The organism is Kineothrix alysoides, assembly GCF_000732725.1.
Lineage (GTDB): Bacteria > Bacillota > Clostridia > Lachnospirales > Lachnospiraceae > Kineothrix > Kineothrix alysoides.
In genome coordinates this window covers 1-115343 of the sequence record NZ_JPNB01000002.1, presented here as the reverse complement: position 1 = coordinate 115343, position 115343 = coordinate 1, and the positions used below count along the sequence as shown (strand labels likewise).

General features: G+C 44.4%; 93 protein-coding genes, 4 tRNA genes, 3 rRNA genes and 1 riboswitch (1 of these 101 running past the window's edge). Of the genes, 86 read left to right on the top strand and 14 right to left on the bottom strand.

What is annotated here, in order from left to right; genetic code table 11:
• From CC90_RS0111450 to CC90_RS0111375, 15 genes are all read left to right on the top strand, one after another.
• Positions 1-956, top strand: the 3' portion of a protein-coding gene (locus CC90_RS0111450) for an alanine--tRNA ligase (RefSeq protein WP_031390908.1). It extends 823 nt beyond the left edge of the window; 956 of the gene's 1779 nt are visible here — the last part of the coding sequence; its start codon lies off the left edge, out of view; its stop codon occupies positions 954-956.
• Between the two features lie 111 nt (positions 957-1067).
• Entirely contained in the window at positions 1068-2279 is a 1212-nt protein-coding gene (locus CC90_RS0111445; RefSeq protein WP_031390907.1) for a DNA glycosylase AlkZ-like family protein, read from the top strand.
• Entirely contained in the window at positions 2276-2641 is a 366-nt protein-coding gene (locus tag CC90_RS0111440) for a RidA family protein (RefSeq protein ID WP_031390906.1), read from the top strand. The genes CC90_RS0111445 and CC90_RS0111440 overlap by 4 nt, the downstream gene beginning before the upstream one ends.
• 167 nt (positions 2642-2808) lie before the next feature.
• Positions 2809-3414, top strand: coding sequence for a TetR/AcrR family transcriptional regulator (locus tag CC90_RS0111435; RefSeq protein ID WP_031390905.1), 606 nt, complete (start codon positions 2809-2811; stop codon positions 3412-3414).
• 39 nt (positions 3415-3453) lie between these two features.
• Positions 3454-3816, top strand: coding sequence for a response regulator (locus CC90_RS0111430; protein WP_031390904.1), 363 nt, complete (start codon positions 3454-3456; stop codon positions 3814-3816).
• A gap of 24 nt (positions 3817-3840) precedes the next feature.
• Positions 3841-5913: a chemotaxis protein CheA gene (locus CC90_RS0111425; RefSeq protein ID WP_031390903.1), complete on the top strand. Its 2073-nt coding sequence runs from the start codon at positions 3841-3843 to the stop codon at positions 5911-5913.
• 48 nt (positions 5914-5961) lie between these two features.
• Complete coding sequence (locus CC90_RS22350) at positions 5962-9435, top strand: PAS domain-containing hybrid sensor histidine kinase/response regulator (protein WP_051869475.1); 3474 nt, start codon at positions 5962-5964, stop codon at positions 9433-9435.
• A 2-nt stretch (positions 9436-9437) separates the two neighbouring features.
• Positions 9438-9842, top strand: coding sequence for a response regulator (locus CC90_RS0111415; RefSeq protein WP_031390901.1), 405 nt, complete (start codon positions 9438-9440; stop codon positions 9840-9842).
• Positions 9843-9879: 37 nt separating this feature from the next.
• Complete coding sequence (locus CC90_RS0111410) at positions 9880-10377, top strand: chemotaxis protein CheW (protein ID WP_242843298.1); 498 nt, start codon at positions 9880-9882, stop codon at positions 10375-10377.
• Between the two features lie 12 nt (positions 10378-10389).
• A complete protein-coding gene (locus tag CC90_RS0111405; RefSeq protein WP_031390899.1) occupies positions 10390-12084 on the top strand; it encodes a methyl-accepting chemotaxis protein in 1695 nt (564 codons plus the stop codon).
• An 87-nt stretch (positions 12085-12171) separates the two neighbouring features.
• Positions 12172-12987: a CheR family methyltransferase gene (locus tag CC90_RS0111400; protein ID WP_031390898.1), complete on the top strand. Its 816-nt coding sequence runs from the start codon at positions 12172-12174 to the stop codon at positions 12985-12987.
• 55 nt (positions 12988-13042) lie between these two features.
• On the top strand, positions 13043-14053 hold the full coding sequence (locus CC90_RS0111395) for a protein-glutamate methylesterase/protein-glutamine glutaminase (RefSeq protein ID WP_031390897.1): 1011 nt from the start codon (positions 13043-13045) through the stop codon (positions 14051-14053).
• 159 nt (positions 14054-14212) lie between these two features.
• Positions 14213-15127 (top strand): GNAT family N-acetyltransferase, encoded by a 915-nt coding sequence (locus CC90_RS0111385; protein ID WP_031390896.1) that lies wholly within the window; start codon positions 14213-14215, stop codon positions 15125-15127.
• Between the two features lie 297 nt (positions 15128-15424).
• Complete coding sequence (locus CC90_RS0111380; protein WP_031390895.1) at positions 15425-15952, top strand: GNAT family N-acetyltransferase; 528 nt, start codon at positions 15425-15427, stop codon at positions 15950-15952.
• A gap of 89 nt (positions 15953-16041) precedes the next feature.
• Entirely contained in the window at positions 16042-16857 is an 816-nt protein-coding gene (locus CC90_RS0111375) for an alpha/beta fold hydrolase (protein ID WP_031390894.1), read from the top strand.
• A gap of 225 nt (positions 16858-17082) precedes the next feature.
• Here the strand turns inward: CC90_RS0111375 and CC90_RS25175 are convergent, their stop codons facing one another.
• Entirely contained in the window at positions 17083-17298 is a 216-nt protein-coding gene (locus tag CC90_RS25175) for a helix-turn-helix domain-containing protein (protein ID WP_031390893.1), read from the bottom strand.
• Positions 17299-17516: 218 nt separating this feature from the next.
• Here CC90_RS25175 and CC90_RS0111365 point away from each other — a divergent pair, with 218 nt between their 5' ends.
• A complete protein-coding gene (locus CC90_RS0111365; RefSeq protein ID WP_051869473.1) occupies positions 17517-19568 on the top strand; it encodes a methyl-accepting chemotaxis protein in 2052 nt (683 codons plus the stop codon).
• 133 nt (positions 19569-19701) lie between these two features.
• Here CC90_RS0111365 and CC90_RS0111360 read toward each other — a convergent pair whose 3' ends face one another.
• On the bottom strand, positions 19702-20259 hold the full coding sequence (locus tag CC90_RS0111360) for a flavin reductase family protein (protein WP_031390891.1): 558 nt from the start codon (positions 20257-20259) through the stop codon (positions 19702-19704).
• Positions 20260-20691 carry a MarR family transcriptional regulator gene (locus CC90_RS0111355; RefSeq protein ID WP_031390890.1) on the bottom strand — a complete coding sequence of 144 codons (432 nt, stop codon included), beginning with the start codon at positions 20689-20691 and terminating at the stop codon, positions 20260-20262.
• 644 nt (positions 20692-21335) lie between these two features.
• Between CC90_RS0111355 and CC90_RS0111350 the strand changes: the two genes are divergently transcribed.
• The 23 genes from CC90_RS0111350 (at position 21336) to CC90_RS0111235 (ending at position 48333) form a co-directional block, all read left to right on the top strand.
• On the top strand, positions 21336-23243 hold the full coding sequence (locus CC90_RS0111350) for an endonuclease MutS2 (RefSeq protein WP_031390889.1): 1908 nt from the start codon (positions 21336-21338) through the stop codon (positions 23241-23243).
• A gap of 77 nt (positions 23244-23320) precedes the next feature.
• Positions 23321-23755: a GNAT family N-acetyltransferase gene (locus CC90_RS0111345; RefSeq protein ID WP_031390888.1), complete on the top strand. Its 435-nt coding sequence runs from the start codon at positions 23321-23323 to the stop codon at positions 23753-23755.
• 36 nt (positions 23756-23791) lie between these two features.
• Positions 23792-24733: a tRNA dihydrouridine synthase gene (locus CC90_RS0111340; protein ID WP_031390887.1), complete on the top strand. Its 942-nt coding sequence runs from the start codon at positions 23792-23794 to the stop codon at positions 24731-24733.
• Positions 24734-25379: 646 nt separating this feature from the next.
• Positions 25380-25883 carry a GreA/GreB family elongation factor gene (locus CC90_RS0111335; RefSeq protein WP_031390886.1) on the top strand — a complete coding sequence of 168 codons (504 nt, stop codon included), beginning with the start codon at positions 25380-25382 and terminating at the stop codon, positions 25881-25883.
• A 253-nt stretch (positions 25884-26136) separates the two neighbouring features.
• Positions 26137-27066 carry a ribokinase gene (rbsK, locus tag CC90_RS0111330; protein WP_031390885.1) on the top strand — a complete coding sequence of 310 codons (930 nt, stop codon included), beginning with the start codon at positions 26137-26139 and terminating at the stop codon, positions 27064-27066.
• Positions 27067-27138: 72 nt separating this feature from the next.
• Positions 27139-28305 (top strand): BMP family ABC transporter substrate-binding protein, encoded by a 1167-nt coding sequence (locus tag CC90_RS0111325; protein ID WP_031390884.1) that lies wholly within the window; start codon positions 27139-27141, stop codon positions 28303-28305.
• A gap of 151 nt (positions 28306-28456) precedes the next feature.
• Positions 28457-30010 (top strand): ABC transporter ATP-binding protein, encoded by a 1554-nt coding sequence (locus tag CC90_RS0111320; RefSeq protein WP_031390883.1) that lies wholly within the window; start codon positions 28457-28459, stop codon positions 30008-30010.
• The gene (locus CC90_RS0111315; RefSeq protein WP_035315664.1) at positions 30007-31101 is read left to right on the top strand and encodes an ABC transporter permease; all 1095 of its coding nucleotides are present in this window, start codon (positions 30007-30009) and stop codon (positions 31099-31101) included. Before CC90_RS0111320 ends, CC90_RS0111315 begins: the two co-directional genes overlap by 4 nt.
• Positions 31102-32040, top strand: coding sequence for an ABC transporter permease (locus CC90_RS0111310; RefSeq protein WP_031390881.1), 939 nt, complete (start codon positions 31102-31104; stop codon positions 32038-32040).
• 41 nt (positions 32041-32081) lie between these two features.
• Positions 32082-33041 (top strand): nucleoside hydrolase, encoded by a 960-nt coding sequence (locus tag CC90_RS0111305; protein WP_031390880.1) that lies wholly within the window; start codon positions 32082-32084, stop codon positions 33039-33041.
• Between the two features lie 42 nt (positions 33042-33083).
• Entirely contained in the window at positions 33084-33728 is a 645-nt protein-coding gene (locus CC90_RS0111300) for a YczE/YyaS/YitT family protein (RefSeq protein WP_035315662.1), read from the top strand.
• A 23-nt stretch (positions 33729-33751) separates the two neighbouring features.
• Positions 33752-34753, top strand: coding sequence for a nucleoside hydrolase (locus CC90_RS0111295; RefSeq protein ID WP_031390878.1), 1002 nt, complete (start codon positions 33752-33754; stop codon positions 34751-34753).
• 120 nt (positions 34754-34873) lie between these two features.
• Positions 34874-36820 (top strand): PfkB family carbohydrate kinase, encoded by a 1947-nt coding sequence (locus CC90_RS0111290; protein ID WP_051869471.1) that lies wholly within the window; start codon positions 34874-34876, stop codon positions 36818-36820.
• Positions 36821-36893: 73 nt separating this feature from the next.
• On the top strand, positions 36894-37754 hold the full coding sequence (gene metF, locus CC90_RS0111285; RefSeq protein ID WP_031390876.1) for a methylenetetrahydrofolate reductase [NAD(P)H]: 861 nt from the start codon (positions 36894-36896) through the stop codon (positions 37752-37754).
• Positions 37755-37775: 21 nt separating this feature from the next.
• Positions 37776-38495 carry an elongation factor P 5-aminopentanone reductase gene (gene ymfI / locus CC90_RS0111280; RefSeq protein ID WP_031390875.1) on the top strand — a complete coding sequence of 240 codons (720 nt, stop codon included), beginning with the start codon at positions 37776-37778 and terminating at the stop codon, positions 38493-38495.
• Positions 38496-38520: 25 nt separating this feature from the next.
• On the top strand, positions 38521-39501 hold the full coding sequence (locus CC90_RS0111275) for an NAD(P)/FAD-dependent oxidoreductase (RefSeq protein ID WP_330373224.1): 981 nt from the start codon (positions 38521-38523) through the stop codon (positions 39499-39501).
• Positions 39502-39517: 16 nt separating this feature from the next.
• A complete protein-coding gene (locus tag CC90_RS23135) occupies positions 39518-40534 on the top strand; it encodes a glycosyltransferase family 2 protein (RefSeq protein ID WP_031390873.1) in 1017 nt (338 codons plus the stop codon).
• Positions 40535-40615: 81 nt separating this feature from the next.
• A complete protein-coding gene (locus CC90_RS0111265) occupies positions 40616-41812 on the top strand; it encodes a polysaccharide pyruvyl transferase family protein (protein WP_031390872.1) in 1197 nt (398 codons plus the stop codon).
• Positions 41809-43362, top strand: a complete 1554-nt coding sequence (locus CC90_RS0111260) for an oligosaccharide flippase family protein (RefSeq protein WP_031390871.1) — start codon at positions 41809-41811, stop codon at positions 43360-43362. Before CC90_RS0111265 ends, CC90_RS0111260 begins: the two co-directional genes overlap by 4 nt.
• A 326-nt stretch (positions 43363-43688) precedes the next feature.
• Entirely contained in the window at positions 43689-45032 is a 1344-nt protein-coding gene (locus CC90_RS0111250; RefSeq protein WP_031390870.1) for a C40 family peptidase, read from the top strand.
• A gap of 484 nt (positions 45033-45516) precedes the next feature.
• A complete protein-coding gene (gene hpf / locus CC90_RS0111245) occupies positions 45517-46044 on the top strand; it encodes a ribosome hibernation-promoting factor, HPF/YfiA family (protein ID WP_031390869.1) in 528 nt (175 codons plus the stop codon).
• A 160-nt stretch (positions 46045-46204) separates the two neighbouring features.
• Positions 46205-47170, top strand: a complete 966-nt coding sequence (locus CC90_RS0111240) for a hypothetical protein (protein ID WP_132038522.1) — start codon at positions 46205-46207, stop codon at positions 47168-47170.
• 68 nt (positions 47171-47238) lie between these two features.
• The gene (locus CC90_RS0111235) at positions 47239-48333 is read left to right on the top strand and encodes a M23 family metallopeptidase (RefSeq protein WP_031390867.1); all 1095 of its coding nucleotides are present in this window, start codon (positions 47239-47241) and stop codon (positions 48331-48333) included.
• Between the two features lie 176 nt (positions 48334-48509).
• On the opposite strand, the gene CC90_RS0111230 is transcribed toward CC90_RS0111235, so the two are convergent.
• Together CC90_RS0111230 and CC90_RS0111225 are read right to left on the bottom strand one after the other, a co-directional pair.
• Positions 48510-52583 carry an S-layer homology domain-containing protein gene (locus CC90_RS0111230; protein ID WP_132038521.1) on the bottom strand — a complete coding sequence of 1358 codons (4074 nt, stop codon included), beginning with the start codon at positions 52581-52583 and terminating at the stop codon, positions 48510-48512.
• Positions 52584-52917: 334 nt separating this feature from the next.
• The gene (locus CC90_RS0111225) at positions 52918-54741 is read right to left on the bottom strand and encodes a sensor histidine kinase (RefSeq protein ID WP_081905978.1); all 1824 of its coding nucleotides are present in this window, start codon (positions 54739-54741) and stop codon (positions 52918-52920) included.
• Positions 54742-54972: 231 nt separating this feature from the next.
• On the opposite strand from CC90_RS0111225, the gene CC90_RS23130 reads away from it, so the two are divergent.
• From CC90_RS23130 to CC90_RS0111165, 12 genes are all read left to right on the top strand, one after another.
• The gene (locus CC90_RS23130) at positions 54973-55686 is read left to right on the top strand and encodes a LytR/AlgR family response regulator transcription factor (RefSeq protein ID WP_051869468.1); all 714 of its coding nucleotides are present in this window, start codon (positions 54973-54975) and stop codon (positions 55684-55686) included.
• Positions 55687-55917: 231 nt separating this feature from the next.
• Positions 55918-56955: a LacI family DNA-binding transcriptional regulator gene (locus CC90_RS0111215; protein ID WP_051869466.1), complete on the top strand. Its 1038-nt coding sequence runs from the start codon at positions 55918-55920 to the stop codon at positions 56953-56955.
• An 81-nt stretch (positions 56956-57036) separates the two neighbouring features.
• Positions 57037-59097, top strand: a complete 2061-nt coding sequence (locus tag CC90_RS0111210) for a methyl-accepting chemotaxis protein (RefSeq protein WP_031390862.1) — start codon at positions 57037-57039, stop codon at positions 59095-59097.
• A gap of 20 nt (positions 59098-59117) precedes the next feature.
• Complete coding sequence (locus tag CC90_RS0111205; protein WP_031390861.1) at positions 59118-60116, top strand: LacI family DNA-binding transcriptional regulator; 999 nt, start codon at positions 59118-59120, stop codon at positions 60114-60116.
• Between the two features lie 259 nt (positions 60117-60375).
• Positions 60376-61749, top strand: coding sequence for an ABC transporter substrate-binding protein (locus CC90_RS0111200; RefSeq protein WP_031390860.1), 1374 nt, complete (start codon positions 60376-60378; stop codon positions 61747-61749).
• Between the two features lie 51 nt (positions 61750-61800).
• Positions 61801-62520 (top strand): sulfite exporter TauE/SafE family protein, encoded by a 720-nt coding sequence (locus tag CC90_RS0111195; RefSeq protein WP_031390859.1) that lies wholly within the window; start codon positions 61801-61803, stop codon positions 62518-62520.
• A 38-nt stretch (positions 62521-62558) separates the two neighbouring features.
• Positions 62559-63443, top strand: a complete 885-nt coding sequence (locus CC90_RS0111190) for a carbohydrate ABC transporter permease (RefSeq protein WP_031390858.1) — start codon at positions 62559-62561, stop codon at positions 63441-63443.
• A gap of 10 nt (positions 63444-63453) precedes the next feature.
• Positions 63454-64245, top strand: a complete 792-nt coding sequence (locus CC90_RS0111185; protein WP_031390857.1) for a carbohydrate ABC transporter permease — start codon at positions 63454-63456, stop codon at positions 64243-64245.
• Between the two features lie 39 nt (positions 64246-64284).
• On the top strand, positions 64285-66123 hold the full coding sequence (locus CC90_RS0111180) for a hypothetical protein (RefSeq protein WP_031390856.1): 1839 nt from the start codon (positions 64285-64287) through the stop codon (positions 66121-66123).
• Entirely contained in the window at positions 66096-66311 is a 216-nt protein-coding gene (locus tag CC90_RS0111175) for a hypothetical protein (protein WP_031390855.1), read from the top strand. Before CC90_RS0111180 ends, CC90_RS0111175 begins: the two co-directional genes overlap by 28 nt.
• A 27-nt stretch (positions 66312-66338) precedes the next feature.
• Entirely contained in the window at positions 66339-68348 is a 2010-nt protein-coding gene (locus tag CC90_RS0111170; protein WP_031390854.1) for a beta-galactosidase, read from the top strand.
• Between the two features lie 100 nt (positions 68349-68448).
• On the top strand, positions 68449-69561 hold the full coding sequence (locus CC90_RS0111165; RefSeq protein ID WP_031390853.1) for a glycoside hydrolase family 53 protein: 1113 nt from the start codon (positions 68449-68451) through the stop codon (positions 69559-69561).
• A gap of 551 nt (positions 69562-70112) precedes the next feature.
• On the opposite strand, the gene CC90_RS0111155 is transcribed toward CC90_RS0111165, so the two are convergent.
• Positions 70113-71483, bottom strand: a complete 1371-nt coding sequence (locus CC90_RS0111155) for a redoxin domain-containing protein (RefSeq protein ID WP_031390852.1) — start codon at positions 71481-71483, stop codon at positions 70113-70115.
• 47 nt (positions 71484-71530) lie between these two features.
• Entirely contained in the window at positions 71531-71974 is a 444-nt protein-coding gene (locus tag CC90_RS0111150; RefSeq protein ID WP_031390851.1) for an RrF2 family transcriptional regulator, read from the bottom strand.
• 224 nt (positions 71975-72198) lie between these two features.
• Here CC90_RS0111150 and CC90_RS0111145 point away from each other — a divergent pair, with 224 nt between their 5' ends.
• The 9 genes from CC90_RS0111145 (at position 72199) to CC90_RS0111105 (ending at position 82528) form a co-directional block, all read left to right on the top strand.
• A complete protein-coding gene (locus CC90_RS0111145) occupies positions 72199-72924 on the top strand; it encodes an ABC transporter ATP-binding protein (protein WP_051869462.1) in 726 nt (241 codons plus the stop codon).
• The gene (locus CC90_RS0111140; protein ID WP_031390849.1) at positions 72921-74510 is read left to right on the top strand and encodes an ABC transporter permease; all 1590 of its coding nucleotides are present in this window, start codon (positions 72921-72923) and stop codon (positions 74508-74510) included. The genes CC90_RS0111145 and CC90_RS0111140 overlap by 4 nt, the downstream gene beginning before the upstream one ends.
• 150 nt (positions 74511-74660) lie before the next feature.
• Complete coding sequence (locus tag CC90_RS0111135) at positions 74661-75842, top strand: acetyl-CoA C-acetyltransferase (RefSeq protein ID WP_031390848.1); 1182 nt, start codon at positions 74661-74663, stop codon at positions 75840-75842.
• Between the two features lie 192 nt (positions 75843-76034).
• Positions 76035-76811 carry an enoyl-CoA hydratase-related protein gene (locus tag CC90_RS0111130; RefSeq protein WP_031390847.1) on the top strand — a complete coding sequence of 259 codons (777 nt, stop codon included), beginning with the start codon at positions 76035-76037 and terminating at the stop codon, positions 76809-76811.
• 211 nt (positions 76812-77022) lie between these two features.
• Positions 77023-77862: a 3-hydroxyacyl-CoA dehydrogenase NAD-binding domain-containing protein gene (locus tag CC90_RS0111125; RefSeq protein WP_031390846.1), complete on the top strand. Its 840-nt coding sequence runs from the start codon at positions 77023-77025 to the stop codon at positions 77860-77862.
• Between the two features lie 117 nt (positions 77863-77979).
• Complete coding sequence (locus tag CC90_RS0111120; protein ID WP_031390845.1) at positions 77980-79134, top strand: acyl-CoA dehydrogenase; 1155 nt, start codon at positions 77980-77982, stop codon at positions 79132-79134.
• 69 nt (positions 79135-79203) lie between these two features.
• The gene (locus CC90_RS0111115; protein WP_031390844.1) at positions 79204-79986 is read left to right on the top strand and encodes an electron transfer flavoprotein subunit beta/FixA family protein; all 783 of its coding nucleotides are present in this window, start codon (positions 79204-79206) and stop codon (positions 79984-79986) included.
• Between the two features lie 30 nt (positions 79987-80016).
• Positions 80017-81063, top strand: coding sequence for an electron transfer flavoprotein subunit alpha/FixB family protein (locus CC90_RS0111110; protein ID WP_031390843.1), 1047 nt, complete (start codon positions 80017-80019; stop codon positions 81061-81063).
• Between the two features lie 421 nt (positions 81064-81484).
• Entirely contained in the window at positions 81485-82528 is a 1044-nt protein-coding gene (locus CC90_RS0111105) for an inorganic phosphate transporter (RefSeq protein ID WP_031390842.1), read from the top strand.
• Between the two features lie 152 nt (positions 82529-82680).
• Here the strand turns inward: CC90_RS0111105 and CC90_RS0111100 are convergent, their stop codons facing one another.
• On the bottom strand, positions 82681-84147 hold the full coding sequence (locus tag CC90_RS0111100) for a methyl-accepting chemotaxis protein (protein WP_031390841.1): 1467 nt from the start codon (positions 84145-84147) through the stop codon (positions 82681-82683).
• A gap of 197 nt (positions 84148-84344) precedes the next feature.
• Between CC90_RS0111100 and ybaK the strand changes: the two genes are divergently transcribed.
• The 3 genes from ybaK to CC90_RS0111085 all read left to right on the top strand — a co-directional run bounded on the left by ybaK (position 84345) and on the right by CC90_RS0111085 (position 86700).
• Positions 84345-84794: a Cys-tRNA(Pro) deacylase gene (ybaK, locus tag CC90_RS0111095; protein WP_408606122.1), complete on the top strand. Its 450-nt coding sequence runs from the start codon at positions 84345-84347 to the stop codon at positions 84792-84794.
• A 36-nt stretch (positions 84795-84830) separates the two neighbouring features.
• On the top strand, positions 84831-85928 hold the full coding sequence (mtnA, locus tag CC90_RS0111090) for an S-methyl-5-thioribose-1-phosphate isomerase (protein ID WP_031390839.1): 1098 nt from the start codon (positions 84831-84833) through the stop codon (positions 85926-85928).
• Positions 85929-86025: 97 nt separating this feature from the next.
• Positions 86026-86700 (top strand): class II aldolase/adducin family protein, encoded by a 675-nt coding sequence (locus tag CC90_RS0111085; protein WP_051869460.1) that lies wholly within the window; start codon positions 86026-86028, stop codon positions 86698-86700.
• Between the two features lie 139 nt (positions 86701-86839).
• Here the strand turns inward: CC90_RS0111085 and buk are convergent, their stop codons facing one another.
• Positions 86840-87907 (bottom strand): butyrate kinase, encoded by a 1068-nt coding sequence (gene buk, locus CC90_RS0111080; RefSeq protein WP_031390837.1) that lies wholly within the window; start codon positions 87905-87907, stop codon positions 86840-86842.
• A gap of 39 nt (positions 87908-87946) precedes the next feature.
• Positions 87947-88858 (bottom strand): phosphate butyryltransferase, encoded by a 912-nt coding sequence (ptb, locus tag CC90_RS0111075; protein WP_031390836.1) that lies wholly within the window; start codon positions 88856-88858, stop codon positions 87947-87949.
• A gap of 281 nt (positions 88859-89139) precedes the next feature.
• On the opposite strand from ptb, the gene CC90_RS0111070 reads away from it, so the two are divergent.
• The 3 genes from CC90_RS0111070 to prfB all read left to right on the top strand — a co-directional run bounded on the left by CC90_RS0111070 (position 89140) and on the right by prfB (position 94165).
• Positions 89140-90147 carry a glycoside hydrolase family 18 protein gene (locus tag CC90_RS0111070; RefSeq protein WP_031390835.1) on the top strand — a complete coding sequence of 336 codons (1008 nt, stop codon included), beginning with the start codon at positions 89140-89142 and terminating at the stop codon, positions 90145-90147.
• Positions 90148-90423: 276 nt separating this feature from the next.
• The gene (secA, locus tag CC90_RS0111065) at positions 90424-92988 is read left to right on the top strand and encodes a preprotein translocase subunit SecA (RefSeq protein WP_031390834.1); all 2565 of its coding nucleotides are present in this window, start codon (positions 90424-90426) and stop codon (positions 92986-92988) included.
• 51 nt (positions 92989-93039) lie between these two features.
• Positions 93040-94165, top strand: a protein-coding gene (prfB, locus tag CC90_RS0111060) for a peptide chain release factor 2 (RefSeq protein WP_108702640.1) whose coding sequence is annotated in 2 segments (ribosomal slippage) — positions 93040-93114 and positions 93116-94165 — 1125 coding nt in all. Because the reading frame shifts where the segments join, the coding sequence is not laid out codon by codon here.
• Positions 94166-94254: 89 nt separating this feature from the next.
• Here prfB and CC90_RS0111055 read toward each other — a convergent pair.
• The 4 genes from CC90_RS0111055 to CC90_RS23125 form a co-directional block, all read right to left on the bottom strand.
• On the bottom strand, positions 94255-96249 hold the full coding sequence (locus CC90_RS0111055; protein WP_051869458.1) for a methyl-accepting chemotaxis protein: 1995 nt from the start codon (positions 96247-96249) through the stop codon (positions 94255-94257).
• Positions 96250-96460: 211 nt separating this feature from the next.
• On the bottom strand, positions 96461-97186 hold the full coding sequence (locus tag CC90_RS0111050) for a DUF975 family protein (RefSeq protein WP_031390831.1): 726 nt from the start codon (positions 97184-97186) through the stop codon (positions 96461-96463).
• A gap of 51 nt (positions 97187-97237) precedes the next feature.
• Positions 97238-97729, bottom strand: coding sequence for a hypothetical protein (locus tag CC90_RS0111045; protein ID WP_031390830.1), 492 nt, complete (start codon positions 97727-97729; stop codon positions 97238-97240).
• A 13-nt stretch (positions 97730-97742) separates the two neighbouring features.
• Positions 97743-98189, bottom strand: a complete 447-nt coding sequence (locus CC90_RS23125; protein WP_031390829.1) for a hypothetical protein — start codon at positions 98187-98189, stop codon at positions 97743-97745.
• Positions 98190-98306: 117 nt separating this feature from the next.
• Here CC90_RS23125 and CC90_RS0111035 point away from each other — a divergent pair, with 117 nt between their 5' ends.
• The 20 genes from CC90_RS0111035 to CC90_RS24395 form a co-directional block, all read left to right on the top strand.
• The gene (locus CC90_RS0111035; protein ID WP_031390828.1) at positions 98307-100661 is read left to right on the top strand and encodes a Tex family protein; all 2355 of its coding nucleotides are present in this window, start codon (positions 98307-98309) and stop codon (positions 100659-100661) included.
• Positions 100662-100874: 213 nt separating this feature from the next.
• Positions 100875-101020, top strand: a riboswitch (FMN riboswitch).
• A gap of 178 nt (positions 101021-101198) precedes the next feature.
• Entirely contained in the window at positions 101199-101957 is a 759-nt protein-coding gene (locus tag CC90_RS0111025; RefSeq protein ID WP_031390826.1) for an ECF transporter S component, read from the top strand.
• A 348-nt stretch (positions 101958-102305) separates the two neighbouring features.
• Positions 102306-102998 carry an ABC transporter ATP-binding protein gene (locus CC90_RS0111020; RefSeq protein ID WP_031390825.1) on the top strand — a complete coding sequence of 231 codons (693 nt, stop codon included), beginning with the start codon at positions 102306-102308 and terminating at the stop codon, positions 102996-102998.
• 72 nt (positions 102999-103070) lie between these two features.
• Complete coding sequence (locus tag CC90_RS23120) at positions 103071-104642, top strand: efflux RND transporter periplasmic adaptor subunit (protein WP_031390824.1); 1572 nt, start codon at positions 103071-103073, stop codon at positions 104640-104642.
• Between the two features lie 12 nt (positions 104643-104654).
• Complete coding sequence (locus CC90_RS0111010; RefSeq protein ID WP_031390823.1) at positions 104655-105872, top strand: ABC transporter permease; 1218 nt, start codon at positions 104655-104657, stop codon at positions 105870-105872.
• A 343-nt stretch (positions 105873-106215) separates the two neighbouring features.
• Complete coding sequence (gene tsaE, locus CC90_RS0111005) at positions 106216-106656, top strand: tRNA (adenosine(37)-N6)-threonylcarbamoyltransferase complex ATPase subunit type 1 TsaE (protein ID WP_031390822.1); 441 nt, start codon at positions 106216-106218, stop codon at positions 106654-106656.
• The gene (gene tsaB, locus CC90_RS0111000; RefSeq protein ID WP_031390821.1) at positions 106653-107396 is read left to right on the top strand and encodes a tRNA (adenosine(37)-N6)-threonylcarbamoyltransferase complex dimerization subunit type 1 TsaB; all 744 of its coding nucleotides are present in this window, start codon (positions 106653-106655) and stop codon (positions 107394-107396) included. The genes tsaE and tsaB overlap by 4 nt, the downstream gene beginning before the upstream one ends.
• Positions 107397-107503: 107 nt before the next feature.
• Positions 107504-107938 carry a ribosomal protein S18-alanine N-acetyltransferase gene (rimI, locus tag CC90_RS0110995; RefSeq protein WP_132038520.1) on the top strand — a complete coding sequence of 145 codons (435 nt, stop codon included), beginning with the start codon at positions 107504-107506 and terminating at the stop codon, positions 107936-107938.
• Between the two features lie 99 nt (positions 107939-108037).
• Positions 108038-108286 (top strand): hypothetical protein, encoded by a 249-nt coding sequence (locus CC90_RS0110990; protein WP_031390819.1) that lies wholly within the window; start codon positions 108038-108040, stop codon positions 108284-108286.
• 76 nt (positions 108287-108362) lie between these two features.
• Positions 108363-109274 (top strand): ribonuclease Z, encoded by a 912-nt coding sequence (locus tag CC90_RS0110985; protein ID WP_031390818.1) that lies wholly within the window; start codon positions 108363-108365, stop codon positions 109272-109274.
• Between the two features lie 22 nt (positions 109275-109296).
• Complete coding sequence (locus tag CC90_RS0110980; protein WP_031390817.1) at positions 109297-109896, top strand: DUF6715 family protein; 600 nt, start codon at positions 109297-109299, stop codon at positions 109894-109896.
• Positions 109897-110124: 228 nt separating this feature from the next.
• On the top strand, positions 110125-111168 hold the full coding sequence (tsaD, locus tag CC90_RS0110975; RefSeq protein WP_031390816.1) for a tRNA (adenosine(37)-N6)-threonylcarbamoyltransferase complex transferase subunit TsaD: 1044 nt from the start codon (positions 110125-110127) through the stop codon (positions 111166-111168).
• A gap of 15 nt (positions 111169-111183) precedes the next feature.
• Positions 111184-111900, top strand: a complete 717-nt coding sequence (ispD, locus tag CC90_RS0110970; protein WP_031390815.1) for a 2-C-methyl-D-erythritol 4-phosphate cytidylyltransferase — start codon at positions 111184-111186, stop codon at positions 111898-111900.
• Positions 111901-112012: 112 nt separating this feature from the next.
• Positions 112013-112098, top strand: a tRNA-Ser gene (locus tag CC90_RS0110965).
• A gap of 111 nt (positions 112099-112209) precedes the next feature.
• Positions 112210-112299: transfer RNA gene (locus tag CC90_RS0110960), tRNA-Ser, on the top strand.
• Between the two features lie 298 nt (positions 112300-112597).
• Positions 112598-114126 (top strand): 16S ribosomal RNA (locus CC90_RS0110955).
• A 221-nt stretch (positions 114127-114347) separates the two neighbouring features.
• Positions 114348-114464: ribosomal RNA gene (rrf, locus tag CC90_RS0110950) — 5S ribosomal RNA — on the top strand.
• 54 nt (positions 114465-114518) lie between these two features.
• Positions 114519-114592 (top strand) — tRNA-Ile (locus tag CC90_RS0110945).
• A gap of 32 nt (positions 114593-114624) precedes the next feature.
• Positions 114625-114697, top strand: a tRNA-Ala gene (locus CC90_RS0110940).
• Positions 114698-115033: 336 nt separating this feature from the next.
• Positions 115034-115343 (top strand): 23S ribosomal RNA (locus CC90_RS24395); the annotation flags it as partial.

Here is a 115343-nt window from a genome sequence, read left to right as displayed (position 1 = left end):
TTTGTGAGCATATCAGGGCTGTCTGCTTTATTCTGGGTGATTCCAGGAAGATCAGCCCGTCAAATACGGAGCAGGGCTATATTCTGCGGCGTTTGATACGCAGAATGATAAGGTTGTTTAAGAAAGCAGGAATAGACCACAATTTTTTATGTGATTTGGCGAGAGTGATTATCGGCCAGTATAAAGATATTTATATGGAGCTTGGCGAAAATGAAGATTTTATCGCAGACCAATTACAAAAGGAATTTGAATTATTTACAAAAACTTTGGATGCCGGCTTGAAAAAAGCGGGGAAATATCTTGAAAGTGTCGGAGCAAACGGTATTTTGGATGGAGGGTCCGCATTTAAATTATATGACACATATGGTTTCCCGATTGAATTTACTTGTGAATTGGCACAGGAGAAAGGGTATTCTGTTGATTTGGAGGAATTTCAAAATAAGTATTCGGAGCATCAGATCAAATCGAGGAAAGGTGCCGGTGAGAAATTTAGGGGTGGATTAGCTGACAATAGCATACAGACAGCGAGACTTCATACAGCAACACATTTATTAAACGGTGCATTGCGTAGGGTGCTCGGAGATGAGGTATATCAGCGCGGAAGCAATATAACTCCTGAAAGACTTCGATTTGATTTCTCATTTAATAGAAAAGTGACAGAAAAAGAGCTTGCAGAAATCTCAAGGATCGTTAATGAGGCAATTGAAAAAAAGATAGAAGTATCTATGAAAGAAATGGAGATTGAAGAGGCTTATCAAGCAGGTGCGATTGGAGTGTTCTCGGGCAAATATGAAGAAAAGGTAAAGGTCTATTCCATACCGGGTTACTCGAAAGAAATATGCGGAGGGCCGCATGCGGGGAATACGGGAGAGTTAGGCGCTTTCAAAATTATTAAGGAAGAAGCTTCTTCGGCAGGAGTAAGGCGAATAAAAGCGGTAATTTTGTGTGAAGCGTAATAATGTTTTTGAGATTTTGCATGAATTGTAATAAAATAATGAAACGATTTGAAGAAGTGTGACATATAGGTGTCATAATTCGTTTGCTATATTTGTTTTAACGGAGGGTATATGAACAGAGAAGTAATAATTTCAATGGAAGAAGCAAGGAGCTTTTTAGTAAACTACCATAATTTGAATCAAGCAAGAAATCTAAAAGGGATAGAGGGGGTGAAGCAGTGCTTTCGTCAAATGAAAAGCATACAATACGATCCGCTGGATGTTGTCGGGCGAAACGCAGATTTGGTCTTGCAGGCCCGGGTGAGCGGATATGAACCGGGTATGTTATATGAGCTTCTCTATCAAAGGCACGAATTGATTGACGGGTTCGATAAAGAAATGTGCATTTATGCAACGAATGAATTCGGCAAATTTAAAAAAATAAGGGCAGCCAGTGGTGAAAGCGCAAAAAGGACCATGGCTTACAGAGGGCAGTTAGATGCATTAAACGTGCTGGATGATGTGAGGGAACATGTGAAAACGTATGGTCCGACCGGCAGTAAGGATATATCGATAGGCGAGAGCAGAGCATGCCGCTGGGGGCATAAAAAGCTCTCAAGCGCTGCATTGGATTATCTTTACTGCATCGGGGAGCTGAGTGTCAGGGAAAAAAGAGGGGTTCAAAAGTATTATGATTTTACGGAAAATGTAGTACCAAAGGTGATACTGGGACAAGAAGAGTTCGAAAGTGACAGAAAGTTTTTGGAATGGTATATTAAACGAAGGGTGCAAAGCGTAGGCTTGTTATGGAATAAAAGGGGAGGCGCATGGCAGGGACATTTCTTATCGGACATGAAAATGCGGGAGGAGGTACTAAACTATTTAGTCGATATCGGTGAATTGCAAATGGTTCTGATCGAAGGAATAGCGTCACCATTTTACATGGCTTGTGAGGATAAAAAATTCTTCGATGTAAGTTTGGACAAGAAGTATGTAAAGTTTTTAGCCCCCCTTGATAATATGCTGTGGGATCGGGAAATGATAAAGAAAATATTTGACTTTGATTATCGCTGGGAAGTTTATACTCCGGTAGATAAGCGCAAATACGGATATTATGTTCTTCCGGTTTTATACGGGAACCAACTGGTTGCAAGGTTCGAACCGGAAAAGCATAAGAAAGATGAGCCGTTTTCCATCAAAAACTGGTGGTGGGAGAACGGAGTAACTATTACAGACGAATTGCTGGAGCAGACACAGCATGCGATTGAGGACTTCGCAAGATATCTGTCAGTACAGTGTCTGGGCACATATGAAAATGCTATTTTAAAGAAGGAGAAATTATGAGCGGTATTATTAGAATGGATGTTAATGAAGAGTGTGCATATTCCGGAATCGTGGAGGCCGGTGATTATGTATTTTTGAGTTTCTGTGTAGGAAACGTAGGCGGAACAATAGAAGAACAGGTTCATGGAGCACTCGATGATATGGAAAGGCGCCTGAAAAAAGTAAATTTGTCATTACAGAATGTGGTAAAGGTCGATGTTCTGCTAAAGGATCCCTGGAATATTCCGATTATGGAAAAGATATTTAAGGAACGATTCGGTGGTATATACCCTGCGAGAAAAACGATACAGACAGAGTTTGGACATGCAGGGGGACCGGAGGGGCTGCACGTTCAAATGGATGCGATTGCGTATAAAAAATAAGTTGTAGGGAATTGGCATAGGACATTTTTTAGTGAAATAATTGCTGAAAAGTGTCCATTTTTTTATGTAATAAGAAAGTGCTCCTATTACAAAAAATAACCAATATTGACAAATAACACCATTCTGCTATAATGTTAGTAAGTGTTTACTACGGTAGGTGAATGGCGATGGAATTTAAACTGCACAGAAAAGAAAGTCTGATTATAACTGCGATTGATATTATTGATGATATGGGGATTCAGGGATTATCCACCAGAGAAATAGCCAAAAGAGAAGGGGTTTCCGAGGCTACCCTATTTCGCCATTACAGCAATAAGAAGGAGCTGCTGAGGGCTGTATTGGATTATTTTTGCAAATTCGATTATGATATTTTTCAATCGGCCAGATTAATGAAATTAAAACCGTGCGATTCCATACGGTTTTTTGTTAAATTATCTGTGGAGTATTACGAGAACTATCCTGCAATTACTTCCATTATGCAGGTGTTTGAAGCGATTCGCTATGACGCTGAACTGGAGGATAAGATAAAAGAAATTTTAAATAACCGCATTGGTTTTATGAAACAGTTGATAGAGGAAGCAAAAGAGGAAGGGGAGTTAAGCAAAAGTATTAATAGTGAGGATTTGGCGGACTTGATATCCGGTTTATGCAGAGAGATATGTTTGAAATGGAGAATAAACGGCAGAAATTTTTCTTTGAAAGAAAGAACAATGGAGACGTTGGATATGGTGCTGAACAGCCTTTTTTTGGAAGTTGATAAATCAGAAGTTTAGGAACATCGCAAGGGGCTGTCAGAAATTGGAGGGCGTGGGATGAAAAAAGTACTTATTGTAGATGATGCGGCTTTTATGAGGCTGACAATCAAGGAATTGCTGGGAAAAATTGATTCTATAGAATTTGAAGAGGCAAAAAATGGAATTGAAGCGGTAAGCAAATACATTGAGACGAAGCCGGATGTGGTAACGATGGACATTACTATGCCTGATATGACAGGATTGGAAGCACTTAAGCTGATCAGAAAAGCAGATCCTCAGGCGAAAGTAGTAATGGTATCGGCCATGGGACAGGAAAGCATGGTAAAAGAAGCGGTGCTAAACGGAGCAAGAACTTTTATAGTGAAGCCCTTCAAGGAAGAACATGTGATAGGTACTATAAAAAAATTGCTCGAAATCTAAGAAACAGATGAGGGAGGTATAGGAATGTCGGATCAATTTACCAATGAACCCATGCTGGATATGTATATTTTTGAGACTTCGCAGTTAATCGAACAGTTGGAGCAGTCGATTTTAAGCAGTGAGAAAGAAAGTTGCTTTACTCCTGCTGCTATAAATGAAATCTTTCGCATTATGCATACGATAAAAGGATCTTCTGCTATTATGATGTTTCATAATATTTCGACGCTTGCGCATACCATGGAAGATATGTTCTATTTTTTACGGGAAGAAAAGCCACAGAAAGTGGACTGTTCTTCCCTTTCTGATTTTGTATTGGATGGAGTCGATTTCATTAAGGTGGAAGTGGAGAAAATTAAAAATGGGGATGAGCCTGACGGGGATGCTACTATTTTAATTGAAAATCTGAACCTCTTTCTATCGAATCTCAAAAAAGAAAATGAGATTGCCGATTCCGGTAAGAAAGAGAAGAATATTCCCAAAAAACCTCAGCAGTATTATATTTCTCAGGAAAAGGTTCCGGTAACGGAATATAAATACAGATTTAGGGCCCGAATTTATTTTGAAGAGGGCTGCGAAATGGAAAATATCCGGGCGTATACTATCTTGCATAATATAAAGGATTATACCGAAGAGTTTTATACGATTCCCGAGGATGTTATCGATGCCGATGACAGTGCCGAAATCATACGGCAGGACGGCTTCTCTGTATATTTTAAAACCAATCATACTTATGAACAGATGAATGAATTCTTTCAGCAGACCATATTCTTAAAGTCTTTGGAATTGGTTTCACTGGAGACAGAAGAAGAGTACGGAGAATATAAAGCCAAAAAGCGAGATACGATCAGGGATAGTCTCGTTAAGGAAATCTCTTCCGGTTATGTCAGTGTATCCGGTAAAGAAACGGACAAAGTAAGTCATTCCTCAGCGGTACAGAATATTATAAGTGTCAGTGTTGCAAAGCTGGATAAGCTTATGGATATTGTAGGCGAGATGGTAATTGCCGAAGCTATGGTAACACAGAATCCTGATCTGCAGGGATTGGTGCTGGATAATTTCCAGAAAGCGGCCGGACAGCTAAACAAGATTACCAGTGAACTGCAGGATACCGTAATGTCAATCCGTATGGTGCCTTTATCTCCTACCTTTCAGAAAATGCACCGCATTGTCAGAGACATGTGCAAACAGCTTAATAAGGAAGTTGACCTTAAAATCATAGGGGAAGAGACAGAGGTAGACAAAAATATTATTGAACATATTTCCGATCCTTTGATGCACTTAGTGAGAAATGCCTTAGATCATGGAATTGAGCCTTCGGAAGAAAGAAGGCAGGCAGGGAAAGACAAAACCGGTACAGTAATTCTGGAAGCAAAGAATTCGGGGAGCGATGTACTTATTATTGTACAAGATGACGGAAAGGGACTGGATAGAGAGAAAATCCTTAAAAAGGCGAGGGAAAATAATCTGCTGTATAAAAAAGAAGAAGATATGGCAGAGCAGGAAATTTTTAACATGATCCTGGCTCCGGGATTCTCGACGAAGGAAAGTGTTTCCGAGTTTTCGGGCCGCGGAGTTGGTATGGATGTGGTAAATAGAAACATTGAAACAATCGGAGGCACATTATCGGTAAACAGCATTTCGGGAAAAGGGACGACCATTACCCTCGCAATTCCGTTAACCCTGGCCATTATAGACGGCATGAATATCAAGGTGGGAAGATCTTCTTATACCATACCTACGATATCCATAAAGGAATCTTTAAGGCCGGATGAGAAAGATATTATTATTGATCCTGAAGGGAATGAAATGTTGATGATCAGGGGGCAGTGTTTCCCGATTTTGAGGCTTCACGAAAGCTACAAGGTGGAAACTGCCGTTACGCAGTTCAAAGAAGGAATTATGATAGTAGTGGAACAGGATGGCCGGACAATATGTATCTTTGCCGATGAGTTGTTGGGGCAGCAGCAGGTAGTTGTTAAGAGCTTGCCTGTATATATACAAAAAATGCGAAAAATCAAAGGCCTTGCGGGATGTACTTTGCTGGGAGACGGAAGCATAAGTCTGATATTGGATGTAGCCGGGTTAGTCAATTTTTAGGATTTGGAACGGTGAAGTTACCGTATGATTTTCAGGAATGAGGTGTTTATGGTAAATACATATCTATCGGATGAAAATAATCTTGAATTGGCAGCGGCTACGCTTAGCTGTATCGGCGACGGAGTGATATCGACAGACTTAAAAGGGCAAATTCTCTTTATGAATCAAATGGCGGAGAATATATTGGATACACGATTTTCCACAGTCAGGGGAAAGCCGTTCGATGAAGTCGTGAAGTTCTATAAGGAAGGTACCAACATAAGAGTTCCAAGCCCTATTTCTGCCGTGATCGAACATGATACCATCAAAGGGTTGGAAAACAGTACGGTAATCATAACGGAAGACAATACGCGGAAATTTGTTTCCGCAACTTGCTCCACCATAAAAAATTTTAAATCGGAAAACATCGGTGTTGTTATCATCCTCAGAGATATTACGAGATTAAAAACGCTGGAGATAGAACATCTCAATGAAAAGAACAACTTGAAAACCATGTTTGATGTCGCGCCCGTAAGCATGATCATAATGGATCAAAACGCTCGTATTGCACAGATCAATGACGCATCGCTGGAGCTTATTGGGAAATCGAGAGAAGAGGCGCTGGGAGAACGGTTCGGAGATGCATTCGGATGCAGGGAAAGCTTTCGGAGCCAGTTGGGATGCCAATACGGTAAGAAGTGTGCAAGATGTGTCTTCCGAAGGTCAGTGAATCAGGCCATCCGAAGGGGAGTCAAAACTAGTAAGCTGGAAGTTAAGAAAGTATTGATAAAAAGCGGAGAACAGCTTGAATATTGGTTTCAAATCAGTGTAGTTCCTATCATAGTAAATAATGAAAGAAGTTGTATTGTTACTTTGATGGATATTACGGAAAGCAAGATGCGGGAGAGGCTGATTACGGAATCCAGAGATTTTTGCAGCAATATCCTGCACCAGCTGCCTTCTCTTGCCTGGATGACAGATAAAAATCTGGAATGCAATTATGTAAACCGGGTATGGAATGATTTTACAGGAAAGACAATAGAAGAAGTATTGGAAGATGGATGGGATAAGATCATTCATCCCGATGATCTGGATAATTATTTAAGAAAACGGACCGCCGCCATGCGTAAGAGAAAGAATTACCAGCAGGAAGTCCGCATAAGGCGCTATGACGGTGAATACCGCTGGTGTGTATCGCTGGATACTCCCTATTACGGGCTGGATGGAAGATTTTCAGGATATATAGGCTCCATTTATGATATCACGGAGAGAATCAAAGCAGAAGAAGATATGGAGCGATACAGGAAAATAATCAATAATGCCAGAGATATTATTTTCTTATTGAATACGGACGGCAGCATTATAGAGGCTAATAAGTCAGCGGTGAAAGCTTATGGATATTCGCTGGAAGAGCTTTGCACAATGAATATAAATAGAATACGGGAAGATTGGAGATATAGCCAGAAACTGATGGAGGAGACAGAGGCCGGAGAAGTCTTCTTTGAGGCAATTCATATAAGAAAGGATAGAAGCTCTTTTCAGGTGGAAGTAAGTTCTCAGGAAATAAACATCGGGAGTAAAAAAATCCTCTTTAGCATCGTAAGAGATATTACCGAGAGAAAGAAAGCAGAGTTGGATATCCAAATCAATCAGGAAAAATATTATTCCCTGTTTATGAATATGAAGAGTGCCTATGCGTATTTCAGGCTGCAGCATAGTCCGAAGTATGAAACGGTGGATGTATCTATCGTAGAGGTCAACCGGTCTTTTGAAGAGTTGTTCTCCGTAAGCAGAGACCAGATTGTGGGGAAAAACTTTATCGAAGTTTTCCCTGACAGCAAAGGGCTGCTGATGGATATTAAAGAACAATATTTTACGGAAATAATGCAGGGAAAAAGTGTAAATATGGAAGAATATTTTTCGCATATTTACAATAGATGGCTTTCTTTCTCGATTTATAGTCCTTATGGAGATGAGATAGTCGCTATTATTTCGGATATTACTGAAATGAAGAAATCAGAATTGCGCCTGATATCTACCAAAGAAGCAGCAGAGGCCGCCAACCGGGCCAAAAGTGAATTTCTTGCAAATATGAGTCATGAAATCAGAACGCCGATCAATGGTATGGTAGGAATGGTAGAGCTCACATTGCTGACCGAGCTGAAGCATGAACAAAGGGAAAACCTTGAGATGGCAAAAACCTGTGCCAATTCCTTGCTCAAAATCATCAATGATATTTTAGACTTTTCAAAAATGGAGGCAGGAAAACTATCCATAGAAAACATAACCTTTGATTTAAAAGAACTGGTAGAGGAATTGGTAAAGACCTATTCCCTTCGGGTGGAAGAAAAAGGACTTGAATTGAACTATGGTTTCAGCGCCTCTATTCCCAGGTATTTGACCGGAGACTCTAACAGGCTCAGACAAATATTGCATAATCTGCTTGGTAATGCGGTAAAGTTTACAAATGAAGGAAGCATATCCCTGGCGATCAGGATACTGAATAAAACGGAATCTCATGTAGAACTTCATTTTTCTGTTTCTGATACAGGCATAGGTCTGACACAGGAGGATATCCGGCATTTGTTTCAGAGCTTTAATCAGGTGGAACGGTCATTTACCAAAAAGTATGGCGGAACCGGCCTTGGCCTCGCTATATCCAAGACGCTTGCAGAATTGATGGGCGGAGGTATTGGGGTGGTAAGTGAAAAAGGAAAAGGGAGCACATTTTATGTTAACCTCCCCTTTCAGATTGGAAAAGCCATTGAAGAGAGGACGGTACAGACCGCCAGCTTATCCGGTACAAAAAATAATTTAAAGATTTTACTGGCGGAGGATGATCTGATCAATCAAAAGGTGATTCTAAAAATGCTTGAGAAGAGGGAATATTCGGTTGACTTAGCCAGAAATGGACTAGAGGTACTAAAATTATTTGCAAAAAATAGATATGATTTGATCCTTATGGATATTCAGATGCCTGAGATGAATGGATTGGAGGCCGTACAGAAGATCAGAGAAATGGAAGGGACAAGTTTTTATACGCCTATTGTGGCATTGACTGCTTATGTGTTGAAAGGAGACAAAGAAAGGTTTTTGGCCTTGGGAATGGATGAATATATACCTAAGCCCATCGATATGAATCAGTTGTTTTTAACCATTGAACAGATCACACGGAGAAAGGAGGAGACCGGCTTGTTGCCGGATAGTATTTTTCTTACCGATAGCGGAGAGATAGGGTTTGCAAGTAAAAATACGGACCGGCTAAGCAGAAAGGCTGAAGGATTATTGCATGAAATAGCAAAGAACATTGTAATGCTGGAACATGCTGCGGAGAAGGGGAATCTGGAGCTGATTGAAGAAATTGCCCATACGGTAAAAAAACAGTCTATAGATATGGAATGTGCGGAAATCAAGGATATGGCTTTTAAAATAGAACTTGCCGCCAGACGGGGAAATATGGGTGATGCTGCAGAAAACATCAAAAAAATAGAAAAGGAAGTTCAGATATTGCAAAATGAATTTCTTGCTTCCGAGGAGGAGTAAATATGAGAATATTAATAGCAGAGGATGATTTTGTCAGCAGAAGGTTTCTGTTTAAATTTCTTAACCGTTACGGAGAATGTGATCTGGTGGTAGATGGACTGGAAGCATTGGATGCCTGTCTGATGGCGATCAAAGAGAATAAATTATATGATTTGATCTGTCTGGATATCATGATGCCCAAAGTGGACGGGGTAAAAGTATTAAAATCTATCAGGGATCTGGAGAATCAGAAAGGAATTTCTCCGGAGAAAAGATCCAAGATAATAATGATCACAGCGCTTGGAGAAACGCAGCTCGTTCAGAACGCTTTTGAAATAGGATGCGACGCTTACGCTGCAAAACCAATCGATACGGCAAAATTGGTCAAGGTGCTGGAAGATTTCGGAATGATTCAGGAAAAAGAATAGAAATATTCTGACTGAGGGTGAAAAGGAGAGTGGGAACATGCTGGAGAAAAAGATGGACGAAACGGAGTTGCTGGAGCAGGAGGAGGATACGCAAAAAGACAGATTTTTAACCTTTCAGGTCGGTAACGAGGTATATGGTATCGAAATAAAATGTGTGACCGAGATTATAGGCATACAGCCCATTACAGAGGTCCCGGAACTGCCGGATTACATCAAGGGAATTATTAATCTCAGGGGGAAGATCATACCGGTCATGGACGTCAGGCTGCGGTTCAAAAAAGAGGGGGTGGATTATAACGACCGGACTTGCGTAATCGTAGTAGATATCGGAGGGGTGCCTATCGGCTTGATCGTTGACAACGTTTCGGAGGTATTGACGATACCGGAAGAAGAAATTGTGGCGCCTCCGGATATAAAAGGCGGAGGTAACAGGTACATAAGGGGAATCGGTAAAGTAGAAAATCAGGTAAAGTTGCTGCTGGACTGTGAGAGATTACTGAATGAGCAGGAAATAGATGCTCTGGGGAATATGTAGGAGGATGAGCTTATGAAATGGTTTTACAATATGAAAATAGGTGCTAAATTAATATTCGGTTTCGTATTAGTGGCTATAATTGCTGGAATCGTTGGAATTGTAGGAATTTATAATATGAATTCACTGGATAAAGAATATAGTTCCTTATATAAAGAATATGGTATTCCGCTGGGAGATATTGCAGATGTTTCCGTATGCTATCAGCAGATCAGGGTTAATTTAAGGGATTTGGTAATTGAAGGAAACGGAGAAAACAGCGATACATATGTAAAAAGTATAAAGGAAAAAGAAGAAAAAATGGATGCGGCTATGGATGCATTTGAAACATCCCTGCAGACAGAGGAAGGAAAAAAGGCTTTTGCCGACCTGAAGGCTTCCCTGGAAGAGTTTGCGCCTATTCAGGAACAGATTGTAAATTATGCCGTTTCAGGAAATCAGAAGGAAGCGACCATCCTGCTCCGTGCGGATGAAAGCGCGCGAGTTGTCAGTGAAATCACGAGTTCCATCGATGTACTGTTTCAGTTAAAGGATGACAATGGACAAAGGCTATCGGTGGAATATTCACAAGAAGCACAAAGTACGATCACGACAGTCATTATCATTGTAATCATTGCAATTATTGCGGCGGTAGCATTGGGGATCTTTATTTCCCGAATTATCAGCAAGCCGATTGTAAAAATGGTTAGAATCGCGGAAAGGGTTTCAGAGGGAGATCTGGATGTAGAGATCGATTATAATGCCAGAGATGAGATCGGTATATTGGCGGAAGCTTTCTCGAGAATGACAGATAATCTTAATGAAGTTATGTCCAGCATTAATAATGCGGCAGAGCAGGTATCGGCGGGTTCCACCCAGTTATCCGATTCCAGTATGGCTCTTTCCCAAGGGGCGACGGAACAAGCCAGCTCTATAGAAGAATTGTCCGCGTCTATAGAAGAGATTGCAGCTCAGACAGAAGTAAATGCGGAGCATGCAAAAGATGCGAATCATATTACAGAATCAGCCAAAATAAGCGCTATGGAAGGCAATCGTCAGATGAAAGAAATGCTGGAGGCAATGGAGGCTATCAATGAAGCTTCTACCAATATTTCCAAGATTATTAAGGTGATTGACGACATTGCATTCCAGACCAATATTCTGGCGCTGAATGCAGCAGTGGAGGCAGCACGGGCGGGTGCGCACGGCAAAGGATTTGCAGTGGTCGCCGAGGAGGTCAGAAATCTTGCCGCACGTTCTGCCAATGCGGCGAAAGAAACGACAGCGATGATTGAGGGTTCCGTGAAGAAAGTGGAAGGCGGGACAAGGATTGCCAATGAAACTGCAGAGGCTTTGAATAAAATAGTAGAAGGAATTGCAAGTGTTGCAGAGCTTATCGGCAATATCGCGGTAGCATCCAATGAGCAGGCTTCCGGCATTGCCCAGATCAATCAGGGTATTCTGCAAGTCTCAACAGTAGTACAGACCAACTCCGCGACAGCGCAGGAAAGTGCAGCCGCCAGTGAAGAGTTGGCAAGTCAGGCTATTTTGATGGAAGAGCAGGTTGCTAAATTCAAGTTAAGAAAAGTTAAGAAATATTATGCGCATACGGAATATCAAGACAGGCAGCCTGACTATGGAAAAGAAAATGTTCCTTCGGAAACAGGACATGAAAAAGCAAAAAATACAAAAAAAATAATACTGAGCGATAAGGAGTTCGGCAAGTATTAATTTGCTGCCCGCATGACAAAAGAAGTCTTTTTGGTTACTGAAAACGGAGTGAACAGTAACTCTTTTTGGCTTGGATCAGAGGTTAGCATGGTTGAAATTACAGAGAAAGAATTTAAACAGCTTACGGAATATGTAAAAAAGAATTATGGTATTAATTTGAAAGCTGAGAAAAAAATTTTGGTCATGGGAAGACTGCAAAGTGTCCTTTTGGAAAAGGGATGCAACAGCTTTACGGAATATTTTGAATATGTACTTGGAGATAAGACCGGACAGGCTGTCATAACCCTGATCGATAAGATTTCCACCAACCATACTTTTTTCATGAGAGAGTCAGGGCATTTCGATTTTCTGAAGGAACAGGTCCTTCCCGGCTTGAAGGAGTCCGTTCATGAAAAAGATCTAAGGATTTGGTGCGCGGCCGCCTCTACAGGAGAAGAGGCGTATACCCTTGCCATGATATTGGATGAATATCTGGGGCCGGAAAAATTATGGTGGGATAAAAAAATATTGGCCACCGATATATCCCAGAGTGCCTTGGAGGCAGCGATGAGCGGAATTTACAGCGATGAGCGGATAAATCCGCTGCCTTCCCGGTGGAAAGAAAATTATTTCCGCAGATATGACGGGAAGAACTGGATAGTCGAAGAGAGGATAAGAAATGAGATTATATTTCGTAAATTCAATCTGATGGAGCAGGTATTTCCTTTTAAGAAAAAGTTTCATGTTATATTCTGCCGGAATGTCATGATCTATTTTGACAATGAAACGAGGGATTTGTTAGTGGATAAGTTTTATGACCGTCTGGAATCCGGGGGTTATCTGTTTATCGGGCACTCGGAAACGGTGAACAGGGCCAGGACCGGATTCCAATATGTTATGCCTGCTGTTTACAGGAAAAATTGACCGGAATTTTATGCTGGAGGATATCTATGCGGATTGAGCTTAGGTGTATGCAAAAATGAAGAAAAAGATTAAGGTATTGGTCGTAGATGATAGTATTGTATTTCGGGAAGCCATTATAAGGGGAATCGGGGCAGACATAAATATCGAGGTTGTGGCAAGGGCATCGGACCCCTTTGAGGCCAGAGACAGAATATTGGAATGGGAACCGGATGTCATGACCTGTGATATTGAAATGCCAAGGATGAACGGAATAGAATTTGTCCGAAGACTTCTTCCGCAGTATTCCATTCCGGTCATCATAGTCAGCGGTTTGAGCGAAGCGGTATTCGATGCTATGGATGCGGGAGCCGTGGACTTTGTCGCAAAGCCTGTCGATAAATCAGCCGCGAATATGCAGATTTTCATACAGGAGCTGATTTCCAAGATAAAAATTGCGGCAGTTTCCAAGGTGACTCCGCATAATACAGTAATTGCCGGACAAGTATATGGCAATCATTTTCCCGAAAACAGAATTATCGCCATGGGAGCTTCCACAGGAGGAACCGAAGCTTTGTACAGTATACTTATGCAACTGCCGGCGAATATTCCCGGTATTGTAATTGTACAGCATATTCCGCCGGTGTTTTCCAAAATGTTTTCGGAACGTTTGAATAACCAAACCTCATTAGCAGTAAAAGAGGCTGAGGATGGGGAGTATGTGGAGACAGGGAAGGTCTTAATCGCTCCCGGAGACCGGCATATGCGGATTAACAAACTTGGAGGCAAATATAAGGTAGAGGTGTTCAGCGGTGAAAAATTAAGCGGACATTGCCCCTCGGTGGACATGCTATTCGATTCTGTAGCTAAAAAAGCAGGAAACGAAGCGATTGGTATTATTTTAACCGGAATGGGGTACGATGGGGCAAAGGGACTTTTGGCAATGAAAAGAAAAGGGGCAAGGACCATTGGACAGGATGAAAAGTCATGTGTCGTATATGGTATGCCCAAAGCAGCGTATGATATAGGGGCGGTAGAAGTACAGGTTCCGTTATTGGGGGTGCCAAAGGCATTGATGAGTATGCTGTAACAGTAGAGGGATTACAATATATGATAGATTATGTGCTTTTTATCCGTAAGGATGGCATGTGGGTGGCAGCGAAGGTCGCTCCGCCGGCTTTTAGCTGGCAGGGCGATTTTTAAATAATGAGATACAATGGCTGCACATCGCTAAAGGAGAATGTGAAATATGAAATATAATTATATTATAAATGTGAGAGATAATGAAAAACTGCGTGCAAGTTTTAACGAGCTGACACAGAAGGTATACGGGTTTAATTTCATAGAATGGTATGAAAGAGGACAATGGGGAGATAAATATATACCTCATGTTCTGGAAGACAACGGCAAGGTGGTATCGAATGTGTCGGTTAATCTCATGGAATTCGATGTGAGCGGGGAGAAGAAAAAATATATTCAGCTTGGAACTGTGATGACCGACCCTGATTATCGAGGTCAGGGGCTTAACAGATACATAATGGAAAAGATTCTGGAAGAATATCGGGGAAAGGCCGATGGAATTTATCTGTTTGGAAATGACAGCGTTCTGGAATATTATCCGAGATTCGGATTCACACCGATAAAAGAATATGAGTATAGCCGCAAAGTGTATAGGGAAAATGGAGCAATAACGAGTATGGGAAGAAACGCATATCGGATTGAAAAAATGGATATGTCTTACAAGGGGACATGTGATAAACTGTATAGTGCCATAACGGAATATGATTCCTCGGTAAGGGGAAATAATCAAAACGATGGTTTCAGTATGTGCGACAACCTCGGATTGTATCAGTTCTGGCTGGCAGCAGAATTTAAAGAAAGTGTATACTATTTGCCGGATATGGGGGCATATATTATTGCTGATTTAAAGGCAGATACGCTTAAAATATATCAGATGATAGGCAAAGATGCGATAGATGTTGACAAACTTGCTGCTTCATTTGGAAGCGTATCGGAGATAAAGCTTGGATTCACGCCGGCGAAGAAAGAGGGGTACGACATTAATCCTCACATAGTAGAAGACAGCACCTTATTTATTATGGGAGATAGCCTGAAGCTGGTGGAAACAGAAAAAATGATGTTCCCGGAGATATCGCATGCCTAGGCCAAGCCTCGATGCAGCCCCGCTACACCCGCGTTTGTCCAATGCTGTCTAAGAAAAATCATTCTCGGAACTATGTATAGTCATTTAGAGAACGTTGTGCCGGTAAGAATCCCATGAGTAATAAAAAACGAATTCTTATAAGAACAGGTTTTTTCGCAGGAATTATTTTTCTACGATTTTTTGCAACTTTCCGGGAAGGTTTTGTATGCATTCTTAAAATGCTATGGTAAAATATGTTTGTATTATAAATGACTGATGTTGTTTATATAAATTTAGAAATTGGAACAGGGGGTGCCCATGAAAATAGAAACCCGAAGGCTGGTTATCAGAAACTTCGAATTAAGCGATAAAGAAGATTTATGTGAATACATGATGCAGCGTGTCCATGCCGAATTCGAGAGTTATCCTGATTTTACGGCTGGGAAAGCAGAGCAGGAAATTGCATACCGAGCAGACAGCGATGAATTCTTTGCGATTGAGTTAAAAGATAGCCATAAGGTAATCGGAAACATTTATTTGGGAAAAAGGGATTTCAATGCAAAAGAACTCGGATATGTCCTTAATGAGAATTATCAAAACAAAGGTTATGGGACGGAAGCTTGTACAGCGGCGATGGACTACACGTTTGCTCATGGCATACACAGAATTTTCGCAGAATGTGCACCTCAAAATGCGCCGTCATGGAAACTGATGGAAAAATGCGGGCTTAAGAAGGAAGCCCATTTTATAAAAAATGTTTCTTTTCATAACGATGAGCAGGGCAGGCCTGTTTATTGGGATACTTATGTATATGCTGTTTTGAATCAGGAGGATGCCCGTGATTGAAGGTTCTCTGAAGATTTTGCAGGATATTTATCGGAAAATGAAGGCATGAAAATGCAGGTATAAAAAGCAGTGTTAAAAGAGGAAGGTTTATGGTAAAAAAATATATTGAAAATAACAGAGGAAAAGTATTCTATTGGATCAATGAGGAGTTTGCCGGTACAAAGGATAAAGGTGCCATTATGTTCACCCATGGTCTGACGGCGGATCATACTCTTTTCGATAAGCAGACAGAATATCTGCAGGATGAGATGTGCGTGATAACATGGGATATGCCGCTGCACGGGGAGAATAGGCCTTACAAGGGATTTTCCTTTAAGAATGCCGCAGCGGATATGAACCAGATTCTGGAGACAGAAGGAATTGAAAAGGCGGTCATGGCAGGGCAGTCTGCAGGCGGATACTGTGCCCAGGCGTTTGCATTATTTTATCCTGAGAAAACGGCTGGCTTTATATCTATCGACTCTACACCGTTCGGGTTAAAGTATTATAAGAAATCGGAGTTGTTTTGGACCGATCATTATGATGCTATTGCGAGATGGTACCCGTATGAGTTTTACTGCAAATTATCTGCAAAGAGTGCCTGCACGACGGAAGAAGCCAGGTTATCCTTTTATCAGGCACTTGTCCGGCTTGGGAAGAAGGGAATGCTGGAGGCGGCAAAAGCGCTTTATCGGGATTTCACGAAATACCCAGAAGTGGACTTTAAATGTCCGGTGCTTTTGTTCTTAGGAGAAAAAGACAAGGTGGGATATGTGAAAAAGTACAATGAAATGTGGGAGAAAGAAACCGGCTATCCTTTGGTCGTCATTCCGGGGGCCGGTCATAATTCCAATTTTGATGGATATGAATTTTTTAACCGGAAAGTAATAGAATTTATGACCACGCAAAGTATGCGTGCCGATTAGGGCTGCATATGCGGATATATGTCACATTGAGGCTTACGGCTATTGGCAATACGGCAGAGAGTATAACAACTGCCGTAAAGCCTCTTTTTTATGTTGATATTAGTAAATTATAGAAAAAACAGAAAACAAAGAAATCCTGTATTTGGAGACAACAGAAGGAGAGGTTGTTTGACGTTTTTTGAATGGGTATTGATAACCCCTCTTTGTTATTAGCGCAAAGAGGGGCTATTTAGTATTTACGTCTTCTATTATTTCGAATAAATCCCCAACAGGACAATCTAAGATCTTGCTTAATTTGTCAAGATTATCAAACCTTATGGACGAAGTTTGGTTCGTAACCATGCGGTTAAAATTCTGATAGCTTAAATCCATTTGTTTATATAGCCAATATTTTGTATGATTCTGCTCTGATAATATTTGCAATATGCGCAAGCGTACCATAAAAACCTCCTCTTTTAGCCTTAATTATATCGAAAAACTCATGCTTGCATAAATGATGTGTAAATTATATAATGTAAACATTAGATATAAAATAAAATATAAATTTATTTATAACCCAATAGCTATAAGTTAATGCAATATTTACCCGTATAATAGCGAATACGGATATATAGAATGAGACGGTAAATAAAATACATTTATACAAAGGAGCAGTAGATATGACAGTACAGGAAGAAATTAAGAAACCCAAAAAACATGCAGGAGAATTTAGGACACTTTTTACAAAAATCCTTGTCACCATCGGAGGTCCGGTAATACTTTCCTATTTAATTGTAGGTATTATTATCGTAGGAATTGTGATTGCCTTCGTGACCCGTTTGAGCGAAAGTGAACTGAGCGCCCAGTCACTGGCTGCGTCGAATGAGGTGGAGGGATATTTTGCAAGATATGAGGAAATTACAGAACAGCTTTCCTTAAATACCCAGATGGAAATGTTGTTTACTGAGACTAAGCCGGGAACGAATATCGATCAGGCCGGCAGTTTCTCTGCGGTATATAAAACGCTTACCAATATCGAAGAAGCAAACTCCGACACTATCTTGTCCGTTTGGGTGGCAGATGTGGATTCCAGTCAGATTGCGCAGTCGGACGGTGCTGTTATAAATACCGGATGGGACATTACGACACGTTCCTGGTACATAGAACTTCTTGACAAAAATAGAACGATTATGACCGAACCATATGAAGACAGCTTTACAAAAAAACAGATTGTCAGCGTAGTTTCGCCCGTATATAAATCAGGAACATCCGAAATTATCGGTGTCACCGGATTAGATTTTGTTTTAGAGGGCCTGGCGAAGACTGTCGGAAGCTATACATTAAGAGATACCGGATTTTATATTATGACAACCGGTACGGGACAGATTATTTACCATCCGGAAGCAGGATATGTTAATCTTAACGTTTCAGAGACGGATATGTCGGAAAATTTTAAAAATGCAATTTTATCAGGGACAATGGGAAGTATAAAATACATCTCACACGGAATTGCCAGTCACGGTTATCTGGAACCGGTAGGGGATACCGGGTGGATAATGGCCACGGGCCTTCCGAATACGGAGTTCAATAAAGAATATTTAGTGGTGGCGGGAACGCTGCTGATTATATTCCTTTTAGCTATCCTTTGTATATTCTTTATGATTTTGACAGTCTCGAAGTCAATCGTAAGACCCGTCAAAGAATTGACTGACACGGCAAATCTTATTGCAGAGGGAAATCTTGAGGTTGAAGCAAAGGTAACTTCCAAAGACGAAGTGGGGCAGATGGGAGAGGCCATTAACCGCACAGTGGTACAATTAAGGCGTTATATTGCATATATACAAGAGATTGCCTCTGTTTTGGGAACTATGGCAGAAGGAGATATGCGTATTCATTTGGAACAGGATTATGTGGGAGAATTTGCGCCTATCAGAAAGGCTTTTGAAGAAATATCAGCGTCTCTGAATCATACATTGTCTGCCATCCGCCTGTCGGTCACGCAGGTAAGCAGCAGTTCAGAACAAGTATCCGGCGGTGCACAGGCGCTTGCCTCAGGCTCTACGGAACAGGCAGCTACGGTGGAAGAGCTGAATGCTTCTTCTATTGAAATCGCAAGGCAGGCAGACGAGAATCTGAATTTTGTCAAAGAAACTACCAGGCAGTTGAAGCATACGGCAGATCGTTTGAATGTGGGCAATCAGCGCATGAAGCAGTTAACGGTAGCCATGGTGGATATTGAATCCTCTGCCAACCAGATTGCGGATATTACCAAAGTTATTGATGGAATAGCTTCCAAGACAAACCTGTTATCCTTGAATGCAGCTATTGAAGCGGCCAGAGCCGGTGAATTGGGAAAAGGGTTTGCTGTTGTGGCAGACGAAGTGCGTGATTTGGCCCAAAAATCGGCAGAGGCGGCCAAGCAGACAGTACAACTGCTCCAGAATTCTTTGAAAGATGTGGAAACCGGTACAAAAATAGCAGAAGAGACGGCTCAATTTTTACAGGAAGTGGAAGTGGATACCTTGAAAGTGGTAGAAGGCATTTCCAGAATTGAGGAGGTATCTGCCGACCAGACGATTTCAATCGATCAGATCAGGGAGGGGCTCAACCAGGTTTCGGCAGTTATACAGAATAATGCGGCAACAGCGGAAGAGAACTCTGCCACAAGCGAGGAGATGGCTTCTCAGGCAGCGCTGCTGAATGAAGAGGTTAGTAAGTTTAAGCTGCATTAATGCGCCGATAGGATTACCGAAGCGGGGAAAGCAGTAAGAGTGGACAGCGGTTATAATCATAACAAAGAAAGTAGAACGACAAAAGCCAAGACCCGGTACGTTGCCTGGCCTTGGCTTTCCGCTTTCGCGAGAATTAAAGGGAACCCCATGTTCCGAGGCTTTTTCCGCTCCATGAAAAGTAAGTGGCGCAGGTAGTGCTGATAGGCGCAATTTTTTGAATCCGTTCCTCAACGCTCATGCTATTATCACTTAGAAATTCCTCGGCAAGAACATTTCGAATCCTGCATAACATCACTTCACCGCCATCCATTTGCATGGCGTTTACTACCTCCAATTCAAAGGCTACGGGGCTGCATGATAAAATGGGCACATTCAGAACTTGTCCTTGTTCTGTTTCCGGTTTGTGAGCAGCTTTCTCCTCACTGTATCCGTCGGTGGTTCCCAAAAAGTCTGCAAGAGGCAGCATTTCTTCCGTTACCAGATTCGCGGAAAATACTTTTGTGGCATTGATTCTATCTTTCGTCAGCTTCTCGCCGCCGATACATGCCATTACGCCTACTTCTTTGTCCCAGTAGTAGCTGAACCAGCAAAAGAGCCCGAAGTTCGGTGTGCCGTCTTCCTTATATGTACCATATAAAAACAGCGTTTGCGGGCAGAAATCGTTAGATATGGGCATTGATTTTTTACTCATTTAATTTACCTCCTTCAAATTCTCCAAAATTCTTGTTAGTTGTTTTTCAAACTGAGCTATTTCTTGTTCGGTAAAGTCTTTATAATAAATTTCATTCATCCGCTTAGAAACCTGCTCGTACTTTTCTTGTAATCCCCGTGCTTTTTCTGTTAAGACAATCAAATTTTTCCTACGGTCTGCTTTGTCCGGAATGCGCATGATTAAGTCTGCTTCGGCCATCCGGTCCAGCATGCTGGTTAAGGTGGTATTCGCCAAGCCTACCTGGGCGGCTAACTCCACGATGGATATCCGGTCCGTCTGCCAAAGAACATATAATATTTTGCCCTGTGCACCGTTGAATTCGTCGATATTTTCTGCGGATAATATCTTTTCGAAGATGCGCCCTCCGATCTGTTTTATTTGTGTAATTAAAAATCCTCCTTGCGTATCCATGAAAAATCCTCCTTGTGTATTCATGAATAATACTACTATATAGGAATATATTATATAGTGTGGAAAAAGTCAATATATTTTCAAAAATGTGCGTATAGGAATAAGAAAAAACATATTGACAAAAATATTATAATGCGATAGCATGAAATCATTATTAAGAAAAAGAGGTATGTTCATGTTACGTGAGTCGGTATTGGAGAACACAACTAACTAAATAGTTGAAAAGGAAAGGCGTTAGCGGTTGCGCTATGAGTCTGCCCTTTTATCGGCTAATGAAGCCGGTGTATCTGCTTTACTGAATGCTTAACCCTTGCGTGGCAAGAGTTCATACACTTCAAATAGACATTTGTATTATTTAGACTCTATGGAAGGCATGACGGTATCGTCGTGCTTTTTTTAACATAAGAGCAATTCGCGAAGCGTGTTGTTCGGTGTTAAGATCCTTGTAATCGGAAAGGTCCGCAATGCGCCCTTATCTTGATTTACATTGATTTTCTCGGAGTTTATTTATTATGGGTCGTTTTATTTATGAGCGCTGAAGAGGCATGTCTTGGAGACAGATACCTTAGCGCTCATTTTGTTCGAATGGGGAGAACGATGTGACCTGCGCCTTCTAAAAAGCAAATCGAAGGAAGGATAGAGAAATGTTGAATACAGAAAAAATATTGGAATTTCATAAGGTAAAAGAAAAGTTAATGGAATTGGCATACACAGATAAAGCGAAGGAAGAAATCAAAGCTTTGAAGCCTTACATGTCAGAAAGCGAGCTGCAGGCGAGAATGCGGGAGACGACGGAAGCGAGGCTGCTTGTGGAAAAAGCAGGGAATCCGCCTTTAACGTCCTTAAAGGGCATCGGTGAATTGATACAGATTGCGGAAAAGGGGGGCTGTCTGACAGAAGAACAATTAGAAAAGGTAGGCGTTTCCCTAACCGGCGTTAAGCGCCTGAAGGATTACTTAAATCGCTGCAAGCAGTACGGTTTGAGCATTCCCTATTATGAGGAAAATCTGGATTCATTGGAGGAAATCAGAGACGAAATATGCAGGAACATCCGCGACGGGAAAGTGGACGATTATGCCTCGAAGCTGCTTAAGGACTTAAGAGGAAGTATAAGCCTGACCGAAAGCAAAATGCGCGATAAAGCGGATAACGTAATGCGTGTAAATAAGGAATATATGTCGGACAGTTTCAGCACTATACGAAATGGGCATATCTGTATTCCTGTAAAAAAAGAATATAAGATGAAGATTACAGGAGCGGTTATAGATAAATCCGCCACCGGAAATACCATATTTATGGAGCCGGCTGCTGTGGGGCAGTATTATGAAGCGCTTCAGGGAATGGAAATAGATGAAGAGAACGAAGTGAGAAGAATTCTGTATTCTCTGACAGCAATGCTTGCCGGTGCGGCTCAAATCATGGAACGGAATAATAAGACGATAGAAAAGCTGGACTTCATGTTCGCAAAGGGAAAGCTCAGCCTTGAGTATAATGGCATACAGCCCGCGATCAATACCGAAAGAAGAATTCGCATGGCAGGAGGAAGGCATCCGTTGATGGACCCGGATATCAATATCCCTCTGGAATTCCGGATTGGAAACGGTACGAACGGTATTGTAATTACCGGACCGAATACGGGAGGAAAAACAGTGGCGATTAAGACGGTAGCATTAAACTGTATAATGGCCCAATGCGGACTCCATGTAACTTGTAAAGAAGCCGATATTTGCATGAACGATGCTTATCTGTGCGACATCGGGGACGGTCAGAATATTTCTGAGAACCTTTCCACCTTCTCTGCGCATATTACCAATGTTCTGGATATATTGAAAAGGGCGGGCAGGGACAGCCTTGTAATTATGGATGAGCTGGGTTCCGGCACCGACCCTGCGGAGGGCATGGGAATTGCTATCGCTGTCTTGGAAGAACTGAAAAAAAGCGGAGCCCTTTATCTGGTCACAACACATTATCCCGAAATAAAAAAATATGCGGACAACGCGGAAGGGGTGGTAAATGCCAGAATGACCTTTGATAAAGAAAGCTTGAAGCCTTTATACCAGATGGTAATCGGAGAAGCAGGAGAAAGCTGTGCGTTCTATATTGCCGGAAAGCTGGGAATGCCTGCCTCCATGCTGCGGCGTGCGGAAAAGGAGGCCTATGGAGATAACCCGCCGGAAGAACTGAATCGCCCTGCCGGAACCGAAAATGTTAAGAAGGAGGACGGAGAGCACATCCGTAAAAAGAAGGACCTGTCTAACCGTCAGACGACAGCTATGCAGTTTCAACTAGGGGACAGCGTCATGATTTATCCCGAGAAAAAAATCGGAATTGTCTGCCGGACGGCGGATGAAAAAGGGGTGCTGCGCATACAGCTTCAGAATAAGAAAATTTATATCAACCATAAGCGGATAAAGCTGCACGTAGCGGCAACGCAACTGTATCCGGAGGATTATGATTTTTCCATTATTTTCGATTCGGTGGAGAATCGGAAATTGAGGCATCAAATGGAGCGGAAGCATGTGGAGGATAGAAGCTTGACGATAGAAGAGTAAGTGTAGTTTTGTAGTATGTATTGCGAAAATTTTATGCTATAATTGAAAAATCAATTCATGCAAAAGGGAGATAAGCTATGATACGTGAAATTGAAAGAGAAGATTTTTCTGGGCTTATGCAGCTTTATACCCAGCTTCATGGCAATTCCATACCGGAGACCACTCAGGATCTGGAGTGCATATGGGAGCAGATTCTGGATGATACCTGTCACCATATTATAGTGGCGGAGGAGGATGGGAAAATCGTATCCTCATGCGTATGTGTTATCATTTCGAATCTCACCCATAATCAACAGCCATATGCCTTTATTGAGAACGTCATTACCGACGGAGCGTATAGAAAAAAGGGGCTGGCGACGGCTTGCCTGAACTATGCAAAGGAGTTGGCTGTAAAGGAAAAATGCTATAAATTGATGCTTCTTACCGGAGCGAAGGAAGAAAGCACCCTGAAGTTTTATGAGCAGGCGGGATACAATAGGAAGGATAAGACCGCATTTATTCAATGGATATAGATTTGAGAATTTTGATGGGAGATCATTCAGCATATTATGAATTTTTATTTTGCCCCTTTGGAGGGAATTACCGGATATATTTTTAGAAATGCCTACAACGCCTTTTTCCCTTGTATAGATAAATATTTTACCCCTTTTTTGTCCCCGAACCAAAATCGTGCGTTAAGCCCGAAGGAAATGAAGGATATTCTGCCAAAGCATAACGAAGGAATGTATGTAGTTCCTCAGATTCTTACAAACAATGCGGAGCATTTTATTCGGGCAGCAAAGGAACTTAAGGAAGAATACGGCTATTGTGAAGCGAATTTGAACCTTGGCTGCCCCTCGGGCACCGTGGTGGCCAAGGGAAAGGGTGCAGGATTTCTTGCAAAACAGGAAGAGCTGGACGCTTTTTTTGAACAGGTATTTGAAGCCTCCGATTTAAAAATTTCTGTGAAGACGAGAATCGGAAAAGAATCGCCGGAGGAATTCTATGGACTGATGCATATCTTTAATAAATATCCATTCCATGAACTGATCGTTCACCCGAGGATACAAACGGACTATTACAACAATACGCCGAATAAAGAAATGTTCGGCTATGCGATTTCAGCCAGCAAAAATCCATTATGCTACAATGGAGATATCGTCACGAAGCAGGATTACCAGCGTCTTTGTGAGGAGTTCCCTCAGATAAACAGCGTGATGCTCGGCAGAGGCTTGCTGAGAGACCCTTCGCTTATCGAGAGAATAAAAGGTGAGTCAGGGACGGATAAAGGACAGCTTAAGGCGTTCCATGATAAACTGTATGCCGACTATAAGGAGGCGTTTGCCGGTGATGTCCATCTTCTGTTCAAGATGAAGGAATTGTGGTTTTACATGATTCATATGTTCCCGGAAGGCGAAAAGTATTTAAAAAGGATAAGAAAGGTGTCGAGGCTGTGCGACTATGAAGAAATAGTGGGCAGACTGTTTCGGGAGCAGGAAATAAAACAGTGAATGTATTGCCGGTAAAGATATGACATTCCGGTAGCTTATTGCGATGACTTCGGACACGGAGAGAACTATGCGATATTTCCGATAGGAGGGCTTGCTGTTCTGGATCCGATAAAAAACTCCATGCGGTTTTTAGACTGAAATATGGTATATGGATGTGGATGCAGGTGGTCTGTGGTAACTGTCTTGCGAGCTTCGGACAAATAAGAGAAGATTATTGTACGAATGGTGGAAAGTAACAATAATATGCAAGAGATGACAAGGAAAAGCCGAGACATAAGCCGGAAAATTATATAGAATATAGAAGAAATATAAATCCATCTTTTTGCGCTGCAAAATGACAGTGGGGAGTTATGTTTTAAATCGCATTTTCTTTTGAGGAAGTGGCCGCATGACTTTAGGGTATATGCGGCCGCTTCTTCGTGTAATAAGGGAGTGGTTACTGTTCGCACAGTAACGGGAAGTGGGCGAAGCACACTTTTTGGTTTTTTAACTTAATTGCTATTTTTCTCGATTTGGGATAAAATAAAGAAAACGAAAACACATCGGTATATTATTCATATACGCGGTGTGTTCTTTGTTAACATAAGAGCAATTTGCGAAGCGCGTTGCTCGTTTCTATGCTTAATAATGGGGAGGAATCAGGATTATGAACAATCAGCTTACCTTGAACGATATTAAAAGGATGGAAGAAGAAATTGAACATAGGAAATTGGTAATTCGCAAGGAGGCGCTGGAGGCGGTAAAGGAGGCCAGAGCTCATGGGGACCTTAGCGAAAACTTCGAATATTATGCGGCGAAGCGGGAGAAGAATAAAAACGAGAGCCGGATTCGTTTCCTTGAGAGGATGATAAAGACTGCGGAGATTATTTCTGATGAATCGAAAGAGGATGAAATAGGAGTCGACAATACAGTGGAAGTGATGTTTGAAGAAGATGGCTCGGTAGAGGTTTATAAAATAGTGACAACTATGCGCGGCAATTCCCTGGAAGGACTTATCAGCATGGAGTCGCCCATAGGCAAAGCGCTCCTTGGACATAAGACAGGCGACAGAGTGTGCGTACATGTAAATGATAGTTTCAACTACTATGTGGTTGTGAAAAAAATAGAAAAGACCGTAGATGACGGAAGCGATAAAATAAGGAGTTTTTAATTTATAAGGAAGAAGGCAGGGTTTGTTTATGAACTCTGCCTTCTTTCTTTGACCATGCGATGTAAAAATATTGAAGGTACAAAATATGAATAGTTGTAAAAATACATAAAATTAATAATACAATAAATTGGAAATAAATAAAAATGACAAAATGTATTGACAAAATTAAAAAAAATAGTATTATAAATCTATAAAGAAAACTATTTCGGAAACATATTTCTTATATAAAAAGAAGAAGGGCAGTGAAGGATAAGTGAAAAAGAAGATATTGGTAATTGGCAGCCTGAATGTGGACATGGTAATCGAAATGAAGAATATGCCCGCTGTAGGAGAGACGGTCCTTGGGACAAATCTTACTTATATTCCCGGAGGCAAAGGGGCAAATCAGGCGTGCGCGGCGGCAAAACTCGGCGGCGAAGTAAAAATGCTTGGATGTATAGGAGAAGACGAGTTTGGAGAAATTCAAAAAGATAATCTTTCTGCCTGCGGTGTTGATACGATTTACTTTAAACGGAGCAAAGAGAAGGGAACCGGAACGGCGAGCATCTATGTGGATGAACGCGGAAACAATAGCATTGTTGTGGTTGCGGGTGCCAATAAGGAATGCGATATTTCTTATCTGCAAGAGCATGATGACATAATAAAAGCTTGCGATTATGTTATTTTGCAGATGGAAATCCCTTATGAAACGATTTTTTATGCGGTAAACCGAGCAAAAGAACTGGGAAAAGTTGTGATATTTAATCCGGCGCCCGCACCTGAGGAACTACCGGACGAAATTTTTTCAAAAATGGACTATATTACGCCTAATGAGACGGAATTGATGAAACTATGCAAGAGAGAGGGAACAGAAATAGAGGATTTTATACAAGGGGCCAGGATGCTCTTGCAAAAAGGGGTAAAAAATGTATTAGTTACGCTGGGCGAACGGGGAGCTCTTCTTGTAAATGATGAAATAGCGGAAATATTTCCTACGAGAAAAGTGATTTCCGTGGATACAACGGCAGCAGGAGACTGTTTTAACGGGGCTTTGACAGTGGCTCTTGCGGAAGGTAAAGGGCAAAAGGAAGCTGTAATATTCGCCAATGCAGCATCTTCTATTGCCGTAACAAGGAATGGGGCACAGACCTCCATTCCGGGTAGAGAAGAAACGGACAAAGTTTTGACCGATATGGGGATATAGAAAACGGACAAAATTTTGTTTGTATAAAGAAACTGACTAATGGGAGAAGAAAAAGAAAGAGAGGTTTTTTGTATGAAGAAGTTAACGGCACTATTAATGGCAGGAGTCATGGTGTTTGGTATGATGGCCTGCGGCACTGGAAAGGTGCAACAGAATAGCAAAGACCAGACAGAAACGAAAGCTCCGGCGGAAGAAGCAGCGCCTGCGGAGGAAGAAGTAGCGGAAAGCACAGAGGAAAGTGTGGGTGCGGAAAAAAGCGCAATTTTAATTATTAACGGAAACCTAGGCGATTTAGGATTCTTCGATTCGGCAAATGCTGGTATGCAGAGGGTGAAAAATGAGCTCGGTCTGAATATACAGGTAATCGAGACCGGAGATGATGAATCCAAATGGGAATCGGCACTGGCTGATGCGGCTGAAGAAGATGTGGATTATGTTATCGCAGTATCCCCTTCCATGGTAGAACCGATGCAAAATATAGCGCCTCTTTATCCTGAGAAAAAGTTCCTTATGATGGATAATACGGTTGATTTTGCAGGCGGAGATTACAGCAATGTGTATTGTGCGACATTCAAACAGAATGAAGGCTCCTTTTTGGCCGGAGCAGTTGCTGCAACACTTGCAAAGAATACCGGAAAGTTGGGCTTCGTAGGCGGTATGGATATTCCTCCCATCAATGATTTCCTTGTTGGATATATTGAAGGAGCGCTTGCGGTAAATCCCGATACGAAGGTAATTGCGACTTATCCCGGCGATTACTATGATCCGGCAAAAGGAAAAGAACACGGTATTGTACTTATCAATCAAGGCGCAGAAGTTTTGTTCGCGGCAGCGGGACCTACCGGTCTTGGCGTAATTGAAGCAGCTGTGGACGCTGATAAATATATTATTGGTGTCGATTCCGACCAGTCGGCTGGCTATGCGGCAAATGGCGATGAAAAAACAGCAAACCAAATTGCTACATCCATGTTGAAAAATGTAGGCGATGCAATCTTCAGAGCGATTGACCTCGATTTAAAAGGACAGCTTTCTTTGGGAAAATCTGAGAGCCTTGGTATTGCAGAAGGCGGAGTCGGACTTGCTAAAAATGATGTATACAACAAAATACTGACAGATGATGAGAAAAAAGCAATTGATGATATTCAAGCGAAAGTAGTTTCGGGCGAGCTTAAAGTAAGCACAGCAATTGGTATGACGACAGAAGAGCTTGATAAATTAAGAAGCAGTGTAGCGCCATAAAAAAAGAATTGTGATTATCGAGGGTGTCCACATTTTGATAGCGACAAGGCGGTCTTTAAAGCATGCCGGCGGTCGTTGCAATAAGGCGGTATAAATTATACCGGCGGTTGTTGGACACCCTCACACTGTACAGAGAACGTGGGGTATAGGAATGGATGAAAAAGTAATTTTAAAAGTTGAGAATATTTGGAAAGTATATCCTAATGGCATCGTGGCTAATAAGAATGTAAATTTTGAAGTTCATAAAGGGGAAATTCACGCATTGATCGGAGAAAACGGAGCGGGGAAATCCACTTTGATGAAGATATTGTTTGGTATTGAGATGCCTGAGGAAGGGCGAATCATATTAAACGGCGAGGAAGTAAAAATAGAAAATTCGAAAAAAGCAATCAGCCTTGGAATCGGTATGGTACATCAGCATTTCATGCTGGTTGATTCTTTGACGATCGCAGAGAATATTGTGTTGGGAAATGAGCCGAAGAAGTATGGGCTGTTTATGAACAAGGCACAGATGTTAAAACAAGCAAAGGAATGTTCGGAAAAGTATAACTTTAATATAAATGTTGGCGATAAAATAGAAGATGTCAGTGTAGGCGTTAAACAGAAAACAGAGATCTTGAAAGCGTTAGTGCGTGGGGCAAAAGTTTTGATTCTGGATGAACCTACGGCAGTTTTGACTCCTCAGGAAACAAAAGAGCTGTTTGTAGAATTGAACACGTTAAAAAAGCAGGGGCATACGATTATTTTCATATCCCATAAACTAAACGAAATTATGGAAATATGCGATAGAGTAACGATTATGCGCCACGGAACGACGGTGGATACCAGTTTTATCAAAGATACCAGCCCTCAGGATATTTCAAATAAAATGGTAGGACGGGAAATAGTTTTGCATGTGGATAAAAAGCCTGCAAAGCCCGGCGAGGTATGTTTGGAGGCGAGAGACATTGTTTATGTTAACAGCATTGGTAAAAAGGCGCTTGACGGTGTAAACCTCAAACTAAGAAAAGGAGAAATATTAAGTGTTGCGGGTGTGGAAGGCAATGGACAGTCTGAGCTGGCGGCGGTTCTGACAGGGATGATAAAGCCGGTAGGCGGCAGCTTGAAAGTACTGGGAAAAGAAATCGAAGAATTTGAACCTGCCGTACTTCGAAAGAATAAGCTGACATATATACCGGAGGACCGCATGACCAATGGCTGCGCTGCAAAATTGAGTATTATAGACAATATGTTTACAGATAAAATAGAAAGCTTCTTGAAAAAGAACAATGTTTTTATAGATAAAAAGAAAATGAAAGAACAGGCCGAATTCCTTGTAAAAGATTTTAGTGTTTTATGCGGCTCTATCAATCATCAGGTACAGATGCTTTCTGGAGGTAATATTCAGAAAGTGGTTGCTGCAAGGGAGTTGACAGAGGATGCGGAAATTATCATTGCCGAACAGCCTACTCGCGGTATAGATGCGGGAGCTTCCGAGCTGATAAGAAGAAAAATTGTGGAATTCAGAGATAGGGGAGCGGCAATTCTGCTGGTTTCCGCTGACTTAAACGAAGTTCTGGAATTGAGCGACAGTACCATCGTGATGCATAACGGAAAAGTGAATGCATATTTTAAAGATACAAGTAAATTGACGGAAGAAGAACTCGGATATTATATGTTGGGAGTAAAGAAACAGACAGAGAAAGAGGTGAATGCAATCTTATGAAAACTAGGAAAAGAATGACAGTGGGACAATTTAATACATGGTTTGAGGTGCTTCGTTTCGGACTGGCTATTTTTATCGCATTTGCTATCTCTTTTATTATCATGTCCTTTTCAACGGACTCGCCGTTTGCAGCAATTGGCAATCTGTTTATAGGTCCCATGACATCGGTCAGGAGATTCAGCACAGTTTTGGAAACGATGATTCCTCTTACCTTTGCTGGACTTGCTGTAAATGTAATGTTCAAGGCAAATCAGTTTAACCTTGCGGCGGAAGGGGCTTTATTTATGGGAGCGCTGATGTCGGCGATCATTGCAATCTATATGCCGGGGCCCCCTATTATGGTTATTATTGCTGGTATGATTGCGGCGGGGATAGTAGGTTCATTGGTCTGCGCGATTCCTGGGATATTGAAAATTAAATGGAATTGCAGCGAAATGGTAATATCCCTTATGCTGAACTACGTGATGCTTTATTTTGGAACATATATCTTCAATCAGGTGGCGAGGGATCCGGATTCTGCTTACAAAGCATCATATACCTTTCGGGAAGGAGTGAATCTTGGAAACATTATTCCGAGGACACGCCTTCACGCTGGCATCTTTATTGTAGCGGTATTTGTCATTTTGACATATATTTTCATGTTTAAAACAAAATGGGGCTATAAGCTGCGTGTGACAGGAAGCAACATCCATTTTGCAAAATGTGCAGGAATCAGTGTGGCGGGCGTAATTATGAGTTCGCAGCTTATCGGAGGATTTATAGCAGGTGTGGGAGGAAGTACCGAAATGCTCGGTATGTATTCAAGATTCCAGTGGTCGTCTCTGCCGGGATACGGTTTTGACGGTGTCATTCTTAATATTCTGGCGAAAGAAAATCCGGCTTATGTTCCGGTAGCGGCTTTTTTTGTAGCTTATTTAAGAATAGGTGCGGACTATATGTATAAGCAGTCGGATGTTGCGGCGGAAATCGTAGCTATCATTGAAGGATTAGTCATTGTACTGGTGGCAGCAACTGCGTTCCTTTCGAAATTTAGACATAAAATGACAACAAAAGTATCCAAAAATCTGTTGGAAGCAGGAGGTGCAAGGTAAATGTCAAGTGTATTAGAATCCATTTTTAGTACAACCTTTTTATTCTCCGTAATTCGCGTAGCGACACCTTTGATTTTGGCATCTATGGGCGCGGTCATCACATCGAATGCGGGTATTACCAATATCGGTATTGAAGGCGTTATGCTTGTATCCGCACTGGTCGGCGTCTTTTCCAGCGCTTTTGGATTTGGACCTTGGTTTGGTTTTTTCATGGCAATTATTACAGGAGTTATATGTTCTTTAGCTATCGGCTACGTATCCATGAGTCTCAAGGCAGACAGCGTACTTACTTGTATTGCTTTTAATACAATGGCAATTGGAGGAACGGTTTATTTTATGTATGCGGTAGTAAAGGACAAGGGGACCACGATTGCTCTTCAATCCGGAAAGCTTCCGTCTGTTGAAATACCTATTATTAAAGATATTCCGATTTTGGGAGATATTTTATCTAATCATAACGTTGTGTCTTATATTGCTTTTCTTATGATTTTCGTAGTATATATCTTATTGTATAAGACACCTCTTGGACTCAGGATACGGTCGGCAGGAAAAGCGCCCAATGCGTTATCTTCCGTAGGCGTAAGCCTTTTGAAAACAAGATATATCGCACTGGGAGTCAGCGGTATTCTGGGCGGTATGGCAGGAGCGTTTATGTCTATGGGATATGTGACATGGTTTTCCAAGAATATGACAGCCGGACGAGGATTTATCGCTTTGGCAGCAGATGCTATGGGTAATTCAACACCGGTAGGAGCAGCCTTGTCTTCTTTATTGTTTGCAGTGGCAGAGGCCCTTTCCTATTCGCTTCAGATTACGATGATTCCTCCGGAATTAGTACAGATGCTGCCTTATCTAGTGACCATTATCGGTCTTGTGGCATACGCAGCGAGAAAAAGTTCCTTGGATAAAAAGAAACGCAAAAAATTAGCGGAACAATAATATGGAATAAACACTGCCGATTTTGAAAGGAGTAAGAATAAATGAATAAGAAAATACCTATTATCATAGATTGTGATCCGGGACATGATGATGCGATGGCCATATTGTGGGCATTGGCATCCCCCCAATTGGAAATACGCGCTGTAACAACAGTGGCAGGAAACCAAACGATTGAAAAAGTGACGGTCAATACCATCAAAGTGCTGACAAAAGCGTGCAGATTGGACATCCCTGTAGCGATGGGGGCGAAACAGCCCTTGGTCAGGAAGCTTGTAGTGGGCGGAGAAGTGGTACACGGAGACTCAGGATTAGAAGGTCCTATCCTCCCTGAATGCGGATTCGAGCCATCGAAGCTGACTGCTTTGGAACTGTTGATCAAAACGATAGAAGAATCAGAAGAGAAAATTACGCTCGTTCCTATCGGGCCATTGACAAACATTGCTATTTTATTTATTGTAAGACCTGATTTAAAGGAGAAGATAGAGAGGATATCCATTATGGGCGGAGGCGCTTATATGGGAAATTGGACTCCTGCGGCAGAATACAATATATGGGCGGATCCTGAAGCGGCAAAAGTAGTATTTAATTCGGGGCTGCCAATTATCATGGCAGGACTTGATGTGACTCATAAGGCATACATTACGCGGGAAGAAAATGAAATTTTGCGTGCGCAGGGAAATGAAATTTCAGTTTTTGCTGCAGAATTGATCGATTATTTCAGCCGTTATCATTATGAGGTAGAAGGATTCCCGGGCTGCACTATGCATGACCCGACGGCGATTGCGGCCCTGCTCTATCCGGAGATATTCACCAGTGTAACATGCAATGTGGATGTGGAGGTAAGCGGAGAATTGACGACAGGTATGACCGTTGTGGATACCATAGGATATAAAGAAAAAATCTTTGGAGAAAAGGTGGACAAGAATACAACGGTGTTATTTAATGTGGACAGAAAGAAATATGTAGAGGCGTTTTTCGAGGCGATGAAAGCATTGAATTAAGTCTTTGAAGAATAGGGATATAAAGGATAAGGAGATATTATTGTGAAAAAAGTTTTTTTTCGGAAGAGATTATTGCTGCAGGCCTTGGTAGCGATCGTAGGACTTATGATATGCGGTGTGGGCGTAGGTATTTTTCTATACAGTCAGTTGGGAGTGGATCCTGCCAGCGTATTGGAATTGGGGTTGGGAAATGTTTTCCATGTAAGCTACGGAACCGCTTCGGCGCTCACGAATATAGTGATTTTGGCGATTGTATTTATTATAGATAAATCCTATATCAATGTATCTTCTTTACTCGCTATTGTCGGAATCGGATACACAGCGGACTTTGTAAGATTTTTGCTGGATTTTTTTATCAAAGGAGAGCCGCATCTGGCAGCCAGAATCCTTATGATCTTGATAGGCTGTCTGATTATGGCGACAGGTATTGCTACTTACATCAGAGCAGAGCTTGGCGTTGGTGCGATTGATATGGTGTCGGAGGTTATCAGCAATAAATTGAAGCTTTCTTATCGTATAGTAAGAGTGGTGTGTGATATTACTTTTGTAGCAGTAGGTTACATTCTCGGAGGGACGGTCGGCGTCGGAACGGTAGTTGCGGCCTTTATGACAGGCCCGGCGGTACAGTTTGTGAGACCTTATGTATATAAAGTAACCGATAAGATTCTGGCAAATGAAAATAAGTAGAACAAGAAAAGGAGGGTAGTTGTATGGCAGATGTGATTTTGGATATAGATTCCGTTGGCGATGATATTCTGGCGGTGCTTTATGGGGCGTTACATAAGAAGATAAATCTTCTTGGCATCACCACGGTAAATGGAGCATGCGGAAGTATTGAGCAGGCGGTAAATGTGGCGCTGAATACGGTAGAGCTGACTGGAAGGAATATTCCGGTCTATGCAGGAGCGGATAAAATGCTTGCGCCAAAGATGGCAGGGGTGGATGGAGATCCGGTTAATTTCGATGAGGAATTGCGCTGGAAATTCGGAGAACGTTTGGATAAATTTAATGAAACGGTAAAGAAACCTGAGCGGGAAGCGGAGAAAACACATGCTGTGGATTATTTGATCCAGGCATTTAATGAAAGGCCGGGAGAAATCATACTGGTAACGACGGGGCCGGTAACCAATATCGCCCTGGCTGTTCAAAAGGACCCTTCTATAGCGGGTAAAGTAAAAGAGGCGTATATTTTAGGAGGTGCCTTTCAAATATCCGGGAACATTACACCTGTGACGGAATATAATATTTGGGCGGATCCGGAAGCGGCAAAAATAGTTCTTAATTCCGATATGAAGATTACTCTTGTACCTTTGGATGTCTGTGAAAACAATCGATATGCGGATGGAATGATGACGAGAGATCATCTGGCGGAAATGAAATATGAAGGCAAAGGTGCCATAGTGGATTACATTGCGGACAAGTTTCCTATTTATATCGACATATGGAGAGAGTTCTTCCAGCTCGGGGGATTCCCCATGGATGACGTAATCACCTTGGCGCTGGCGGTCGATCCGGAGCTTTGTGAATATACGGAAAAAGTCTTTGTTGATGTGGAACTGGAGGGTGATATTGCCAGAGGACAGACCGTTGCTTATTTTGGAAAACAAATTGTCAGAAATCCTAAAAAGGAACATAAAAATACAAGAATAGCGAGAAGTATAGACGGAAAAAAATTTATGGATCTATTTGTAAAGACAATAATCGGGCAATGATTTTGCGGCTGGATATAGCTAAAAAGCATGAAGTTTTCTTCGTGCTTTTTCTGCGTTTCAGATACAGGGAAAGTGTGTTATAATTAGCAGGAAAGTTTTGCATATGAAAGGGGACATTGTATGAATATTAAAGATATTGCAAATCTGTGCGGTGTGTCGCCATCGACGGTATCCAAAATCCTTCATAATAAAGATGAGGATATCAGTGTGGAAACGAGAAAAAAAGTTTTAGAGATTATTAAAGAATACCAATATGTCCCTTATTCCAAGGTGATAAACAGCGTGGCGCCCAAGACGAATATGATAGGTATTTTATTGTCTGAAGATATGTATGGTGTGCAGGAAATATTGTATGGTATTGAAAAAGAAGCATCCGAAAACGGGTACAGTATTCTTCTGTGTAATACGGCAGGGGATAAAGAAAAAGCGGCAAAGTTTTATCAAATATTTGGAAATAAAGGAGTTGACGGTATTATTTCCATTTGTCAGCCGGAAGAGTTGCCGGAAACAATAAAAATACCTGCCGTACGTATTTTGGATAAAAAGAGCGGAGTAAGAAAAAATACGGTAGCCGATATATATTTCGAGATGCAGGATGCGGGTTATCTGGCAACGGATTACCTTTTGGAGAAAGGCCATCATAAGATTGCATGCCTTTTGGAAAAGGAAGATACGGAAATAGAGAAAGGCTATATCAAAGCTTATGGAGAGAGGTTTGTGTCCCCGAATAAGGAAAGGGTTTTTTTGGGGACGGAAGAAGATATTATAGGAGTCGGGATTCCAAAATGCCTAAATGGAGATATAACTGCTATCATATGCGCGAATGCGGAGATTGGAAATGTTGTTTATGAGAAGATACGAGAAAGAGGCGATACTGTTCCTAATAAAATATCCGTTATCAGTGTCAGAGACAGCTCTCTGGCAGAGAAGCTCTACCCGAAAATGACGGCTGTTCATGTATCGGCAGGAAAAATAGGCAAAGCCGCGGTGAATGCCTTGATCCAAATTATAGAAGGAAGAAAACCTGCTTATGAGTGCAGAGAAAAAATAGAGCCAGACATAAGAGAACGAAACAGTGTTATCATACCTGCCGGGAATGTACAAGGAGGAAAAGTTGTTGTGGTAGGCAGTATGAATATGGACTGCATGATCAATGTGAGTCACATTCCCACCGGCGGAGAAACGGTAAGGGCCGGAAATATGGTATCCCTGCCTGGAGGGAAAGGAGCGAATCAGGCCGTAGGAGCAGGTAAGCTGGAAGGTCTTGTTTATATGATAGGAAGGCTGGGGAATGACAGTGATGGCAAAGAAATTTATAATAGTCTGGTAAGCAGCGGCGTGAAAACGGATGGAGTCGTTTTTGATGATTCTATTCCTACTGGAAAGGCATATATTAATGTTGCAGCAGACGGAGAAAGTACCATTGTAATCTATCCGGGCGCCAATGAAAGACTGGACCGCAGTCAGGTGCGTCAATATGAACAGCTGCTGGACGATGCGCAGTATTGTCTCCTGACAATGGAGATTTCGGAAGAAACGGTAGAATATACGATAAAAAAATGTCAAAAGAAGAATGTAAAAGTAATATTGAAGCCTTCGGCTGTGGAAAAAATGAAGGAAAGCTTATTAGAAAAAGTTGATTATTTTGTCCCGAATGAAAAAGAGGTAATGCAATTGATTCCGGAAGCGCCGACAATTGAAGAGCGGGCGGATATTCTCATGCAAAAGGGTGTTAAGAATGTAATTATAACATTGGGACAAAATGGCTGTTATTTACAAAATGCTGATTATAAAGGGTATTTTCCGGCAGCAGGTTTTTATCCGGTAGATACCACGGGGGCCGCAGATGCGTTTATAAGCGCGCTGGCAGTTTCGTTAAGTGAAGGAAACGATATACTGCAGGCGGTCAGCTTCGCAACTTATGCGGCAGGTGTAAGTATTACCAGACAGGGGGTACAGCCTGCTATGGTGGACCGGAGAGGACTTTCCTTGTATCAGGAAGAAATCGGCAGCTTTTATAATGAAATAAGCATGGAAAAGAAACGATGCGAAACAAAACGAAGTTGAAAGTAGAAAAATATACGGATATAAAGTATAATTAAATAAAAAACAAAGCAGGGGATTCGAAAGCGGAAAAAATATGATTATAGAAAACTTATTCAAAGAAAAAAGACCGGTACTGTCTTTTGAAATATTTCCTCCCAAAAAAGAAGCGGCGCTTCTTAGTATTGATGAGACACTTTCTACGTTAGCGAAGCTGAATCCTGATTTTATCAGTGTGACCTTCGGAGCCGGAGGAAGCGGCGGTAAAAATAAGACCGTAGAACTTGCGAAAAAAATAAAAGAAGAATATGAAATAGAGCCGCTCGTACACTTAACGTGTATAAATCACAGCGAAGAGGAAATACGCATTCTTCTCAAGCAGCTTGAGGCGGCGCAGCTTAAGAATATACTGGCGCTTCGAGGTGACTTCAATCCGGAGGTTCCTCCCAGGCACGATTTTAAGTATGCCGGAGAGCTGGTAGCGTTCATTAAGAAAAACGGAGATTTTAATGTGAGCGGAGCCTGCTACCCTGAGACTCATCTGGAGGCGGCAGATCCTGTAAGCGATATACGCAATCTTAAGAAAAAGGTGGATGCGGGAGTCGGACATCTGGTTTCGCAGTTGTTTTTTGATAATCAGGTTTTTTATGATTTCGTAGAGAAGGTACGGATTGCCGGAATCGATGCTCCGGTGGAAGCAGGCATTATGCCGGTGACGAATAAGGCGCAGATAGAGAAGATGGTGACCATGTGCGGAGCTTCTCTGCCCCCTAAGCTTCAAAAGATTTTAAATAAGTACGGCGATAATAAGGCGGCTCTGTTCGATGCGGGAATGGCATATGCCATCGACCAGATTGTGGAGCTCCTTTCGAATGGAGTGGGCGGCATACATATTTTTACGATGAACAATCCGGTAGTGGCGCGTAGAATATGCGACGGAATTAAGAATCTGATTTAATGGAGAGGTGTATAATAATATATGGGCAAAGCAGCACTTGTCAGCGGAGCGTCCCGTGGTATCGGCCGCGCAGCAGCAGAGAGTCTGGCAGAGGCAGGATACGATTTGTACCTGACATGCAGGCAGTCGGAAGAGGAACTGTCAGAACTGAAAGATAAGCTGGAAAAAAATTACCATATTCGTTGCGCGGCATATATATGTAATATGGGGAGTTATGAAGAGGTCAGCGACCTTTTTAGGAATATTCCCGATTTGGACGTATTGGTGAACAATGCAGGTATTTCTTATATCGGGCTTTTGTCGGAAATGGAGGTTTCCAAATGGCAGGAAATAATAGATACCAATTTGAACTCCGTTTTTTATACCTGCAAGCTTGCGATTCCGCTTATGCTTAGGAAGAAGTCGGGAAGAATTATTAATATATCATCGGTATGGGGAAGCACAGGTGCTTCTATGGAGGTGGCTTATTCCGCCTCAAAGGGCGGAGTGAACAGCTTTACCAAGGCATTGGCAAAGGAGCTGGCACCAAGCCATATATGTGTGAATGCAGTAGCATGCGGTGTCATTGATACGGATATGAACCGGAGCTTTGAAGAAGAGGAGCTCAGGGCACTTATAGAAGAAATACCGGCAGATCGTTTCGGAAGGCCGGAAGAAGCGGCGAAACTCATCCTGCAGATTATCGATGCACCTGAATATATGACGGGGCAGATTATAACGATGGACGGCGGATGGTGCTGAATTAAGAAAGAATAGAGGGATGACTATGTACGATTTAGTAATTATCGGATCAGGGCCGGCAGGGCTGTCGGCGGCAATATATGCGAAGAGAGCAGGTCTCAAGACCTTGGTTTTGGAAAAGAGTACTATGAGCGGAGGGCAGGTGCTTACCACCTATGAGGTGGATAATTATCTTGGACTTCCGGGAATCAACGGCTTCGATTTGGGAATGAAGTTCAGAGAACATGCGGATAATATGGAGATTGAATTTGTGGAAGCGGAAGTGTCGGGCGTTAAAAGTATCGATGCTCCGGGCTGCAACGAACATCCCATGCAGGATATGAAAGCGGCGGATATTGATTTGGACGCCTGCAGGAAGAAACGCGTACATCGCATAAGTACCAGTCAGGGAGATTACGAAACGAGAACGATTCTAATCGCTACCGGCGCCTCTCATTCTAAACTGGGAGTGCCGGGAGAAGAGGAGCTTGCGGGGATGGGCGTTTCCTACTGCGCTACCTGCGATGGAGCCTTTTTCAGAAACCGCACGGTGGCGGTAGTAGGCGGCGGCGACGTAGCGGTGGAGGATGCGATTTTCTTGGCGAGAACGAGCAAGAAGGTATATTTGATTCATAGAAGAAACGAGCTTCGGGCAGCTAACATCCTTCAGGAAAGCTTAAGCAGTCTTGATAATGTGGAAGTGATATGGGATACGGTAGTGGAGGAAATCAAGGGAGAGGATCAGGTACAGGGCCTTCTTCTGCGCGATCTGAAGACGGAGGAAAAAAAGGAGCTTGCGGTGGATGGTGTATTCATTGCTGTAGGAATCCATCCGAATACGGAAAGCTTCGGAAATGCCGTGAAATGCGATGAGAGAGGATATATTGTTGCAGATGAGGACTGTGTTACGCACACAGCCGGAATCTTTGCAGCGGGAGATGTCAGAACCAAAAAGCTCAGACAGATTATCACAGCTGTAGCCGACGGCGCCAATGCGGTGACGAGCATTCAGAATTATTTTCTGTAGAAAATGGAGTGAATCGATGCATAAGATCAGCATTATTGTTCCGGTCTATAATGTGGAAAAGTATCTGGAACGGTGTGTAAACAGTATATTGAACCAGACTTATGAAAACAAAGAGATTATTCTTGTGGATGACGAGTCTGCGGATACAAGCGGCAGGATATGTGATGAACTGGCTAAAAAGCATAATGAGATAAGAAGTCTCCATGTGAAGAATGGAGGACCCAATAAGGCCTGTATGGAAGGCCTTGCGGTGAGTACGGGAGAATATATATGTTTTTGTGACAGCGATGACTGGCTGGATGAAAAGATGCTTTATGAGATGAGCCTTCGGCTCGAGGCAGATAAGAAACAGATTGTTTGCTGTAACTTCGTTATAGAGGATAAGACCGGCACGAAAAAGGGAGGGCGTCACGGCGCAAGGCCCGGCGTCTACGAAGGTGAACGCTTAGAAAAGGAAATATGGGGAGAACTTCTTGGCCATGAGAACCGTACGGTATCCATGTCCCGGTGCATGAAGCTCTTTTCCAGAGAGCTTTTGACCGCCAATACAAAATATTGGGATTTCAAGCTGCGCATGGGAGATGATATGACAATTGCGATTCCGGCAATCTTAGATTGTGACAGGATTGTCATTATGGATGGGGCCGAATACTACCATTATCTTTTCCTGGATTCTTCCATTGTTCATAAATATAACAAAGGCCTATATGAGAACATCCGGTATTTAAAAGAGGTATTGGAAGCTCTTTTACAGAAGAAGGAAGCCTATAGAAAGGAGCAGTGTGAAAGAGAGTATTTGTATCTTTTGATGCTCGTTTTGAAAAATGAGGCAAGAGGAAGCTATAAGGCTTACAGTAAGACTATGCGGCGAATCTGCCAGAAAGAGCAGACTCCGGTAAAACTTAAATGTTATCCGATAGAGGTAAATGAGACGGTAGGAAAGCTTTGCCGCTTTACGATGAGATACCCGAATCTTTTCGTGTTAGGATGCTTTCGAATGCTGATACGGACCTATGATTATATGAAACGATGAGTTTATTGATATAACTTTAATACTCGTGTTGCGAAACGGTAACTGTGAAGGTGCTTAACAGTTACGAGGAAGGAAAAAAACGTGCGGGAAAAAATTGTTTTTTATACACATGCAGGAAGCGGAAATCATGGCTGTGAAGCGATAGTCAACACGCTCTGTGGAATGCTGAAAACGGAAGTGGCGCTGGTTACTAACAGCAAAAAAGAGGATGAAAAATATTCGGTGAACGGAATGTGCGAGCTGATACAGGAGAGGAAGTTTTCTAATCACAAGCTGGCCCACATTTTGTATTATATATATCGTAAGATTACGAAGGATAAGGAAAGCTTTATTTTATACCGTTATCATGAAGTGTTTGGGAAAAAGCGTTCCCCTCTGGCGATTTCTATCGGAGGCGATAATTATTGCTATGATATGATGCTGAACGATTTATTTTTGGCAAACTCGGCCTTTAACCGGGAAGGAACAGCGACCATGCTGGTGGGCTGTTCCATTGAGCCGGAGCTTCTTAACAGGAAGGAGATCAGCGAGGACCTTGCCAGGTATAAGATGATCATAGCGAGAGAGTCCATCACCTACGAAGCTCTTGTATCGCATTATAAAAATGCAGGGGGATCTCCGGACATCCTTTGCTATCCTGACCCGGCTTTTACCCTGAAGGAAAAAAGACTTCCCTTGCCCGAAGGTTTTTTAGAAGGCAAGACGGTGGGAATTAATATAAGTCCGTTAGTCATGGACTGCGAAGGAAAAGAGGGAATCCTTCTATCCAGTTACAAAAGGCTGATAGAGCATATAATCGGGACTACGGATATGCAGGTCGCATTGATTCCTCATGTGGTATGGGATAGGAACAATGACCGAATTCCGATAGAGGAGCTTTACCGCACATATGCACATACGAAGAGAGTGATTAAGATAGAGGACGGCACTTGCGAGGAGCTGAAAGGCTACATCTCCAGATGCCGTATGTTCATCGGGGCAAGGACACATGCTACGATTGCGGCTTATTCTTCTTGCGTTCCTACACTGGTAGCGGGATATTCCGTGAAGGCCAAGGGGATAGCCAAAGACTTATTTGGGGCCTATGACAATTATGTGCTTCCGGTACAGCAGCTTGAAAATGAAGAAGCGTTGATCGATGCCTTCCAGTGGATGTTGGATTATGAAGAGGAAATAAGGAAGCATTTGAAGGAAGTCATCCCCAGCTACGCGAAAGAGGCGTATAAAACGGGAGATGAAATCGAAAAGATATGGAATAGTGTAAGGGTACAAGGATGAGAATCAAAAATACATTGATCAATTTAATTTATATATGGGGCTCCGCGCTTTTGCTGCTGGGGCTCAATCTACTGTCGCGCCGTATTTTCTTGAACGTTCTTACAGTGGATTATCTGGGTTATGACGGACTGTTTACCTCAATTTTCTCCTTTCTTACGTTATCGGAAATGGGAATTGCGAGTATTATCACTTACCATATGTACAGTGAAATCGCGACTAACAACACGCAGCAGATTCGAAAGCTTCTATATATTTATAAGATGATATATAAGATTGTAGGGAGTTTCGTGTTGGTTGCCGGTGTAGTTACCAGCCTCTTTCTTCCTTTCATTTTGAAGGAGCAGATGGCGGGTGAGGACAGGCTGTTCATTTACACCATTTATTATTTGCAGCTGTTGGCTACCATATGTACTTATTTCCTCGCATATAGAAGGATACTTTTCGTTACCCACCAGAAAATATATTTCTGCACTACAGTGGATACGCTTATGAGTATTGTTTCTACCTCACTTAAGATTTTCGTATTGATTAGATTCCAAAGCTATGTCGGTTATTTGCTCGTTGCTGTTGCCAATAATATTATTTCAAACCTGATTATCGCATGGTGGTCCCGAAAAAAATATCCTGAGATCACTAAGGTGAAGATAAGCAAAGCGGATATTAAGGAACTGAATCTGGGGCATGATGTGAAAAACATGATGGCGACTAAAATTGCCGGTACCATATACGGCAGCTCTGACGATATCATTATTTCCGGGATGCTGGGAATCGGAACGGTAGGAATGGTCAGCAATTACAGGATGATTTCTGCTAAGATCCAGGAGCTTATTATTTCTATATTCAGTGCACTGCAAGCCAGCATAGGCAACCTTGTATATGCCGATGAAGAGAAAAAGGGAGTCTCCTTCTTTGGTGCCCTTGATCTGGCCGGATTTTACATGGGGCTGGTGGCGGCTACGGGAATGATCGTGGTAGGGCAGGATTTCATTTTCTTTTGGTTGGCGAAGTCGGAGTTACAGCTTCCGTTGTCTTTCTTATTTATGCTGTCTGCCAATGTATTCGTGGCTATCTGCAACAATCCGATGACTTATTTTCGAAATACGCTGGGACATTTTGAAACTGATAGAGATTATATGATAGCGGCTGCTGTTGTAAATGTGGCTATATCCCTTATACTGGCGCCGATAGTAGGAATTACCGGTATCATGTTTGGAACGGTAATAGGGCATCTGCTTATCTTTATGGGAAGAACGGTAGTGGTATATAAGTATTATGTGAAGGAGAAGCCTTACAGCTATTATGCGAAATTTCTATTTCGCATGGTCCTTTTGGGAATTACTGCATTTGCAGCGTTAAGGATTTCCTCTCTGTTTACTATTGATATTTTGTTAGGAAGTATTATTGTAAAGGGAATTATCAGCGTAATTGTTGCCACGGCTGTATTTTTGGCCTCCAGCTTTAAAATGAACGATTTTCAGACCTTGGTATCTTATATAGAAAAAGTAATAGAAATGGTTCTTAGGAAAAAGAAAGCAAAGGGCAACATGTAAATAGGCAGAAGGTTAAGAGAATGTTCATGGGAAGCCTGCTGTTTCAGATGCCGGATATTACAAAACAATGACAAAAAGACTCTGATGGTGAAGCTTTAGGGGAATATGATTACCGCTGAATATGTGCGTATTATCGTCAGCAGCTTTGTTATTGTATACATTTTTTGTATGATAATGATATCTGCCGGATTCATGATAAGAAAAATTTGGTAAATGTATCCTAACGTTGACAAAGTATTACAAAGGTGTTATATTATTTTACAGATGTAATAAATTTGTAATAAATTTAATACTAGCGTTAACAATTAACGGAGGATATTTCTTATATGAGACATAAGAACGTGAAAATTGTAATATGTGCAGTGACAGCAGTTCTTACATTTTCAAGTATTGACATAAAGACAAATGCGGCGACGGGGATTTCTTCCGTATTGCCGTCTGCAGGAATCGATTATACTTTGGCTTCCAATGCCACTTCCTTGAAGAATATTAAGGATGAGGCGGATACGCAGAAGATTCAGAGCACAAATAGCGCCGGCGTATCGGGAAATACATCGAATAGCAGTGCGCAGGCTCCTACGACTGCAGGAAGCGCGAGTACAACATCCGTAACGGGAAATGCGGAGGCGGTTTCCGGCGATACCACGAAAGCAGAACAAAAGACTATTGAAGAGACAAAGATAGTTGATGCATCTAACGTGGATGAAAGCATTTTGAAGAGCGTGGAGAAGAAGCTGGACAAGAAGGATGAAGAGGAAGGCTTCAAGAGCCTTGTTATTGCAAAGGTAAATGATTACGTAAATGTAAGAAATACCCCCAGCGAGGATGGAGAAATCGTTGGAAAGCTTTATGATAAATCGGTAGGAACCTTTATTTCGGAGACCGACGGCTGGTATGAAATCAATTCCGGTTCCGTAACAGGATATGTAAAAGGCGAATATTGTGTGACGGGTGAGAATGCCATCGCTCTTGCGAAAGAAGTAGGAACGAGAATTGCAACGGTTACGACGACGACCTTGAAGGTGCGCGAGCAGCCGGGAATGGATACGACAGTACTCGGTCTGATACCGATTGAAGATGAGCTGATCGTAACGGAAGAAATGGATGATTGGGTAAAGGTGAACATAGAGGAAGGCGATGGCTACGTTTCTACGGATTACATAACGCTTTCTACAGAATTCGTCAAGGCAGAGTCTAAGGAAGAAGAAGCTGCCAGACTCGCCAAGGAAGAAGCGGAGAGAAAAGCAGCACAGGCAGCAGCGGCAAGAGCTACTAAGTCAAGTTCCTCGAAGCAGGCGGTTACATATACTTCCAGCGGTGGAAGTTCAATGGGGCGTTCTGTGGCGGATTATGCGCTTCAATTTGTAGGTAATCCATATGTATATGGCGGTTCGAGCCTTACGAACGGAACCGATTGCTCTGGATTTGTTATGAGTGTTTATTCGAACTTTGGTGTAGGCCTGCCTCACTCTTCGTCGGCAGATAGGAGCGTGGGAGCTGCGGTAAACGGACTGGAGAATGCGCAGCCTGGTGACCTCGTATGCTATTCCGGACATGTGGCTTTATATATTGGAAATGGCCAGATTGTTCACGCCTCTACTTCTAAGACAGGTATTATCGTATCCAATGCTAATTATAGAACACCTCTTTCTGTTAGAAGAATTTTCTAACGGGAGAATTAATAAAATAAGTTTGGCGGGTGCTTTCTGGCATCCGCCTTTTTTAATAGTTCTAGAGAAATTATAGGAACCGCTTGGATGGGGGAAATCACGGAAAATTCAAAAATCACCTTGACAATTCGTGACTTGTACAAGATTCACAAAGAGCTAAATAACGATATAAAAAACACTTAAAAGAGTTTTAAAGTTATCCACATAGGAAAGTGCCTAAAAATAGGGGTTTGACACTTATGCACGGAGTTATACACATTATCCACATGTTTTAGGATTAAAAGAGGGAAGGAAATTATGGTAACCTTTAGAACGAATGTTTTGTATAGTTCTGATAAAAATGTCTTTTTTATCAGAAAATGTCGAAAATGATATTGACTTTACAAAAGTCTTTGAGCTAAAACAAAATCTCTAATTTGTTGCACAAGGTCATAAAAATATGGTATAATGCTTGTACAATAATCCAATGAAAGGGATGAGTGATATGAAGTTTATTATAGCAGGTAAGAATATCGATGTTACGGAAGGTTTGAGGACAGCGGTAGAGGATAAGATAGGTAAATTGGAGAAGTATTTCAATCCGGAGACCGAAGTACACGTAACGTTGAGCGTAGAAAAGGAAAGGCAAAAGATAGAGGTAACGATACCGGTAAAGGGAAGTATCATTCGCTCGGAGCAGGTAAGCAACGATATGTATGTTTCTATTGATCTGGTAGAAGAGATTATCGAGAGACAGCTAAAGAAGTACAAGAACAAGCTGGTAGACCAGAAGCAGTCGGCGAGCTTCTTCAAGCAGGAATTTATAGAGAAGGATTATATGGATGAAGAGGAAATCAGGATCATCCGCACCAAAAAATTTGACATCAAGCCTATGTATCCGGAGGATGCATGTATTCAGATGGAGCTTTTGGGACATAATTTCTTCGTATTCTGCAACGCGGAGACCGATCAGGTAAATGTAGTATATAAGAGAAAAGGCAATACGTATGGTCTGATTGAGCCCGAATTATAGATTGATAAGATGCGTAAGCGCTTGGTAATTCAGTTTTTAAATCATTATATTTAGAAATTGTTGTATTTAAAATTAGTAAGGATTGAAGGGGGCTGTGTGAAATTGGATGAGCTATCATCGACGGACACGGCCCCTTTTTTTATTTGGAGGAAGGATGTATATGGGTGTATATCACAAAGTGAGGAATAAGGTTGTTTCCATAAGGGAGAATTCGAAGATTTATAAGCCGTATTATAATTATGCTGCAGGTATCAGCTCAAAGCAGCCTCCCATTTTCAATGAGGGTGGACAGCCCATGGAATTATTTTTTATAAGAGATATGCATACCGCCCATAATCCGTATGGTAATGTAGGAAAACATTTTTTGTGGGACCGCTATAACTGGGGGCTGGATACTCATTTTTATACACACCGTGCCATGCTTGAGACTATGGGAAAGCCGGTAAGAAAGTATGGAATGCTGGGAGAATCCAGAGCGATAGTTCCGAAGGACTATCTTATGTTTGAAAAGCATAAGGGGCTTGCGCAGGAGTTCGATGCCATATTTACTTATGATGAGAGGCTCTTGGATTCGCTGCAAAATGCTAAATATTACCCGATATGCGCGGAGGTGTGGTATGGACGAAATAATCCGGAAATCATAGACGGTAATGCATATGATGCGAAGAATAAAAATATATCCATTCTTTGTTCCGATAAGCAAATGTGCGAGCTCCATAAGGTACGGGCAGAAATTGCGCGCTACTGTAAAAGAAACCGGCTGGCGGATGTAATGGGAACTCTTGATGGAGGGGAATATGTGCCCATCGATGACAGCTTAAGGAACTACTGTTATTCCTTTGCCATTGAAAATGAACTGTCGGACTATTTTTTTTCGGAGAGAATCACCAGCTGCTTCGCCGCCCAGACTATTCCCATTTATCTTGGGGCGCGCAAGATAGACAGCTTTTTTAATAAGGACGGAATCATACAAATATCGTTAAAGGATACGGATAATATAGAAACCATTATAAAGAAGTGTACGAAAGAGGAATACGAGCGGAGGCTGCCGGCTATTCTGGACAATTATAATAGAGTGCAGAGCTACTTCAATATGCAGGACTACCTATATGAAAAATTGCTGTAATTCAGGAGCGGGGAATAGAACCCCGCTCTTTTTCATATATTTCTATGAGGTATGCCGGATGGTGGAATATGCAGTATCTAAAAAAAATAAAAAGGGCGGTAATTATAGAGAGTATTCTTCTTAGCTGCTTCGGAATCGTTTGGGCGACGGGGTTTTTAAGAGACGGTTTTCCGAAGGCAGAAGAACAGGCCATAGAATTGGAAGTTTTCGCGGAAAAAAAATATATCAAGTGGGTAGACTTCAATATATCTTATGAGGCCCTGTGCGAAGCCTATAAATGGGATGTGGACACGTATAAGGAGAGCCTGGAAGATAAGGCAGCAGAGCATGTAAACTGGATTGAACTGCTCGCTTATGCAGGGGCTAAGAACGGGGGGAAGTTTCCTAAAGGCAGCGTATCGGAGATAAGCAAGACAGCCAGAAAGCTTACGTCCAAGGAGACGACGATGCGGGAACTGACGAAGGATATGGAATATTATGCTTATTATCTGGAAGCCTATACCGCTGTGCTGGGTGGGTTTGTAGGAGAGTATGAGATACAAAAGCCGATGGAGGACGGAACCGTGGAATGGCAGTCATGCTACGGCCTAAAAGCGTTTTCGCCTGTGGCGAAAGGCTTTGCTTATAACGACTATGACGATTTCGGGACATCCAGAAGCTATGGCTATTCCAGGCCTCATCTCGGCCATGATATGATGGGGCAGGTTGGTACGCCCATTATTGCCATAGAATCCGGCTATGTGGAAGCTATCGGCTGGAATCAGTACGGCGGATGGCGTCTGGGAATCCGCAGCTTCGATGGAAAGAGGTACTATTATTATGCTCATTTGAGGCAGAACTTCCCGTATTGCAAGGACTTGGAGGAGGGAAGCGTAGTAACCGCAGGGCAGGTAATCGGTTATATGGGACATACGGGTTACAGCACGAAGGAGAATGTGAACAATATCGAAGTGACCCATCTTCACTGGGGATTACAGCTTATATTTGACGAATCCCAAAAGGAAGGCAATAACGAGATCTGGATCGACTGCTATAATTTGACCAGATTTTTGTATAAGAACCGCTCAGAGACGATAAAGAATGAGGAGACGAAGGAGTGGTACCGCATTTATGAGATGAAAGATCCGGCTGTGACGGAATATAATAGTAAGAATTCTCAATGAATTTAAAATTAATAAACTTTTTAGTAAACCCGATTTGCTTTTCTGTCATTGCTATTTATAGAAGAGTTTAAATGGGGAATCGCAAGATAGAAGGTGAGCAGCGTCACAAGATCACGTCTTAATCACATACAAAAAGCGGACGGTCAAAAGGAATCGCCCGCTTTTTAAATCTCTATTTACTTTTTGTCTTTTCTTGCGCCATCCGCACCGACCTCGTAGCCGTCAACAGTGGTGTTGACCGCCAGTTTGCCGTCCGAATAAAAGTAGTATCGCATGGCAGCAATTTGGAACCACTTGTCAGACACCCGGAAGCCATCCATGTTGAGGTAGTATTTATGCCCCTCTGTAGTGGTAAGCCAGCCGATAGTTGGTTTGTAATCTTCGCCGATGTACTGCCATTGGCCGTTGCCGGCCTGTACCCAACCCTTTTCGCCGCTGATAACGCTCTCCGCGAACCTGCGGATAATAGAACTGGCCTCGGCGCGGGTGACGCTGCCTTGCGGGTCAAAGCGATTGTTCGGTTTGCTCTGTATAATACCCGCTCGTTGTATTGTCTTTACCGCGTCCGAAGTCCCAGCGGATATGGAGCTGTTATCAGCAAATGTAACAGCTTGGCAAGCAGTCGGCAGCGTTTGACCGGTAGCTTGTGTATAATTAACTATCATAAGAGCCATTTGCTCACGAGTGACACTATTGTCTGGGCTAAAATAGTTATTACCAATGCTCGTTACAATTTTATTTCGTACCGCCCATGAGATATAAGGCATGGCGGCGCTGTAGTTGGCAACGTCAGTAAAGCTGCTGGTTTTATAGCCATTCACATCCACGCCGGAAAGTTTGCCCAGCATCATGATAAACTCGGCGCAGGTGATGGCAGTATCCGGAGCGAAAGTTGTTGCTGTTGTACCAGAAATCAGCCCATGGCTCACTGCGTATGCAATATCGCCTTTTGCCAAGTGATTTGAGGTGTCAGTAAAGCTGGTTAAGACAACCTTTGCGTCGTATACGCCTGGATTCGATACCGCGCCATAGAGCTTACCGTTTTGGTAAAAGCTGTGGCCTACAGTTTTTCCTATTGTTTTGTCATAAAGGACAATGGCATTTACATTCGCGTCTTTTACAGGGGTGTAAGGCATATAAATCATGACCGGCGCGCCCGGCGTATTCCATGTGACGGACTTTCCGCCCTGCTCCGCCGAGAAAATCAGGCTGCCTGACTTCAGTGACACAGTAGCGTTCGTATTCTGGGAAAACTTTTGCGCAAGGCTGTTGTTTAAATACACGCCGCCGATGCCGGACTGTACCGGCATGGTGATATTCTTGTGCGCCGAAAACCACGCAGGCGGAAAACTCACCTTAATCTCTTTCAGATTTGCCAGACTTCCAATATCAACAGCTATGGTCTTGTTGTTCCCCGCTGATTTGAGGATTTCGTCCAGCTTCGCGGAAGTCAGGCCGAGGGTCAGAGCGCCGGTGCTGCTGTACATAGTGTAGGGGATGTTTACGCCGTACATAATGATGTTGCCGGTGGTGGTTGCGGGCGGGCTGCTGTAGCTGCCGATATCGCCTGATGAGGAGGAACCGCTACTATTGCTGTCGAAAGTACCGTTGCCATTGCCGTCGGAAGTCCCGCTGCCGGTCAGAGCAACCGTTTTACTGGATGCGCCGTTGCTGAAAAATGTAATGGTTGCGTTGTACGTTTGTACTGCGGTCGGCTTGAAGGCAATACCGAGCGAACCGCCCGACGTAACGTCCCAGGCGGAAGCATCAACAACAAACGCGGCAGTATCTCCGCTGACGGCGTAGGTGATATTGTCGGTTAAATCCGTGCCCGAAACATCCAGCGATGATGATGGAGAGGTTGTGTTTACCGTCACGCTGCCGAAGTTAAAGTCGGTTGGTGTGGTGGTTAAGGTTGGCGTAGCGGGTGGTGTTGTGTCGTTAACAATAATAGCAACCACCGCTGTCGCAGATTCCGTGAGGTATTCTGCCTTGACTGTTACAGTGACCGATGATGCGCTCAATGAGGCTGCACTGGCAACCGTAATCTCGCCGGTGGAATGATTTAAGCTCAAGCCTGCCGGGAGCTGGGTTGGGCCGTCAATGCTGTAAGTAGGGATTCCGCTGAAATTGGCGGGGATAGCGGATGATACAACATCCCCGTTTGTTGCGGTGTTCACATCTACCGTGGCGGCATTTGGAGTCATGGAAAGCGTTGGTACAGTGGTTACAGGTGTGTTGACGGTTACTGTAGCAATGCTGCTGGTTGCGGCCGCAGTCTGTGAACCGCTGACGCTTGTATTTGTATTGGTAATTACGCAGTAATAATGCAGCGTGCCAACTGTGTTGGTATCCGGTGTGTAGTTTGCGCTGTCTGTTCCTATTGCAATTCCGTCGGTTGTGTTGTTATTGGTATTTTGATACCACTGATAAGAAAGCGTTCCGCTGTCTTCTGATACATTCGCCGTTACGGTCAGCGGTGTAGCCGTGCTGCCAACAGTATATGTGCCATTTTGAGGCTGACCGCTGATGTTAGGCGTTTCGGCGTTTCCATAGCGCAGCAGCGTCTCCGTCTCTGCGGTTCCTGTTCTGGCCCATGCTTTGGTATAAGTGACTCCTTGTACAACGACATCAACACTCGCCGAATCGCTGCTGTTTTGTGGTAACCAGATATATACCATGCCATTGTTTGCTGTAAAAATTTTATCGTTGTTATAAGACTTGTCCGAATCATATTTTATAGATTCAATAGCTACACCGTCTCCAATGTTGGGATTTCCAATAGACAGGGTGTTAAGGTAAACAGGGGTGCTGCCGGTGGTTGGCTGTGGGCTGACGTGGCCGACCAATGTGTTGACATACCCTCCGGTAATGGTAATAATGCCGGGCGAACCGGAATCGCCGGGGCCGATAGCATTATCCTCTGGATCAGATGATGCAGCGGTGACTGTGCCGCCGTTGACGGTAATGATGCCACCCGCACCATCGAGCCCGCCACCGATTCCCGCACCATTGAGCCCGCCGGTAGCAACTAGTGTACCGCCGTTGACGGTAATGATGCCACCCGCACCATAATAACCGCCGCCAATGCCCGCACCTCCTTCACCGCCGGTAGCGACTATCGTACCGCCGTTGATTGTGATGGTTCCATTGCCGTGATATCCCGTACTCCCGCCAATACCCGCTGCATATCGGCCGCCGTTGGCCGTAATGTTGCCATCCGTTATGTTAATAGTCGCGTTCCCGCCGTACCCGCCTATGCCGGGCCAGTATTGGGCGCCTTGGGCGGTAAGGTCGCCGGTTCCGTTTATCGTCAACTTAGCGTTTTGGCCGGTTCGAATGCCCGCACCTTGTTGCGACGCTGTGAGCGTATTGGTCGTTCCGGTTGCAAGTGTCAATGTGACGTCAGCGCCGTCGCCTATTGTAATCGGGGATCTGTCAGCACCAGATTCCAAGTTAATAGTCGTACCGCCCAGTGTAATATTCACAGCCGCACCATTTGGCACGCTGATATAGTTTGTTGTAGTCGTGCCTGTGACGGTCACATCGCCGGTAACCGTAAATACGCCGTTGGAACCGGAATAAGTCCAGCCTATGCCGGATTCGGTCGAGCTGTCGCCAACATCAATGGTGGTGGTGCCTACGCCCTGCGTCAGCAGCATAGCGGACTGCGGCATGAAGCCCGTTATCACTTGCACGGTAATGGAAGGAAGCTCCGCATCTTCCGCAAGGCTCTGCGCCCCGTCAAGTACTGGCGTAAAGACGTATGTACCGATGGTTGATGAGTCAAATTCCGGCTGAGGAATCCATTCCTGCACTGGCACGGAGACAGTAATCATTTCAGCTTCGTTCACAGCCTCCAAGGGAGGTTCGGCCGATAAATCAGGCTCATCCTGATGTTGATTCGCGTCATCATGCACTTGGACTTCTGACGGAGAAGCAAATGACTGCTCAGCTTCGCCTTCTATGGCAGCCTGTTCCTCTGGATTCTGATCGGCAGGAGCTGACGCTTGCCGCATTGTAGCCTCCAGTGTATCCGGCAGAATTAAATCATCCTGACTTGTCCCAACCGACAGCGTCTGCAAAGCAATTTCTGACGACAGCTGTGTAAAATTGAAAAGTTCACCGCTTGTTTCTATGGGTGTTTGTTTATCGTCCGCCGCGAGAACGGTAAATGGTGTTCGATTGGTAAATATAAGAACGACCGCCAACGCAAGGGGCATGATTTTCATACTTGTTCGCTTAATCAACGTAGTTATTCCTCCTACTTCTTATTCTGGCAACATAAAACGCTACAGAGCCTGCTTTTGAATGACACTTAATATCCAACAGATATTTAGTATTATCAATCTCATAGCTCGACTTATTTTGACTCGCGGTTTTTTCTGCTGCATCTTTAGTACTTCCGGTTAATGCACAGTTCGCTCTGGAATCAGCACAACAGCAAATGAACGAAAAAGCGTGCTGCAATCGTATTTTGCGGCAAAGCGCAGTAACTTTCAAGGTCAATGACGAAGTTGGTAGAAAAAGAGACATAATTTGTAAAAATAAGAGATTGACAAATGAGATAAGCCGTGCTCCTTCTCACCGCCTATCCTTGAGAACCACGGTCAGCGTGAAAGTGGTTTCATCGTATTGGGTGTTGATTAGACCGTCATAGGTTTCCGCTATCCTTTGGATGACCCACAGGCCGTAGCCGTGGCCGTCCTCTCGTTTGCCGGACAGAAAACCATCCCCGGAGGGAATGATTTCACCCGCCCTGCTGTTTTGGCAGGTGATGGCAAGGTACGGCTCCCGCCGAGAAATCGTCAGTGCAATAAAACGTCTCTGTCCTTCCGGTAAGCTGGTACAGGCCTCCAGTGCGTTTTCTGCAATATTGGTAAGCAGGCTGTATAAATCAGGTTCTGCGATGTGAAAGGGATTCGCTTTCAGGTCCAGTTCCACTTCCACGCCTCTGTTCTCCCCGTCCCGCAGCAGGCCGGAGGCCACAGCGCTGATAATAAAATTATCGTGGTGAACGGCATCAGTCACGGCGGAGGATTGCCCGGCGTACTGCTTCAGATAGCGCTCCGCTTCGGCGTTCCGTCCGGCGTCAAGATAGCTTTGCAGGGCGGTGAAGTGGTGTCTCATCTCATGTTTCAGACCGCCCACCTCTTTCAGGTGCGCAGTCAGTCTTTTGTAGCTCTCTCGTGCTTGCCGGTTTTGCAGCGCCAGCAATTCATTCTTCCGCTGTTCCTTGAAATATCGGTTGAAAAACAGCACGATGTTGTACACCAGCACGGCGAGAATCAACAGGAAATAGGTGTCCCGGTAGGAATAAGGCACAACGCCGTGCCTCGTGTAAAAGACATTGAAGTTATACAGCATTGAGCCGTAGGCCATGGCCAGAAAGGGCGCGGACAGCACCATCAGGCGGTTGCCCTTAAAGGCTTCCAAAACGGTTAGTACAACAGTATACGCAAGCCCGGACAGCAGGATGTTGTTGACATGGAGCAGCCGGGGCAAATCCACCAGACCAGTAACCTGGAGCAGCAGTGCCGCCGCCGCGAACCCGCCGTGCAGGATTACGGGGGGCAGCATCCATTTCTTGTATCGCTCAAATGAGGAATAAAAATACAGCGTTAGCGGGACAGCGAAAGTGTAGTACAGGCCAAGGCTGAGCGCTGATACCGCCGCTGGCGGGAAGAATTGGAACACGATGTACTCGGTGCAGACATAGTATAGCGCCCATATAACGGCGAATACGCCGAGGGCGAGGTTTTGCCAGCGAACGTCGCCTCCCAGCGCCTGAGCCAGCGTGAGCGTGATAATGCACAGCCCTAGTAGCAGGCACATAGACATGAAGATGAGCGGACGCATAGACAAGGAGAGTGCCCATGCTTCCAGCGATGGAATCGTACCGAGCATAACGGGGCTGGTGCGCCCGGAGTAGGCTGCGTAGGGAGAGGTAAGTTCCACCCTCAAAGTCTTGTTCAGGTAATCCGCCGGAAGTAGGATAAAGTGAAGCGCCATGCCGGGATTCTCAGCTGGCAGGAGTACCTTGTCGATGTACAGCGGCGTATCGCCAAGATAAACAGTTACCGTTTGATGATTGGCGCGAATCAGAACAGCAGCATTTTCGAGTGCAGTGTCCAGCACGCGGTACATGGTCATCGTTTCGCCGCCCGCAAGCTTCGGACCGCTCTGTAGTGTGGAGAGGGTTTGCCGCGCGGTTCCCGGCGTCTCATACTCCCAGCCTTCAGACAAGTCGGTAATTTTCTCCATCATGTACGGTTGCCCCCATGAATGAAAATAGTCGTTCAAAAAGAGTATCACACATAAGCCGCACAGCAGTATGACAGCAGATGAAACCAAGTGTTGCCGCTTAATTCGTTTTATTTTTTTTACCCATTCTTTTAAGAGTTTCATCACGAATCCCCATTTCAAAACCGCGCAGCTTGGCCGGTATTTTTTTATATCTTAATATACATTATAATTTTTTAATTTTGCAATTTCAATGCGACAACGTAGTTGGTAGAAATAAAGACATAATTTGTAGAAAATAAGGATTTGATAAACATGAATTGTCATTCCGGCTGATAATCATTTCTATTTGCTGTAAAAAATGATATACTATACAAAAAATCAGGTGGTGAACTTATGTATCAAGTCGCTTTATGTGAGGACGAACAAATCTTTGCCGAGACACAGGAGAAAATCTGCCGCTCTATATTTACAAAGCTGAATATTGAATATAGACTTACCACCTTTACAGGCAGTGAGGATTTTTTGTCCGCTTTTACCAGAGGTGACACGCGGTACGATCTGATTCTTCTAGACATCATTATGGCCGGAATGAACGGAATGGAGCTGGCGCGCACAATTCGGGAAAAAGACGAAGCCGTGGCGATTATTTTTATTACTGCCACAATGGATTACGCTGCGCAGGGCTACGATGTAGACGCGCTTCATTATTTGAATAAGCCGCTTGACGGCGGAAAGCTGGAACGATTGATTGCCCGCGATTATACGAAGCGTTTCCAACGGGATTATTTTGTGTTCGATTCACTCGGTGTTAAAAGGAAGGTGGCAATCAGGGAGATTATTTGTATGGAAACGGCGGGACGGCGGGCGGAAGCCACGCTGACAGACGGCACGGCAGTATACTATTCCGGAAAGCTGGCCGATCTTCTTAATGAGATGCCGGCTGGAAGATTCACTCGATGCCATCAGGCGTTTGCCGTCAATTTGGATAATATCCGCGAACTGGACGGCGGGGATGCCGTTGCCGTAAACGGCAAGCGGATTCCCGTCAGCCGGGCATATGTTAAGGATGTGGAGAAGGCCTTTATGGAGCGGTTCCGGGATAACTGACATAACTTGTCTTGCTGCCGCCTAATCCCGCTAAAAGGAAACGCTCTTTTCTAAAGCCGCTTCATCGCGTTCTCCCACCTGTCATTTTCTTATATCAGCGAAGCGGACCCGGGCCGATATTTTAACCAATTTATCGACTCTTTTCTTAGTAATTTGACACATTGACGAAGCCTGCTCCAATTGCTAATATGAACATATGGCATTTTTGACATCATTGATGAGAAAGACAGTGTGACGAAGATCGTGGGTTTAACGAAGAGAGACGGAGTAACCGAGAAATTAACAATTAGAGATGTGGCGGAAAGTCTTGGTGTTAGCGAGAGCACTGTATCCAGAGCTATCTCCGGCAAGGGAAGAATCGGTGAGGCTACCAGAAGAAGGGTGTTCAACTATATTGAGGAGCATAACTATATGCCCGGCATCGGCTCAAATGGGCTGATTTCCGGCAGGACCCGCAATATTTGCTGGGTGATGCCCGGAGACTGCAATGTGGTGGAGATTCCATTTTTCCAACAGTGTATGACGGGACTTCTGGAAGTGACGGAGACCTTCGGCTATAATCTTTTGGTTACCTCCAGCAGCCAGAATGATATTTCTCATTTGGAGAATCTGGTAGGCAATCACAAGGCGGACGGCATCGTGCTGGCGAGGACAAATGTGGATGACTTGGCCATCGATTTCCTCAAGGGGAAGAAAGTTCCCTTTCTTGCAATCGGAAGCTATGATGACGAGAATGTCCTGCGCGTAGATCACGACCATAAGGCTGCATGCAAGGAGTTCACTTCCATGCTGTTGCTTAAGGGCTGTGAGAGGATAGGCCTCTTGGGAGGCAATAAAAGGCTTATCGTCAATCTGAGCCGTTATGCAGGTTACGAGGAAGCGATGCTGCAGGCGGGAAGAAGTGCCGAACCGGGCCTGGTTTATATGGACATAGAAAACTATGTGGCGGCGGAGATCGCAGTAGAAGAGCTGCTTCGCAAGAAGGTGGACTGCCTTCTGTGTACGGACGATGCCATCTGTCTCTATGTACTCAATAAGCTGAATAAGGAAAATATCGGAGTACCCCATGCGGTGAAGGTAGGCTCTTTTTATGACAGCAGTCTTCTGGAGAATCGCATACCCGCAATAAGTTCTATCGATTTCGATGCCTGCGAACTGGGAAGGAATGCTGGAAAAATATTAATCGATTATATGGAGGGCAAGGAAGTCAATACGAGCAATCTGTTCGGATATGAAATCCGCCTGAAGGAATCGACTAAGGATTATTGAGATTTATTATTTTAGATTTATTGTTTGCGCAGTTGCCTGTTCATGTTAATGGAATAACAAAATAACATGAAGAGGTGAAATATGATAAAATCTAAACGTATAAGAAATAAATGGAAGAAGAATCTGTTCTCTACCATACGGTTTAAGCTGACGGGTTCTTACTGTCTGTTAATCGGATTTATTATTATAGCAGGGGTGTCGGCGTACACCTCTGCTTCTGGCGCTATAAAGGCGAACTATAAAACATCTACTCTGCAATCGCTGGACATGCTGGGAGAATATTTGGAATTTGGATTCGATACGGTAAGCGGTGCGGCGGTGGAATACTTGTCGGATACCAATGTGACGGATTATCTGACCGGAGGCATGGCGGCGAAGAAAGCAGACCAATCCATCTATTATACCGACAAAAAATCGGAGATTACAACAAAGGTAACCGCCGATGCCTTTTTGCAGAGCATCTATCTTTTCTCGGATCCGGTATCTTCTTTATCCACGAACAAGAAATCTGTATTAAATATGTTTTCGGACTATACCCGGTCTGAACAGGGAAAAACCTTACTGGAAGACTCCCAAGCCTATTACTGGTTCGGTAAGTCCTCCATAATCGATGAGGCCTTGAATGTGGACAGCAATAACTATGCAATCCGCATGATAAAGGCTTTTTACAGAAAGGAAGCTTTTCTTGTCATGGACATCGATAAGCAGGCAGTCACCGACATCTTGAATAAAATGCAGATGGGTGAGGGCTGCAGAATCGCATTTGTGACAGGGGACGGCGTAGAGCTTTCCGAGGATGGAAGCCGGGAAACGTTCTTTTTCGGGACTGATTTCTATGAGCGGGCCAGAGCAGCGGAAGAAAGTATAGGAACGATGGAGAATGTGCTGTTTGAGGGAAGAGATTATCTGTTCCTCTACCGTAGGATTGCGGATACCGGGGCAATGGTGTGTGTGCTGATTCCCGAGTCGGAGATTACGGGGCAGGTGAAGGATATTAAGTATCTGACCTTTTTCGTTATATTGGCATCCGTTCTTATCGCGCTTTTGATAGGCGGTGGAATCGCGGCGGGAATTAACAGGGCCATTAAATATTTTACCGATAAGATGGAAATCATTACTACAGGGGATATTTCCATTCGCTTACATACCAATCGAAAGGATGAGTTCGGAACGCTGGCAAAGCATATGAATCACATGCTGGAGAGCATGAACGGTCTGATGGGAAATGTGAAGGCGGTGAGTCTCGAGGCGGCGCAGTCGGCTCAGAATGTTGTGAAGTCTTCGGAGACTATTTCGGAATCTGCGGCTTATATATCGGCGGCCATAGGCCAGATAGAGCAGGGATTGTTTGAACAGGCTAACGATACGAAGAACGGTGTGGAAAAGTTGGAGAGCCTGGCAAATCATATAGGAATCGTGGATAGGGAGACTATGGAAATCAGAGAGATTGCCGGAGGGACGACCTTTGCTATCGGAGACAGCATCGACAGAATGCACATTTTGAAGGAAAAGACGGAGGAAACCTCCGCAATAACCCAGAAGGTCATAGAGTCCATTAACGAGCTGAAAGTGAAATCCGGCCTGATAGGCGGCATCGTGGATACGATAGACAGCATTTCGGAAGAAACCACTCTGCTGTCCTTAAATGCGGCAATCGAGGCGGCCAGAGCGGGCGTAGCAGGCAGAGGCTTCGCTATCGTGGCTGATTCCATCAAGAAGCTGGCAGACCAGTCTCTGGCGGCGGCTAACCAGATCAGAAGCATTGTGGATGAGATAAAAGAAGAAACGGTGCGCACGGTAAATGCAGCGAATGATGCGGGTGAAGTCATTACCTATCAGGAAATTGCGGTAGAGGACATGCGTGGTTCCTTCAATGGAATGAAAGCGCAGGTAGAGGCGCTGGTGAAGAAAGTGGAAGCCATTGTATCGAGCATCGAAAGGATGCGCACGGAAAAGGAAGAATCGGTGAATAAGATGGAGCATATCTCGGAAGTGACAGCGGAGGCTTTCGAGTCGATAACGGCTGCAAATGGAAAAACGAAGAACCAGGTGCAGATTGTGGAAGAACTCTCCATGCTTTCAGAGAAAATGCTCTATCAGGTGGAACAGCTGGAAACCGCACTTGGTGAATTTCATGTGTAAGGGGCTGGGAATGGAGTATTATGGACGGTAAGAAAAAGATAAATTATGTAGAAATGGCGGAAAAACTCGGAGTCTCAAGAACCACTATCTCCCGCGCCATGTCAGGTAAGGGAAGAATCGGAGAAAATACGCGAAAGATGATACGGGACTATGCGGTAAATGTCTGCGGCTATCCGGATTTATTTTCCGAGGGAAGGAAAAGCAAAACAAATAATATCGCGCTGGTCATTCCTAATAACTGGAGGCTCATCGACCTTCCGTTTTTTCAGCGCTGTATGATTGGAATAACGGAAATTGCCATGGTCAATGATTATGATACCATTATAATAATGACCGGGGACAGGGATATAGGAAGTCTGGAGCGAATTGTGAACAGCAGGAAGGTGGATGGCTTTGTATTGGCGAGAACTTATGTGGATGACGTGTTTGTGAAGTATTTAAAGGGAGTGAACATGCCCTTTGTAACCTTGGGAAGTATCGACGATCCGGAGGTGGTGCAGATAGACAACGACCACGAGGAAGCCTGTCGGGATATGGTATCCACTATGGTTTTAAAGGGAATGCGCAAAATTGCGATGATTGGAAACAATCGGAGCCACATCGTCACCAACGCCAGATTCAACGGCTATTGCTCCGGTCTGGAGGACAATCATATCGGAGTAAATCCTGACTACGTGTTCCTGGATGTGCATAACAAGCTGAAAGCGGAGAAGATCGTGGATGAAATCATTATGAAAAAAATAGATGGGATCTTATGTATGGACGATACGCTGTGCCGGTGGATACTTACCAAGCTGCGCCGCGAACACATCCGGGTACCGGGGCAGATAAAGGTCGCCTCCTGCTACGACAGCGAAGTACTTGAGGATTATACGCCTTCTATTACCTCCATACGGTTCGATGCCATTGAACTAGGCAGCGTCGCTTGCAAGGTTTTGTTAGATTTGATCAACGGAAATAAGGTGGATGTGAGGACGCTGCTGGGGTATGAAATTATTTTCAGGGAGTCTACGAAGTGACCGGAGGGTAACTTCTTGTTATAATCTTGAAGTTGCGCGCAAATCAAAAATATAGTGCGCAATAGTGCGCAAACAAAGGGCGTAAACTATCCGAAAAATGTGCAAAAAGATAAAAAATGAAATAAGACAAAAGTATATTCTGTCAATAGACAACAATAAAAGATTTTAGTATGATATTTACAGAACAAGCAATTGCGCAAACGAGAGCAACGTTCTGAAGAATAATAACAGTTGATACAATCATTTGGGAGGAAAGAGAATGAAGAAAAAATTAGTAAGCACCGTTTTAACGGCTGCATTAACCGTTTCCTTATTGGCAGGCTGCGGCGGGGGTACTGAGACGGCAAGCAATTCTGCAGGAACAGACGAAACGACCACGAAAGCAGCTTCTGCTGCAGAAACATCAGGGGATGAAGCTCAGGCGGATGCAGGGGCGGCCGGAGAAGAGAAATTGACCGTATGGTGCTGGGACCCGGCTTTCAACATCAACGCGATGAACAAAGCGGCCGAGGTTTATCAGAAGGATCATCCGAACTTCGTATTGGAAGTAGTAGAGACGCCTTGGGAGGACGTTCAGACGAAGCTGACCACAGCGGCTACCTCAGGAAATCTCGATACGCTGCCGGATATACTCTTAATGCAAGATGCGGCATTCCAGAAGAATGTGATCAGTTATCCCGATGCATTTACAGACCTTACGGGCAAGCTGGATTACAGTCAGTTCTCGGCAGGTAAGGTAGGCTTCTCCACAGTAGACGGCAAGAATTACGGCGTACCTTTTGACAACGGCGCGGTTATCGCTTCTTACAGAACCGATTTGCTGGAGCAAGCCGGATATAAAATTTCTGATTTTGAAAATATTACATGGTCCGATTTCATCGAAAAAGGAAAAGTAGTTCTTGAGAAAACCGGAAAGCCGATGCTCTCCTGTGTGGGCGGTGAATCCGATATTATCGTTATGATGCTTCAATCCGCAGGCGGCAGCTTCTTCGGAGCCGACGGTTCCGCGCAGCTTGTAGACAATGCGATTTTGGAAGAGGTTATGAGCACTTATGCAGAATTGGTTAAGAGCGGTGTTCTCGTAGAAGTGAATGACTGGGATTCTTACATCGGAACTCTTAACAGCGGAACAGTTGCGGGAACCATGGCCGGATGCTGGATCATGGCTTCCATTCAGGCGGCGGACGATCAGGCCGGAAACTGGTCAATAACGAATATGCCTAAATTGGATAATGCAGCGACAGCTACTAACTATGCAAATCAGGGCGGTTCCAGTTGGGCAATTACATCCAACTGCAAAAACGTAGATCTTGCTGCTGACTTCATGGGAGCCACCTTCGGCGGAAGCGTAGAATTCTATGACGCTATCTTGAATACAGGTGCAATCGCATGCTACTTACCGGCAGGTGACAGCGATGCGTATGGTGCATCCAACGATTTCTTCGGCGGAGAGGCTGTATATGCGAAAATAATTGATTTTGCAGGACAGATTCCTGCATGCAACACAGGCGTTTATTTCTATGAAGCGCGTGATGCTGTAGCTACGGCGATTACAAATATCGTATCCGGTGCGGACGTTGCAAGCGAGCTTCAAGGTGCTCAGGATACCGTAAATTTTGCAATGGGACAATAATCTTAAGAAAGAAGGGGAGCGGCCCTCGGGTCGTTCCCTATCAATTACCATATGGACTATTTAATGATAAGCGCAGCCCTGCTCGCCTTTTTCGTAAAAGGGATAAGCGGCTTCGCGAATACGCTGGTATTCACTACCATAACAGGCTTTGGATACAACAATGTAAACATTACTCCGGTAGAGCTTATTTTAGGGTATCCGACCAATCTTGTCATCGCATGGAAGGAACGGAAGAATACGGATTATCGAATATGGCTCTTCCCGGCACTTCTCGTATGTCTGGGAAGCATTCCCGGAATGCTCTTTTTAAAAAGCGGAAACACCCAGTATATAAAGATTTTCTTCGGGCTCATCGTGATAGGTCTTGGAGTGGAGATGCTGTTTAGGGAATATAGCATCAAGCAGAGAAAGTCCTCTAAAGCGGTGCTCTTCATGATTGGGGCACTTTCCGGCCTGCTCAGCGGGTTATATGGAGTCGGAGCTCTGTTGGCCGCATATATGAGCAGGACGACCAAGGACAGCGGATCCTTTAAAGGGAATATTTGCATTGTATTTATCGTGGAAAATACATTCCGGATTATTGTATATATAATTTTAGGAATTATGAATAAAGAAATTTTTGTAAAAGCTGCTTCGCTGATTCCTTTTATGGCGCTCGGGCTGGCAGGGGGAATGCTCAGTGCTAAGTTCATGCCGGAGAAAACGGTAAAGCGAATGGTCATCATTATGCTGATCATTTCCGGAGCAGTATTGGTTATAAATAACATTTAAACAAAGGCTGCATAGCTGACGGAGAGAGGAGGAGACAAATGAAGAAAAAACTGACTTTGGGACAGAAGCACAATCTCACAGGCTGGACATTCCTTATGCCTGCGGTAGTACTGATTGTTGCAATGAGTTTCGTGCCGATGGTCCAGGCGCTCATTTTGTCTTTTAAAACCGGTATAGGAACTAACATGACTTATACGGGAATTACCAACTACACACGAATGTTTAAGGATGCGGTCTTTATGCAGTCCTTAAAAAATAACTTTTTTTATCTTATCATACAGGTGCCGATTATGCTCATCACGGCGCTGGTGCTGGCATCCATGTTAAACAACAAGGATTTGAAATTCAAAGGTTTCTTCCGCACGGCGATTTTCCTTCCCTGCGCTACTTCGCTTGTATCCTATGCGATTATATTCCGTTCTTTATTTGCAGTGGATGGGTTCGTGAACAACGTTCTGATCAACCTTGGAATTTTACATACCGGCTACAATTTCCTGGGGCATCCATTAAGCGCGAAAATCATTATTATCGTAGCGCTTGTATGGAGGTGGACCGGTTACAATATGGTATTCTATCTGGCAGGATTGCAGAATATCGAATACTCGGTATATGAAGCTGCAAAAATAGACGGGGCATCCCCCTTCCAAAGCTTTCGTAAGATTACCGTTCCCCTGTTAAAGCCCACCATCTTATTGACGGCTATTATGTCAACTAATGGTACTTTACAGCTTTTCGATGAATCAATGAATTTAACCAATGGAGGGCCGGCAAATGCGACTATAACGATGTCCCACTATATTTACAACGTGTCCTTCAAATACGTCCCGAATTTCGGATATGCGGCGTCGATGTCGTACATGATTTTGATGTTGGTAGCTGTATTGGCCTTTATACAGATGAAAGTAGGTGATAAGCGTGACTAGTAAAGCAAGAATGGCGTTTTCTTATATATTTCTGACAATAGTGTCATTGCTTTCCATATTTCCGCTTTACTGGATGGTAGTGGCCTCTACTAACAAGAGTGTGGATGTAGTAAGGGGAACTCTGATTCCCGGCACGTATTTCATAGAAAATCTGAAAAACCTTTTGGATTCCCAAAAGATAGGAACAGCAATGCTCAATTCCTTTCAATATTCGATTATACTTACGGTTATTTCCCTGATCGTATGCTCGCTTGCCGGCTACGGCTTCGAGATATACCACGACAAAGGGAAGGATACGGTAATGTCGATTATCCTTTTGGCCATGATGGTTCCCTTTGCGGCTACCATGATTCCGCTGTTTCAGATGTTTTCGCAGGCAAAGCTTTTGAATACTGCCCTGGGTTTCGTTCTGCCGACCATCTCTACGCCGTTTTTGATCATGATGTTCAGGCAAAGCGCCAGATCATTTCCCCATGATATTATAGAGGCTTCGAGAATTGATGGATTAAGTGAAGTTTCCATTTTCTTTTGGATGTTCATACCGACTATGCGTTCCACCTATGCGGCAGCAATGACGATCACGTTCATGAACGCCTGGAACAATTACTTGTGGCCCAAGGTAATCATGCAGGATAATGACAGCATTACGATGCCCATGTTAGTGGCGAACTTAAAAGAAGGTTACTTTACGGATTACGGAATGCTGATGCTAGGCGTATTATTCTGCACGATTCCTACCGTAATCATCTTCTTCTTGCTGCAAAAGAGCTTCGCGGAAGGAATTACCGGAGCAGTGAAGTAAGGAAAGCATAAAAAATACGAGAGGAACAAGGTTATAGTAATGAGTGATTTTATTCTAAATATTATACATCGCCCGGAAATGGTTCCGGAATATGCAGAAAAAGTGACCGGGCATGGAAAGGAAGAGGACATCGGAAGAACGTCTCTTTTGAAGGAATCTCTAGATATTTTTAAATTTCAACAGGAGACTGCTCATAAATACGGGCTGAAGACCACAATACATATGACATATGCGTCATTATTCAATGAAGAGGCAGTGGAAATCGCTAAGGAACACCATGAGAAATACGGAGATGAAATTGCGCTTTCCCTGTTAGGGCTTCCATGCAATGAATTCCGTGAAAAATATAAGACGAAGGATTTCTGCATATGGATGTTTTCCATGGAAGATAAGAAGTCCATCATAAACGATGTTTTTGAGAAATTCTATAATATATTCGGCTGCTATCCGGAATCTACCGGTTCCTATTATATGGATGCAGATTTGACCAACTATATAAAAGAACAATATCCCACAGTAAAATGTGCGGTAGCCACCTGTTGGGAAGAAGGTCCGAAGGCGTATCATACCTGCAACAACTCGTGGTACACGTTTATGGACGGCGGTCCGTGGAACCCGTGGATTCCGTCGAAGCAAAATACCCATGCTCCGGCGGCAAATAAGGAGGAGGACAGCGGTATTGTAGCAATTCCTCACTTGTCGAGAGACTTGATCGCCTGCTATGACGGAAACGGCTCCAATTTCGGAACTCATCCGCAAAATGTTCTTCGAGGTATGATTTACGATACGGAGACTTGGGAATATCCTTATTTATTTAACTTGATCGACCAGTACCGAGATTTGGAGAAATACAATAACGGCTATTCCTATAACATGATGTTTGTAGGCCCCGGCTGGCTGAATAAAATGGGAAGGTGGGAATCGTCCTATGAGCTGTTGGCCAAGAGCTATGACGACGGGATGGCATATTACGGGAAGCTGAAGGAAGAAGGAAAGCTGAAAGATATGACGATGGCAGAATTCGCAGATTATTACCGTCAGAAAAAGTCATATACCGAGCCTGAGTGCGCCCTTTGGAGAGATATACTGTATGGCTCCGACAAGCAGTTGTTCTGGTACTGCGATCCGGATATGAGAGCGTGTATCAATATGGATCAGGGCGGTGCGCTTGTGGATCTGCGTCCTTATGCGGCGAAGCTGGAGTGGCCGGTGGGCATCGGCACAAAGCATGTAACCGATGCGTCCTATCCCTTCCTCATTCAGGAAAAATACCGGGCGGGTTATTTTACCCACTATGCCGGTGAGGGGACCATAAAAAGCGTGAAATTATCCTATCAGGGGGAAGAGGTAGATTTATGCCTGTGCAGGACAAAGGCTCATTACTCTGAGGAGGGCAAGGTGAGAATTCTGACCCTTGACCCGGTGGATATCGAATTCTATGACCTGACAGTGAAGCTGCAGACAATGATATCCTTCGAGGAAGGCAGCTCAGAAATCAGATTCGAGAGAAAGATACTGCATATGAGCAAGCCCGATGCGGAAATAGAGCTGAATGAATATATGGTTGCCTGCTACGGAACTACGGAGTATTCGGAACCCATGGAGGGAATCACCTTAAGCTGTAAGAATGAGGAACGCACGGAAACGATTTCTTATGAATATAAGTGCAGGGAAATAGAGATGCCCGGCGCAACTTGTGTGCGGGCGGCAGTTCCCCAGATAGGGACGGGGGTATCCATGCGCACGGACCGGAAAGAAGCGACGGGATATGTGAAAGAGGGATACGCATTTTCACCTATGTTCACGCTGGGATATACGGCGAAATTAAAAGAGAAAGAGGGACTTGTATCATGGCTCAGTCTGGAAAAGGTAAATTAAATTACAGGTGTCCTTCCTGCTTTATGAGGGACTTGGATCTGGATATGTTTTATGATAAAGAGAAAGAAGAATATTATTGCATCAGATGCCAGTATGTGGGAACGGAAGAAGATGTGCTTGAGAAAAACCAGATGGCAAGGTTCCGTTATAAGGATATGGGAAAGAGATTTACAAGTTTTGAGCTTTAAACTCAGATGAAATACGGAGGTTGTGGGATGGAACTTAAGAATATGCTTCATGGAGGAGACTACAATCCTGAGCAGTGGCTGGATTGTCCGGAGATATTGAAAGAGGATATCGAATTGATGAAGAAGGCTCATGTCAATTGTGTGACCTTAGGAGTATTTTCTTGGGCTGTTTTGGAGCCGGAGGAGGGAGTCTTCCATTTCGGGTGGCTGAAGGAGATTATCGATAACCTGTATGAAAACGGAATTTCTACCATACTCGCTACGCCAACGGGGGCGATGCCTCACTGGATGACGGCAAAGTATCCGGAGATTATGCAGGTGGGAGCAGATGGGCGAAGGAATCTTCCTGGGAAGAGACATAATTTCTGTTATACCTCGGCAAAAATGCGGGAAAAGACGAGAATAATCGACAAAAAGCTGGCTGAGGAGCTGGGGAACCATCCGGCGGTCGTGCTTTGGCATATTTCTAATGAGCTGGGCGGCAATTTCGGAGACGGAAGCTGTCACTGTGACGAATGCAATGCAGCCTTCCGCAGATGGTTAAAAGATAAGTACGGTTCGCTAAAGGAGCTGAACAAGGCATGGTGGACTACCTTCTGGAGCCATATTTATACGGATTGGGAACAGATTCACAGCCCGGTGCCAAACGGAGAAAACCTGCTCCATGGGCTGAATCTGGACTGGAGGCGTTTTGTGACTTATCAGATGACGGATTTCTGTCAGTGGGAGATCGGTTCCGTCAGGGAGTATTCCGAGCTGCCTGCCACGACCAATTTTATGTTTTTCTTCAAGTCCCTGGATTATTATGAGCTGCATAAGTGTATGGACGTGGTGTCATGGGATTCTTATCCGTTTTGGCATAAGAGCAAGGACGAGGTACCGGTGGCGGTAAAGACTGCCGCCGTTCACAGTATGATGCGAAGCATGAAAAAGAAGCCGTTTTTGCTTATGGAAAGCACTCCCTCCTGCATTAACTGGCGAGTTTCGAATCCGGTCAAGAGGCCGCAGATGCACATGCTTTCCAGCATGCAGGCGGTGGCTCATGGCTCCGACTCGGTACAGTATTTCCAGTGGAGAAAAGGAAGAGGTTCCTTTGAAAAATTCCATGGAGCCGTCCTGGATCATAGAAATAAGGATAATACGAGAACTTTCCGGGATGTGACTGAGGTAGGAAAACGGCTGAAAGAGATAGGACAGAAGGTTCTGGTTACTTGTAATAAGCCGAAGGCTGCCATTGTTTTCGATTGGGAGAACTGGTGGGCGGTAGAAGATGCCACCGGTCCCAGACTGGATATTGATTATGTGAAAACCTTTTTAACACATTTTCGGGCCTTTTGGGAAGCCGGCATGGACGTGGATGTAATCAATATGGATTATGATTTAGCGGATTACGAGCTGATAGCCGCACCTCTTAACTATTTATATAAGGAAGGCTACGCGAAACGGGTGGAGGAATTCGTAAGAAATGGCGGAAGCTACGTGACCACCTATTGGAGTGGAATCGTGAACGAGACGGATCTTTGCTTTACGGGAGAGCATCCGCTGAAGGAGGTGCTGGGAATCCGTCAGGAAGAAATCGACGCGCCGGGAGAGGAATTTGCGAATTGCATCGTTTATCATAATAACAGTTATTCTATGGGAGGATTGTGCGAGATAGTCCACGCAGAAGGAGCCAAGGTGCTGTCTGTTTATGAAAAAGAATATTATAAAGGCTATCCTGCGGTGACTAGGAATGACTTCGGACAAGGTACGGCTTACTATCTGGCTGCGGAGACTTCACAGGACTTTTTAAACCTTTTCTACAGGGAACGTGGGAAGGAAAGGGGAATTGTTAATCCGCTATCGGAGATGCTTCCTTATGGTGTAACGGTGTCTGTTAGAAAGGGAGAGCAGGATTTGGTATTCCTCCAGAATTTTAATGATGACAAGGTGACGGTAGAAATTGGAAATCAGTGGAAGGATGCGGATACGGGAGAAGGAGTGGAAGGGAAGATAGAGCTTGTGCCCTTTGAATGCCGGATTTTGATGAAAGCCTAGTATATCATCCATCAAATAACCGGCCCAGTTAATTTGCGGATGATATGCCAGGATGTTGTATCGATGAAAATAGTATAATAACGGGAGGAATTGGGCTATAATGATAGAATTTATACATGGCATGGATATTTCTTCCATGGATGAGGTGGTTCGTCTCGGAGGGAGATTCTACAATAAAGGGATGGAACAGACGTTAGTCGATGTCCTTAAGGCGTATGGGGTAAATTATATACGGTTTAGGCTTTGGGTCGATCCTTATTCGGAGGACGGAGTTTCTTACGGTGCAGGAGCAAACGATTTTCCGACAACAGTAAAGATGATAAAGGAAGTGAAGGGAGCGGGACTTAAATATTTGCTGGACTTTCACTACAGCGATTTCTGGGCTGATCCGGGGAAACAGATAAAACCCAAGGCTTGGAAGGATTACGATGACGAACAGTTGGAAAAGGCAGTATTCGAGCATACGGAGAGTACACTGAAACGGCTGAAGGAAAAAGGACTTTTTCCTGATATGATTCAGGTGGGAAATGAAATTACAAATGGGCTTCTCTGGCCTAACGGAGAAAAGCCCGCATATGATGAGCTCGCACGTTTTGTAAATGCCGGAATCCGCGGAGTGCGGGCGGTAGACGGCGATGTGCCTGTTATGCTGCATTTAGACCATGGTGACGATCATGAGATGTACCGGGATTGGTTCGATCATTTTATAGAGCGGGGGGAAGAGTTCCAGATAATCGGATTGTCCTATTACCCGGTATGGAACGGGGCGATGAAAGGGCTTATCGATAATATGAATTTGCTTGCAAAGAGGTACGGAAAGCCTTTGGTCGTTGCGGAGGTTTCTCAGCCCTTTACGATGGAGGATTATGCTTCCTATGAAGGGCTTGCGCCGGAGGAAAGAAAGGGAGCTGCGGCGAAGCCGGCGCTTGAGAAGAATCTGGAATACCCGGCAACGAAGGAAGGGCAGGCTCTTTTCATGGAGAGGTTCATGGAAGGGGTAGCGGCAGTGGGGGATGGCTTGGGAATCGGCTATTTTTACTGGGAACCGGCATGGCTGCCGGTAAAGGGAAGCGGATGGGCGACGAAGGAATCGCTTGCCTATATGCGGGATTCAGGACCGTGCGGTAATGAGTGGGCCAATCAGGGGTTGTTCGATTATGAGGGGAATGCGTTGCCGGCGTTGGAGGTTGTAAGGAGCTTCGGGAGGGTGTGAAAGCCTTTCTTCGGTGGATTAGGTTTCTGTTTCGGCGCTTGCGGCTGTATTTTCTAAAGGAAACCGTAGGTGTTTGGAGGGCGGACGGGGCGGCAGCGATGCACATCCGTGTGCAGCGCTGCCTAAACGCCGCATCCGTGCGGCGTTTTCCCTGGGTGCCTAGGGTTTCCTTAAGAAAATGCAAGCCGCGCACTGACGGAACTGAAACCTAATCCACCGAAGAAAGGCTCCGGAAGGCCGTGAAGAAGGACGTGATAATGCGGAGGTATTGGCTTCGCAGTTTGATGTTTAAGGATGGGTGAGTTTTACGAAAAAAGTGTTGGCTCGGACACTGGATGCCTGATGGAAGGCATTGTGACCGAGCCGAATGTATTTGTGGAGTTAAAGTATATGAGGTATATTCATATGCGTTATTTGTTATATAATTTGTTTGTTATGTAATAGGAAATGTACCTATTACATAACAAATGGATACGTAGTTACGCGTGCGAAACAAAAAATGTGCTGCCCAAATGCTTGGGGTTGAGAGTGCGCGGAGCACATTTTTATTTTTATTGTGTTCTCACACCGTCTACTGTTTGCTGGATAATGCTGACCATAATATCCTTGGTTAGCTGGCCGGAGACGTAGCCGAAGACGTTTCCGGCCTTGTCGATCATGAAGGTGGTAGGGTAGGCGTTTATTCCGTAAGCATACGCCATCTTGCCGTCGGTATCCATAGCTACCGGATACTCATAGCCGTTTTCCTCCAGGAAAGCTGCAATTTCTTCTGCAGTGCCTTCCCGGCCTACCTCAGGGGAAGCGATGCCGAGTATGATAACGTCGCCGGTATTCTCCCCGTAATCTTCATAAAGCTCTTGGATTTCGGGCATTTCTGCGCGGCAGGGAGGACACCAGGTCGCCCAGAAGTTAAGAAAGACTGTCTTGCCCTTGTAATCAGAGAGGGTATGCACATTGCCATATTGGTCCGTAAGGGTGAAATCGGGAGCAGGGAATGTATCCGTGCCGGCTTCGCTTTCATCAGTAGTTTCATCAGTAGTATTATTGTCTGCGGCATCTGTATTGTTAGTGACATTAGTGCCATTATTTCCGTTATTATTATTTGAATCGTCGTTTGTATTCGCGGTATCATTGTCTGTATTATTTCCAGCACTTTCGTCAGAAGCGTTTATACTGCTTTCGGCAGAGGTGCCGGTGATACCTGACAAATAGCTGCTAAAGCCGTTCATCCAGCCGGTAAACATCATGACACCGATAAGAATCATGAGAATACCTCCGATTTTCGTCGTATACTTCACCACTTGCCGGTGTTTCTTGAAGAAATCCAACAAAGAGCCGGTGAAAATACCTACGCCCATAAACGGGAGAACAAAGCCCAGGGTGTATACTCCGATTAAGAGAAAGCCTGTAGCTGCCGATGCTGCCGATGCCGACATGATCAGCACGCTGGCAAGAGCAGGGCCTACGCAGGGCGTCCATGCGAAGCTGAAGGTAAATCCCATAATGAGGGCGGTCAGGGGATTCATGGCGAGGCTATCCGGTTGAAAATGAAAGCGCCGCTCTTTTCCCATTGCGGGGTTTCCGAAGAATCCTAACTGGGAAAGGCCGAAGAGGACTACGATAATGCCCCCGATCCGGGTAAACCATGTCTGGTAATCGTGGAAAAAACGTCCGATAGTCGTGAAGCCCAGCCCTAATAAGAAGAAGGAAAAGCTGATTCCGATTACGAAGAATAAGGTGTTGAGCATTACTTTGCTTTGTTTATAGCGGATATTGCCGTTTTCGTCCGTAGTCTTGGCGCCGCCGGATAAATAGCCGATATAAAGCGGGATGAGCGGCAGAACACAGGGGGAGAAGAAGCTGATTAATCCTTGAATAAATACAGTAGCTGCGGGGATGCTTGTTTCAATTGATAAGTTCATGTATTACCTCCGTTTGCTGTAATAGTTGAAATGCAGTTTCCTTTTTATTACTTCGGTTCGCAAGATTTATCGATGGAAAGTGCGCCGAAGATTTCATCGTCTATGTTATTTATGGCTATGCTCTTCAGGCGCTCCTTGCAAAGGGTGTCCAAGTCTTCATAGATATTATCCAGCACTTGTCCCATGCCGGAGGCAATAAGGCAATCCATGTCAACGTTCCCGCTTTTCCACGAAGAGGAGACAAATTTGAAGTCCAAGGCCTCACTGACTTGATAAAGGGAGATATTCTCAGGACTTACCTCCAGATGATAGCCGCCGTCCAAACCTTCTTTTGTGGAAACGAGTCCGGCATTCTTAAGTTTTACCATGATTTTACGTATTCTTGCCGGATTAGTGCATACATTTTTGGCAAGCTCTGCGCTGGACAGGGTACAGGCCTTCCGGTTCAGAAAGACGAGGGTATGCACTGCTATACAGAATTCACTGTTCATGACTTGGCCTCCTTACTATAATATTGAAGCAGTAAAAAAAGATGTATCATATATACTGTAATTATAATTGTTTCAGTTTATATGTCAAGTATTATTATTTCTAAATATGGGAGTATCCGGCGGGAAGAATAAAAGGCGTTACAGTTAGATAAGTTTTTCTATTGACAATAGCCATGATTGGAACATAATGGTACTTGAAAAGCTCTATATAGGGAGGAAAAAATATGACAACCTTTGAAATAACAAATCTTGTGAAAAACTTTGGAAAGTTCACTGCTTTGGACGGTGTGAACATGTCCGCGAAGCCGGGAGAGGTTCATGCTTTTCTGGGTCCTAACGGCTCCGGAAAAACGACAACGATCCGCTGTCTGCTTGCGATTCTCAAGGCTACATCGGGAACGGTAACGCTGTTCGGGCAGGACGCGTGGAAAAATGCAGTGGAGTTACATAAGAAGATTGCCTTTGTGCCCGGAGATGTGAACCTCTGGCCGAATTTAACGGGCGGCGAGGTAATAGATTTGTTCTTGTCGATGCGCCGGGCCGGGCAGACGGATAAAGTGCGGTTAGAGCGCCTCAAGGAACAGTTCGAATTGGATCCCGGCAAAAAATGCCGTACCTATTCCAAGGGTAACCGCCAGAAGGTAGCGCTTATCGCGGCCCTCGCCTCCGATGCGGAGCTGTTTGTTCTCGATGAGCCCACCAGCGGTTTGGACCCTCTTATGGAAAAGGTGTTTCAAGACCGTATAGGTGAACTTAAGAAGGAGGGAAGGACGGTGCTGCTGTCCAGCCATATTATGAGCGAGGTCGAGAAGCTGGCGGATACGGTGAGCATTATCCGCGAAGGAAAAATCGTGGCGGGCGGCTCAATGTCTCAAATTGCAGAAAAGGCAGGAGGAAAGACGCTGGAGGAATTCTTTCTCAGTGAATACGAAGGGGGGAGAGGGATATGAGGTCTATTTACGGCTTCGGACGATACTTTCGCTTCCTCCTTCGCAGAGAACGGGCGATGAGTGCGGTATGGATCGTCTGCGTGGCGGGGTCTGCCCTTTTGTTCGCCGGAATGTATCCTGGGCTGTTTCCCGACAAGGAGTCCATGCTTACGATGGCGACCACGATGAACACTCCTGCTATGGTAGCGCTGATGGGGCCCGTTTACGGTCTGGAATCCATGACGACAGCTGTCATTATGGCGCAGGAGTGTTTGATATGGTTTGTGATGGCGGTAGCGATTATGAATATTTTTTTCGTGAATAGGCATACCCGGGTGGATGAGGAGCTGGGACGGCATGAAATGCTCCGCGCCCTTCCCGTAGGACGGTTAACGGGGGCGGTGACAACTCTGTTCGGCGCGTTTGCTTTAAACGCCGTCATTTCCATAATAACGGCGCTTGGATTCATGATGCTGCATATTGAAGGAGTTACGGCAGCCGGCGCGTTTTCCTATTCTTTGTCCATGGGCGTGCAGGGATTTCTCTTCGCCGCTCTTACCTTGCTTGCGGCGCAGCTGTTCTCCACTTCGCGCGGGGTGACGGGCAGTGTGTTCGCACTTCTCGGTCTTTTCTATACTATGAGAATGTCCGGTGACATGGCGGGCAATGCTTTAAGCATAATTTCTCCTTTGGGGCTGGGACTTCGCGTATACGCCTTTTATGAAGATAACTTCGTGCCTATCCTGATATTGCTTCTGGAAGCAGTTGTCACCGGGACAGCAGCGCTTCTTATCTGTGCCGGCAGAGACCTTGGTGAGGGGATATTGCCTGCCCGTAAAGGGCGAGAGCATGCTTCGCGCTTTCTGCGCGGTGAGCTGGGGCTGGCATGGAGACTCTCCAGAGGAACGATATTCGCATGGGGGCTTGGCCTGTTTGCCCTTGGGGCCTCTTACGGCTCGGTGCTGGGGCAGATTGATGCCTTTGTAAATGATAACGAAATGATCCAGAAGATACTTAACACGGTAGGAAGCTACGACATCACTAACAACTATATTGTGCTGATACTAGCCATCGGGGCTATTCTTTCGTCCGTTCCCGTAATGCTTCTGGCGGGCAGGATTCATGCCGAGGAAAAGCACGGGCGGTTAGAGCAGCTCTTTGCTAAAGCTGTTCCCCGAATGAAAATGTTTCTCGCTTACATCACACTTGCGCTTTTAGAAAGTTTTTTAAGCCTTTTCTTGCTGACCCTGGGTCTTTTTACGGCGGCATGGAGTACAGGGGCGGTGGAATTAGGCCCGCTCTTAAAGGCGGGATTTGCATATCTGCCGGCGTTGTGGGTAATGCTTAGTTTGAGCGTTCTGCTGGTGGGAGCTTTTCCCAGGCTGACCGCACTGGTATGGGTGGTATTTTCCTATTCCTTCCTTATGATGTATTTCGGAAGGCTGTTCGATTTGCCTGAATGGGTGCACAAGCTTTCTCCCTTCGGAAACGTTCCTCAGCTTCCGGTTCAGGAATTCCGGCTGGAGCCGTTAATTGTAATGGCTGCTCTGTCGTTGATTTTGGGAGCGATTGGTGTTGTGCGGTACGGACGCAGAGACATTGGATAAAACTTGATAAAAATATCATATTTCTTATCGTTGCAAAATGAAAAACCCTATGATATAATAGGAACGCTGGTAATGATAAAAAATTAACAATCATTGCAATCAACACTCATTCTGCTTCGGCAGACACATTATTGTATGGAGGAAGAAACAATGGGAAAAAAGGTAGTTTTAGCAGGCGCTTGCCGTACGGCTATAGGAACTATGGGCGGAAGTCTCAGTACAACACCGGCAGCAGAGCTTGGTGCAATTGTAATTAAAGAAGCTTTAAACAGAGCAGGCGTTGCTCCGGAAGCAGTTGATCAGGTATATATGGGATGCGTTATTCAGGCAGGTCTTGGACAGAACGTAGCTCGTCAGGCGACTATCAAAGCAGGATTGCCGGTAGAGGTTCCCGCAGTAACCATTAACGTAGTATGCGGTTCAGGACTTAACTGTGTCAATATGGCGGCACAGATGATTATGGCAGGAGATGCGGACATCGTTGTTGCAGGCGGTATGGAAAACATGTCTTTGGCTCCCTACGCACTTCCTCAGGCGCGTTTCGGATATAGAATGAACAATGGAACTTTAGTGGACACTATGGTAAATGACGCTCTTTGGGATGCGTTCAACAGTTACCACATGATTCAGACAGCGGACAATATCTGCTCAGAATGGGGCCTCACAAGAGAAGAATTGGATGAGTTCGCATTAAAGAGCCAGCAGAAGGCGGAAGCAGCTCAGGCAGCAGGCGCATTCGATAAAGAAATCGTACCCGTTATGGTAAAGAAGAAAAAAGAAATGGTTGAATTCAAAGTAGATGAAGGCCCTCGTGCAGGATCTACGATAGATGCTCTTGCAAAGCTTCGCGGTATCAATAAAGATGGCTTTGTAACGGCAGGAAACGCTTCCGGAATCAATGACGGCGCGGCAGCGGTCGTCGTTATGAGCGAAGAAAAAGCGAAAGAATTAGGCGTTAAGCCCATGGCTACCTTCGTAGCAGGAGCTCTTGCAGGCGTAAGGCCTGAGGTTATGGGAATCGGCCCCGTTGCTGCAACCCAGAAAGTCATGGCAAAAACCGGCCTGAAGATTGAAGATTTCGATATTATCGAAGCAAACGAGGCTTTTGCCGCACAGTCCGTAGCGGTAGGAAGAGACTTAGGCATCGACGTAGATAAGCAGCTCAACCCTAACGGCGGAGCTATCGCATTGGGACACCCGGTAGGAGCTTCAGGCTGCCGTATCTTAGTTACTCTGCTTCATGAAATGGAAGCGAAGAATGCGAAAACCGGTCTTGCTACACTTTGCATCGGCGGTGGCATGGGATGCGCTACTGTCGTAACGAGAGAGTAAGATTTAATAGTTAAAAATAAGATAAGCAGACTAATCGAGATGTCCCAGACAATCTCCGGTCTGCTTATCGGACTGTATTCGGATGAAAAAACAGGCGATTTGCTAAGCGGCAGGAGGAAAATGCCTAATGCCAGGCTGCAGATGACCTATTTAATAAAAAACCTAATAATGAGAAGAAAAGGAGTATTGAAGATGGAATTTATCGTATATGAACAGAAAGATGCCGTTGGTATTATTACCATCAGCCGTGAAAAGGCTTTGAACGCATTAAACAGCATCGTTCTTGAAGAACTGGACAAAACCTTGGACGCTGTTAATTTGGACGAAGTAAGATGCCTTATTTTGACAGGTGCAGGACAGAAGTCTTTCGTAGCCGGTGCGGATATCGGAGAGATGAGCTCACTCACAAAAGCACAGGGTGAAGCCTTTGGCAAAAAAGGAAACGACGTATTCCGCAAGCTGGAGACCTTCCCGATTCCTGTCATTGCAGCGATTAACGGATTCGCGCTGGGCGGAGGATGTGAGATTTCCATGAGCTGCGATATTAGAATCTGTTCCGACAACGCAGTGTTCGGACAGCCGGAAGTGGGCCTTGGAATTACACCGGGCTTTGGCGGAACACAGAGACTTGCCCGTTTGGTAGGCGCAGGCATGGCGAAGCAGATGATATATACCGCAAGAAATATCAAAGCGGACGAAGCACTCAGAATCGGTCTTGTAAATGCTGTTTACACTCAGGAAGAATTGATGCCGGCAGCAGAAAAAATGGCAGCAGGCATTGCGAAGAACGCTCCAATAGCTGTTCGTAACTGCAAAAAAGCAATTAACGACGGTTTGGACGTAGATATGGATGAAGCAATCGTAATCGAAGAGAAGTTATTCGGTGACTGCTTCGAATCCTATGATCAGAAGGAAGGTATGACAGCTTTCTTGGAAAAGAGAAAAGTAGAGCAGTTCCTTAACAAGTAAAATACCTCCCGGTAAATTAAGCAGTATTTACCTTGGGTATTTGCCCCTATGGGCAGTTACCGGATGGACATGCAAGCATACCCGTTTGGCGCTATGCCTTCGTGAGAGTAATAAGGCATAGAAGCAACTTAATTAGGTATTGATGGACTTCCGCATAGCGTAAGGCGGCAGCTCACATAAATCATATAAATATAAATCAGGAGGAAATAAGATGAAAGTAGGTATTATTGGTGCTGGTACAATGGGCGCAGGTATTGCACAGGCTTTTGCCCAGACAGAAGGATATGAAGTATTTCTTTGTGACATCAACGAAGAATTCGCAGCAAACGGCAAGAACAGAATTGCAAAAGGTTTCGCGAAACGTGTTGAAAAAGGTAAAATGGAACAGGCTGCAGCGGACGCTATTCTCGCTAAGATCACAACAGGAGTGAAAACGATTTGTACGGATTGTGATTTAGTAGTAGAAGCAGCTTTAGAGGTTATGGATATTAAGAAACAAACATTTAAGGAGCTTCAGGATATTTGCAAAAAAGATTGTGTTTTTGCAACCAATACCTCCTCTCTTTCCATTACAGAAATCGGTGCAGGACTGGACAGACCGGTTATCGGTATGCACTTTTTCAATCCGGCTCCTGTTATGAAGCTGGTAGAAGTGATTGCAGGCCTTAATACACCCGACGAAGTAGTTGATAAAATCAAAGCGATTTCCGAAGAAATCGGCAAGACTCCGGTACAGGTAAACGAGGCAGCAGGCTTTGTTGTAAACAGAATCCTTATTCCGATGATCAACGAAGCGATTGGTATCTATGCAGAAGGCGTTGCCAGCGTAGAAGGTATCGACAATGCGATGAAACTGGGCGCAAACCATCCTATGGGACCTTTGGCTCTTGGAGATTTGGTTGGCCTTGACATCGTGCTGGCTATCATGGAAGTTCTTCAGAACGAAACCGGTGATTCCAAATACCGTCCTCATCCGCTTCTCAAGAAAATGGTTCGCGGCGGACAGCTCGGTATGAAGACCGGAAAAGGCTTCTACGATTATTCTAAATAAAAAACAGGTGTTATGAAATCACTTTGTGAGACCGCATTGTGATCAATCATTTCATATCATAGGAAAAACTTTGCTGTTTAAATTTTTTAATTAAAACTTTATGGAGGAAATAAAAACATGGATTTTATGTTAAGTAAACAACATGAAATGGCAAGAGCTCTTTTCAGAGAATTCGCTGAAACAGAAGTTAAGCCGTTAGCACAAGAAGTAGATGAAACAGAAACGTTTCCCAGAGAAACCGTTGAGAAAATGGCAAAGGCAGGCTTTCTCGGCATTCCGATACCGAAGGAGTACGGCGGTCAGGGCTGCGATATATTGACATATGCTATGTGTGTAGAAGAACTTTCCAAGGTTTGCGGAACTACAGGCGTTATCGTTTCCGCACATACCTCTCTTTGCTGCGATCCTATCCTGACATATGGTACGCAGGAGCAGAAGCAGAAATATCTGCCGGCTCTTGCAAAAGGCGAGAAATTAGGCGCTTTCGGTCTGACCGAGCCCGGAGCTGGTACCGATGCACAGGGACAGCAGACAAAGGCTGTTCTCGACGGCGACGAGTGGGTACTTAACGGCTCCAAGATTTTCATCACCAACGGTAAAGAAGCCGATATTTATATTATCATTGCAGTAACCAGCGTTTCCACCGATGCAAAAGGCAGAAGTAAGAAAATCATTTCCGCTTTCATCGTAGAAAAAGGAACTCCCGGCTTCTCCTTCGGTACGAAGGAAAAGAAAATGGGTATCCGCGGCTCATCCACCTATGAATTGATATTCACAGACTGCAGAATTCCTAAGGAAAATATCTTAGGTGCGGAAGGAAAGGGCTTCGGCATCGCTATGCACACGCTGGACGGCGGACGTATCGGTATTGCCGCTCAGGCGCTGGGCCTTGCAGAAGGCGCTTTGGAAAGAACGATCGAGTATGTAAAGGAAAGAAAACAGTTCGGCAGATCGATTGCTGCTTTCCAGAATACGCAGTTCCAGCTTGCTGATATGGATACGAAGACGGAGGCTGCTCAGCTGCTCGTTTACAAGGCTGCTAAAGCAAAAGAGACCCAGAAAAATTATTCCGTAGAAGCAGCAAAGGCGAAATTGTATGCAGCAGAAGTTGCTATGGAAGTTACGACCAAGGCTGTACAGCTTCACGGCGGTTACGGCTACACGAGAGAATATGACGTAGAGCGTATGATGCGTGATGCTAAGATTACCGAGATTTACGAAGGAACCTCCGAAGTTCAGAAAATGGTAATTTCCGGCGCAATACTGAAATAGTAATGACATGAGTGTTATATACTCATTAAGCAAATGAAAATGAATGAAAACATAAGGAGTGGAAATACAATGAAAATTGTTGTTTGTATTAAACAGGTACCCGATACAAAGGGCGGCGTTAAATTCAATCCCGATGGAACGCTGGACAGAGGTGCTATGCTTACTATCATGAATCCCGATGATAAAGCAGGACTTGAAGCAGCTCTTAGATTAAAGGATCAGTATGGCGCGGAAGTAACCGCAATTACTATGGGCCTTCCCAAGGCGGAAGAAGTACTTCGCGAAGCGATGGCTATGGGTGCGGATAAAGGCGTTCTCGTAACAGATAGAGTTCTCGGCGGCGCGGACACATGGGCGACCTCTCAGACACTTGCAGGAGCAATCCGTAATTTGGAATATGATTTGATTATTACAGGCCGTCAGGCTATTGACGGAGATACCGCACAGGTTGGACCGCAGATTTCCGAGCACTTGGGAATCCCGGTAATCTCTTATGCGCAGGATATTAAGATCGAAGGCGACAGCGTAGTAGTAGAGCGCCAGTACGATGACAGATATCACGTATTAAAGGCTAAAATGCCTTGCCTGATCACAGCTCTTGCTGAATTGAATGAAGCTCGTTACATGACTCCGGGCGGAATCTTCGACGCATATAATGCGGAGATAACCGTATGGGGAAGAAATGATTTGGTGGATGTAGAGGATTCCAACCTCGGACTTAAGGGTTCACCTACACAGATCGCCAGAGCATCGGACAGAGTGAGAAAGGGTGTGGGAGCGAAGGTTGCTCTCGATCCTACGGAATCTGTAGACTACATTATGGAAAGATTAAAAGAGAAACACATCATTTAATAAATCAAAGGAAAAGCGTGGTGAATAAGAATGAATATAGCAGAATATAAAGGAGTATTTGTCTTTGCACAGCAGGTAGATAACGAGCTTAGCGGTATCGCTTTGGAACTGGTGGGCAAGGGTAAAGAGCTTGCAAAAGATTTAGGAACTGAAGTTACGGCTGTTTTGGTAGGAAGCGGTGTGAAAGCGCTTGCGGACGAACTTGCAGCTTACGGCGCGGATAAGGTTATTCTTGTGGATGATCCTGAGCTTAAAGAATACAGAACAGAGCCTTACACACATGCACTGGCTTCTGTTATCGAGAAATATAAACCGGAAATCTTCTTAGTTGGCGCTACCGCTATCGGACGCGATCTCGGTCCCCGCGTGTCCGCAAGAGTGCATACCGGACTTACGGCAGACTGTACAAGACTTGAAATCGGCGATTTCCCGATTAACCCTATTCCGGGAAGAGAGCAGTTGCACAACCAGCTTCTCATGACACGTCCCGCTTTCGGAGGCAATACCATCGCTACGATTGCATGTCCGGAATTCCGTCCTCAGATGGCAACGGTTCGCCCCGGCGTTATGCAGAAGGCTCGTAAGGATGAGAATGCGAAAGCCGTTATTGAAGAGTTCAATCCCGGCTTTACACCTAACAATAACTATGTTGAAATTCTCGATATAGTAAAAGCTGTTGCTGAGACGGAAGACATTATGGATGCGAAGATTCTCGTTTCCGGCGGCCGTGGTGTTTGCAGCGCAGAGAATTTCAAAATGCTGGAAGACCTCGCAGATGTACTGGGTGCTACAGTAAGCTGCTCCCGTGCGGCTGTTGATTCCGGATGGAAGCCTAAGGATCTTCAGGTAGGCCAGACCGGTAAGACCGTTCGCCCTAACCTGTACTTTGCAATCGGTATTTCCGGAGCGATTCAGCATTTGGCAGGTATGGAAGAATCCGACGTCATCATTGCTATCAACAAAGACGAGACAGCTCCTATCTTCGATGTAGCTGATTATGGTATTGTCGGAGACTTGAACAAAATTGTTCCTGCACTTACGGAGAGATTGAAAGCAGAGTTCGCTGCTAATAAATAATTGCAGTAAAGATGATAAAATAGTAATAAATGCAGTGATGAAATAATAACGAAAGCCGATGCGGTGCCATGTGATGGATGCTGCATCGGCTTTTGTAATGTGTGGATAGCTTTTCTTTGGTATATTCCTTTCACTTGTTTATTATATTTATAGTAAGCCGGGATCCTGCTGTAAGGAAGAAGCAATAGTGAATAATCTACTGTGAAGAGAATAAAAAGAAGAGAGCAAAGAGAAGAGAATAAAAAGAAGATAGTAGAGGGAAAAGGGTAAAAAGAAGAGAGCAGAGAGAAGAAGATAAAGTGAAGAGAAGAAAGTAAAAAGAAGAAGGTAAAGAAAAGAAATCAAAGAGAAGAACATAAAAAAAATAATTATGAAGGATTTAATGCAAAAATTTCTTTAATATAGTATAGAAGGTATGGAAATGACCATATTATTTCATGAATTTTTGGAACAATTCCTGCAAAACCCAATATTACGAATAACATCACTATTAATAACAAGTGTTATATTAGTGAATGGATGGACGGATGCGCCGAATGCCATCGTCACTTGTGTATCTACAAAGGCGATGGACTTAGAAGGGGCCATACGGATGGCAGCGGTCTTTAATTTTGCAGGAATGCTTTTTATGACTATGTTCAATTCCAAGGTGGCCTTTACTATTTATTATATTGCGGACTTTGGAGCAGATTCCAAGTTGGCGTTAGCTGCTCTTTGTGCGGCTATGACCTCTATTGTTCTGTGGGCGGCCGCAGCGTGGTGCTTCGGCATACCGACCAGCGAAAGCCATGCGTTGATTGCAGGGATCTCAGGGGCAGCCATCGCCTTACATAACGGCGTTGCGGGTATCAGCAGAGCGGAATGGATGAAGGTTCTGTACGGCTTGCTGCTGTCCGTTATATGCGGCTTAGCCATGGGATATATATGCGGTAAAGCGGTAGACTTGTGGGCGGCAGGGCGATGGAAGGAGAAGGATTTTGATAAGGCCCAAATAGCCGGTGCGGCAGCAATGGCATTTATGCACGGTGCACAGGACGGGCAGAAATTCATGGCAGTTTTTATGCTGGGAATCTGTCTTGCCGGCAAAAGGGCGGGAAGTACAGACTTTGAGATACCCTTTTGGATGATGCTCCTATGCAGCGGGGTTATGGCGGCGGGAACCTCTATAGGCGGGAAACGTATTATCAGAACGGTAGGAAATGACATGGTGAAATTAGAAAAGCCGCAGGGCTTCGCGTCGGATATCGCAGGAGCAGTATGTCTGTTTTTCTCAAGCCTGTTTGGCATACCCGTTTCCACTACTCACATAAAAACTACAGCGATGATGGGAGTAGGGGCAGCGCAGGATATATCCGGCGTAAACAAAAAAGTTGTGGAACGGATGATCATTACATGGATTCTTACATTTCCCGGATGCGGAGTAATTGGATACCTGACAGCAAAGCTGTTCATAGCGGTAGTATGAATCCGGTTGAATATCGTCTCAGTCTCCAGGCTGCATAAAAGAAAAGGGCGTAGCAGTTAAAAACTACTACGCCATAAAGTCTAATTTTCAGGTGTCGCCTCACAATAGTGATGCGGCTTTCTTTTATGATGTGCTTAGAAGTATTCTATGTATTAAGAAAAGATTTTAACATTCTTTTTCATTAAATCCGTGACAGTTTTATCGATGGTATCGAGCAAAGCGATGACCTTTTTCGAGTCATCCTCCGCATGTGAAAGAAGCCGTTTCGCTTCCTGTTCCTCACCATTTCTGATAAGACTGATAATCTTTTCGCCTGAATCATGCAAATCCTTGTGAATAGGAGCAATTTTTTTCCAGTCCTCCGAAATAGCAGGGTGGTCAACCTTTATCGTATGATAAAAATGTCCGAATTCACATTTTTTGGAATTAGTCTGTAAAGGAACCGCTTTCATGTTTTCTGTCATGCTCGCAAGCTTTGCCACCCAGTTCTCATGAGCCTTTTTTGCCTTAGCAATAGTGGCATGGAAGTCTTCGTTGGTAACCGCGTGCCTGCCGCTGCGCAGACCTTCATATAGCTGTGCGGAAACGAGAGAGAGCTTATCATCGATGGCGGAAATGTTTTTCGAGAAAGCAACACTTGCATCCGCATCGTTATGAATGTTCTGTGTCATCATTGCAAGCATCTCCGCATTTTTGCTGGAGGTCTCCATAGCCTTATTGATATTCGCAGCAGAGTATTTGATACCTTGCATGGATTGATTGATATCCGATACGCTTACAACAACGCCGTTCAACATATCGATATTGTTGTTGACCGTCTGGGAAACCAAATCGATTTTCTCATCCATCTGTGTGGTAGAGGCAAGGGTGCGTTCAATGCTGAGCTTTCCGTCATTGGCAGCGCTGTGAATTTCAGCTACAAATTTCTGCATGCCGCTTAAATTTTGCTTTGTATCGTCCGCCAGCGTGCGCACTTCGTCTGCAACGACAGCGAAACCCTTGCCATGCTCTCCCGCTCTGGCGGCTTCAATAGCAGCATTTAAGGCGAGCAGGTTGGTCTGATTGGCGATACTCTGAACACTTACTACTATTTTTTCCACTTCGTCTGCGAGAGTTACCAATTGAGTAATCTTTTTGTTCATGTCGTTAGTATCTTGAATTACGTTTTCCTTTAACGCGCTTACTTCTTGGAGTATCTGAGTGCTATCGTTATTTTTAGCAGCCAGGGAAGAGGACTCTTCCGAAAGGCGTTCTAACGTATGAGCGGTATCGTCGATCGTATTGTTTACCTCATTCATTGCGGAGGTAGTCTCTTCCACAATAGCGAGGTTGGATTCACTTAAGTCAGCCAATTCCTTAGCGAAGTGGAGCAGTTCATCTGACATAAATGTCATTTCCACATCGAAGGAACTGATGGAGGTGGCAATTTCCAACACCTGTTTGGTGGCATCGGACATACGGCGTTCATTTTGCAGCAGCTTATCAAAATGATTTATGATAGTACTGTGTAGCGGATAAGTGCTTTGCGGACAAGGGGCAGTATCTATGCCGTTTATGGTATTTTCTACATATTCAGAAACACAAATCATTTCTGCGCAAGAACCCTTCTTTTTAAACATCTGTAGTACCTCCAATTTTATTTTTATCGTATTATGTCAAGTATATCAATTTGGCAAGAGATGGTCAATAATTTGTTAGGGGCGTAACCATGAGTAATTTCACGGTTTACAAAGAGTAAAAAGAATGGTACAAAAGTAGTAGACTTTAAGAAGAAGGTGGAATTGTGGCTAAGAATAAAGAAATTAAGACAAACGCGATGCGTATTCTGGAAAAAAACAAGTTAGAATACACACATTATACGTATGAATGCGAGGAATTCATCGATGGACTGCAAATAGCCGATCTCCTGGGATTTCCTTATGAGAAGGTTTATAAAACGTTGGTGGCTGTGGGCACCAGTAAGAACTACTTCGTATTTGTTATTCCCATTGCAAAAGAGCTGGATTTGAAAAAGGCAGCGAAAGCGGTAGGAGAAAAGTCGATGCAGATGGTTCATGTAAAGGATATCAACGATGTGACCGGTTATATAAGGGGAGGCTGTACGGCAATCGGAATGAAGAAACAATATGTAACGAAGGTAGATATATCTGCGGAGGGATTAGAGCGAATAATTGTCAGCGGCGGAAGGCTGGGGTCCCAAATGGAACTTGCGCCGGAAGATTTGCTAAAGGCAGCTCACGCACAATATGCCGATATTACAGTATAAGCATAGAAATAAGTAAAGAAAAGAGAAAACAGACGTATGACGGATAAGAAGAATATTATGGAATATGAAACGGTTGCCTTGGACGACAATGAGACTTCCGTGGTAATTATCGACCAAACGCTGCTTCCCGGAAGGACGCAGTTAATTCATTTAAAGACAGCAGAGGAGATATGGGATGCCATTTATTTGTTGAAGGTGCGCGGAGCGCCTGCAATCGGCGTGGCAGCCGCTTTCGGTATTTACATACTCGCGAAAGGAATCGATACGCAGGACTACGCGGCTTTCTATAAGGAGCTTGTGAAACAGAAGGAATATCTGAACTCCTCCAGACCTACTGCTGTTAATCTGTCGTGGGCACTTAACCGCATGGAGGAAGTGTGCCGGACGAATGAAAAATTACCGGTAGCTCTGATAAAGGAGAAGCTGAGGGAGGAAGCCATAGCCATCAAGGAAGAAGATATATGGGTATGTAAAAAAATCGGGGAATATGGCCTTGACCTTGTAAAGCCGGGGGATGGTATACTGACTCACTGCAACGCCGGACAATTGGCGACGAGTAAATACGGTACTGCTACCGCTCCAATTTATCTGGGGCAGGAAAGGGGTTATAATTTTCACGTGTTTGCCGACGAAACGAGACCGCTGCTGCAGGGAGCGAGACTGACCGCCTATGAGCTGCAGTCCTCGGGAGTGGATGTGACCCTTATCTGTGACAATATGTCGGCAGCCGTTATGCGAAACGGATGGATAAACGCTGTTTTTGTAGGCTGTGACCGGGTAGCCGCGAATGGAGATGTTGCCAATAAAATAGGAACCTCGGTTGTGGCAGCGGTTGCGAAACGCTACAATATCCCGTTTTATGTCTGCGCGCCTACCTCTACGATTGACAGAAATACGAAGACGGGAGACGACATCCATATTGAACAGCGCCCGGCGGAGGAAGTGACGGAAATGTGGTATAAGGAGAGACTGACCCCGGAAGGAGTAAAGGTATTCAATCCCGCTTTCGATGTGACGGACCATGAGCTGATTACCGCTATCGTTACCGAGTACGGCATTGCAAGAGCTCCTTTCGCACAATCCTTGCAGGAGATTTTTGAAAAAAGCAGAGAAATGAAGAACAAAAATAAATAAAGGACAAAAAGTAATAGAAGTAAATAAAATCTATAAGGTATAAGTCGGAGCACAAGAAAAAGTAAGTAAAAGATAAGGGAAAAGAAGGGCAAGAGATATGACATATATGACCCAAAAGCAGGCCAAAAAGGCGATTGTTGAAATCGGACAGCGTATGTATGTGCGCAATTTCGTGGCGGCTAACGATGGTAACATTTCTATAAAGACGGGAGACAATGAAGTATGGGCGACGCCCACAGGGGTTTCCAAGGGCTTTATGAAGAAAAAGATGCTTGTGAAGGTAGACCTTGACGGAAATGTTCTTGAGGGAACATACAAGCCATCTTCCGAATTGAAAATGCATCTTCGTGCTTATAAGGAGAATTCCGATATCCTCTCGGTCTGCCATGCACATCCGCCTATCTGCACATGCTTTGCCATCGCGGGAATTCCGCTGGATGCGCCGGTACTGGCGGAAGCGATAATTACGCTGGGAGATGTGCCGATAGCTCCTTATGCAGAGCTGGGCACTAACGAGGTGCCGGAGGTGATAGCACCTTACTGCCATACACATAACGGAGTACTTCTGGCGAACCATGGAGCCGTAACGTGGGCAGAGGACGCATTTTCTGCGTACTATCGTTTGGAGTCTATGGAATACTATGCGAAAATACTTTTGATTACCGACAAGATTCTGGAGAAGCAAAATAAGCTCGGTGAGGAACAAATCGACAGGCTTCTTTCCATGCGGGAGAAATTTGGAATAAAACGAGGCGGCAGACCTATTAGATGAGAAGCTTTTATAGAAGAGAAAAGGCATGTCAAATCGTAGTATATTCATCGATAAAAATAACAGCAGCATCCTTCCCCGACTTCTCCTTATCAAGCTGAGAGAGCAGTTTGGCAGGTGCTGCTGTTATTAATTACAGAAACTAATATTCCATTGTTTTTTCTTCTCCGTTCATTACACGCAGAGCGCCTTGAACGAGAGCCAGAAGCTCATCTTCACCGGGATAGATAGTAACGGGAGCGATAAAGCCTGCTCTTTCCGTTAAGCGATCAGTTACCCCTTTGTTATATGCGATACCGCCGGTCATAATAATCTGGTCTACCTTACCGTTCAAAACGCAGGCCATAGAACCTATATCTTTGGCAACCTGAAGGAGGAACGCTTCGCGGACCAAAGTGGCTTCCTTGTCGCCCTTTTGTACACTGGTCTCAACATCCCGCATATCGTTAGTGCCAAGATATGCATTGAAACCGCCGCCGCCGACCAGCTTTTTATATACTTCCTTTTCCGTATATTGCCCTGAGAAACACATTTTAACGAGCGCGCCGGAGGGTACTGCACCGGCTCTTTCCGGTGAAAAAGCGCCGTCTCCGTCCAGAGCGTTGAAGATATCGACTACTTTCCCTTTCTCATGTGCACCTACAGAAACACCTCCGCCCATATGTACCACGATAAGATTCAAGGAATCATAGGATTTTCCTATTTCCTTCGCATAACGCTTTGCTACCGCTTTCTGGTTCAGCGCATGGAATACGCTGGTACGGGGAAGCTCGGGAACTCCGGAATATCTGGCGATAGGCATGAGCTCGTCCACCACTACGGGGTCTACGATATAAGAGGGAAGGCTCAGAGAATCGCCAATCTCCCTTGCGAGAATACCGCCCAGATTGGAAGCGTGTTCGCCCTGCTTCCCAATCATAAGATCATGCAGCAGCTCGTCGGTTACTGCATACGTACCGCTGGGAATCGGCTTTAGCATACCGCCCCGCCCTACGATGACTTTTAACGATTTCATGTCGAAATTCTTCTTTTCCATTAAATCGAGAATGATCTTTTTCCTGAAATCCTTCTGATCTACGATAGAAGAATACTGTGAGATTTCCTCAGTGGTGTGTCTCAGTGTTTCCTCGAAAAGCAGGGTCTCATCTTCGAACACGCCGATTTTTGTTGAGGTAGAGCCGGGATTGATAATTAAGCTTTTTATTGACATAGCCAAGTCTCCTTATTCTATAATCGATTAATTTTGATACTATTTTAAAAATTCTGCAACGACGGCACCAAGGGCCAGTGAGTTGACCTTTACCTCCATGGAATCGGAACGGGAGGTTAATATAACCGGTGCCTTTGTACCCGTTAAAATATTGCCGTTCTTAAGGTTTGCGGTATGAACCATCGCCTTATATACGAGATTACCGGCATGTATGTCGGGGAAAAGCAAAATATCAGCATCGCCTTGAATCTGTCTGTCGGTGGCACCCTTATGCTTTGCGGCCTCCGCATCGATGGCCAGATCCAGAGAAAGAGGACCGTCAACGATACAGCCGGTAATTTTGCCGTCCTTATTCATCTGAGTCAGCTCAGCAGCCTCCACAGTAGCGGGCATTTTAGGATTTACAACCTCAACTGCGGCGAGAGGAGCTACTTTAGGGCACTCTATGCCGCATGCCTTAGTAATTTCCAATGTATTATTGATGATACTTACTTTGTCGTCCAAGGTCGGATAAGGAATGAACGCCACGTCCGTCAAAAACAACAGGTGGTCGATTCCTTCCACATCGAATACACATACATGCGATAAAGCCTTGCCGGTGCGAAGACCGACCTCTTTATCCAGCACGCTTTTTAAGAAATTCTTCGTGTCGATCAAACCTTTCATATACATGTCGGCGCTGCCGTCATGAACGAGCTTTACTGCGGTCAGGGAAGCTTCAATATCGTCTGCCACATGCACCAGCTCGAAATCATCGATATTGATTCCCGACGCTTTTGCAACATCCTTAATTTTGACTTCATCGCCTACCAGAATAGCATCCGCAATTTTTCTGTCTTTCGCAGCCCTTACCGCTTCTAATACAGCGGAGTCCTGCGCAACTGCAACAGAAACCTTTTTCATGGGAATTTCAGTTACTTTGGAGATTAACTCATCAAACGTTTTACTCATTTGTTCACACCTCATATTTTAATTTATCGATAGGACATATCTAATCGTTAAAATAATAACACTTCTTATGTTTAAGGTCAAGGCACGTAATCAGGAAGAAACACAAAAAGTGCCAAGATAATACATTGACTTTTGAAATATAGATATATATAAATAGGGAGATGTGGAGAGATTCACAGCCACTCAAATAAATATTGGAAATCAGAGGAGAAAGGTTGAAAAAAATGCACTTTTAACCTTCTTGATTTGTACGCCCCCCAAAGCGGGCAGATAGGAGCAAAATGAAATTTAAAAAATTAATCGGATATTGCTTTACCGATAGCCTGGGAGACATGAAAGCCGAGGATGTCAGAGCGCTGGATGGAGTAAACATAGCCTTTGGCTTAATCGGGAAAGGAGAGATTTATTGGAAGGAAAAGAATGGAAAGAGAGATATTGCAAGGTTAAAGGAAATAAATCCGAAGCTTAAGATCGTATTGTCCGTAGGCGGTTGGGCGGCAGATGGATTTTCCCAGGCAGCGGAAACGGAAGAAGGGCGGACGAAATTTGCCGAATCAGCGGCACGTCTTATAGAGGAATACGGCTTTGACGGAATCGATATCGATTGGGAGTACCCTTGCTCTGATAAAGCGGGGATTCGGGCGATTCCTGAGGATAAGGGGAACTTCACCCTGCTGCTTAAAGCACTGAGAAGCAGACTGGATACTTTTGGAGAATATAAGCTGCTTTCTATTGCCGCAGGAGCGCTGAGTTCTTATGTGGAACATACACAGATGAAGGAAGTTGCCGGCATTTTGGATTATGTGCAGCTTATGACCTATGATTTGTACGGCGAGTGGGACAGCGTGACTGGACACCATGCAGGCTTATATTCCGGCGCAGGAGAAGGAGCCAGCAGCGACGCAGCAGTCCGGCTTTTTGCATCTGCCGGCGTACCCTTTGAAAAGCTGGTAATGGGAGCCGCCTTCTACAGCCGCGAGTGGAAAGGTGTTCAGAATTCGAAGCCCGGGAGCCCGGCAAAGAAAGGCGGTCAGACTCATACCTATGACATCATAGTGGAATATCTGGAAACCGGAAAGAAAAATTATAAAAAATTGTGGGATGATGAGGCCAAAGCTGTCTATTTGTATAACGGCGACCAGTTCGTGTCCTATGAAGACGAACGAGCATTACAATACAAAGCAGAATACGTGAAAGAAAAGAATATGTACGGGATGATGTACTGGGAATACAGCCTGGATAAAACCTACAGCCTGACACAGTTTTTACGTAAACAACTGGATAAGTAATAAAGTTACTGTTCACACAGCAGCTTAACACTTGCTGTTAAGCTGCGTAAGAACGTGATTCGAGAGATGATTTCTGCTTCGCGAAGCGAATTTAAATGCAGAAATCATGAGTTACTGTGAACGGAGTGAACAGTAACGTAATAAAAAGTTTATAAACTATTAACAGATACAATAGTTGAATATGAGTTTTAAATCTGTTACAATAAACAGTGGATTTTTTTGTAATAAATATTAAGGTACCCTGTTTTGAGTGCCGGATGGTATGGGAGTTTGACTATGAATATTGTTAATAAGGTTTTTGGAACTCACAGTGAGAGGGAATTAAAGAGAATAGAAGGCATCGCGGATAATATCGAGAGCTTAAGACCCTCCATGAAAGAGCTGTCTGATGAGCAACTGAGAGAAAAGACAAAAGAGTACAAAAAGCGTTTACAAGACGGAGAGACGTTGGACGACCTTCTGCCGGAAGCTTTTGCCACTGTCAGAGAAGCAGCGAAGAGAGTACTTAATATGGAGCATTACCGCGTGCAGCTTATCGGCGGTATGATTTTGCACCAGGGACGTATTGCCGAGATGAAGACCGGTGAAGGTAAGACCTTGGTTTCCACTCTGCCCGCTTATTTGGAAGCTTTGGCAGGAAAAGGTGTACATGTGGTAACCGTCAACGATTATCTGGCGAAGCGTGATGCCGAGTGGATGGGACAGGTACACGAATTTTTGGGACTTAAGGTCGGCGTGGTCTTGAATGATATGAAGCCCGAAGAACGCAGGGAAGCTTATAATTGCGATATCACGTATGTGACGAACAACGAGCTCGGCTTTGATTACTTAAGAGATAACATGGTTATATATAAAGAACAGCTTGTACTTCGCGATCTGCATTATGCGATTATCGATGAGGTGGACTCCGTTCTCGTCGATGAAGCGAGAACACCCCTCATTATTTCCGGTCAGAGCGGCAAGTCCACCAAGCTGTATGAAGCATGCGATGTCCTCGCGAGACAGCTTACCCGCGGTGAGGATATGGCGGACCTTACGAAGATGGATGCCATTATGGGCATAGAGAGAGAAGAGACCGGAGATTTCATCGTTAATGAGAAGGACAAGATCGTTAACCTGACAGCAGAAGGTGTTGCCAAGGTAGAACGCTTTTTCCAGATAGAAAATCTTGCGGATCCGGACAATCTGGAGATTCAGCATAATATTAACCTCGCCCTGAGAGCGCATAACCTTATGTTCAGAGATCAGGATTATGTGGTAAAGGACGATCAGGTTTTGATTGTAGATGAGTTTACCGGACGTATTATGGCAGGAAGACGTTATTCTGACGGTCTGCATCAGGCCATTGAGGCGAAAGAGCATGTAAAGGTCAAGAGAGAAAGCAAGACTCTTGCTACCATAACCTTCCAGAACTTCTTTAATAAGTTCGAGAAGAAAGCAGGTATGACCGGTACTGCTCTGACAGAGGAAAAGGAATTCCGCGATATTTACGGAATGGACGTTATCGAGATTCCGACGAACCAGCCGGTAATCAGGCTGGATTTGCAGGATGCCGTATATAAGACGAGAAAAGAGAAGCTGCACGCCATCGTAGAAGCGGTGGCAGCGGCTCATGAGAAGGGACAGCCGGTATTGGTCGGCACAATTACTATCGAAGCTTCGGAAGAACTAAGCAAGATGCTGACCAAGCGCGGAATTACCCATAAGGTGCTGAATGCCAAGTTCCATGAGCTGGAAGCGGAAATCGTTGCGGATGCAGGTATGCACGGAGCGGTTACCATTGCCACCAACATGGCAGGACGTGGTACGGATATTAAACTGGATGATGAAGCGAGAGCAGCAGGCGGTCTTAAGATCGTAGGTACGGAGCGTCATGAATCGAGACGTATCGATAATCAGCTTCGCGGTCGTTCCGGCCGTCAGGGAGACCCGGGCGAATCTAAGTTCTACATTTCGCTGGAAGATGAGTTAATGCGGTTGTTTGGCTCCGAGAGACTGATCAGCATGTTCAATGCTCTCGGCATTCCCGAGAATCAGGAAATTGAGCATAAGTCATTGACAAAAGCGATAGAATCCGCACAGAAGAAAATAGAGAACAACAACTTCGGTATCAGAAAGAACCTGTTGGAATACGATCAGGTTATGAACGAGCAGAGAGAGATCATATACGAAGAGAGACATCAGGTGCTAAGCGGACAGAGCATGCGCGATGCTATCTTCAAGATGATTACCGATATCGCTGAAAATGCCGTAGATATCAGTATCAGTGATGACGCGGACATTGATGATTGGAATTTTGCAGAATTAAATGCCTTGCTTTTGCCTACGATACCTCTCCGTCCTGTCAATACGGGAAGGGTATTAAAGCCGAAGAAGAACAGTTTAAAACAGCAGCTTAAGGAAGAAGCGGTAAAATTATATGAAAGCAAGGAGACGGAATTTCCCAATCCCGAAGCGATGCGTGAAATTGAACGCGTAATTTTACTGAAGGTAATCGATAGAAAATGGATGGATCATATTGATGATATGGAACAGCTCCGCCAGGGCGTAGGCTTGCAGGCTTACGCGCAGAGAGATCCTCTTGTGGAATACAAGCTTAACGGTTACGAGATGTTCGATGAGATGGCACAGAATATTAAGGAAGAAACGGTTCGTCTGCTGTTCCATGTAAGAATCGAGCAGAAGGTAGAGAGAGAACAGGTTGCGAAAGTAACAGGAACGAATAAAGACGATACCTTGCAGAAGGGCCCGGTAAAGCGTGAGACAGCAAAGGTATACCCAAATGATCCCTGCCCTTGCGGAAGCGGTAAGAAATATAAGCAGTGTTGCGGGCGCAAGTAAATACCTGTTTGAAAAAAAGATAGAAATGAAGGAAAGCGTGGTGAACGTTAAGTGGTAGAATTAGATCAGATGAAATTAGAATTGCAGACATATGAAAGTCCGCTTGCGGAAGTGAGGGATTCACTTTGACTTAGATAATAAGCAAAGGAGAATCGAAGAACTGGAAAGGGAAATGGAGGCTCCGGGATTTTGGGATGAGCCCGATATTTCCAACCGCAAGATGAAAGAGCTGAAAGGCTTAAAGGACGTAGTGGATACGATAAACGGATTGAAGAACCAGTACGAAGATATCGAGGCACTGATCGAGATGGGCTATGAGGAAGAGGACCCGGAGATGGCAGCGGAGATTCGCGGTGAGCTGGATACTTTTATAGATACCTTCGAAAGAATCCGCATCGATACCCTTCTGTCCGGCGAATATGACAAATACAACGCTATTTTAAAGCTGAATGCGGGCGCAGGCGGAACGGAGAGCTGCGATTGGTGCGGTATGCTCTACCGCATGTATACCAGATGGGCAGAGCGGAGAGGGTTCGCTATCGACGTATTGGATTATCTGGATGGTGATGAGGCTGGAATCAAATCTGTAACCTTTCAGGTAAGCGGAGAGAACGCTTATGGCTATTTGAAATCGGAGAAGGGTGTTCACCGCTTGGTGAGAATCTCCCCCTTCAATGCGCAGGGAAAGAGGCAGACCTCCTTCGTATCGCTGGATGTAATGCCCGATATCGAAGACGATTTGGATATAGAAATCAATGACGACGACCTTCGTATTGACACCTATCGAAGCAGCGGAGCAGGCGGACAGCATATCAATAAGACCTCATCGGCAATCCGCATCACGCATCTTCCCAGCGGAATTGTGGTACAGTGTCAAAATGAACGCTCTCAATTCCAGAACAAGGATAAAGCGATGCAGATGCTGAAGGCGAAACTGTATATGTTGAGGCAGGAAGAAAATGCAGAGAAACTTTCAGGCATTCGCGGCGAGGTAAAAGAAATCGGCTGGGGGAATCAGATACGCTCTTACGTACTGCAGCCTTATACGATGGTAAAGGATCATAGGACGGAAGAAGAATCCGGCAATGCGGACGGCGTGTTAGACGGTGCTCTGGACCCTTTCATCAACGCATATCTGAAATGGATAAGCACAGGAAAGAAAAATAAAGAACAATAAAAATGGACTCCTAAGAGTCCGCCATTAACTTATGAGAGGTCAGCAAGTGAAGCAATCACTTACTGACCTCTTGATTTAATGCTCGTGTATTATACCCGGAACTTCGCAATTTCTTCTGCTAAACGGTAAGTACTCTTTTTTGTTTTTGCCACGATTTCCTGTACTTCACTTGCCTTTTGGGTAGTATCGGAAATCCTGAGCGCAATGTCCGTAGTTCCTTCGGCGCCTTCATTCGCAGCAGTTGCAACTTCGCCGATTGCGCTTATGATGTTTTGAATAGCGGATAGCAGCACACTGGAGCTGGAGTAAAACTCTGATACCAATTCATCCACGTATTTCGCATCCTTACTGTAATGCTCGGCAACCTCCAGCAATACGGCGTAATCATTGACAACGTCCGTAGAAATATAGGAGAGCACGTCCTGCGCACATCCGGACAGGCGGTCGACAGAGCCTGTTACTCTGGAAGTAGTTTCCTGAATCTTTAGAACAGCATTTTTAGACTGTTCTGCCAGAACTCTGATTTCTTCTGCAACAACTGAAAATCCTTTTCCGGCCTCGCCCGCTCTGGCTGCTTCTATGGAGGCGTTCAACGCAAGAAGGTTCGTCTGCGCAGTAATCTGCATAATGGAATCGGAAAGTATATCTATTTCCTTAACAACCTTAGTAGCATTTAGGGCATCTTTTAAATTTTGCTGGGTAGTAGACAGTGCCTCTTTTGCCTTCAGTGTGGAAGCGATGACGTTTTCTTTGGTCTGGTTCGCTCTCCGGTTAATCTCTTCTGCCTCGGTCGCACCCTCTTGAGACCGTGCCGCTATCTGCTGAGCAGTATGCTCGATCTCCTGAGCAGTCGCAGACATTTCTTCAGAAGAAGCTGCAGTCTCTTCCATACCGGCAGATAATTCTTCGGTGGTGGCAGAAACATCCCCTATATTGTCGTAAAGAATATCGACATTTCCTACTACCTGATCCACATCATCTTCTATATATCTGGATTCTGTCTTAACCTGATTGATCAGATTTCGCAGGGCTTCCTGCATTTGTTGGATACCAACAGATATAATTCCTATTTCATCTTTCCTAAGAAGGTTGCTTTTCGTTATTTCCTGAGTGAAATCGCCTCCGGCAATGATGCGGATAGATGAATCAAGGGAATGAATCGGTTTAACAATCTGATGCGTTGCTCGTTCAATCGCAAATCCAATCAGAACAAGGGCGAAAACAAAAGTAATCAGGATATTGATTAATAACTGATTGAGGCTTTTTAAAGTTTCTTGTTCATTCACGGCAGTTACCACAGACCAGCTGGTACCGGGTATTGGGGCGAAATATGCAATTATTTTCTTGCCATTTATAGTATAGACAGAGGATGCTGATTCGCCGCTCGCGATATTGGTCTGAAGCTCATTCAGGCCGCTGCCTTCCAATTCACTTAGCTTTTTATTGATAATACTGTCATCTTGATGCGCAAGAATAGTACCGTCCTTATTGTTGACCAAATAAGCAAATCCTGTTTCACCATAGGAGATTTGCTTTATAAACTCTGTGATATTTTCTAAGCTGATATCACAAGCCAGGACACCACGAAAGTTTCCGGACGTATCATTGAGGAGCACACAACTGGATACCACCAGTTTATTCGTTATCATGTCGACATAGGGATCGGTGAAGGTAGCCGTTTGGGCAGCATTCCCAAGCGTATACCAATCACGTTGTCTGGGATCATAATCTGCCGGGGGTGTCCAGCCGGAACCGTCAATCATTACACCGTCCTTCGTGCCGATATAAATATCAGAGAAGTTGGGATTGCTTTTTAAAACCGCAGACAGATAGGATAGTTCATCTGCAGAAGACAAAGCGGCTTCCTCCAGAGTAGTCTTATTACTGTTGACTACCTGTAATTGTACATTCAACCAGCCTTCTATTTTATTGGCACTGGAATGGGCAGTTTCCAATAAAATCTCGTCCACATTTTTCAGAATCACTTGCCTGGCGAAAAAATAACCGATTCCGGAAATTACTGCTAATGACAATAGGATAATAGGGAGCAGAACCAGAAGCATTTTTAACTTTAAACTTTTCATAATAGTGTCCTCCTTTATTTTCATCTTTTGTTAAATGAGTTACTATATATTATAAAACAAGAACTCGGAAAAAAGCAAAATAAAATTCATACAACATATATATGTTGTATGAAATGTTGTAATGAGTTTTGCAGGAGCTTTCAGACATACTATGATAAACCGGAAAATGCCTCAATTTTCGTAGTATGATAAAGGCTTTTTATGCTGGTGATTATTGTTCCTTCGGTTGGTTTTTGACCAAATCCATATAGAAGTTGGCTAAGGTGGCATTCATATACGGAATAATCCACAGATATGCGATACAGCAGGAAAACAGTCCGAGCAAAAGCAGAGGAAGAAAGCTCAGCTCTATGTAAAACAGACGCCCCTTATGCCCCTTCATCATATGGCAGCTCATCTTCAGAAGCTCTTTCGCCGAATAATCGGGGAAATCCTGAAGCAAATAAAATGCCTGGGAAAGCAACAAGCTTACGAAGATTAAGATAACGCATCCGGCAATCAATGAAACGGACATGAGAAGCACCATGACAGCGCTGTTGCCGTTTAAATAAAGATACTGAAAGATTGCTGCCGGCGCTGTGCATAAGTAGGAAGCAAGGCTAAGCAGGAACTGGATGAGTATGGCTTTGTCGGGATGCAGGCGAAAACCGAAAAAAACGTCTCCTACGGAAACCTGCTGTCCACATGCGACCTTCAAATAAAAGAAAGCCTGACCTGAGGCGAATAGCCCTATAAATAAGCTGATGATGAAAGAAACCAAGTAGTAAATCACAGTATAAACGATAGAGCCTTGTGGTATCATGAAAACAGGAATGGTTGACATAACCAAAGAAATCGCTGATACGGTCACAAACGCCCCCACCGCAGTGGTATATTTTCCAAATAGCTGCTCTTTTGCCATGGCCTTCAATTCGGCAGAAGATTTATAATTGTTCATAGATTAAGTCTCCAATTCTAAGTCTGGTATTGGGCTAAGCCTGATAGGCTTTCATACTGCAAGATTTACGCTCATGCCCCGGTACTTCATAGCATCCGAAGACTTTAAATCTTGTTGGTAAGGATTCTCTTCATTATAATATTTGATCTGCGTAGAGGTGGTGCCTCCCGATACGTAGCTGCGTCCGCACTCAGGGCAGACAGAGGTATGTATAGAAACGTTGGCGGAAATCACCTTTCCGTTATTCTGAGCAGCATCCTTATATGCGTTGGATACATGTTCCTGTTCGTGAGAACGCACTGCGGAAGCAGCGGCCCTGGGAGAAATATGTGTAGCGCTTTTAAAAGATACCATTTCGTCGGAGCCGTCCTGATATTTCCGATTTTTACAGGTCTCACATTCCGCAGGCGAAGATTTCCTGCCCGGCGATATGACCTGAGATTCCCCGGAATTTAAAGTTATGCCCGAACCATTCTCTTCTGTACCATATCCTTTTATGCCATAAATATTAGAAGTTCCGCTTATCGAATTTATCCCCGTCATAATCGATCTCCTTTCAACTATTAAATCCGCCGATAAAATCGCCTACAATATCCTCCAAAGAGTCACCGAATACATCTTCCGAATCTATTCCGTAAATTTGTTCATACATCTGGTCATACTGCCTTGCGGTTCGCGTTAAAATATCCGGATTGTTCAAAATGAAGATAAAGGAGCTGACGATTACTGCCACATTTATAGCAAGACCTGCGATTCCGCAAATAATGCCGGCCCTGGCATATTTTGCAAGCTTTGCAGCTTGGCCCTTGGATAAAAGGGCGAATAAAATAGCGAGGCTTCCGAAAATAAAAGGAAAATATATCGTCATCATAAATGCCGTTACAATAGAAATAGCGCCGAGAAACAATGCTGCTCCGGCGAGACTTTCGCCCCCCTGCTTAACCGGCGGTCTGTAAGGATATCCTTGGGGAGTACGTCCCTGATTGGAATTATTAAAGTCCATAAAAAAACCTCCTAAATATACATTTTCATTGTAACACTTAATAATTGATAATACAATCTTGAAAATTACACGCTTTATCATCTATAATAAACATATTAATTCTGAATGGAGCAAGCTATGGATATTATTTTAAAGTTAAAAGATGAACTTAAGGTGGAAAAATGGCAGGTAGAAGCTGCTGTCAAATTGATTGACGAAGGGAACACCATCCCTTTCATATCCAGATATCGCAAGGAGGTAACCGGTTCCCTTAACGACGAGGTACTGCGCGATCTGCACGAGAGACTTATCTACCTGCGCAACCTGGAGGAAAAGAAGGAGCAGGTAATCGGAAGCATAGGAGAACAAGGCAAGCTGACGGAGGAATTGAAGGAGAAGATTCTTGCGGCGGAAACCCTTGTTGTTGTGGAGGACCTGTATCGCCCTTATCGCCCCAAGAGGAAGACGAGGGCCAGTGTGGCGAAGGAGAAGGGGCTTGAGGAATTGGCAAAGTGGATTCTTGCCCAGAATGGTGAAACCTCTTTGGAGGAGGAAGCAGCCAAGTATGTGAACGAGGAAAAAGAAGTGAAGGATATTTCCGAAGCGATACAAGGTGCCAAGGATATCATCGCTGAGAGTATTTCTGATGAAGCAGATTACCGTATTTATATTCGTGATATTACGATGGAAGAGGGCACCATTACCAGCACTGCCAAAAATGAAAAAGCGGAAAGCGTGTACGAGATGTATTACGACTACGACGAGCCTCTTAAGAAAGCGGCAGGCCATCGTATTCTCGCCTTAAATCGAGGTGAGAGCGAGAAGGTGCTTACGGTGAAGGTGGTGGCACCCGAAGAGCGCATCTTACAATTTCTGGCGAAAAAGGTCATTATCTCCGAGAATCCGGTTACAAAGCCTGTTCTTATGGAGGTTATTGACGATAGCTATCGCCGTCTGATCGCTCCGGCAATCGAGAGAGAGATAAGAAATGACCTTACGGAAAAAGCGGAGGACGGAGCGATTTCCGTATTCGGTAAGAATCTGGAACAGCTTCTCATGCAGCCTCCTATTGCAGGAAAAGTAGTGCTGGGTTGGGATCCGGCCTTTCGTACCGGCTGTAAGCTGGCGGTAGTGGACGAGACGGGAAAGGTGCTGGAGACCAAGGTCATTTACCCTACGGCACCTCAGAATAAGGTAGAAGAAGCGAAAAAGGAGCTTAAAAGACTCATTAAGAAATATGGAATAGCCCTGATTTCCGTAGGAAACGGTACCGCTTCCAGAGAGTCGGAGCAAGTGATTGTAGGGCTTATAAAGGAACTGGACACTCCGGTACAGTATGTCATCGTCAACGAGGCAGGAGCTTCCGTATACTCCGCGAGTAAGCTGGCTACCGAGGAATTCCCGAATTTCGATGTAGGCCAAAGGAGTTCGGCATCCATCGCGCGGAGGCTGCAGGACCCGCTTGCAGAGTTGGTAAAAATTGATCCGAAATCGATCGGAGTAGGGCAGTATCAGCACGATATGAATCAGAAGAAGCTAAGCGATGCTTTGAGCGGAGTGGTGGAGGATTGTGTGAACAAGGTGGGTGTAGACTTGAATACCGCTTCTGCCTCCCTGCTGGAATACATTTCCGGAATTACTAAGGTAATCGCCAGGAACATCGTAGATTATAGGGAGAATAACGGACGCTTTACCAACAGAAAGCAGCTTTTGAAGGTGGCTAAGCTGGGCCCGAAGGCCTACGAACAGTGCGCGGGCTTCATGCGTATTTTAGACGGAGAGAACCCTCTGGATGCTACCAGTGTGCACCCTGAGTCCTATGAGGCGGCGATGAAGCTTTTGACCAAGCTGGGGCTTACAATGGAAGATGTGAAAGAAGCCCAGAAGAAAGCGGCATCTGAAAAAGGAAAGGTGAAAAAGGAAACACCGAAGCAGGAAAGACAACCGAAGCAGAACAAAGTAATGATTCGAAATACTGATACCGCTATGGGAAAAGCCCTTGCGGCAGCAATGGGCGGCGTAGCCCTTCAGGAAGCGCCCGGCAAAAAAACGGAGGAGAAGAATACGCCTCAGGCACAAAATAGCAGTTCCCTGGAGAAAAAGGTAAAGGACAAGGAAAAAACTGCGCAGGAGCTTGGAATTGGGGAAATTACGCTGACGGATATTTTGAAGGAATTGGAAAAGCCTGCAAGAGACCCTCGTGAGAACATGCCTGCTCCCATTTTGCGGCATGACGTATTGGATATGAAGGATTTGAAGCCCGGCATGATTTTGAAAGGAACGGTGCGCAATGTTATTGATTTTGGCGTTTTTGTAGACATCGGTGTACATCAGGACGGACTCGTACACATTTCCCAGATTACGGACAGATTCATCAAGCACCCGTTAGAGGCGGTAAGCGTAGGAGATGTGGTGGACGTGCAGGTGATTTCCGTAGAGGTTCCCAAGAAGAGGATTTCCTTAACGATGAAAATCAATAAGGGCAATAAATAAGTTACTGTTCACACAGTAGCTTAACACTTGCTGTTAAGCTGCGTAAGAACGTGATGCAAGAGATGGTTTTTGCTTCGCGGAGCGAATTTAAATGCAAAAAGTTTGCATTGCAGAAATCATGCGTTACTGAGAACGGAGTGAACAGTAACATAAATAATATCTTGACAAAGATAATCTTCGGACATATGATAAGTAAGAAACAAGTAAAGAGAGAAAATTCTTCGGGGTTGGGTGAAGCGAAGCAGTTCGTCATTCCCTACCGGCGGTAACAGTCCGCGACCCGTTTTGATGTATATCGAAGCGGTTGATTTGGTGCAATTCCAAAACCGACAGTAAAGTCTGGATGAGAGAAGAAATGTAAGAAACATATCGAATAGCGATTTATCGTTATGAGAATGGACATTACAGATTATTACCCCGAATCATTACGATTCGGGGTTTTTTGTCGAAAAGATATGTTTTTCGGCTGGAAGAATTTTCCCTATGAACCCGGTGCAGACTAACAATAGAAATCTGTGCTGATTTTAGGAGGAAGAAATGAAAGAGTTAATGACTGCGGTAACTGAAAATTTGATTTTCGTAGCAGAATTTCTTGGCATTGTGGCACTTATGTTCGCATTAGCTTATGCTTACGAGAAGGTGGTGATGAAAAAGAGCGGCGACACGGGACGCATTTTTTCCACCCGTAAGGTGGCGATGATAGGTATGTTCTCGGCAATAGCTGTGATACTTATGCTGTTAGAAATCCCCTTGTTCTTCGCACCGGGCTTTTATAAGCTGGATTTTAGCGAGATTCCGGTACTGATAGGAGCTTTTGCCTTCGGGCCTATGGCGGGAGTGACCATCGAATTTTGTAAAATATTGCTGGAGCTTTTACTAAAAGGAACGACTACAGCATTCGTAGGAGAGCTTGCCAACTTCATTATCGGGTGCAGCTTTGTGCTTCCCGCTTCTATCATTTACCTGCATAGGAAGACGAAGAAGACGGCGCTTATAGGCTCGGTAACAGGTACTGTATGCATGACGGTTTTTGGAACCGCCTTTAATGCTATTTATTTGCTTCCCAAATTCGCCCAGCTATACGGAATGCCATTAGACACCATCGTGCAGATGGGAACAGCAGTGAATCCTGCCATTAATAGTGTTACCACTCTCGTAATATTTGCAGTAGCGCCCCTGAATATCATAAAGGGAGCCAGCGTTTCTGCGATAACGGTACTTATTTATAAAAAGCTCAGTCCTATTTTGAAAGAAGGCCATAGGAAGACGGAAGTTAGAAAGGCAACAAAAATATAATAAAAAAATTGAAGAAAAATCCCCCGTTGTTTCGTTATAATTAAAGAATAAGGAACGGCGGGGGATTTTGTACTGTAATAGGGAAGTGCGCCTATTACAGTACCGATGGATGCGCAGCTACGCGCGCGGAACAAAAGCTGTGCTGCCAGAGTATTTGGCTGTAAAAGTGTGTGAGCACACTTTGGTTCATAAATATTTAGAAAAAATTAAGGTTATCGATGTGGAAATATCAGAAATATTAACTATAATTAAATGGTAAATTATAGTTGACAAATAATATAAAATAGATTATTGTATTAGACAAGTAATACAGTAATACAAAACCGCATTTTTGCAGGAGGGTAATAAATGAGTGCATTGGTTGATATTCGGGATATGTGTAAGGTGTACAATCCCGGAGAAAATGAAGTAAGGGCACTTGACCATGTGAATCTGACCATTAATGAAAATGAATTTGTCGCAATCATCGGGCAGTCGGGATCGGGCAAATCTACGTTGATGAATATGCTGGGGTGTCTGGATATACCTACCAGCGGTAGTTATTTTTTACATGATCAGGATGTATCGCATTTGAGCGACGATGAGCTTTCTGATATCAGGAATAAGGAAATCGGCTTCATTTTTCAGGGATTTAATCTGATACAGAATTTAACGGCAATAGAAAATGTGGAGCTGCCGCTGATTTATAGAGGCATTTCCAAGAAGGAAAGGACGAAGATGTCGGAGACTGCGCTTCAAAAGGTGGGGTTGGAGAACCGTAAGACGCACAAGCCTTCGGAGATGTCCGGCGGGCAGCAGCAGAGAGTCGCTATAGCGAGAGCGATTGCGCAGGCGCCCCCTGTAGTGCTGGCCGATGAGCCGACCGGTAATCTGGATACTGCCTCCAGTAAGGAGATCATGCAGATTTTAAAAGGTCTTCATGCGGAGGGGCGCACGATAATCCTGATTACTCATGATAACGATATTGCAGCGCAGGCAGAACGCGTAATAAAAATAATGGACGGATCGATCGTTCACGATTCCGCCGGGAAAAATGAGTAGAGAACACTTATCGAGTAGCGAACACTCATTGAGTGGAGAATACTTATCGAGTAAAGGACACTCATAAAATAGATGACACTTATCAAGCAAAGAATGTTCATAGAGAGAATGAAGAAGAGGGAGAATGTTATAACAATGAATCTGGAAGAAAATAAGGACTTGACTAAGAAGCAGGAAAAAGAGCAGAAAAAAGAACAGAAGAAATTAGAAAGGGCGGAGAAGAAGCAAAATAAGACGCCCATGGATGCGGCCAAAAAGAAAAAAGTAATTAGGAGAAGTATCATTGGCGTTGTTGCCGGTGTACTCGTACTTTTTATTGTTATATCTAATATCGCGGCAGCGAACACGAAACCCGTAGTATACACTGCACAGGTATCCAAAGGAGATATAGCGCAGACGTTAAGCACCAGCGGAACAGTAACTTCCGAGGAGACGAAGACTTATTTTGCGCCTATCAGCGTGAAGGTTGGCGAGATTAATGTTGCAGCAGGAGGAACCGTACAGAAGGGGGAACCTGTTATTACATACGATCAAACAGCTCTTATGAATGAGAAGAAGACAACGGAGCTTAAGCTGCAGGCCAGCGAAGGCAGCTACAATAGCTCTGTGCAGAAGAATATGGAAAGTATCGGAGATTTAGGCGAAGCGAATGTGAACCTCGATGTTTTGGAGCAGCAGATTACCGATATCGATAATTATATCAAAGAGCTTCAGCAAAAAGTGAATGACAAGAAGGCAGCCCTGGCTTATGAAGGCTCCCTGCTTCAAATATCTCTTATCGACTGGGCCGACAAGCCGGATTCCGATGAATATGAGAATCTCCAGAAGCTTGTCCAAACGAACAATTATGAGCAGACCAATAATAAAGACATCCGCGCTTGGCAGGATGAAATTACCAAATATACAGATATGCTCAGTAACTGCAAAGAATATAAAGCCGAAATGAAATCACAGAAGACCTCCGCAGACGGCACGAAGCTGAATGAAGGCGGCAAAGAGGAACTGGAGGCGAATGTCCAGATGCAGAGTATCAGTTCCCAGACTGCATTGGATTCCATTAATGAGGTCGAGAACGGTGTATTGGCAGAGTTTAACGGTGTTGTAACCGAGATGAACGTGGTGGAAGGTGCGACACCTGCAGTAGGAACGCAGTTATTTAAGCTGGAAAGCACGGACGATATAAAAGTAACTATAGAAGTAACGAAATATGATTTGGAGAAACTCTCCGCAGGGCAGAAGGCGGTAGTTACCATCGCAGGAAGTAAATATGACGGCGAAGTGAGCAAGATCAATAAGATGGCCACGAAGAACAACAGCGGCGCTGCAGTAGTAAGCGCAGATATTAAGATTCTGAACCCTGATGAAAAAATATTCCTCGGAGTAGAGGCCAAGATTGCTGTCGATACAGCAAAGGTAGAGCAGACATTGATTGTTCCCGCGAGCGCAGTGAATACGGATGTGGATGGCGATTTCGTATATGCGGTGGAAGACGGATTTGTCGTTAGAAAACCTGTAACCACGGGAATTTCAGATAGTATGAATATAGAGATTACGGAAGGTCTGGAGGAGGGCGCTCAGGTAATGACCGAGGTATCCGCGGGAATCACAGAGGGAATGGCAGTATCGGCGGTACCGCAAGAATAAAGGAGAGCGAAGATGACACAGGTATTGGAATATGTTAAGATTGCTCTCATGAATATTAAGAGCAATAAAGGCCGCTCTTTCCTTACGATGCTCGGTATTATCATTGGTATCTCTTCTGTTATCATGGTCATGGCCATAGGTAACGGAGTAAGGGGGCAGGTAAATGACGAACTGGAAAGCTTAGGAGGCGGGCAGATCGCGATTTATGTGGACAGTGCAAAGAAGGAAACAACGGTCGCCTTCACTCAGGATGATTTTGATTTAATTATGGGTGAGGTAGATCATGTAAAGGCGGTAACCGCAAGCTATAATGCTTACGGAACGGCAGAAGGCCCCAAAGGAGATTTCGATGCTACTCTTTCGGGCGGTAACGAAGGTCTTCAGTATGCTTCTTCGGACCCGATAGTCAAGGGAAAGTATTTTTCCAAGGGGGATGCGGAAAGCGGAAATAAAGTGTGTGTTATCACAGAAAACAGTGCGATTACACTATTTGGCACAACGGACGTTATAGGAATGAGTTTCGATGTGACGCTGTATGGAATTACGCAGGAGCTTACAATTGTGGGAATCAGACAGGACAATGCCTCCAGCATTGTAAACATGATGATGGGCGAGCCCTCCCTTCAAGTAGAGGTTCCGTTGACGGTGTTGGGCTATAATTACGGCTATTGGATAGAAGATTTCAGTCAGTTTTATATTGTTGCAGAGAGTTCGGAATATTCCGCGGATGTAGCCAAGGAAGCAGTGAATATACTGGAAAATAAGTATAACGTACGCGGTGAAAGCCAGATTTTGGTACAGAGCTTTACGGATTTAAGCTCGCAGTTCGACAGCATTCTGGGTGTCATTACCATATTTATTTCCTTCGTGGCAGCAATTTCACTTCTCGTAGGAGGCATCGGAGTTATGAATATCATGCTGGTATCCGTAACGGAACGTACAAGAGAAATCGGTATAAGAAAGGCACTGGGTGCGAGAACGGGTTCCATTCTTCTGCAGTTTTTAGCAGAAGCGGGAATCATCACCTTGATGGGTGGCGTGATCGGCATCTTGCTCGGTATACTCGGAGCGAACATTGTTTGCGCAATTGCCGGAATTACAGCGAGAACTCAAATATCTACAATTCTGGGCGCAACCGTATTCTCTTCGGCGGTAGGTCTTTTCTTCGGTATCTATCCGGCAAAAAAAGCAGCGAAGTTAAGTCCTATAGAAGCGCTGCGTCACGAATAACCGAGAAGAAATGGAACGGTATTAAACAAGGGGCATAGCGATTGCCTTTGATGTTACCCGGTTTAGACCATCCGCCGGGGAGTTTGGATAAGGGCTTGCACTTTAAGCGAATTTCAGTATAATAAAATAATGAATGGTAAGGCACCTGCCATAGCAGGTGCTTGTTTATGTAATGGGAAAGTGCTCCTATTACATAACTATGGATGCGCAGCTACGCGCGGAATAAAAGTTATGCTGCCAAAGAATTCGACTTCGGAAATGACAAAAGCATACCTTTGTTCGAATATGAAATCGGTAAAATGCAATTTTGCCGCTGATGAGAGGAAGGAGCAGAGCTATTCAGATGAAAGTGGATTCGTTCAGTGCGAAAGAGACCTTTGCTCTCGGGCAGCAGATAGGGGAGGCAGCAGAGCCGGGAGAGGTCTATACCCTGGTAGGCGATTTGGGAGTAGGGAAGACCGTTTTTACCCAAGGAGTCGCGAAGGGGCTGGGGATACAAGAGCCGGTAAACAGTCCGACCTTCACTATTTTGCAAGTATATGAAGAAGGCAGGCTTCCCTTTTATCATTTCGACGTCTACCGCATCGGTGATGTGGAGGAGATGGATGAAATCGGCTATGAGGATTATTTTTACGGAGACGGCATATGCTTTATAGAATGGGCGAACCTTATTGAGGAGATATTGCCGCAGCGTTATAAAGAGATCACGATATGCAAGGATTTACAGAAAGGTCTGGATTATCGCTTGATTACAATAGAAGAAAAAGAAAGAAGCGCACAATGAAAATATTAGCTTTGGACAGTTCCGGGCTGGTGGCCTCCGTCGCAATAGTGGAGGACGATGACCTGATTGCGGAATATGACATTCAATATAAAAAGACCCATTCGCAGACGCTTTTGCCGATGCTGGATGAAATAAAGAAAATGATAGATTTGGATATGTCTGCGTTGGATGCGGTGGCTCTTGCCGCAGGGCCGGGTTCTTTTACCGGACTCAGAATCGGCTCGGCTACGGCGAAAGGCCTGGGGCTTGCCCTTGGCATACCGCTCATTGAGATTCCTACTTTAGAAGGTCTGGCGTACAATTTGTACGGGGCAAGAGAATATATCTGCCCGATTATGGATGCCAGAAGGGGGCAGGTATACACGGGGGTTTATGAATTTATAAAAAATGAGGATTTAGAGAAAGATGGCTATCGGCTGCAAGAAGTAGAGTCTCAGTGCGCAGTGGGAATTGAGGAAATTGCAGCAAGGCTGAATCGTTTGGGGAAGGAAGTCATATTTTTAGGAGATGGAGTACCCGTATTCAGAGAACAGCTTAGGCTCTTAATGGAGGTTCCCTACCACTTTGCGCCGGCACACTTAAACAGACAGCGGGCGGCATCGGTAGCGGCGATTGGTGGCATTTATTATAAGTCGGGTAAAATCGTGGATGCAAGGGATCATGCTCCTATCTATCTCCGGCTGTCTCAGGCAGAGAGGGAGCGGAGTGAAAAAGAGCATGAAAGCAAGAGTGAAAAATGAATTTTCGTTTTCCATGATTTGTATGCGTGTTAAAGCATGCAGATGGGATCCAAGAATGAAAAAAAATAAAAATTACAAATAGTAAGTGAGTAAGAGGGATTTCCGGTTTGATTATAGTAAGGCGGATGGAAGAAAAAGATATACTCCGGGCAGAAGAATTGGAAAAGGATAATTTTTCCGAGCCATGGTCACAAAAGGCTTTTCGGGAGACGATACATCTGGATTATGCCTATTATTTTGTGGCAGAGGAGGGTGAGTCGGTCATAGGAATTTGTGGACTTAGGAATATTGCGGGAGAAGGAGAAATCACCAATGTGGTGGTGGACAAAAACTACAGGAAGCAAGGAATTGCCGAAATGCTTCTCGAAAAAGCGTTGGATGAGGGCAGGATGCATGGCATCGAGGCGTTCACCTTGGAGGTCAGAGCGGGAAACGAGCCTGCTATTCGTTTGTATAAAAAGCTTGGTTTTGAAAGTGAAGGCATTCGAAAAAATTTTTATGAAATGCCGAAAGAAGATGCCCTGATCATGTGGAAAAGATAGGAAAGGCACGAAACAATTACCACTGTTTTTGCCTTATGGATTCATGTATAATTACAGATATAGAACGATGGATTTAGTACATCTTGGGAGGATGAGACTATGCGTAAATATCTGGATGAAAAAAAGACGGAGCTTTCAGCCGTTATTTGTAATCATTGTAAAAAAGAATTATTGGTAGAAAATGGAATTTTAAAAGAAGGATGTCTGGAAATCAACGCTTCTTTTGGATATTTCAGCAAAAAGGACGGGCAAAATCACAGCTTCGATTTGTGCGAAGACTGTTACGATGCAATGATTGCCAAGTTCAGGATACCGGTGGATTGTACAGATATTAAAGAATTTCTATGAGTGTTTTATACTCATTATCGCACTGTCTGGAAACCGTTGCTCCGATTCTGAACGAGGCGTCAGGATAGGAGTGTTCATGTTAGATGTTTGTTTGTTAGGAACTGGAGGAATGATGCCGCTTCCTCATAGATGGCTGACTTCCTTAATGGTAAGGTATAATGGAAAAAGTATATTGATTGATTGCGGGGAAGGAACGCAGATTGCCATGAAGGAAAAGGGCTGGAGCCCAAAGCCTATTGACATTATCTGTTTTACCCACTATCATGCGGATCATATTAGCGGACTGCCGGGAATGCTTCTCACTATGGGAAATGCGGAACGGACAGAGCCGCTTCTTTTAGTGGGACCGAAGGGATTGACCCGCGTAGTGTCGGCGCTGCGGGTAATTGCACCGGAATTGCCCTTTGAAATAGAGTGTATGGAGTTGACGGAGCCGGAGCAGAGCATTGAGCTGGATGGCTTCCGGATAGAAGCTTTTCGCGTCAATCATAATGTGATATGCTATGGATACAGCATCTCAATCAATCGTATCGGGAAATTCCATTTGGAAAAGGCGATGGAGCTTAACATCGACAGAAGGTATTGGAATCGTCTGCAAAAAGGAGAATGCGTGGAAGTGGATGGACAAACCTATACTCCTGATATGGTATTAGGTGCCGCGAGAAAGGGCCTTAAGGTGACCTATTGTACGGATACCAGACCTACGGAAAGCATCGTGCGAAACGCAGCGGGGGCCGACCTTTTTATTTGTGAAGGAATGTACGGAGAACCGGACAAAAAAGAAAAGGCGAAAGAATATAAGCATATGACCTTTTATGAGGCGGCCGAACTGGCTAAGGAAGCGGATGTGGGACAGATGTGGCTGACCCATTACAGCCCGTCGCTTGTACGGGCGGAGGAGTTTATGGACGCCGTAAGAAAGATTTTCCCGCGTGCCGTTGCAGGCAAGGACGGCAAGACCATAGAGCTTATGTTTGAGGAAGATTAGAACTTGAGTGAAGGAGGTGCGCATGGGGAGGCCTAATAATAAAAAGAAAAATGGACAAAAAAGCATAGGCAAGACAATAATAATAGGAATCATTCTTGTGGCACTTTTGGTAAGCTTTTATTATTATGTGTCTGCCAAGGCGGATCGGGATAAGGCGAAAGAAAGTGATAAGGTTACGAAGACTGAGCAAATGCTTCAATACGATTTCGATAAGAAATATCCGCCGTCGCCCAAAGAGGTAGTAAAGTATTACAGCGAGATTACCCGGTGTTTTTATAATGAAGAGAACTCGGAAGAAGATATTTATGCGCTGGCCATGCAGATCCAGAAGCTTTATGATGAGGAGTTGACAGGAAATCAGACGGAGGAAGAGTACCTAGAGAAATTGAAAGTTGAAATCGCCTCCATGAAGCAAAACGGACTCATCATTTCCAGTTACTCCATTTCTTCTAGTACAGATGTGGAATACTATACTGAGGACGGCCATGAATGGGCTAGCTTATACTGCGTATACGGCATCCGGAAGGGAACGGCCGTAAGGAACAGCAACGAAAAGTTTCTGCTTCGAAAGGATGAAACGGGCCACTGGAAAATATACGGCTGGACATTGGCTGATAATTGATGATAGAGGATATGGCTCTAAGTGTGAAAAGAAATTCTAAGATGATAAAGTACATCATCTAAGGATTTCTATAGTTTCAAGTGTGAAAAGAAATTCTAAGATGATAAAATACATCATCTAAGAATTTCTATAGTTTCACACGGAAGAAGCATCTCTGAGCCTTCTTCATGGATTGTTTGTGCCGCAGCGCGGCATGTTTACAAGGTTGAAAGGAGCGTGAACATAAGGATGAGCAATGAAATAAAAAGCGATAGGGATGTGCTGATTCTTGCAATCGAAAGTTCTTGTGATGAGACGGCGGCTTCCGTCGTTAAAAATGGCAGGGAGGTACTCTCTGACGTCATTTATTCTCAGATAGCGCTTCACACGGTGTACGGCGGAGTCGTGCCTGAGATTGCGTCTCGCAAGCACATCGAGAAAGTCAATCAGGTAATTGAGCAGGCACTTTCGGAGGCGGGAGCAGAACTGACAAATATAGATGCGATAGCTGTTACTTACGGGCCGGGGCTTGTAGGCGCGCTTTTAGTAGGAGTGTCGGCGGCAAAGGCTATCAGCTTCGCCTCAGGTATTCCGTTAATCGGAGTACATCATATTGAGGGGCATATCAGTGCAAACTTCATTGAAAACAAGGAATTGGAACCTCCCTTTATTTGCCTGGTCGTATCCGGCGGACACTCTCACCTGGTAGTGGTGAAGTCTTATGGCGAATACGAAATCATAGGGCGGACGAGAGACGATGCCGCTGGAGAAGCCTTTGATAAAGTGGCGCGCGCCATAGGGCTTGGATATCCGGGCGGCCCTAAAATCGATAAGGCAGCAAGGGAAGGTAACCCGGAAGCAATTCGTTTTCCCCGGGCGAAGGTGGAAGGATCAGAATACGACTTCAGTTTCAGCGGCTTAAAATCGGCGGTGCTGAATTATCTGAATTCCTGTGAAATGAAGGGAGAGGAGATAAACGTCTCGGATGTTGCGGCCTCTTTCCAGAAAGCAGTTATAGACGTGCTGGTAGAGCATTCCCTTGCCGCAGTCAAAGAATATGGATACGATAAATTCGCTATTGCAGGCGGAGTAGCATCCAACAGCGCGCTCAGGGGAGCTTTGGAGAAGGAATGCGCAAAAAGAGGCGTTGCATTTTATTCGCCTTCTCCTATATTCTGTACAGATAACGCAGCGATGATTGGTGTGGCCGGTTACTATGATTATATAAGAGGAATTAGGCACGGTTACGATTTAAACGCGGTACCGAACCTGAAATTGGGTGAGAGAATTTAGCGAGAGGGATTAAATTTGAAGACGAAATGTGCAGCAGTCGTATTGGCAGCCGGGCAGGGAAAGCGAATGAACAGCAGCGTGCCCAAGCAATACCTTTGCATCAAGGATAAGCCGGTACTTTATTATTCCCTGAAAGTTTTTCAGGAGAGCTTCATAGATGAAATCGTGCTGGTAACGGCGGAAAGCGATATTGAATATTGTAAAAAAGAAATTGTGGAAAAATATGGATTCCATAAGGTTTCCCATATAACTGCAGGCGGCAGGGAGAGATACCATTCCGTCTTTTCTGGAATAGAAGCGGCAGGTGAATGCAGCTATATTTTCATTCACGACGGGGCCAGACCTTTTGTGACGGAAGAAATTTTAGAGCGTGCTTACGCAAGCGTCAGTGAATATGACGCGTGTGTCATAGGTATGCCCTCAAAGGATACTGTTAAATTAGCGGATAAAAATGGCTTTGCCTCTACGACGCCGAAGCGGGATTTCGTATGGACGGTGCAAACTCCTCAAGTGTTTTCCGCGTCTTTAATAAAAGAAGCCTACGGCATTTTGATTCGGGACGAGAAGCGCCTTCTGGCAGAGGGAATGAATATTACCGATGATGCTATGGTTGTGGAGACTTTTACAGATACAAAGGTAAAGCTTGTGAAAGGGAGTTATGAAAATATAAAAATCACAACTCCTGAGGACTTAAAAATAGCGGAAGCCTTTTTGGATAAAGCCGGTAAATAGCGCCTTAAGAACGAGGGCTAAAAATCTTTTAAGAAAAGTTGTGAAAAGTTGTTGACACAGCACTCCTTTTTTGCTAGAATAATTTTTGCGCTGCTGAGCGGTGCACGAACATGGAGAGGTATCGAAGTGGTCATAACGAGGCGGTCTTGAAAACCGTTTGTCCGCAAGGGCGCGTGGGTTCGAATCCCACCCTCTCCGCTGGAGATACCTTCTCCGCCGAACATGTTGTCAGTAAACGGATAACATTATAAACCGCATAAGAAGTAACAAGAAAACAATCGTTATCTTATGCGATATCAGCTTTTATTTGGAGAAGTACCCAAGATGGCTGAAGGGACACCCCTGGAAAGGGTGCAGGTCGTTAATAGCGGCGCGAGGGTTCAAATCCCTCCTTCTCCGTACCGTATTTATTATTCATGCGGTTGGTAATTTTTCAAAGAAAATTGCCTGAAATGAACCTTGACAAGTAAACAGTAATACAACCCTGAAAATTCTGAAATACCTGCACGGCTCGAAAGAGCAAGTAGCAGGAAATGAATGAAAATTCAGAGAACGGCATCCGAAAGGATGCAACCTAAAAAAACAGTAAAGAAGTCGTAACGAGTAGAGAACACTCGCATCGGAGTCCGTAAGGAACAAAGATGATGACTACGGGAAAAGATTAGCCAATGTTAATCTTGGATCGGAGAGAACTTTTCAACATGAGAGTTTGATCCTGGCTCAGGATGAACGCTGGCGGCGTGCCTAACACATGCAAGTCGAACGGAGTAATTAAGCGGAAGTCTTCGGATGGAAGCTTAGCTACTTAGTGGCGGACGGGTGAGTAACGCGTGGGCAACCTGCCCTGTACCGGGGGATAACACTTAGAAATAGGTGCTAATACCGCATAAGCGCACGGTCTCGCATGAGACAGTGTGAAAAACTCCGGTGGTACAGGATGGACCCGCGTCTGATTAGCTAGTTGGTGGGGTAGAGGCCTACCAAGGCGACGATCAGTAGCCGGCCTGAGAGGGTGACCGGCCACATTGGGACTGAGACACGGCCCAAACTCCTACGGGAGGCAGCAGTGGGGAATATTGCACAATGGGGGAAACCCTGATGCAGCGACGCCGCGTGAGTGAAGAAGTATTTCGGTATGTAAAGCTCTATCAGCAGGGAAGAAAATGACGGTACCTGACTAAGAAGCCCCGGCTAACTACGTGCCAGCAGCCGCGGTAATACGTAGGGGGCAAGCGTTATCCGGATTTACTGGGTGTAAAGGGAGCGTAGACGGCAGGGCAAGTCTGAAGTGAAAGCCCGGGGCTCAACCCCGGGACTGCTTTGGAAACTGTCCGGCTGGAGTGCAGGAGAGGTAAGTGGAATTCCTAGTGTAGCGGTGAAATGCGTAGATATTAGGAGGAACACCAGTGGCGAAGGCGGCTTACTGGACTGTAACTGACGTTGAGGCTCGAAAGCGTGGGGAGCAAACAGGATTAGATACCCTGGTAGTCCACGCCGTAAACGATGATTACTAGGTGTCGGGGGCTATTAGACCTTCGGTGCCGCAGCAAACGCAATAAGTAATCCACCTGGGGAGTACGTTCGCAAGAATGAAACTCAAAGGAATTGACGGGGACCGCACAAGCGGTGGAGCATGTGGTTTAATTCGAAGCAACGCGAAGAACCTTACCAAGTCTTGACATCCCAATGACAGCATATGTAATGTATGTTCCCTTCGGGGCATTGGAGACAGGTGGTGCATGGTTGTCGTCAGCTCGTGTCGTGAGATGTTGGGTTAAGTCCCGCAACGAGCGCAACCCTTATCTTTAGTAGCCAGCAGTAAGATGGGAACTCTAGAGAGACTGCCGGGGATAACCCGGAGGAAGGTGGGGATGACGTCAAATCATCATGCCCCTTATGATTTGGCTACACACGTGCTACAATGGCGTGAACAGAGGGAAGCGAAGGGGTGACCTGGAGCAAATCCCAAAAAACACGTCTCAGTTCGGATTGTAGTCTGCAACTCGACTACATGAAGCTGGAATCGCTAGTAATCGCGAATCAGAATGTCGCGGTGAATACGTTCCCGGGTCTTGTACACACCGCCCGTCACACCATGGGAGTCGGAAATGCCCGAAGTCTGTGACCTAACCCGCAAGGGAGGAGCAGCCGAAGGCAGGTCTGATAACTGGGGTGAAGTCGTAACAAGGTAGCCGTATCGGAAGGTGCGGCTGGATCACCTCCTTTCTAAGGAAGAAGAAGTAAGGGTTGTATTACTGTTTAGCTGTTAAGGAAGTGGAATGGGTAATGAGTAAAGAACACTCATAACGAGTAGAGAACACTCGGAATGAGTAAGAGGACACTCATAATGAGTGAAAAATACTCATAGAACACTCAGGACGCTTAAGAAAGATAATATCCTGGAGGGCGAGAGCTTACAGAAGAAGTCAAGGAAGCTAAGAAAAGATTCTGGTGGCGATGCGCTTAGGGAGACACCCGTTCTCATCCCGAACACGAAGGTTAAGACTTAAGCGGCCGATGGTACTATGCTGGAGACGGCATGGGAGAGCAGGTGGCTGCCAGAATAAAACAAGTAAAAAAGAATAAAGAGCAAAGTGAAGGCTTAAAGACTTGACTTTGGGCTTATAGCTCAGCCGGTTAGAGCGCACGCCTGATAAGCGTGAGGTCGGTGGTTCGAGTCCACTTAAGCCCACTGGCGGATGCACGACTGTAGCTGCCAGAAACGGGGGCATAGCTCAGTTGGGAGAGCACCTGCCTTGCAAGCAGGGGGTCGAGAGTTCGAATCTCTCTGTCTCCATCGTCGAAGGACTGTAAAAAGTAAGACTACTCTTTCGGAGTAAGGACACTTGTAATCGTTACAGGAAAACGACGGAAAAAGGGAAGGAGCAAGCATTGTTCCTTGCGGAAAAGAACCGTACCTTGAAAACCGAATACCGAAAAACAATCAAGTATCAAAGACATCCGAGGTCCATCCGAAAGGGTGGCAACAAGTGGAAACACTTGTATTTATAAATGTTAGAGACAAAAGTCTGACGAAAGTCAGGCGCTGAACGAGTAAAGAACACTCGTAAGAGTGGAACTGCTCGTAGACAGCAGACCAGCCTGCGTTCCTCACGCTAGAGGAATGAGAACAGGTTAAGCAAGAAAGAGCACAGGGTGGATGCCTTGGCACTGAGAGCCGAAGAAAGACGTGATAAGCTGCGAAAAGCTGCGGGGAGGAGCAAATATCCTACGATCCGCAGATATCTGAATGGGGAAACCCACATAAGAAGACCTTATGTATCCCTACATGAATCCATAGTGTAGGGAAGGGAACCCGGTGAACTGAAACATCTAAGTAGCCGGAGAGAAGAAAAACAACAGTGATTTCCGAAGTAGCGGCGAGCGAACCGGAAGGAGCCCAAACCGGAGTGCGTGCACTCCGGGTTCGGACCGCATCAACT

Coding starts and splice junctions, on each gene's coding strand:
- CC90_RS0111135 (WP_031390848.1), top strand. CDS start 74,661: ATGGGAAAAAAGGTAGTTTTAGCAGGCGCTTGCCGTACGGCTATAGGA.
- buk (WP_031390837.1), bottom strand. CDS start 87,907: ATGTCAATAAAAAGCTTAATTATCAATCCCGGCTCTACCTCAACAAAA.
- CC90_RS0111045 (WP_031390830.1), bottom strand. CDS start 97,729: ATGACGGGGATAAATTCGATAAGCGGAACTTCTAATATTTATGGCATA.
- CC90_RS25175 (WP_031390893.1), bottom strand. CDS start 17,298: ATGGTACGCTTGCGCATATTGCAAATATTATCAGAGCAGAATCATACA.
- mtnA (WP_031390839.1), top strand. CDS start 84,831: ATGACGGATAAGAAGAATATTATGGAATATGAAACGGTTGCCTTGGAC.
- CC90_RS0111430 (WP_031390904.1), top strand. CDS start 3,454: ATGAAAAAAGTACTTATTGTAGATGATGCGGCTTTTATGAGGCTGACA.
- CC90_RS0111050 (WP_031390831.1), bottom strand. CDS start 97,186: ATGAACAATTATAAATCTTCTGCCGAATTGAAGGCCATGGCAAAAGAG.
- CC90_RS23130 (WP_051869468.1), top strand. CDS start 54,973: ATGTATCAAGTCGCTTTATGTGAGGACGAACAAATCTTTGCCGAGACA.
- CC90_RS0111335 (WP_031390886.1), top strand. CDS start 25,380: ATGAACAATCAGCTTACCTTGAACGATATTAAAAGGATGGAAGAAGAA.
- CC90_RS0111120 (WP_031390845.1), top strand. CDS start 77,980: ATGGATTTTATGTTAAGTAAACAACATGAAATGGCAAGAGCTCTTTTC.
- CC90_RS0111340 (WP_031390887.1), top strand. CDS start 23,792: ATGAATTTTTATTTTGCCCCTTTGGAGGGAATTACCGGATATATTTTT.
- CC90_RS23120 (WP_031390824.1), top strand. CDS start 103,071: ATGACACTTATCAAGCAAAGAATGTTCATAGAGAGAATGAAGAAGAGG.
- CC90_RS0111185 (WP_031390857.1), top strand. CDS start 63,454: ATGGCGTTTTCTTATATATTTCTGACAATAGTGTCATTGCTTTCCATA.
- CC90_RS0111020 (WP_031390825.1), top strand. CDS start 102,306: ATGAGTGCATTGGTTGATATTCGGGATATGTGTAAGGTGTACAATCCC.
- tsaD (WP_031390816.1), top strand. CDS start 110,125: ATGAGCAATGAAATAAAAAGCGATAGGGATGTGCTGATTCTTGCAATC.
- CC90_RS0111275 (WP_330373224.1), top strand. CDS start 38,521: ATGTACGATTTAGTAATTATCGGATCAGGGCCGGCAGGGCTGTCGGCG.
- CC90_RS0111205 (WP_031390861.1), top strand. CDS start 59,118: ATGGACGGTAAGAAAAAGATAAATTATGTAGAAATGGCGGAAAAACTC.
- CC90_RS0111175 (WP_031390855.1), top strand. CDS start 66,096: ATGGCTCAGTCTGGAAAAGGTAAATTAAATTACAGGTGTCCTTCCTGC.
- CC90_RS0111250 (WP_031390870.1), top strand. CDS start 43,689: ATGAGACATAAGAACGTGAAAATTGTAATATGTGCAGTGACAGCAGTT.
- CC90_RS0111410 (WP_242843298.1), top strand. CDS start 9,880: ATGCTGGAGAAAAAGATGGACGAAACGGAGTTGCTGGAGCAGGAGGAG.
- CC90_RS0111025 (WP_031390826.1), top strand. CDS start 101,199: ATGAAAGAGTTAATGACTGCGGTAACTGAAAATTTGATTTTCGTAGCA.
- CC90_RS0111385 (WP_031390896.1), top strand. CDS start 14,213: ATGAAATATAATTATATTATAAATGTGAGAGATAATGAAAAACTGCGT.
- CC90_RS0111355 (WP_031390890.1), bottom strand. CDS start 20,691: ATGGATACGCAAGGAGGATTTTTAATTACACAAATAAAACAGATCGGA.
- CC90_RS0111235 (WP_031390867.1), top strand. CDS start 47,239: ATGCAGTATCTAAAAAAAATAAAAAGGGCGGTAATTATAGAGAGTATT.
- CC90_RS0111260 (WP_031390871.1), top strand. CDS start 41,809: ATGAGAATCAAAAATACATTGATCAATTTAATTTATATATGGGGCTCC.
- CC90_RS0111395 (WP_031390897.1), top strand. CDS start 13,043: ATGAAGAAAAAGATTAAGGTATTGGTCGTAGATGATAGTATTGTATTT.
- CC90_RS0111115 (WP_031390844.1), top strand. CDS start 79,204: ATGAAAATTGTTGTTTGTATTAAACAGGTACCCGATACAAAGGGCGGC.
- CC90_RS0111445 (WP_031390907.1), top strand. CDS start 1,068: ATGAACAGAGAAGTAATAATTTCAATGGAAGAAGCAAGGAGCTTTTTA.
- CC90_RS0111110 (WP_031390843.1), top strand. CDS start 80,017: ATGAATATAGCAGAATATAAAGGAGTATTTGTCTTTGCACAGCAGGTA.
- CC90_RS0111100 (WP_031390841.1), bottom strand. CDS start 84,147: ATGTTTAAAAAGAAGGGTTCTTGCGCAGAAATGATTTGTGTTTCTGAA.
- CC90_RS0111180 (WP_031390856.1), top strand. CDS start 64,285: ATGAGTGATTTTATTCTAAATATTATACATCGCCCGGAAATGGTTCCG.
- CC90_RS0111345 (WP_031390888.1), top strand. CDS start 23,321: ATGATACGTGAAATTGAAAGAGAAGATTTTTCTGGGCTTATGCAGCTT.
- CC90_RS0111295 (WP_031390878.1), top strand. CDS start 33,752: ATGGCAGATGTGATTTTGGATATAGATTCCGTTGGCGATGATATTCTG.
- CC90_RS0111195 (WP_031390859.1), top strand. CDS start 61,801: ATGGACTATTTAATGATAAGCGCAGCCCTGCTCGCCTTTTTCGTAAAA.
- CC90_RS0111225 (WP_081905978.1), bottom strand. CDS start 54,741: ATGAAACTCTTAAAAGAATGGGTAAAAAAAATAAAACGAATTAAGCGG.
- CC90_RS0111085 (WP_051869460.1), top strand. CDS start 86,026: ATGACATATATGACCCAAAAGCAGGCCAAAAAGGCGATTGTTGAAATC.
- CC90_RS0111435 (WP_031390905.1), top strand. CDS start 2,809: ATGGAATTTAAACTGCACAGAAAAGAAAGTCTGATTATAACTGCGATT.
- tsaB (WP_031390821.1), top strand. CDS start 106,653: ATGAAAATATTAGCTTTGGACAGTTCCGGGCTGGTGGCCTCCGTCGCA.
- CC90_RS0111290 (WP_051869471.1), top strand. CDS start 34,874: ATGAATATTAAAGATATTGCAAATCTGTGCGGTGTGTCGCCATCGACG.
- CC90_RS0110985 (WP_031390818.1), top strand. CDS start 108,363: ATGTTAGATGTTTGTTTGTTAGGAACTGGAGGAATGATGCCGCTTCCT.
- metF (WP_031390876.1), top strand. CDS start 36,894: ATGATTATAGAAAACTTATTCAAAGAAAAAAGACCGGTACTGTCTTTT.
- CC90_RS0111105 (WP_031390842.1), top strand. CDS start 81,485: ATGACCATATTATTTCATGAATTTTTGGAACAATTCCTGCAAAACCCA.
- CC90_RS0111380 (WP_031390895.1), top strand. CDS start 15,425: ATGAAAATAGAAACCCGAAGGCTGGTTATCAGAAACTTCGAATTAAGC.
- ymfI (WP_031390875.1), top strand. CDS start 37,776: ATGGGCAAAGCAGCACTTGTCAGCGGAGCGTCCCGTGGTATCGGCCGC.
- CC90_RS0111415 (WP_031390901.1), top strand. CDS start 9,438: ATGAGAATATTAATAGCAGAGGATGATTTTGTCAGCAGAAGGTTTCTG.
- CC90_RS0111125 (WP_031390846.1), top strand. CDS start 77,023: ATGAAAGTAGGTATTATTGGTGCTGGTACAATGGGCGCAGGTATTGCA.
- CC90_RS0111360 (WP_031390891.1), bottom strand. CDS start 20,259: ATGAGTAAAAAATCAATGCCCATATCTAACGATTTCTGCCCGCAAACG.
- CC90_RS23125 (WP_031390829.1), bottom strand. CDS start 98,189: ATGGACTTTAATAATTCCAATCAGGGACGTACTCCCCAAGGATATCCT.
- CC90_RS0111365 (WP_051869473.1), top strand. CDS start 17,517: ATGACAGTACAGGAAGAAATTAAGAAACCCAAAAAACATGCAGGAGAA.
- hpf (WP_031390869.1), top strand. CDS start 45,517: ATGAAGTTTATTATAGCAGGTAAGAATATCGATGTTACGGAAGGTTTG.
- CC90_RS0111350 (WP_031390889.1), top strand. CDS start 21,336: ATGTTGAATACAGAAAAAATATTGGAATTTCATAAGGTAAAAGAAAAG.
- CC90_RS0111190 (WP_031390858.1), top strand. CDS start 62,559: ATGAAGAAAAAACTGACTTTGGGACAGAAGCACAATCTCACAGGCTGG.
- CC90_RS0111425 (WP_031390903.1), top strand. CDS start 3,841: ATGTCGGATCAATTTACCAATGAACCCATGCTGGATATGTATATTTTT.
- CC90_RS0111150 (WP_031390851.1), bottom strand. CDS start 71,974: ATGAACAGTGAATTCTGTATAGCAGTGCATACCCTCGTCTTTCTGAAC.
- CC90_RS0111140 (WP_031390849.1), top strand. CDS start 72,921: ATGAGGTCTATTTACGGCTTCGGACGATACTTTCGCTTCCTCCTTCGC.
- CC90_RS0111400 (WP_031390898.1), top strand. CDS start 12,172: ATGGTTGAAATTACAGAGAAAGAATTTAAACAGCTTACGGAATATGTA.
- CC90_RS0111240 (WP_132038522.1), top strand. CDS start 46,205: ATGGGTGTATATCACAAAGTGAGGAATAAGGTTGTTTCCATAAGGGAG.
- CC90_RS0111170 (WP_031390854.1), top strand. CDS start 66,339: ATGGAACTTAAGAATATGCTTCATGGAGGAGACTACAATCCTGAGCAG.
- CC90_RS0111010 (WP_031390823.1), top strand. CDS start 104,655: ATGACACAGGTATTGGAATATGTTAAGATTGCTCTCATGAATATTAAG.
- CC90_RS0111070 (WP_031390835.1), top strand. CDS start 89,140: ATGAAATTTAAAAAATTAATCGGATATTGCTTTACCGATAGCCTGGGA.
- CC90_RS0111200 (WP_031390860.1), top strand. CDS start 60,376: ATGAAGAAAAAATTAGTAAGCACCGTTTTAACGGCTGCATTAACCGTT.
- CC90_RS0111165 (WP_031390853.1), top strand. CDS start 68,449: ATGATAGAATTTATACATGGCATGGATATTTCTTCCATGGATGAGGTG.
- CC90_RS0111440 (WP_031390906.1), top strand. CDS start 2,276: ATGAGCGGTATTATTAGAATGGATGTTAATGAAGAGTGTGCATATTCC.
- CC90_RS0111035 (WP_031390828.1), top strand. CDS start 98,307: ATGGATATTATTTTAAAGTTAAAAGATGAACTTAAGGTGGAAAAATGG.
- secA (WP_031390834.1), top strand. CDS start 90,424: ATGAATATTGTTAATAAGGTTTTTGGAACTCACAGTGAGAGGGAATTA.
- CC90_RS0111155 (WP_031390852.1), bottom strand. CDS start 71,483: ATGAACTTATCAATTGAAACAAGCATCCCCGCAGCTACTGTATTTATT.
- CC90_RS0111320 (WP_031390883.1), top strand. CDS start 28,457: ATGGATGAAAAAGTAATTTTAAAAGTTGAGAATATTTGGAAAGTATAT.
- CC90_RS0111210 (WP_031390862.1), top strand. CDS start 57,037: ATGATAAAATCTAAACGTATAAGAAATAAATGGAAGAAGAATCTGTTC.
- CC90_RS0111305 (WP_031390880.1), top strand. CDS start 32,082: ATGAATAAGAAAATACCTATTATCATAGATTGTGATCCGGGACATGAT.
- CC90_RS0111310 (WP_031390881.1), top strand. CDS start 31,102: ATGTCAAGTGTATTAGAATCCATTTTTAGTACAACCTTTTTATTCTCC.
- ptb (WP_031390836.1), bottom strand. CDS start 88,858: ATGAGTAAAACGTTTGATGAGTTAATCTCCAAAGTAACTGAAATTCCC.
- ybaK (WP_408606122.1), top strand. CDS start 84,345: ATGCGTATTCTGGAAAAAAACAAGTTAGAATACACACATTATACGTAT.
- CC90_RS0111325 (WP_031390884.1), top strand. CDS start 27,139: ATGAAGAAGTTAACGGCACTATTAATGGCAGGAGTCATGGTGTTTGGT.
- CC90_RS0111375 (WP_031390894.1), top strand. CDS start 16,042: ATGGTAAAAAAATATATTGAAAATAACAGAGGAAAAGTATTCTATTGG.
- CC90_RS0111405 (WP_031390899.1), top strand. CDS start 10,390: ATGAAATGGTTTTACAATATGAAAATAGGTGCTAAATTAATATTCGGT.
- CC90_RS0111055 (WP_051869458.1), bottom strand. CDS start 96,249: ATGAAAAGTTTAAAGTTAAAAATGCTTCTGGTTCTGCTCCCTATTATC.
- CC90_RS0110990 (WP_031390819.1), top strand. CDS start 108,038: ATGCGTAAATATCTGGATGAAAAAAAGACGGAGCTTTCAGCCGTTATT.
- CC90_RS0110980 (WP_031390817.1), top strand. CDS start 109,297: ATGGGGAGGCCTAATAATAAAAAGAAAAATGGACAAAAAAGCATAGGC.
- tsaE (WP_031390822.1), top strand. CDS start 106,216: ATGAAAGTGGATTCGTTCAGTGCGAAAGAGACCTTTGCTCTCGGGCAG.
- CC90_RS23135 (WP_031390873.1), top strand. CDS start 39,518: ATGCATAAGATCAGCATTATTGTTCCGGTCTATAATGTGGAAAAGTAT.
- CC90_RS0111130 (WP_031390847.1), top strand. CDS start 76,035: ATGGAATTTATCGTATATGAACAGAAAGATGCCGTTGGTATTATTACC.
- CC90_RS22350 (WP_051869475.1), top strand. CDS start 5,962: ATGGTAAATACATATCTATCGGATGAAAATAATCTTGAATTGGCAGCG.
- CC90_RS0111315 (WP_035315664.1), top strand. CDS start 30,007: ATGAAAACTAGGAAAAGAATGACAGTGGGACAATTTAATACATGGTTT.
- CC90_RS0111145 (WP_051869462.1), top strand. CDS start 72,199: ATGACAACCTTTGAAATAACAAATCTTGTGAAAAACTTTGGAAAGTTC.